The 115343-nt window shown below is 43.1% G+C and carries 81 protein-coding genes, 2 tRNA genes and 1 pseudogene (2 of these 84 cut by a window edge); 45 read left to right on the top strand and 39 right to left on the bottom strand.

Annotated elements, in window-relative coordinates:
- Window positions 1-2961: the 5' portion of a cell envelope integrity protein TolA gene (locus ZOBGAL_RS08130; protein ID WP_013993076.1), read on the bottom strand. The gene continues 501 nt to the left of window position 1, outside the view; only the first 2961 of its 3462 coding nucleotides appear in the window; its start codon is at window positions 2959-2961; its stop codon lies beyond the left edge, outside the window.
- Window positions 2962-3093: 132 nt separating this feature from the next.
- Here ZOBGAL_RS08130 and gltX point away from each other — a divergent pair, with 132 nt between their 5' ends.
- Window positions 3094-4602 carry a glutamate--tRNA ligase gene (gltX, locus tag ZOBGAL_RS08125; protein WP_013993075.1) on the top strand — a complete coding sequence of 503 codons (1509 nt, stop codon included), beginning with the start codon at window positions 3094-3096 and terminating at the stop codon, window positions 4600-4602.
- A 185-nt stretch (window positions 4603-4787) separates the two neighbouring features.
- Complete coding sequence (locus ZOBGAL_RS08120; protein ID WP_013993074.1) at window positions 4788-5720, top strand: SPFH domain-containing protein; 933 nt, start codon at window positions 4788-4790, stop codon at window positions 5718-5720.
- Between the two features lie 90 nt (window positions 5721-5810).
- Here the strand turns inward: ZOBGAL_RS08120 and ZOBGAL_RS08115 are convergent, their stop codons facing one another.
- The 4 genes from ZOBGAL_RS08115 to ZOBGAL_RS08100 all read right to left on the bottom strand — a co-directional run bounded on the left by ZOBGAL_RS08115 (window position 5811) and on the right by ZOBGAL_RS08100 (window position 8794).
- Window positions 5811-6026 carry a DUF6327 family protein gene (locus tag ZOBGAL_RS08115; RefSeq protein ID WP_013993073.1) on the bottom strand — a complete coding sequence of 72 codons (216 nt, stop codon included), beginning with the start codon at window positions 6024-6026 and terminating at the stop codon, window positions 5811-5813.
- Window positions 6023-6373, bottom strand: coding sequence for a hypothetical protein (locus ZOBGAL_RS08110; protein WP_013993072.1), 351 nt, complete (start codon window positions 6371-6373; stop codon window positions 6023-6025). The genes ZOBGAL_RS08115 and ZOBGAL_RS08110 overlap by 4 nt, the downstream gene beginning before the upstream one ends.
- Window positions 6374-6376: 3 nt before the next feature.
- Window positions 6377-6706, bottom strand: coding sequence for a YtxH domain-containing protein (locus tag ZOBGAL_RS08105; protein ID WP_013993071.1), 330 nt, complete (start codon window positions 6704-6706; stop codon window positions 6377-6379).
- A gap of 405 nt (window positions 6707-7111) precedes the next feature.
- On the bottom strand, window positions 7112-8794 hold the full coding sequence (locus tag ZOBGAL_RS08100; RefSeq protein WP_013993070.1) for a glutamine--tRNA ligase/YqeY domain fusion protein: 1683 nt from the start codon (window positions 8792-8794) through the stop codon (window positions 7112-7114).
- Window positions 8795-9014: 220 nt separating this feature from the next.
- On the opposite strand from ZOBGAL_RS08100, the gene ZOBGAL_RS08095 reads away from it, so the two are divergent.
- From ZOBGAL_RS08095 to ZOBGAL_RS08070, 6 genes are all read left to right on the top strand, one after another.
- Window positions 9015-11288, top strand: coding sequence for a T9SS type B sorting domain-containing protein (locus tag ZOBGAL_RS08095; RefSeq protein ID WP_013993069.1), 2274 nt, complete (start codon window positions 9015-9017; stop codon window positions 11286-11288).
- A gap of 10 nt (window positions 11289-11298) precedes the next feature.
- Entirely contained in the window at window positions 11299-13410 is a 2112-nt protein-coding gene (locus tag ZOBGAL_RS08090) for a PorP/SprF family type IX secretion system membrane protein (protein WP_013993068.1), read from the top strand.
- Window positions 13411-28035 (top strand): T9SS type B sorting domain-containing protein, encoded by a 14625-nt coding sequence (locus ZOBGAL_RS08085; RefSeq protein WP_013993066.1) that lies wholly within the window; start codon window positions 13411-13413, stop codon window positions 28033-28035.
- Between the two features lie 31 nt (window positions 28036-28066).
- Window positions 28067-29020, top strand: coding sequence for a PorP/SprF family type IX secretion system membrane protein (locus tag ZOBGAL_RS08080; protein ID WP_013993065.1), 954 nt, complete (start codon window positions 28067-28069; stop codon window positions 29018-29020).
- A gap of 110 nt (window positions 29021-29130) precedes the next feature.
- Window positions 29131-29493: a dihydroneopterin aldolase gene (folB, locus tag ZOBGAL_RS08075; protein ID WP_013993064.1), complete on the top strand. Its 363-nt coding sequence runs from the start codon at window positions 29131-29133 to the stop codon at window positions 29491-29493.
- Between the two features lie 147 nt (window positions 29494-29640).
- Window positions 29641-29711: transfer RNA gene (locus ZOBGAL_RS08070), tRNA-Cys, on the top strand.
- A gap of 87 nt (window positions 29712-29798) precedes the next feature.
- Here ZOBGAL_RS08070 and ZOBGAL_RS08065 read toward each other — a convergent pair.
- The 3 genes from ZOBGAL_RS08065 to rnr all read right to left on the bottom strand — a co-directional run bounded on the left by ZOBGAL_RS08065 (window position 29799) and on the right by rnr (window position 33515).
- On the bottom strand, window positions 29799-30467 hold the full coding sequence (locus tag ZOBGAL_RS08065; protein WP_013993063.1) for a LysE family translocator: 669 nt from the start codon (window positions 30465-30467) through the stop codon (window positions 29799-29801).
- Between the two features lie 115 nt (window positions 30468-30582).
- Window positions 30583-31263, bottom strand: a complete 681-nt coding sequence (locus tag ZOBGAL_RS08060; RefSeq protein ID WP_013993062.1) for a head GIN domain-containing protein — start codon at window positions 31261-31263, stop codon at window positions 30583-30585.
- Window positions 31264-31319: 56 nt separating this feature from the next.
- Window positions 31320-33515, bottom strand: a complete 2196-nt coding sequence (gene rnr / locus ZOBGAL_RS08055; protein ID WP_013993061.1) for a ribonuclease R — start codon at window positions 33513-33515, stop codon at window positions 31320-31322.
- Window positions 33516-34179: 664 nt separating this feature from the next.
- Here rnr and ZOBGAL_RS08050 point away from each other — a divergent pair.
- The 3 genes from ZOBGAL_RS08050 to ZOBGAL_RS08040 all read left to right on the top strand — a co-directional run bounded on the left by ZOBGAL_RS08050 (window position 34180) and on the right by ZOBGAL_RS08040 (window position 36129).
- Complete coding sequence (locus tag ZOBGAL_RS08050; protein ID WP_013993060.1) at window positions 34180-34611, top strand: RpiB/LacA/LacB family sugar-phosphate isomerase; 432 nt, start codon at window positions 34180-34182, stop codon at window positions 34609-34611.
- Between the two features lie 152 nt (window positions 34612-34763).
- Complete coding sequence (locus tag ZOBGAL_RS08045) at window positions 34764-35681, top strand: cation diffusion facilitator family transporter (protein ID WP_013993059.1); 918 nt, start codon at window positions 34764-34766, stop codon at window positions 35679-35681.
- Window positions 35682-35685: 4 nt separating this feature from the next.
- Window positions 35686-36129, top strand: a complete 444-nt coding sequence (locus ZOBGAL_RS08040; RefSeq protein ID WP_013993058.1) for a GNAT family N-acetyltransferase — start codon at window positions 35686-35688, stop codon at window positions 36127-36129.
- Window positions 36130-36176: 47 nt separating this feature from the next.
- Here ZOBGAL_RS08040 and ZOBGAL_RS08035 read toward each other — a convergent pair whose 3' ends face one another.
- The 3 genes from ZOBGAL_RS08035 to dcm form a co-directional block, all read right to left on the bottom strand.
- Entirely contained in the window at window positions 36177-36551 is a 375-nt protein-coding gene (locus ZOBGAL_RS08035) for a hypothetical protein (protein WP_013993057.1), read from the bottom strand.
- A 257-nt stretch (window positions 36552-36808) separates the two neighbouring features.
- Window positions 36809-37423, bottom strand: coding sequence for a hypothetical protein (locus ZOBGAL_RS08030; protein WP_013993056.1), 615 nt, complete (start codon window positions 37421-37423; stop codon window positions 36809-36811).
- Between the two features lie 30 nt (window positions 37424-37453).
- Window positions 37454-38680: a DNA (cytosine-5-)-methyltransferase gene (gene dcm, locus ZOBGAL_RS08025; RefSeq protein ID WP_013993055.1), complete on the bottom strand. Its 1227-nt coding sequence runs from the start codon at window positions 38678-38680 to the stop codon at window positions 37454-37456.
- Window positions 38681-38763: 83 nt separating this feature from the next.
- Here dcm and ZOBGAL_RS08020 point away from each other — a divergent pair, with 83 nt between their 5' ends.
- On the top strand, window positions 38764-39957 hold the full coding sequence (locus ZOBGAL_RS08020; RefSeq protein ID WP_013993054.1) for a C40 family peptidase: 1194 nt from the start codon (window positions 38764-38766) through the stop codon (window positions 39955-39957).
- Window positions 39958-40087: 130 nt separating this feature from the next.
- Here the strand turns inward: ZOBGAL_RS08020 and ZOBGAL_RS08015 are convergent, their stop codons facing one another.
- The 7 genes from ZOBGAL_RS08015 to ZOBGAL_RS07980 form a co-directional block, all read right to left on the bottom strand.
- Window positions 40088-40492, bottom strand: a complete 405-nt coding sequence (locus tag ZOBGAL_RS08015; protein ID WP_123772326.1) for a hypothetical protein — start codon at window positions 40490-40492, stop codon at window positions 40088-40090.
- 368 nt (window positions 40493-40860) lie between these two features.
- A complete protein-coding gene (locus ZOBGAL_RS22650) occupies window positions 40861-41397 on the bottom strand; it encodes a toxin-antitoxin system YwqK family antitoxin (RefSeq protein ID WP_148560696.1) in 537 nt (178 codons plus the stop codon).
- A gap of 62 nt (window positions 41398-41459) precedes the next feature.
- Window positions 41460-42803, bottom strand: a complete 1344-nt coding sequence (locus ZOBGAL_RS08005) for a zinc metalloprotease (RefSeq protein WP_013993051.1) — start codon at window positions 42801-42803, stop codon at window positions 41460-41462.
- The gene (gene tssD, locus ZOBGAL_RS22645; RefSeq protein WP_013993050.1) at window positions 42803-43501 is read right to left on the bottom strand and encodes a type VI secretion system tube protein TssD; all 699 of its coding nucleotides are present in this window, start codon (window positions 43499-43501) and stop codon (window positions 42803-42805) included. Before tssD ends, ZOBGAL_RS08005 begins: the two co-directional genes overlap by 1 nt.
- A 351-nt stretch (window positions 43502-43852) precedes the next feature.
- Entirely contained in the window at window positions 43853-44719 is an 867-nt protein-coding gene (locus ZOBGAL_RS07990; RefSeq protein ID WP_013993049.1) for a fructosamine kinase family protein, read from the bottom strand.
- Between the two features lie 109 nt (window positions 44720-44828).
- Window positions 44829-46958, bottom strand: a complete 2130-nt coding sequence (locus tag ZOBGAL_RS07985) for an outer membrane protein assembly factor BamB family protein (RefSeq protein WP_013993048.1) — start codon at window positions 46956-46958, stop codon at window positions 44829-44831.
- Window positions 46959-47011: 53 nt separating this feature from the next.
- Window positions 47012-49435, bottom strand: a complete 2424-nt coding sequence (locus ZOBGAL_RS07980) for a glycoside hydrolase family 95 protein (protein WP_013993047.1) — start codon at window positions 49433-49435, stop codon at window positions 47012-47014.
- 170 nt (window positions 49436-49605) lie between these two features.
- Between ZOBGAL_RS07980 and ZOBGAL_RS07975 the strand changes: the two genes are divergently transcribed.
- Together ZOBGAL_RS07975 and ZOBGAL_RS07970 are read left to right on the top strand one after the other, a co-directional pair.
- Window positions 49606-50712, top strand: coding sequence for an acyltransferase family protein (locus ZOBGAL_RS07975; protein WP_046287407.1), 1107 nt, complete (start codon window positions 49606-49608; stop codon window positions 50710-50712).
- A 40-nt stretch (window positions 50713-50752) separates the two neighbouring features.
- On the top strand, window positions 50753-51547 hold the full coding sequence (locus tag ZOBGAL_RS07970; RefSeq protein WP_013993045.1) for a 3-keto-disaccharide hydrolase: 795 nt from the start codon (window positions 50753-50755) through the stop codon (window positions 51545-51547).
- An 11-nt stretch (window positions 51548-51558) separates the two neighbouring features.
- Here the strand turns inward: ZOBGAL_RS07970 and gloA2 are convergent, their stop codons facing one another.
- From gloA2 to ZOBGAL_RS07930, 7 genes are all read right to left on the bottom strand, one after another.
- A complete protein-coding gene (gloA2, locus tag ZOBGAL_RS07965; RefSeq protein WP_013993044.1) occupies window positions 51559-51945 on the bottom strand; it encodes an SMU1112c/YaeR family gloxylase I-like metalloprotein in 387 nt (128 codons plus the stop codon).
- A gap of 22 nt (window positions 51946-51967) precedes the next feature.
- Window positions 51968-53599, bottom strand: a complete 1632-nt coding sequence (locus tag ZOBGAL_RS07960; protein ID WP_013993043.1) for a S41 family peptidase — start codon at window positions 53597-53599, stop codon at window positions 51968-51970.
- 65 nt (window positions 53600-53664) lie between these two features.
- On the bottom strand, window positions 53665-54042 hold the full coding sequence (rnpA, locus tag ZOBGAL_RS07955) for a ribonuclease P protein component (RefSeq protein ID WP_013993042.1): 378 nt from the start codon (window positions 54040-54042) through the stop codon (window positions 53665-53667).
- A 79-nt stretch (window positions 54043-54121) separates the two neighbouring features.
- Window positions 54122-55981 carry a M1 family metallopeptidase gene (locus ZOBGAL_RS07950; RefSeq protein WP_013993041.1) on the bottom strand — a complete coding sequence of 620 codons (1860 nt, stop codon included), beginning with the start codon at window positions 55979-55981 and terminating at the stop codon, window positions 54122-54124.
- Between the two features lie 5 nt (window positions 55982-55986).
- Entirely contained in the window at window positions 55987-57618 is a 1632-nt protein-coding gene (locus ZOBGAL_RS07945) for a S8 family peptidase (RefSeq protein ID WP_013993040.1), read from the bottom strand.
- Between the two features lie 379 nt (window positions 57619-57997).
- Window positions 57998-58858, bottom strand: a complete 861-nt coding sequence (locus ZOBGAL_RS07935; protein WP_013993039.1) for an MBL fold metallo-hydrolase — start codon at window positions 58856-58858, stop codon at window positions 57998-58000.
- A 199-nt stretch (window positions 58859-59057) separates the two neighbouring features.
- Window positions 59058-60839 carry a cation:proton antiporter gene (locus tag ZOBGAL_RS07930; protein WP_013993037.1) on the bottom strand — a complete coding sequence of 594 codons (1782 nt, stop codon included), beginning with the start codon at window positions 60837-60839 and terminating at the stop codon, window positions 59058-59060.
- 235 nt (window positions 60840-61074) lie between these two features.
- Between ZOBGAL_RS07930 and ZOBGAL_RS07925 the strand changes: the two genes are divergently transcribed.
- Entirely contained in the window at window positions 61075-62943 is a 1869-nt protein-coding gene (locus tag ZOBGAL_RS07925; protein WP_013993036.1) for a cation:proton antiporter, read from the top strand.
- A gap of 27 nt (window positions 62944-62970) precedes the next feature.
- Here ZOBGAL_RS07925 and ZOBGAL_RS07920 read toward each other — a convergent pair whose 3' ends face one another.
- The gene (locus tag ZOBGAL_RS07920) at window positions 62971-63207 is read right to left on the bottom strand and encodes a hypothetical protein (RefSeq protein ID WP_013993035.1); all 237 of its coding nucleotides are present in this window, start codon (window positions 63205-63207) and stop codon (window positions 62971-62973) included.
- A 256-nt stretch (window positions 63208-63463) separates the two neighbouring features.
- Between ZOBGAL_RS07920 and ZOBGAL_RS07915 the strand changes: the two genes are divergently transcribed.
- Window positions 63464-63832 (top strand): hypothetical protein, encoded by a 369-nt coding sequence (locus ZOBGAL_RS07915; RefSeq protein WP_123772324.1) that lies wholly within the window; start codon window positions 63464-63466, stop codon window positions 63830-63832.
- A gap of 58 nt (window positions 63833-63890) precedes the next feature.
- Here the strand turns inward: ZOBGAL_RS07915 and lepA are convergent, their stop codons facing one another.
- Window positions 63891-65687: a translation elongation factor 4 gene (lepA, locus tag ZOBGAL_RS07910; RefSeq protein WP_046287816.1), complete on the bottom strand. Its 1797-nt coding sequence runs from the start codon at window positions 65685-65687 to the stop codon at window positions 63891-63893.
- Window positions 65688-66047: 360 nt separating this feature from the next.
- Here lepA and ZOBGAL_RS07905 point away from each other — a divergent pair, with 360 nt between their 5' ends.
- Window positions 66048-68450: an outer membrane beta-barrel family protein gene (locus tag ZOBGAL_RS07905; RefSeq protein ID WP_013993031.1), complete on the top strand. Its 2403-nt coding sequence runs from the start codon at window positions 66048-66050 to the stop codon at window positions 68448-68450.
- 10 nt (window positions 68451-68460) lie between these two features.
- Here ZOBGAL_RS07905 and ZOBGAL_RS07900 read toward each other — a convergent pair whose 3' ends face one another.
- The 3 genes from ZOBGAL_RS07900 to ZOBGAL_RS07890 are packed head-to-tail and all read right to left on the bottom strand — an operon-like array spanning window position 68461 to window position 70776.
- Window positions 68461-68646, bottom strand: coding sequence for a hypothetical protein (locus ZOBGAL_RS07900; RefSeq protein ID WP_046287403.1), 186 nt, complete (start codon window positions 68644-68646; stop codon window positions 68461-68463).
- Window positions 68643-70037, bottom strand: a complete 1395-nt coding sequence (locus tag ZOBGAL_RS07895) for a radical SAM protein (RefSeq protein WP_013993029.1) — start codon at window positions 70035-70037, stop codon at window positions 68643-68645. The genes ZOBGAL_RS07900 and ZOBGAL_RS07895 overlap by 4 nt, the downstream gene beginning before the upstream one ends.
- The gene (locus tag ZOBGAL_RS07890) at window positions 70009-70776 is read right to left on the bottom strand and encodes a prolipoprotein diacylglyceryl transferase (RefSeq protein ID WP_013993028.1); all 768 of its coding nucleotides are present in this window, start codon (window positions 70774-70776) and stop codon (window positions 70009-70011) included. The genes ZOBGAL_RS07895 and ZOBGAL_RS07890 overlap by 29 nt, the downstream gene beginning before the upstream one ends.
- A 67-nt stretch (window positions 70777-70843) precedes the next feature.
- On the opposite strand from ZOBGAL_RS07890, the gene dusB reads away from it, so the two are divergent.
- Window positions 70844-71839: a tRNA dihydrouridine synthase DusB gene (gene dusB, locus ZOBGAL_RS07885; RefSeq protein WP_013993027.1), complete on the top strand. Its 996-nt coding sequence runs from the start codon at window positions 70844-70846 to the stop codon at window positions 71837-71839.
- Between the two features lie 11 nt (window positions 71840-71850).
- On the opposite strand, the gene ZOBGAL_RS07880 is transcribed toward dusB, so the two are convergent.
- Window positions 71851-73044, bottom strand: coding sequence for an ABC transporter permease (locus ZOBGAL_RS07880; RefSeq protein WP_013993026.1), 1194 nt, complete (start codon window positions 73042-73044; stop codon window positions 71851-71853).
- 2 nt (window positions 73045-73046) lie between these two features.
- On the bottom strand, window positions 73047-73439 hold the full coding sequence (rbfA, locus tag ZOBGAL_RS07875) for a 30S ribosome-binding factor RbfA (protein WP_013993025.1): 393 nt from the start codon (window positions 73437-73439) through the stop codon (window positions 73047-73049).
- 71 nt (window positions 73440-73510) lie between these two features.
- Between rbfA and mce the strand changes: the two genes are divergently transcribed.
- The 7 genes from mce to ZOBGAL_RS07835 all read left to right on the top strand — a co-directional run bounded on the left by mce (window position 73511) and on the right by ZOBGAL_RS07835 (window position 83343).
- Window positions 73511-73915 carry a methylmalonyl-CoA epimerase gene (gene mce, locus ZOBGAL_RS07870; RefSeq protein WP_013993024.1) on the top strand — a complete coding sequence of 135 codons (405 nt, stop codon included), beginning with the start codon at window positions 73511-73513 and terminating at the stop codon, window positions 73913-73915.
- Between the two features lie 57 nt (window positions 73916-73972).
- Window positions 73973-74046, top strand: a tRNA-Ile gene (locus ZOBGAL_RS07865).
- Between the two features lie 1005 nt (window positions 74047-75051).
- Window positions 75052-76653, top strand: a complete 1602-nt coding sequence (locus ZOBGAL_RS07855) for a type I restriction-modification system subunit M (RefSeq protein WP_013993020.1) — start codon at window positions 75052-75054, stop codon at window positions 76651-76653.
- Between the two features lie 80 nt (window positions 76654-76733).
- Entirely contained in the window at window positions 76734-78389 is a 1656-nt protein-coding gene (locus ZOBGAL_RS07850; RefSeq protein ID WP_013993019.1) for an ATP-binding protein, read from the top strand.
- A 135-nt stretch (window positions 78390-78524) separates the two neighbouring features.
- Window positions 78525-79796, top strand: coding sequence for a restriction endonuclease subunit S (locus tag ZOBGAL_RS07845; protein WP_013993018.1), 1272 nt, complete (start codon window positions 78525-78527; stop codon window positions 79794-79796).
- Complete coding sequence (locus tag ZOBGAL_RS07840; RefSeq protein ID WP_013993017.1) at window positions 79793-82792, top strand: type I restriction endonuclease subunit R; 3000 nt, start codon at window positions 79793-79795, stop codon at window positions 82790-82792. The genes ZOBGAL_RS07845 and ZOBGAL_RS07840 overlap by 4 nt, the downstream gene beginning before the upstream one ends.
- Before the next feature lie 62 nt (window positions 82793-82854).
- Window positions 82855-83343 carry a hypothetical protein gene (locus ZOBGAL_RS07835; protein ID WP_013993016.1) on the top strand — a complete coding sequence of 163 codons (489 nt, stop codon included), beginning with the start codon at window positions 82855-82857 and terminating at the stop codon, window positions 83341-83343.
- A gap of 582 nt (window positions 83344-83925) precedes the next feature.
- Here the strand turns inward: ZOBGAL_RS07835 and ZOBGAL_RS07825 are convergent.
- Together ZOBGAL_RS07825 and ZOBGAL_RS07820 are read right to left on the bottom strand one after the other, a co-directional pair.
- Window positions 83926-84933 carry a permease gene (locus tag ZOBGAL_RS07825; protein ID WP_013993014.1) on the bottom strand — a complete coding sequence of 336 codons (1008 nt, stop codon included), beginning with the start codon at window positions 84931-84933 and terminating at the stop codon, window positions 83926-83928.
- A gap of 83 nt (window positions 84934-85016) precedes the next feature.
- Window positions 85017-85352 carry an ArsR/SmtB family transcription factor gene (locus ZOBGAL_RS07820; protein WP_013993013.1) on the bottom strand — a complete coding sequence of 112 codons (336 nt, stop codon included), beginning with the start codon at window positions 85350-85352 and terminating at the stop codon, window positions 85017-85019.
- Between the two features lie 199 nt (window positions 85353-85551).
- On the opposite strand from ZOBGAL_RS07820, the pseudogene ZOBGAL_RS24030 reads away from it, so the two are divergent.
- The 6 genes and pseudogenes from ZOBGAL_RS24030 to ZOBGAL_RS07795 all read left to right on the top strand — a co-directional run.
- Window positions 85552-85749: pseudogene (locus ZOBGAL_RS24030) on the top strand (hypothetical protein); the annotation flags it as partial.
- A 136-nt stretch (window positions 85750-85885) separates the two neighbouring features.
- A complete protein-coding gene (locus tag ZOBGAL_RS07815) occupies window positions 85886-86608 on the top strand; it encodes a hypothetical protein (protein WP_013993010.1) in 723 nt (240 codons plus the stop codon).
- A 193-nt stretch (window positions 86609-86801) separates the two neighbouring features.
- A complete protein-coding gene (locus ZOBGAL_RS07810; protein ID WP_046287400.1) occupies window positions 86802-87383 on the top strand; it encodes a suppressor of fused domain protein in 582 nt (193 codons plus the stop codon).
- Window positions 87384-87774: 391 nt separating this feature from the next.
- On the top strand, window positions 87775-88797 hold the full coding sequence (locus ZOBGAL_RS07805) for a LacI family DNA-binding transcriptional regulator (protein WP_013993006.1): 1023 nt from the start codon (window positions 87775-87777) through the stop codon (window positions 88795-88797).
- Window positions 88798-88979: 182 nt separating this feature from the next.
- Window positions 88980-89975: an LLM class flavin-dependent oxidoreductase gene (locus ZOBGAL_RS07800; protein WP_231854805.1), complete on the top strand. Its 996-nt coding sequence runs from the start codon at window positions 88980-88982 to the stop codon at window positions 89973-89975.
- Window positions 89976-90092: 117 nt separating this feature from the next.
- Window positions 90093-90548 carry a hypothetical protein gene (locus ZOBGAL_RS07795; protein WP_013993004.1) on the top strand — a complete coding sequence of 152 codons (456 nt, stop codon included), beginning with the start codon at window positions 90093-90095 and terminating at the stop codon, window positions 90546-90548.
- A gap of 21 nt (window positions 90549-90569) precedes the next feature.
- Here the strand turns inward: ZOBGAL_RS07795 and ZOBGAL_RS07790 are convergent, their stop codons facing one another.
- The 5 genes from ZOBGAL_RS07790 to nirB all read right to left on the bottom strand — a co-directional run bounded on the left by ZOBGAL_RS07790 (window position 90570) and on the right by nirB (window position 96701).
- Window positions 90570-91154 (bottom strand): precorrin-2 dehydrogenase/sirohydrochlorin ferrochelatase family protein, encoded by a 585-nt coding sequence (locus tag ZOBGAL_RS07790; RefSeq protein WP_013993003.1) that lies wholly within the window; start codon window positions 91152-91154, stop codon window positions 90570-90572.
- The gene (locus ZOBGAL_RS07785; RefSeq protein ID WP_013993002.1) at window positions 91141-92994 is read right to left on the bottom strand and encodes a PAS domain-containing sensor histidine kinase; all 1854 of its coding nucleotides are present in this window, start codon (window positions 92992-92994) and stop codon (window positions 91141-91143) included. Before ZOBGAL_RS07785 ends, ZOBGAL_RS07790 begins: the two co-directional genes overlap by 14 nt.
- A 30-nt stretch (window positions 92995-93024) precedes the next feature.
- Window positions 93025-93618: a DUF4202 domain-containing protein gene (locus ZOBGAL_RS07780; RefSeq protein ID WP_013993001.1), complete on the bottom strand. Its 594-nt coding sequence runs from the start codon at window positions 93616-93618 to the stop codon at window positions 93025-93027.
- Window positions 93619-93729: 111 nt separating this feature from the next.
- A complete protein-coding gene (gene nirD, locus ZOBGAL_RS07775; RefSeq protein ID WP_013993000.1) occupies window positions 93730-94107 on the bottom strand; it encodes a nitrite reductase small subunit NirD in 378 nt (125 codons plus the stop codon).
- A 77-nt stretch (window positions 94108-94184) separates the two neighbouring features.
- On the bottom strand, window positions 94185-96701 hold the full coding sequence (nirB, locus tag ZOBGAL_RS07770; protein WP_013992999.1) for a nitrite reductase large subunit NirB: 2517 nt from the start codon (window positions 96699-96701) through the stop codon (window positions 94185-94187).
- A 124-nt stretch (window positions 96702-96825) separates the two neighbouring features.
- Between nirB and cobA the strand changes: the two genes are divergently transcribed.
- The 14 genes from cobA to ZOBGAL_RS07700 form a co-directional block, all read left to right on the top strand.
- Window positions 96826-97599: a uroporphyrinogen-III C-methyltransferase gene (gene cobA / locus ZOBGAL_RS07765; protein WP_046287815.1), complete on the top strand. Its 774-nt coding sequence runs from the start codon at window positions 96826-96828 to the stop codon at window positions 97597-97599.
- 275 nt (window positions 97600-97874) lie between these two features.
- Complete coding sequence (locus ZOBGAL_RS07760) at window positions 97875-99287, top strand: MFS transporter (RefSeq protein ID WP_013992997.1); 1413 nt, start codon at window positions 97875-97877, stop codon at window positions 99285-99287.
- Window positions 99288-99301: 14 nt separating this feature from the next.
- Window positions 99302-100057: a Crp/Fnr family transcriptional regulator gene (locus ZOBGAL_RS07755; protein ID WP_013992996.1), complete on the top strand. Its 756-nt coding sequence runs from the start codon at window positions 99302-99304 to the stop codon at window positions 100055-100057.
- A 249-nt stretch (window positions 100058-100306) separates the two neighbouring features.
- On the top strand, window positions 100307-101692 hold the full coding sequence (locus ZOBGAL_RS07750; protein WP_013992995.1) for a CmpA/NrtA family ABC transporter substrate-binding protein: 1386 nt from the start codon (window positions 100307-100309) through the stop codon (window positions 101690-101692).
- 39 nt (window positions 101693-101731) lie between these two features.
- Window positions 101732-102832 carry an ABC transporter permease gene (locus tag ZOBGAL_RS07745; RefSeq protein WP_013992994.1) on the top strand — a complete coding sequence of 367 codons (1101 nt, stop codon included), beginning with the start codon at window positions 101732-101734 and terminating at the stop codon, window positions 102830-102832.
- A 21-nt stretch (window positions 102833-102853) separates the two neighbouring features.
- Complete coding sequence (locus ZOBGAL_RS07740) at window positions 102854-103693, top strand: ABC transporter ATP-binding protein (protein ID WP_013992993.1); 840 nt, start codon at window positions 102854-102856, stop codon at window positions 103691-103693.
- Window positions 103694-103707: 14 nt separating this feature from the next.
- Window positions 103708-104532 carry an ABC transporter ATP-binding protein gene (locus ZOBGAL_RS07735; RefSeq protein WP_013992992.1) on the top strand — a complete coding sequence of 275 codons (825 nt, stop codon included), beginning with the start codon at window positions 103708-103710 and terminating at the stop codon, window positions 104530-104532.
- Between the two features lie 35 nt (window positions 104533-104567).
- On the top strand, window positions 104568-105872 hold the full coding sequence (locus ZOBGAL_RS07730) for an alginate export family protein (RefSeq protein ID WP_013992991.1): 1305 nt from the start codon (window positions 104568-104570) through the stop codon (window positions 105870-105872).
- Between the two features lie 152 nt (window positions 105873-106024).
- A complete protein-coding gene (locus ZOBGAL_RS07725) occupies window positions 106025-106696 on the top strand; it encodes a response regulator transcription factor (protein ID WP_046287398.1) in 672 nt (223 codons plus the stop codon).
- A 38-nt stretch (window positions 106697-106734) separates the two neighbouring features.
- Window positions 106735-108078 (top strand): alpha-amylase family glycosyl hydrolase, encoded by a 1344-nt coding sequence (locus ZOBGAL_RS07720; protein ID WP_013992989.1) that lies wholly within the window; start codon window positions 106735-106737, stop codon window positions 108076-108078.
- A 143-nt stretch (window positions 108079-108221) separates the two neighbouring features.
- Window positions 108222-111752, top strand: coding sequence for a nitrate reductase (locus ZOBGAL_RS07715; protein ID WP_013992988.1), 3531 nt, complete (start codon window positions 108222-108224; stop codon window positions 111750-111752).
- Window positions 111753-111764: 12 nt separating this feature from the next.
- Window positions 111765-113204, top strand: coding sequence for a rubredoxin (locus ZOBGAL_RS07710; protein ID WP_013992987.1), 1440 nt, complete (start codon window positions 111765-111767; stop codon window positions 113202-113204).
- Between the two features lie 38 nt (window positions 113205-113242).
- A complete protein-coding gene (locus ZOBGAL_RS07705; RefSeq protein WP_013992986.1) occupies window positions 113243-114283 on the top strand; it encodes a Kelch repeat-containing protein in 1041 nt (346 codons plus the stop codon).
- Window positions 114284-114375: 92 nt separating this feature from the next.
- Window positions 114376-115343, top strand: partial view of a pyridoxal-phosphate dependent enzyme gene (locus ZOBGAL_RS07700; protein ID WP_013992985.1) — the 5' portion only. 94 nt of this gene lie beyond the right edge of the window; only the first 968 of its 1062 coding nucleotides appear in the window; it begins with the start codon at window positions 114376-114378; its stop codon lies off the right edge, out of view.

The raw sequence follows: 115343 nt of genomic DNA, 5'->3' as shown, positions 1-115343 counted from the left end.
TCCTTGTCCCTTTCCCTTAGGGTCTCCTTGGTCACCACCTTGACCTTTACCCTTCTTCTGGCCTTCTCCTTCTTTACCCTCGCCCTGTTGGCCTTGGCCCTTCCCCTTTTGTCCTTGACCTTGGCCTTCGCTCGGTTTTCCTTGGCCTTCCTTTCCCATGCCTTCCATTTTCTCCTTAAGCTCCTGCTGGCCCTTGATAATATCTGGAAGTTGAAATTCCTCTCCTTCACCCTGCCCTTTACCGGACATCATACTTTCTTGCATATTGTCCAATATCCGAGCTAGAAAATCAGCTAAGCTATTCGATGCCGTAAGTACATATTTTTGATAAGATACACCTTGGTATATTTGATTCTCGGCCACGCTTTCCAAAGTCTTGTCGATATTGTAATACACCTCGGTGATTTGCTCATTTACAAATTCAGAAAGTTCGGCACGACGTAACGACAAGGCAAATAAGCTATCGTCAACATGTTCGAAAAGATCTCGTAATTCTTGTTGCTTACGTATGCTATTCGAAAACTGTGAGGTGTTGGCATCGACTTCCTCCAAATTTTCATACAAGCGCTCTTGCTTAAAACTAAAGGTAACTAGGTTATCTAAAATTTGTCGGAGCATTTCAGCATCTTCGGTAATGGAAGACCCCCCACCTCCAGCGGCCGCCTTAGATAAGGCTTCACTCATTTCCTTCATCTTTTGGGCTGCCGATTTTTGCTTCTTTGTGGCCTTTTCCCCAGACTCTTTCGGTTCTCCGGATTGCCTCTCTTTCTCTAACTTTTCAAGGGCATCCTTAGCTTCTTCCTGATCCTTTTCAACAGCTTCCTTCTTCTGTTGATCCATTTCTATACTCATTGGTTTTTTAAGATCTTGATTGTCCTTTTCCAACTCTTCAAGTTCTTTACCCAACTCGCTAAACTTCTGGTTCAACTTTTCCTGCTCTTCAAGCGATTTGGCTTCTGCCTTTTTTTGTGCTTCTTTTTCTTGTTCTTCGGCCAATTTTTCCAACTCCCTCCCTAACTGGTCCGCCTTTTCCGTAACATAATACCGTTTGGTCAATTCCAATAATTGCTCAAGGTTTCGCTCGCTGTTCTGTTGTTTTTTACCTAGTTCTTCGAGCTTCTTCGCCAGTGATTGCTTATCAATTTTGTCAGCCACCTTATTCAATTCCTCCAGTAATTTTTCATTCTTTTTGGCCTCCATCTCCTGTCGTTCCAATCGCTCTTGCAACAACTGGTTCAACTTATCGTCCTTGTCCCCCTTGTTCAGATTTTCCTTTAACTGCTTCGAAAACTTTTGCATCTGGTTCTCTTGCAGCTGTTGTTTCCTAAGGAAGTCCTTGATTTGATTCTTATCATTAAAATTCAGTTGATTTTTTTCCTTCTGGTTCTCGTTCAATTCCTTTAACTCGGTCTTTTGCTCCTTGAACTTGTTCAGCGATTTATCCAAATTATTAATAATGGCCTGCTGCGATTCCAACTCCTTATTTTTAAGCTGGGCTTCATCCAACAAAGCCAAAGAAAAGACTTGACTCTTACTACTCTTTCCTTTATGGATCGCGTCATTATCGGTGGCCTCAAAATAAAAGCTATAGTCTACCCCAGATTTCAAATCCAATCCCGAGGGGAAGGTATAGTAAAACTGATCAAAATTGGTCTCAGGCATAGATATGGCGATACTTTGTCGGTCTTCAGGCTGGGAAGTCGAATAGCACACGAGTCTCACCTTACTCAACCTATAGTCATCGGAAGCCTCACCCACATAATAGGCCACATTGGGATTCAAGCTATCACGTATCTGCTGTACTTTAATTGTCGGATAGGCATCTCGAATTACCTTGAACTTATATCCCAATCTCTCATAATCACTCACATTACTGTTCGATGTGGTAATCTCATAGGCCAGATCGCGATATATACTTTTAGATAGTTTGAAGAATTGCTTCGACATCGTAAAATCCTGAACGGTGTCTTTGGTCAACAACCGTATCGATTCGGTGTTTTTTCCGATGACCTTCCACGTTACCCTTGTACCTTCCGGAAAGGTAGCGTTGCCCGTACTTTTTAGGGTTTCGGGAGGCATGTTCAAATAACTCGGGTACTGCAAATTTACCTCAAAGTCCTGTACGGTCGGTGTTCTCAATACCTTTAGGGTATATTCCCTAGAACGCACACCATTTGCCGTAAAAGCGAAACTCATATCACCTACCGGCGCATCAAAGGTATACTGGTAACGGCCTCCAAATTCTTGTAAAACCGATTGCTTTCCATCGATTTCAATATAAACCATCTCAGGACGCACTTCCCCCTTGGTCATCACTTCAATGGTCAAGGACTCGGTGTCGAGTACACTCAGGTCATTGGATAAAAGGTGAAAGCTAAAAGGTGCTGGGGGTTCATAGGCCATGTTATAATTTACGACCCGATCCGCAGATCCGAAAAAAGGCCTAAGGTTGCCGGTAAGCCACATTATCAAAATCACAAGTAACGGTATACCCAAGTATTTGAGGTACTTCAGGTTTTCGCGAAAATCCACCGCCTTGGTAAAGGGCACGACCCCCATCTGCTGGCTTCGCTGTTCTATACTGGCCAAAAGCAACTCGGAACGATCCTTGTCCTCGCCCAACTCTATTAGGTTATACAACTTATCTCCTACCTCGGGAAAATGCTTTCCGATCAATACGGAGGCTTCCTTCTTGTCCATTCCCCGCTTTAACCTAAAAAGATAGAACAAAGGCGTTAAAATGTATTTAAACAACAATAACAGTTCCACGGATATACACCCCAACAAAAGCAGCAAACGTCCCGTAGAATTGAGCCAAAGCATGTACTCGATGCCCAAAACCACAAAAAAGAAAAGCAAGCCCAAGGCAATAAACAGCAAAATGCCTTTAACCAGCATCTTGGTATAGTACTTTCTAACGAAAGCGTTGAGCTTGTGAAGTATGTTCTGATAAGCGTTCATAGATTGTAAAGATAAGGAAAAAAGGGCCTGAGCTCTTAGAAGCGGAATAAGGCGAATATAAGCGCGGTTTAAAGCTTATACCTTTGGGAGCTAGGGCGCTTTTTATACCTTTACGGCATAAATATTTTAGCCATGAGCCAAAGAGTACGCGTACGTTTTGCACCCAGCCCTACAGGGCCCTTGCACATCGGTGGTGTCCGCACTGCCCTATTCAATTATTTATTCGCCAAAAAACACGGTGGCGATTTTATATTAAGAATCGAAGACACCGATCAGAACCGCTATGTAGAAGGTGCCGAACAGTATATTATCGATGCCTTGAACTGGTGCGGACTCGCTTTTGACGAAGGTCCGGGATTACAGGGTGACCATGGTCCCTATAGGCAAAGTGAACGCAAACATTTATACAAGGAATACGCGGAAACCCTCATTGCCAAAGGAAAGGCATATTACGCCTTCGATACCTCGGAAAGCCTTGATGCCCACCGCAAAGGTCACGAAGCGGAAGGCAAGACCTTCATATATAATTGGCACAACCGACTGAAACTGGACAATTCTTTATCATTATCGCCAGAGGAAGTCAAAAACCGCTTGGAATCCGGTGAAGACTACGTGGTACGTTTTCTTACCCCTCCAGATGAGAAGTTGCATCTAAAGGACCTTATTCGCGGAACGATTGAAATCGACACCAATATCTTAGACGACAAGGTTCTTTTCAAAAGCGACGGTATGCCCACCTATCATCTCGCCAATATTGTAGATGACCATTTAATGGAAATTACCCATGTCATTCGGGGTGAAGAATGGTTGCCCTCTTTGGCCCTACACCAACAACTCTATGATGCCTTTGGCTGGAAGACCCCTGAATTTGCCCATTTACCGCTCATTATGAAGCCGGTAGGAAAAGGTAAACTCAGCAAACGCGATGGTGAAAAGTTAGGCTTTCCCGTCTTCCCCCTAAGTTGGAAGGAATCGGAAGGCTATAAGGAAGCCGGATATTTTCCGGAAGCAGTTGTAAACTTCTTGGCCCTTTTAGGCTGGAACCCCGGTACCGAACAGGAGATTTTTAGCCTTCAGGAATTAATCGACACCTTTAGCATAGAACGCGTGAACAAATCAGGGGCACGATTTGACCCTGATAAAACCAAGTGGTACAACCAACAATATCTTCAAAATAAAGATGACAAGGAATTGGCCGCTCTTTATGCCGAAATCTTGAAATCAAAGTCGGTGGCAGTCGATGACAAACCCATGGACTATATTGAAAAGGTCGTTGGCCTGATCAAGGAACGCGCCGTATTCGTGTCGGACTTTTGGGATTTATCGGATTATTTCTTCGAAGCCCCAACATCTTACAACGAAAAGGCCGCCAAAAAACAATGGAAGGCCGATACCCCTGACATTTTAAACCGTTTGGTATCAGTACTAGAAAGTATAGAGGACTTTAGCTCGGCACATGTTGAAACTACCGTAAAAGCATGGATTGGAGAAGAAGAACTATCCTTCGGTAAAGTCATGCCGCCCTTGCGCTTGGTCATTGTCGGCGATATGAAAGGTCCTCATTTGTTCGATATCATGGCCATGATCGGAAAAACGGACAGCATCGCCCGTATTCAAAAGGCGATAACGGCTTTAGCATAAATTATATCCACTATATTCCGATAAGGGGCAACGATTGCAAAAACCAATCGTTGCTCCTTTTTTTGTTGGTCCCAACCAAGAATACTAGCGGTGTGTAACAAACTCACGAAAAATACTACATATATATAAAGCATTTCGTAAATTCAGTAATTCAGTAATTCATTAAATCATCTAAATCTAAAATTATGGGCAGTTTTCTCTGGATACCAATTGCATTTTTCGTTATTGTGACCATCCTCTCAGGAGTCTTTATCGTCAAACAACAAACCGCGGTTTTAATTGAAACCTTCGGAAAATTCACTAGTGTCAGACATTCGGGCATTCAATTTAAGATACCCTTCGTTCAACGTATTTCCGCAAGGGTCGGACTTAAAATACAGCAATTGGATGTTATTATTGAGACCAAGACCTTAGATGATGTATTCGTAAAACTCAAGGTTTCGGTGCAATATGTAGTGATAAAGGAAAAGGTATACGACGCCTTCTATAAATTGGAGTACCCGCACGAGCAGATTACCTCCTACGTATTTGATGTAGTCCGTGCAGAAGTGCCAAAAATGAAATTGGACGATGTTTTCGTAAAGAAAGATGATATCGCCATTGCCGTAAAATCGGAGCTACAGGATGCTATGTTGGATTATGGTTACGACATTATTAAAACCTTGGTAACGGATATAGACCCCGATGCCCAGGTAAAGGAAGCCATGAACCGTATCAATGCTTCGGAACGTGAAAAAATAGCCGCCCAATTCGAAGGTGACGCCGCCCGTATCCTTATCGTAGAAAAGGCTAAGGCCGAAGCGGAAAGTAAAAGACTCCAAGGTATGGGTATTGCCGACCAGCGTCGTGAGATAGCACGAGGACTCGAAGAGTCAGTAGAGGTACTGAATAAAGTTGGCATCAACTCGCAAGAAGCCTCGGCCCTTATCGTTGTTACACAGCATTATGACACCCTACAATCCATAGGTGAAGAAACCAACACCAACCTGATCCTGTTGCCTAATTCACCACAAGCGGGTAGTGACATGCTAAACAATATGGTCGCCTCCTTTACGGCAAGTAATATGATCGGCGAGTCGATGAAAAAAACACATAAGAAAAAAGACAGCGAGTCATAAGGTACGGGAGCTTCACCTCCCCTATCCCAATAATTAAAAAATGGCCTTAGGAAATTTATACCTAAGGCCATTCTTTAGTCTAAAGTAATACTAGTTGAACTTCTTCAACAGCTTTTTCGCCACCATGGACAGGGTCAGTTTTTGAATAATTCCGCTAAACCCACCCAACAAATGGCTCGGATATAGACTATTCTTTGTAATCTGTACATGCATCTTAAAATTTTCACGGCCTATCTCCTGCTCCAATTTCAAGATTTTCAAGTCTTGATCGATCTGTTCGAACGTAGTATATTTTTTTGGTATCATATTTCTTCAAAATAAAGTTCGGAAAAACGGGCCATGAGCGGTTTGACCAAGGTACGTCGGAATACAAAAACCAAAATACCCAACAGTATATAAAATCCCCCGACAATAAGAAAACCTAAAGCCGTATCCTCCAATTGGCCACCTAACCAAAAAGCTGCCCCTAGTGACAGGAACAGAAGGGCCAATATTAGCGCCACGGATAGAAAAGCAGCTTGGGCAAAGCCTGTAATTCCTTTCATAAGCAGCTTAAAAGCCTTTAACTTATAAAACTCCCTACTACTATCAAGGTATGACTTGGCGCTTGCCTCGGCTTCTGATATACTTTCCTTTAGTTCCTCAAATGCCATATGCTATTTCTGTAGTTGTGCATTCTTCTTCTTCAGCTCGGCCAATTTAGCTTCCAAAGTCATGATAATATCATCAGCCTTATAGCTCATATTTGAAATGCTATCCTCAAGCTTCTGTTCAAAATCCACTTTCTTGGCCTCGGCAGTTTTCGTCAACTCATCGGTAGCCTGTGATATTCTGTTTGAAATATCCTCTTTGGTCTTTAAGGCATTCTTTTTAATTCTCTTTCTTGTTTTCTCTCCTTTATCAGGTGCATACAAAATTCCCGCTCCTACTCCAACAATTGCCCCAGTCAATACGGCTAATAATATATTTCCACTATCATTTGACATAATCTCAATTTTTTAAATTCATAATACGTTAAATCTGTTCAGAAATATTTTAGGGAAGACCTAAAAAAATTTAACCTCCAACAGATACCATGCAAGTTAGCATGAAGAAATTCTAAAAATTACCTCAATCGAATCTAAAATTGACGTTTAAGTACATTTTAGGTGGACTGACGCCATTTAAGCCGATTTAAAAGCGCCGAATCACCCAACTAAAGCAATCTATAGGGAGAATTTTAAAACAGCCTGAAATCCCACGGAAATAAGTCGTTTTTAATATATATCATCAATACTCATTATACTTTCCATAGAAATTAATTATACCGAGGAAAATGGGTGTTGCGCATAAAAAAACTCCTTAAAAACAAAATTGCCTTTAAAGAGTTTCAACAAGTAATAATATTAAATCTATTTGCTTTGAATTTTTGCCCAAGTATCCCTTAAGCCGACCGTTCTGTTAAAAACCAATTTTTCATCTGAACTATCGGGATCCACACAAAAATAACCCAAACGTTGAAACTGATAACGATCACCTGCTTTGGCCTCGGACAAACTCGGTTCCAAATAACCGGTAATCACTTTCAAAGAATCAGGATTTACAAATTCCATAAAATCTTTGTCCTTATGTGTATCGGGACTCTCATCGGTGAACAAGCGATCGTAAAGACGAACTTCTGCTTTCAAGGCATGGGCCACCGACACCCAATGTAAGGTTCCTTTTACCTTACGAAGGCTTTCCTCGGTTCCACTTCCACTTTTACTCTTAGGGTCATAGGTACATTGCACCTCTATAATATTCCCATCGGTATCTTTTGTACAGCTTTCAGCCTTGATGATATATCCAGATTTCAATCGTACCTCTCCCCCTAATTTTAAACGGAAGAACTTTCGGTTGGCTTCCTCCCTGAAATCTTCCTGCTCAATATAAAGTTCCCTTGAAAAAGGAATCTGCCGTGTACCGGCCGATGCGTCTTCGGGGTTATTTTCGGTATCCAACCACTCTACTTCTCCCTCTGGGTAGTTCGTGATTACCACCTTTAAGGGGTTAAGTACACCCATTACCCTAGGCGCAATTTTATTCAAATGCTCACGAACGTGGAATTCCAAAAGGGAAACATCAATAAGGTTATCACGCTTGGCTATACCAATGGTATCTACAAAATTACGGATAGATTCAGGCGTGTAACCCCGCCTTCTAAGTCCTGATATCGTGCTCATTCTCGGATCGTCCCAACCTTTGACCACCTTCTGCTCAACCAACTGTAGCAGCTTCCGTTTACTCACCACGGTATGGCTTAGGTTACGTCGCGCGAACTCACGTTGCTTAGGTCTAAGCTTTTTGGAGTCCACTACTTGATCCAAAAACCAATCGTAAAGTTCACGGTGCATAGCGAACTCTAGGGTACAAAATGAATGTGAGACCTGTTCGATATAGTCGCTCTCACCGTGGGTCCAATCGTACATCGGATAAATACACCAATCGGTATTTGTTCTGTGATGGGCTTTATGTAACACTCGGTACATTATTGGGTCGCGCATTAACATATTGGAAGATGCCATATCGATTTTCGCCCTTAATACATGTGTGCCTTCGGCAAATTCGCCGGCTTTCATCCTTTCAAAAAGCTCTAAATTCTCCTCAACGGAACGATTTCTATACGGACTCTCGGTTCCGGCTTGTGTGGGTGTACCTTTTTGGGCCGCCATTTCCTCTGATGATTGCTCATCTACATAAGCCTTTCCTTTTTTGATCAACTCAATCGCCCAATCATATAATTGTTGGAAATAATCAGACGCATACCGTTCGGTATCCCATTTAAAACCGAGCCATTCCACATCTCTTTTAATGGCATCTACATACTCTTGTTCTTCCTTTGCCGGGTTGGTATCGTCAAACCTCAAATTTACCGGTGCGTTATACCGCAATCCCAATCCAAAATTCAAACAAATCGAACTTGCATGGCCAATGTGTAGATAGCCATTCGGTTCGGGCGGAAAACGAAAACGTAAATCTTGCTTTGAATAACCATTTTTCAGGTCTTCCTCAACTATGTGTTCGATGAAATTCAACGACTCGACTGCCTCGCTCATAGGGTTATTTTTTAGAGCCACAAAGGTAGTCAAAATGCACTAATCGCACTGCTTTGAATTTGCTTTCATACAAATACTGAGGTTTCACAACACTTTTTTCCCTTGATACAACATTAAATTCAGTGCGCGTGATATATAAGCCATATTTGTTTATAGAATTCCTTGTATCAAACCCAAATTGATCGATGAATTTGTAGTAAACCCAAAACTACGCCTACTTATGAGACAGAAAAGAAATCACATTCCGCGCACAATTTTGATGGCCGTTTTATTGATGGCCACCGTACAACTCTCTGCACAAACGGTTGTTTTACAAGCACCGAAACCTGCAGGAAACCCGAATTTTGGCGACCAGCCCAACGAAAACCAGTGGACGCAAATCTGTGCTGGTAACGCAGGCTTCAACCAATACTTCGCTACGATCGACTGGGCAGGCAACCCGAACAGTGACAACGAATGGATCCTTGAACTCTCAGATTCCAGTGGTAGTTTTTCCAACCCGGTTGAACTAGGGCGCGAATCAAGCAACACCACGGTTAAAAACCCCGGTTTTGAGTTTCAGTTGCCTACAACCGCTAGAGGATCAGGTTACAAAATGAGGGTAAGAAGTACAAGTCCTGCCACAACAGGCCCAGAAACAACCGCTTATTCTATGTACTATTTAGGCTATACATCGAACTTACATATGAGTCCAAATGGAGACGGAACCACCCCTGGTACCGTCGAATCTTGCGGTGGTACCCAAATAACCCTAACGGTCGATAACATTCCGGCCAGCGAATTAAATACCTATCAGTATTCTTGGTACAGAAGCGGAACCAAGTTAGCTGAAACCGGCCCTTCCATAACCACCGATGGCGCAGGTGAATATTTTGTCTTTTTAGATTACGGTGCATGTACGGGTTCTGCCAATACGGAATCGAATCATATTATACTGAACTCAGGAATATCTACGGGAATCGCCATAACGGCCCCGGCAGCAACTTCCTTATGTGCAGGAGATACCGTGGCCCCATTGGAAGCTACCGTACAAAATGCTAGTTATACATATACATGGTATAGAAACGGAACCGAAGTACAGGCTGCCCAAACTGGCGGCTTTACCTATTCTATCGATACCAACGACCCCGCATTTATAGGGGACTATACCGTTGAAGTAAAAGGAGCCGGCATCTGTACCGAAACCTCGGCACCCGTAACCATAACAAACGCCGGTGCCTTTACGGTAACAAGAAACAACAATGCCAATTTAGTGGTGTTGCCTTCGCAGAGCCAAACCTTAAGTGTAACTACCGATGCCAATGCACCGACTTATGAATGGTTCAGAAACAATACACCCATACCAAGTTCCAACAACGCCACGTTAACGGTAACTCAAGCCGGAACGTATCACGTTGCGGTTACACAAACCGGGGGTACGTGTTCATCGACTACCATCAATTCGGAAAAAACCGTAGTGGTAGCACCGACTTCCTTCAAAACGGAAATCAACTATGCGACTTCTTACGAAGCGTGTAGCAGTACGAGCATAGCCTTGACCGCCGATAAGATATATGCCGTTTTAGGCGATGGAAGCGAGGTAGACGTTACTGCCGATGTAGCTTCGTCATTCACCTATCAATGGCAAAAAGACGGTGTAGATGTCACCGGTGAAACCTCACAATCGATCAGCTTGACCGATAGTGACCACAACGGTTCGTACCATGTAAACACCGAACAAGGCGGTATGACCACGGTCTCGAATACCCTACCGGTACAACTAGCTTCAAACCAATCGGTATCAATAACGGCTTCCAGTACGGTATACTGTAGTTCCTCCGATGTAATTACCATTACCACAGATGCCGATCTAACCGATAAGACCTTCGACTGGGAACGTGATGGAACAGTAGTAAACTCTACCGATACTTCCTTAAGCATAACCGAACCTGGGACTTATAGATTGGTCATCAAAAACGGTACTTGTAATCAAGTTTCGAATGAACTTTCCATTACGCCCCTAGATCCAGACCTGATCACTTTAGATGTTGACGGTGATGTTATTTTTCCTGAAGGAAGTTCAAAAACGGTGAACGCTAGTGGAGGTACCGCCTACAGATGGCTCGATGCCAATAATGTAGAGATTAGCAGCTCGTCTTCTGCCACATTCACTACTGAAGGAGACTATCTCCTAATTGCGAATATTGACAATTGTGAAGTAAGCAAACCGATTACCGTATCATACCTAGACCTATTTAATATACCAAACGTTATTACACCTAATGGTGACGGCGCCAACGACCAATGGGTTATTCCTAATTCATATTCGAACAAGTCAGACGTGAACGTCATCATCTACAATGCCAAAGGTGTAGAAGTCTTAAATGCAACCAACTACCAAAATAACTGGCCGGAGTCTTCGGTAAGCTTCGCTAAGCAAAACATGGTATTCTACTATGTCATCAAAAACGCTAGCGAAACTTTGAAACAAGGCACCATAACAGTTATTAGATAATCTAACCACCATGAAATTTGTAAAATACCTTGCACTAACCCTACTAGCTGCCCTGACGTTTGCAAACGTTCAGGCGCAGGAAGACGATCCAGTACTGCTGTATAGTCCAGCATCACAGAATTTGTTGAAATTCAATCGATTCTTGATCAACCCAACGTTTTCGACGGTACAGGAAGATAAATCGTACATCAACCTGCTTCACAGAAACCAATCGGTACAATTTAAGGATAACGACCAAACGTATTTCTTAAGTTATAGCGGTAGGATCGGTGATAGGAGTGGACTAGGGCTTAGCCTTTATACACAGAGTATAGGTCCCGTTTCAAACATTGGGGTTTTGGCCAACTATGCCTACGGTATCAAGTTGAGTGACAAGAGTAATTTTACCTTTGGTGGTAACTTGGCCTACTATAGTACCGGCCTTGATCAAAACAGCATCGATGTTGTAGATGTGAACGATTACCGACTAAACGGTACGGAAGACAGCAATGTGCTTTCGTTTCAACCCGGTTTCAACATTTCCTATGGTAATTTTGACTTCGGTGTTTTTGCAGAGAATCTATTCGATTACAATTTAAAGACCAGCGAATCACTTACCGATTTCGCAGATAAGACCTATTCTAGTCACCTTCAATATACCCATAGTTTCAAAAACGGAGAGGGTATTATGGAAGGCAGTCGTCTAATGCCCATTGCACGAGTGCGGATGAATGGTCAAAACCGGTTTGCTTCCTCGGATGGCGAATCGCAAGACCTCACTTTTGGGGGTGGCGTAATTCTCGATCTACCTAAACTAGGTTGGCTGCAAGGAGGCTATGATAGCTTCTACGGAGCCTCTGCCGGAGCCGGATTTAACATCAACAAAAGACTTTCCTTAGGCTATACTATGGAAAAGGGATTTGGTACGGACTTCGACAACTTGGGGGTTACCCATGAAATCTCCTTCGCGTATTCCTTCACTCCGAACTTGACCGAAGACCGTGTAATGTTAGAGGATGATTATGAGGATAGCTTGGTAGAAGAAGACGAAATCGAAAAGAACAACTTGGTCGACAATGATGAAATAGAAGAGCTCAAACGCAAATTGGCCGAAAACGATGCCATAATCCAAGAGTTGATGTTCCGACAAGATTCATTGGAAGCCGACCGTCAAAAAGACCTTGAACGTCGTTTCAACATGGTCATGAGCATGGTCAGAAACGAAACCAATGGCAAGCGTCCCGACCTGGAAGATCGTGCCGAAAAACTCTTTTTAGGTCAGACCGATAAACCTACGGTAGCTTCAAATACTACGACACAAAACAATAATATACCGAACGGCACAACCGATGCCCTTGCCCAAAATACAGTTCGTCCCACTAGACCAACAGTAGCAAGAGATAAAACCCAAAACCAGCTTACGCGGCCGACCTCCACAGAGAGCAGTAGCAAAACCACTGCCCGTAGTGGTGTAAAAAGCCGAAAATTCAAAGACCTTGATGGCGTAACCGATGGCTACTATGTTGTGGCCAACGTTTACAAAGGAGGTCAATACATGCACAAGTTTATGGACAAACTTCAGCAAGATGGCTTTGAAAGCGACTATATAGACAACCCAAAAAACGGTCTGAAATACGTCTACCTAAAGCGTTATGATACTTGGGATGAAGCCGTAGCGGCACACAATAGCAACATGAACGGAGCCTATGATGGCGATACGTGGATCATGAACGTAGACAATCGCTATTCAAACGAAGCTTATGCCAATAACGTAAACAAGCTAAAAGAAAAATCGGCCAAATACGATACCGATGTCCTACAGACGAAAACCGTAGTAAAAGACCAAGTGGTATCGAACGAGATAACACCAAAAACACATAAAATAGATGGTATCGGCTCAGGCTATTATATCATCGCAAATGTATTTGCCAACCCAAAAAATGCAAATCGTTTTGTAAAACTTCTTAATTCTTACGGGCTTAGTGCCAGTTACTTCATCAATCCTGAAAACAACTGGAGGTATGTATACCTGAAAAGACACCAATCTTGGAACAACGCCCTTTTATCTTATTACACCAACCTAAACGATGCGTACAACGACAAAATGTGGATTATGCGTGTCCGACCAAACCTAATGGCCTAGATGAAATCTAATTTTTTCAAAAAATTATTAGTTGCCAGTATTTTACTATTGGCTTATTCCGGTTTTTCACAAGAGTACAATTCCTTTGAGGTTCGCTACCAAACCAACATTAAGGGAGATCTCACCTTTATTTCAAATAATATTTTGAATAGGGATGGAGGTACCTCAAGCACCGAACCGGAAGACCCGTATAATAATATTTCCACTAGCTGGAGTTCCAACCCGGAAACCGGTGGCTACTTCAATTACAACGATGACAAAAATATGCAGTACATCGATGTAGATGGCGACCCTTCTACATTTAACTCGAGTTCTGCGACATTTTCGTTTCCCAATGCCGATTGTAACCTCATTCGGTACGCAGGTCTATATTGGTCCGCTACCTATCCTAGTGCTACGGCCAATGGTCAGACTTATTGGTGGGGTGCCGTAAACAACAGTATACCCATAGGTCAAGGCCGACAAAACGATTTTAACCAAGTAAAACTTAAGGTTCCTGGCGGTACTTATGTAGATGTAACCGCTGATGAAGTGCTCTTTGATGGTTTCACGAGTGCGGATAACTCGGTTAGAGGCAATAGTCCGTACGCCTGCTATGCAGATGTTACCCATCTCATAACGCCATTGGGCGATCCAACAGGAGAATATACCGTGGCCAATATTAGGGCTACATTAGGTTCATTAAAAGGACAGGGGGGTTCATCCGGTGGTTGGACCCTTGTGATCGTATATGAAAACCCCAATCTAACCGGAAAACTCATCACTACTTTCGATGGGTTTGCGCGCGTTAGGGATACCGATAGGGTAGATATCAACTATTCAGGCTTCAATACCATTCCCGTGGGTCCCGTTAGGGCCAATGTTGGTGCTGCCGCCCTCGAAGGAGATTATAGAATTACCGGAGACCGTCTAAGAATACGTGCCGCTAGCAGTGGTGGGTACACGACCCTGAGTAACGGAACCAACCCATCCAACAACTTCTTTAACAGTAACATTACCCTAAACGCGACCCTGACCACCAACAGAACACCCAACAGTAGAAACACATTGGGTTATGATACGGACATGTTTTATGTCTATAACCCGGCCAACGCCGTAATACCCAATAACGAAACCTCGGCAACGCTCAGGTTCGAGACCAACGGTGACCAGTATTACCCCTTCTTCAACTCCTTTAACATTGAAATCATCGAACCCGATATCGTTCTTGAAAAGCGGGTTGAAGATATTAGCGGTGTCGATATCACAGGGCAAGGTGTAAACTTAGGGCAAACCTTAGATTACGTACTTACCTTCCAAAACACGGGTAACGACAATGCGGTAAACTATACGATCCGTGATGTTTTACCGGTGAACGTAACCCTAGACGAGGCCAACATCACCATGCCTAGCGGTACCACCTATACCTATGACCCCGCAACGCGCGCCGTTGAATTCCGCATTCCCAACAGGTATGTAGAGGTCGGCGACACCCCCGCAAACATTCGTATGCGGGTAAAAGTAGCGGAAAACTGCTTTGATTTTATAGATGCCTGTACCGATCTAATCGAAAACTTGGCCTATTCGACCTACCGTGGAGAAATTAACGATAACCAAATTACCGATGACCCCAGTGTATCTGACTTCGATGATTGTGGTTTTGTTACCCCAGGGGCGACGAACTTTTTGTTAGACGATCTTTCGGACTGTAATTTTAACCGCACCGTACAACTTTGTGGGCTCAATGTTACCCTAGATGCAGGTGACAATTTTGACGACTATATTTGGGTTCGCGATGATAACGAAAACGGCGAGATAGACGCATCCGATACCGTTTTGAACGATGGCGACCCCGACGGAGACCCTAGCACCTTGGTCGTTTCCGACATAGGTACCTACATTGTTGATAAAATCGTAGCCGACCCATGTAAAGGCTTTAAGGAAATCATCGTAGTGGAACGTTTTGGTACTACCCAAACCAACCCTATTGTAGATTATTTCAATGCCTTGAACAGCGATGCAGATCCAACTAACGATATTCAGGGAGAAATTGCCCAATGTAGTATTGATGGTGATCTTTTGCCCAAAATTTTTCTCTGTGGGTCGGGCGATACCCAACCTTTTCAGATAAACATAACCGATGCGCAAAGCCTAACATGGGAGCGTCTTGACGAAGGTAGCTGCTCTAGTGTCACCGATGATTGTGCCAACAAAAACTTGGGTTGTACTTGGAATACCGTTGGAACAGGAAATAACTTTAATGCCACATCTGCAGGTAAATACCGACTTGTCATCAACTACCAACTAGGATGCTTTAGCCGCTTCTATTTTGATGTTTACCAAAACAACCTAGACCTTCTCTTCAATAAGAGGGATATTATTTGTTCTACCGATGGAAACATTACCATCACCAATTTGGGCAGTAATTACGGTTACCAGTTGGTAGACATAACCAACAATTCCATTGTAGTGCCATTTAGCGCCAATAACGGCCCTAGTTTTGACATCTCTACCAATGGGGCCTATAGAGTAGACGTAACGCAATTAGACAGCTCTGGAAACCCTATTCCTGACGCGTGTATTTTCAGTACGCCCGACATAGGTATACTCGACCGAGATTTTCAGGTCGACGTAAGCACGACCCCATCTAATTGTAATGCCCAAGGTATTATAAAAATCGACGTTCTTAATGTAGAGCCTAATTACACCTATGTACTTAGAAGAAGTGATGGAACCCTAATTGACGATGAAACCGCACAATCGGATAACACCCACTCCTTTAATGTAAATGCCGGTGATTATACCATTGAAGTTTCAACTGATGATGGGTGTTCGTTTAGCCAAGACGTAACCGTGGCCAGAACACCTGACCCAACCCTTATCGCACAAACGACAAAAGATATCGGCTGTACGGCTGGAACCATACAACTTACCGGTAGCGGAGGCTTGCCTAGTCCTGGCTATTCTTATGCTATTTGGAGTAAAGACGGCACCAATTTATATGCCGATGTAGCTTCAATACCGGGTGATGCCTATGAAACCGATCCTATTTTTACCTTCGGATGGCGTGACACGAATAGTGACGGTACAGACGAATATTTTGCAGGAGAAGAAGGGGATTATGTTTTTGTAATCGTTGATTCCAACAACTGTTTTGCCTTTTCCAACGAGGTGACCATAAACGATAACGGGGCCATGACCCTTGACTCGATTACCGAGACATCGCCTTCTTGTAGTGGTGATTCAGACGGGGCCCTTACCATAAACACTACGGGCGGTGTCGCTCCATTTGCGTACAGCATCGATGGTGGAACCACTACCCAGGGATCGCCAAACTTCGTAAACCTTATTGCCGGCACCTATGAAGTACTGGTAACCGATTCTTCCGGTTGTAGTTTATCACAAACCGTAGAATTGACCGAGCCCTTCCCATTAAGCGCTTCGGCAGGTGTTTCTCGTGACGCTACCTGTGACCCGAACGGCGCGGAAGTCCGTGTAACCAATGTGGTGGGAGGAACGGGCTCATATCAATATAGCTTTGACGGCGGTGCAACCTATGGCGCCTCAAGTATAGCTGTACTTCCCCCTGGAGACTACACCGTAATCGTAACCGACGGTTCTTGTGAATATCCCATGAACGTAACCGTTGAAGATGAGCCGGCAGAACCGACCGTAACCCTTACTCCCGAGGTTAGCTATGATTGTAACGGAACGGGAACTATTACGGCTACCCCAGATATTGCTACGTACAACTATACTTATGCCTTAGATGGCGTACCCAATTCACCAGACCCCACAAGCAATGTTTTCCTTAATGTTGCTCCTGGCACCTATACGGTGAGCACCAGTTATGTATCTCAGACCCCTCCAACCCCCAGTTTATTGCTTACTGAGGATTTCGGAAGTGGGCCAACCATACCTAGCCCAAACACCAACGGCTATACCTACGAGGATCAAACTACAAACCCTCCTGGCGATGCCAACGAAAACATCAATGACTTTGAATATTCCGTAACGAGTGAAATAGTCGCTCCATTCGGCACATGGATCAATCCTATTGACCATACAACGGGAACAAGAACAGGTCAAGGCCGTTATTTGGTCATGAACGTAGGTACACCTACACCTACCCAAATCATATATTCCAAGGAAATAAACGATATTATTCCAAATCAAGATATAAGCGTAACCTTGTATATCATGAACCTGCTACGTCAGGGCACAAGTGGCCTTGACCCCAATTTGACCATAGAGATCCGAGAGCCCGGAACGGGCACCGTAGTACGCTCGATCACCACGGGAACGATCGCCAAAAACACAGGGGCCGACGATTGGATCGAATTTACGGCAGAACTCAACCCGGGAAGTAATACCACTCTAGATTTTGTAATACGTTCCGAAATACCTGGAAATGGCGGTAACGATTTTGCCCTAGACGACATTGTTATACACCAAGTACCCGAAGTCTGTGAACAGACGGTTGAAACCCCGGTTACCGTGGTTGCCGGTAAGCTTTTCTCAGCAACTATTACAGGTGCTACCGATACGAGTTGTAACGGACTTGACAACGGTTCCATCACCTTTGAAGTAGAGAACTTTAACGCCGCCGGATTTGAGTATTCAATAGACGGTAGTGCTTTTGTAAGCTCCACCACCTCACCGATTACTACTCCTGCCACCCTAAGTTCCGGTTCCCACACCGTGGTGGTCAGAAAGGTAGACGAGCCTAGTTGTTCTAGAACACTGACACATACCATCAATGCTCCGGAAGCCCTAGTGGTTTCGGCATCGATTACCACAGAATTAAGCTGTACCAATGGCGGTGCTACCATTACGGCCAGTGCCACTGGAGGTACCACGGCCTACGAATATCAGTTGGAAGACCAGCTGGGCAACGTTATCGGGAGCTATGATTTTGCGACCAACGGAAACAATACCGTTTTCCCGAACCTTGTTGCAGGCGATTATATCGTACGCGTCAGGGATGACAATACATGTGAAGACGTCATTGATACAGCCCTTACCGTTGCTCCGACAAACCCGATTACTTTCGATGTAACCCCTACGGCTTGTTATACGGGCGGAAATACGGCCTCCATCCAAGTTGATGTTACCGATGGTAACGGAGATTATACCTTCAGTATCAACGGAAACCCATGGATAAGCCCAAGCCCTGCGAACAGTACAACACATACGTTTTCGGGACTATCGAACGGAACATATACCATCAATGTACAAGATGGTTTGGGCTGTACGGGAACACTACAGACCATTACCATCGACCCACAATTGACCGTTAGCGCCACGGCCCCAAGAATTACGGCTTGTGCTACGGATACCGATATCAGCATTTCGGCCTCCGGCGGGGACAATAATTACGTTTATGCGGTAGTGGACAATGGTACCGCCGTAACCGACGGGGACTTTAATACGACCAATCCCGTGACGGTTGCCATCGCCGGCGATTACGATGTGTACGTACGCGACAACAGTGGCGCTGCAGACTACTGCCAGGCCATGTATACCGTAACCGTAACCAAAGACGACCCTATTGCCATAACCGCAACACCAACGGCGGTAAGCTGTTTTGGAAGTTCGGACGGAGCCATTTCAATTACCGTCGATTCAGGAGGAAATGCACCCTTTATGTACAGTATCGATAACGGCGCCACCTATGTACCCGGAAACAACTTCCCGAACCTATCGGCAGGAACCTATCCTGTACGTGTCAGGGACGCCAGCAATTGCGAAACCGTAGCGCAGGATGTAATCGTTACAGAACCGGCCCAATTGGTCGCAGAAGCGGTTATTACACAAAACTATACCTGTCTTGTCGATGGAGAGATCACCGTTGGAAGCATCACCCCAACATCAGGTGGCTCAGGAAACTATCAATACAGCATCAATGGAGGCGCTTGGACGGCCTCTACCACAGGCGGACATACCTTTACCGGTCTAAACGACGGAACGCACAGTATTCGCGTTAGGGATGCCAATGCCACTTCGTGCGGGATTACTTTGGCAGACATTATAATTTTGCCATTGCCCACCGAACCTGCGCTTTCTACTTCCGTAACATACAATTGTGATGGAACAGGAAACATTACGGTATTGCCCAACGACCCTTCATATACCTACAGTATTGACGGAGGAACGGCCCAAACGGCAAACCTATTTAGCAATATCACTTTAGGAAACCATACCATTACCGTTAACTACGGCAGTGATTGTACCGTTGATACTACCGTTATTGTAGAAGACGGTCATGCCTTTGAAGCTAATATTACGGCTTTCGAAAACCTTGACTGTAACGGTGACAACTCAGGTAGCATTACCATAGATGCCAGCAATTACGGGGCAGGCGGATTCGAATATAGCTTGAATGGAGCGGCCTTTGTCGGTCCCTTTAGCGCACCGGAACAAATTACCGGTCTTGCCGCCCAAGCGCACAGTATTGTCGTAAGGGATGTAAACGACCCTGTTGCGGGTTGTACGGTTACCTTAACCCAAACCTTGACGGAGCCCGATGCCCTAGATGCCTCGGCCAGTATCACGGAACAGTTTACCTGTAACAATACCGGCGCTACCATTACGGCCAGTGCCATAGGGGGTACGCCCACCTATGAATACCAGTTGGAAGACGACCTGGGCAACATCATCGGAAGCTATGATTTCGCGACGAACGGCAACAACTCGGTTTTCACGAATATTCCTGCGGGAGACTATATCGTAAGCGTCAGGGACAGTAACAATTGTAGCGATAACATCGATACCCCGATTACCGTAACCGCTCCCTTAGTACCGACCTTTGACGCTACTCCTACAGCTTGTTATTCTGGTACCAACGATGCTTCCATTCAGGTGGATGTTACCGATGGAAACGGCGGATACACTTTCAGTATCAACGGCGGACCCTTTGTGGCTCCAACACCAAGTACCGATGTTACGTACACCTTTAACAACTTATCGAATGGCACCTACACCATAGATGTTAGGGATGCCTTTGGATGTACAGCCGTGCAACAAAGCATTATCATAGACCCACAGCTTGTAGTATCTGTTGACGTTGTTGACATCAATTCGTGCAACGACGGATCGATAACGGTCAACGCCACAGGCGGAAACGGAACATTGGTGTATGCCATTGTACCGGCCGGAGACGACCCATCAGGACTTTATACCACAACCAATACCTTGACCGTAACCAGTGCCATGGCAACCGCTAATCCGGCCGGTTATGATGTCTATGTACTGGATAACAATGGAGCATCACCCTCTTGTTCCTTTGTTCAGGAAGATATTATATTCACTCCTGCCACGCCTTTATCGGTAAGCGGAACGGCCACCGATCCCGAGTGTTTTGACGGACTGGGATCCGTAGATGCCACCGTTACAGGCGGTACGGCCCCATTCACCTATCAACTGGTAGATTTAACCCCAGCGGATGGTATCGATTATGGCAATACGAGCACCAACGTATTTACCCCTTCGCTAACCTTTAACGGTATCGGGGCAGGTGATTACGAAATAAATATTACGGATGACAACGGTTGTACCGTTACCTCAACAACAGTAACGATCAACAATGCCGTGGAAATTACGGCCGATATCATTCCTATACTACCTGCTACATGTGATGATCCTGATCTTAATCTATACGGATTTGAATTTGAGAATATAGTAACTCCAGCTGGAGGTACTGTTGAATATAGTGCGGATGCAGGAGCTACTTGGGAGCTTACCAATGAATTGAGAGGACATGATTCAGGTACGGTAGTATACCCTTCCATTCGAGTTACCCTACCTAGTGGTACCATTTGTCAAAAAGATTTTGATCGATATATCATTCCTTATCCTTTAGATGACTTGGATATTACTTTGGCGGCCGTGGTTGTCAATTGTAACGACCTTCAGGTTCGCGTATTGGGTAGCGAAGGAAACCCGGTTCCTGGCTACGAGTACACCTATAGCGACGATCCGGCGAATTTTGACCCTGCCACCGCTATTTGGACCGCTCCAATCCCTGACGGAACACCTCATATTTTCCAAAATATCGATGCTACCACACCCCAAACCCCAGGCTTGCCCCTTTTGGTTCCTGGAAGAACCTATGTCTTTTATGTTAGGGATGGTTCGGGCTGTGTACGCCAGAGCAACGAAAATGTAAACGAATTGCCCGGTGTCAATCTACCGATTGAGATTACTACGGATATAGTTCCTAGCTGTTTTGGGTCGTCAACAGGTAAAATAACGTTCAACATTAATCCAAATACAGCGCACCCTTTCATGCGCTATGAAATCTATGAGCTTGGCAACCCAACCCCTATAGAGGTCAGTGGACCTGGGCCGGCGGCCAGTAATGTTACCTACGATGACGAAATTGAAATCACCGGTCTTGGCGAAGGGGAATACTATATTCGACTCGTTCAGGTAGATGGAACAAACACCGATGCCTGTATTGGTGGTGGTGAAAATGCCCTTCTTGAAGAATTGGATGCCATCAATGCTACGCCAACGGTTACGCGTGATATTTCCTGTAATCTTCCCGGATTGATTACCATTACCGATGTTACCGGTGGTGGTGGGGCTCCGTACACTTATGATGTTACCGGTCCTGGTGGATTTACCCCCTTGACGGGAACGACTTCGAATCCTATTGAAATTCCAGTAAATTCCCCAGCAGGAAGCTATACCGTTACGCTTTATGATCAATATAATTGTTCCGTAACCTTGGCTCCGGTGAATTTAGACCTTTCACCGAACCCGACCATAGACTCGGTTACCCAAGACAACTGTAGCGCTCCTATCGACCTTAGCGTTGTAGGTAGCTCTGCTGCAGGAAACATACGATATGCCATTGTACCGGCAGGAGATCCCGCACCGACAACCTATTTAAACAATGCCGGCTTATTTGAAAATGTAGCCCCAGGTTCATACGATATTTACATTATGGACGGCAATGGTTGTACCAACTCACAATCGGCCTTCGTGGTCAACCCCGTACTTTCGGCCAAAGCAGAGCTTACCAAGGTATTGGATTGTACCGGATCACCCGATGCCCTTATTAGCATTGAAGTATTGGATGGATCGGGAAGCTATGAGTACTCTATAAGCAATACCGCGGGTGTACCGGCAGTTGCACAAACGGCCATCCCGGGTAATCCGTTCGATTATCAAGCACCGGCGGCAGGAGATTATACGATTACCATCTATGATACCAATACACCGAACAGTGCGGCGTGTAACAGGCAATTTGTTGTAAACGTTCCAACCAGGGTCGAGCCTGTAATCGATACCTTTACAGCAACCGATGTTACTTGTTTGGGCAGTTCGGATGGTAGCATTACCATTTCGGCCATAGATAATGCCACGGGGCCATATACCTTTGAAATTACGTCATTTGATGGAACACCGGTGAGCATCCTTCCGGCAACTACCACAAATACCTCGGCTACGTTCACCGGTCTTGCTCCGAATTCAACTACGCTGCCAAGTGGCTATGTAGTTACCGTTAGGGGCAATTCGGCCACGAACAACTGTACTACGGATAGCGCTCCTATTACCATTGCGGAGCCGGCCGACATTGCCGTGACCCTAGATCCCGTTGTAGAGTTTGGCTGTACCACGGCCAACAACCAGAACGATGCAAGCATTTCCGTAGCCAGTGCAACGGGAGGTTCGAACAACTTTGTACGATACGAATTCATTAAAAACGACAACCCCGCCACTGCTGCGGTAGAACCCAATGTTGTGGTTCAGGACGGCTCTAACGACACCTATATCGAAACCGACCTCTTAGGTGGTGCCTATACCATCAACGTATATGACGATAAGGGTTGTGTTGGTACTACCACGGCCATAATAGCTCCTTTTGTAGCCATAAGCAATCCTACGGTAAGCATCGATACCGATGTAAGCTGTAACCCTGGTGATGATGCTGTCGTTTCCATAGGGGTAGATTTAACACCTCCTTCAGGAAGCCCAACACTCGAATATTCCGTAGTAGGTACCGATAATGCCTATAGCCAGCTTGGTCAAACTTCCAATTCATTTAGCGGAATAGGAGTAGGAAACTATGAAGTGACCGTTACCAATACCGATACCGGCTGTTTCGTACAGACTACCTTTGAAATTGAAGATCCAAATACCTTTGAAATCGATGCCACCACGGTCGATGTGGTTTGTCATGGGACAGATGGTTCCGTTAGCTTTACCATAAGCGATAGCACCAAGCCCTATACCGGCGGTTTCACATGGCAAATTTATAATTCACAAGGTACGGTCGACCCAGTCGATGATACCCTCATTGCCTCGGCAACCGGAACCTCGGCCAATGCAGGTCCCACAACACCTTTTGCCATTGGCGCGGGAGAATACCGCGTTGAGGTTACCCAAGATAGCAATCCTTCTTGTGTCGCTTCCGAAATGTTCACCATTGCAGGTCCGAGCGATCCGATCAGCGCAAACCGGGTATTTACCGATATCACTTGCGTACCTGGTAATAATGGAACCATAGAGGTTACCGAGGTTACCGGAGGATGGGGCGGTTATTCGTATCTCATTTTCGATACGGCCGGCCCAGTTATCGACACCAACGATGCTGCAAACTATGTTTCGAATCCAAAAGCAGAAAACCTAAGCGCGGCTACCTACGAGGTTTGGGTTATGGATTCAGAGGGATGCGCACATCAATTGCCCGATGTTACGCTTAACGACCCAACGCCGATTACGGCGGACCTAAGGATAAACCAACCGAATTGTACCGATTTGGAGGGAGAAATAGAGGTTATCAACGTACTTAACGGTCAGGGTAGCAACTATAGTTACCAGTTGCAGATGTACAATACAGGTACTTCTGCTTTTGAAGACCTAAGACCGATACAGACTTCTCCTATATTTGGTGGTTTAGGTGCAGGCGAATACCAAGTGATCGTTAGCGATCAATGGGGTTGTAGCAGTGCCACAAGCGCGAGCATCGACCTACACGAGCCTATTTCACCATTGGCATCCGTGGTTAAGACCATAGATTGCTCCGTTACCGATCCGGGAGGACAGATTACTATTAGCCAAACGGGAGGTTCGGGCAACTTTAGATACGATGTCCAATACCCATCATCGGCCCCTGCTACCGTAGATGATAGCAACACGACCGGTGTGTTTACAGGCCTGACCGAAGTTGGTGACTACGTGTTTACGATTACCGATTTAGATGCCGATCATAGCTGTAGTACTACTATAACCCAAAGATTGGAGCCAGCGGTAATACCTGTAATAGGCGTAGATTCATCTACCAATGTAAGCTGTAACGGCGCTGATGACGGTACAATTTCAGTTAGTGTTACCGACAATGGCGTAGGCCCCTATACCTTTACCATTACGGCGGGACCAGGAAGTACGGCAACATTCCCAATAACTGCTACTTCCTCTACCTCGACCTCCGCTTTCTTTGATGGACTCGAAGGTTCAACGACAGGAATAACCTATACCATTGAAGCCCGTGGTGCCAACAACTGCGCCATAACCACCGATGTTACCATTACCGAACGGGAAGCTATTACCGTAGATCCTATGAGCATTGTTCAGTATGGATGTACGGATGGCAATAACGGAAACAATGCCAGCGTATCGTTTACCAATGCATCGGGAGGTACGGGTACTTATGTAAGATATGTATTCGTACGTGACGGAAGCGTTGTTCAAGACGGTTCCAACACTACCTATTTTGAAACCGACGGTTTAGGCGGTTCATATGAAATAAGGGTATATGACGATGCAGGATGTTCCGCCATCTCGGCCGCGAATACAGTATTGCCTTTTGTAGAAATCAGCGATGCGATCGTAACCACTACCCAAGAAGCGGCTTGTTCGCCATTGAACAACGGTGAAATCGAAGTTGGACTGACCGTTAGCCCTGCTGCGGCAACACCTAACCTAGAGTATACCGTTAACGGAATCAACGTGACCTACACGAACACGATCGCCTCTACCAACAATCCCGAAACCTTTACAGGATTGGAAGTAGGTAACTACAGGGTAACGATCACCAATTTAGATACAGGTTGTGTTATCGAAACGGTACACACCATAGACGACCCAGATGTAATTGAAGTAATAGCCACAAAATTGACGGACGAACAGTGTTTGAACAATGGTGTGGACGACGGTAGCTTTAGTGTCGCTATCAATAATTATACGGGGCCGTATAGCTATCAAGTATATGACGTTAACGATAACCCGGTACCTGGGGCCGCATTCAGTGGAACCGGAGATACCAGTACGCCATTGATCATAACAAACCTTCCTGGAGGAAGCTATTATGTACGTATTGCGGAAACCAACGCGCCATTGTGCGACGACGATTCCAACATCATAACCATATTGGCGCCAAGTGACCCGATTACGGCCACAATAACTGAAGAAGCCAATGTTTCATGTAGCAATGACAAAGGCGAGATACTTGTTGATCCCGTCGGAGGCGAAGGTCCGTATACCATAGTATTGGATAATACCACTACTTCTCAAGTATATACGGAGACCAATGTTGAGGCTTTCATTTTCAGAAACCTATCTGCCGGTGATTTCCATGTAACCGTTACAGACGCCTTTGGTTGTGTGCTTTCTGATAACATCACCCTAATTAGACCTGATGATATCGTGGCCAATATTTCAGCAACGCCCCTATCGTGTTTCAATGGAAATACGGCAAGCGTCCTGGCTACCGTTGACCCTAGAAACATTACGCCTACATACCAGTTCCAGTTGAATACCTATGACGATCTTGCAGGAAGCAACTTGTTGACCACTTCAGTAGGTCGCAGTACCGGTAACTTCAACAATTTGGCTGCTGGTTTCTATAGTGTTATCGTAAGTGACGACGTAGGATGTTCAGTGGAAACCGCTATTGTCGAAATCGTTAATCCAACGGAAGTTGAAGCCCAACTGATAAGAACAAGTCCGTTGACCTGTGCTACCGGTGTTGAATTTGAATTGAGTGCAACAGGAGGAAGCGGAACCTACGAATTCAGTGAAGATAACGTGACATGGACAGCAATGCCCGGAAACAATGTCAATTTACCTCTAAGTGGTATGTTGGGTGCCGGTATTTATCGCTACTATGTTAGGGATGCCGTAAACCTATGTACCGCGGTACAATCAAATTCGATAGAAGAAGATATTATCGAGCCCTTAACACTTACTGTAGATACGACAGCTGCCTTTATTAATTGTAATGGTGATAATACCGCTACGATCTATGCAGAAGCTGATGGAGGTCTTGGTAACTATCAATATGCCCTGTACACCGATGCTACCTTAAGTGTGGCCTCACGTGTGGCCGGACCACAAAGCAATGGTATCTTCAGTAATCTGACAGCAGGCACCTACTATGTAGATGTAACCAGTCAAGACTGTACGACCACTGCGGAAAGTGTGGTTATTACCGAGCCTACGGCCCTTAGCTATACCGATGCGGTTACCAACGTTACCTGTAATGGTGAAGAAAACGGTTCCATTACGGTTACCTTATCGGGTGGTTCAGGAGGATATCAATATGCCATATCTCCAAACCTTAACCAGTTTGATGATAAAAATACCTTTGATAACCTTGCCCCTGGTGATTATACCGTAATAGCACAAGATCAAAACGGTTGTTTTATCCAATTGGAATACACCATTGATCAACCTGCTATAATCGAAGTAACGGCCACCTCAACACCTGAAATTTGTGTTGGCGAAGCCAATGGTACCATCGACCTTACCATCAGTGGTGGTACACCAGGTTATAGCACCCGTATGCATACGGAATCGGATTTTGTACAAGACAGGACGACCTTTACCGGTCTGGCTGAAGGAACATACATCATTTTTGTACGTGACGCCCAAGGCTGTGAAGAGGATATAACCGTAACGGTTGAGCCCGGTGTGAACCTTAACGCATCCGTAGAACCCGTGTATGGTTGTAACGGCAACATTCCGAATAACTATATCAATATTTCCCTTGAAGATACAAGTATTGCCGATCAGGTTCTTTATGGGGTGGATACTATGGATCCCGCAGAAATGCAACTGAATCCATATTTCAGGGACTTGTCTCCTGGTACGCACTATGTAGCCATATCACATGCCAATGGTTGTATTGTTACCTATGATGTAGAAATTGAAGATTACCAACCATTGAACATTACCCTAGAGCAATCCAATATCAATGAGATAACGGCCAACGTTTCTGGAGGTAGGGGTACATACACCATCACTTTTGATGGCAAAAACAATGGTTCAGATAATACTTACTATATCACTCGTACCGATACATACGTAGTTACCGCTACGGACGAAAACGGTTGTGAGGTGATGGCCACCATTGATATGGAGTTCATTGATCTTGATATTCCCAACTTCTTTACCCCAAATGGAGATGGGCTAAATCAGACCTGGAAACCTAAAAATGATGAAGGCTTCCCACAGATACTAACCGTCATATTTGATCGTTATGGTAGGGAGGTGTACCGAATGGGTCTTGGTGATCCAGGATGGGACGGTCTTTACAAACAAAAAGAACTCCCTTCCGGTGATTACTGGTATGTTATCAAACTCAACGGAGAGAACGATGACAGGGAATTCGTTGGACACTTTACCCTATATCGCTAAATAAAAAACTTAACCTACAACCTACAGTACCATGCGCAAATTTATATGGACCTTGCTGCTCTTATCGGGCATTACAACCGCGAGAGGCCAGGAGCTCAATTCGCCCCAACTCTCTCAATATTTGGCAGATAACCCATTTGTTCTCTCTCCGGTCTATGCCGGTATCGGAGATCATGTAAAAATCAGGCTTAACGGTCTTACCCAGTGGGTAGGTATTAAAGATGCCCCACAGACCCAATCTTTGGCAGCAGATATGCGTTTAGGCGAACAATCTGGTTTAGGACTGTTCTTGTACAACGATAAAAACGGCTATACGAAACAACAGGGGGCAAGGGTTTCTTTTGCACACCACTTGACCCTTGATAGATACGATGACGAATTTCTATCATTCGGTATTTCGTATAACTTTAACCAGTTTAGAATAGATGTCGATAAGTTTGTAGATGCCAACCTGGATCCCGGGGTTATCAACAACCGCCAGACCAGTAACCATAACTTTGATGTAGGTGCTTTGTACCGATACGGTAAATTCTATATCAGTGCCAACGCTTCTAACCTTTTAGGTAAAGATCCCAGTAATTTTACCTTTAATGTGGACGAACCTAACGAACTAAGAAACTACTATGTATATACCGGTTACCGTTATAGGAAAAACAAGAACAGTGACCTGGAAATAGAACCCTCTTTATTGTTCAAAATGTTCGAAAGTGATGGTCGATCGGAAACCGATTTAAACCTAAAATTCAGATGGTACAATTTTGAGGACTATTTTTATGCAGGTGTGAACTATCGTTTCCTAAATGACCAGATCGGTAGTCCGCTCTATATTGCACCCTTTGCCGGTCTAAAAAAGAACAATTTCTATTTTGGTTACTCGTATCAAATCATTCTTAATGAGATTATTACCTACAGTACAGGTACCCATGTAGTTACCATTGGTGTAGACTTGTTTCAAGGGCTTAGTAACTGTCGTTGTACGTATTAATAAAAAACATAGCAACAGTTTTCAACTTGAACATATTTCTAAAAATTACATCTTAGCTTTTTATCCTTATTTGGCCTGTTTCAATTAAGTTTGCAGAAATAAATTTTATTTTGGATAAGGTTAAGGTTAATAACATAAGGGTATATGCCCACCATGGTTGTTTGGCGGAAGAAACCGCTATAGGTAGTGAATATTTGGTCAATGTTGCCGTAGATGCCGACCTAAGCAAGGCATCGGTTTCCGACAAGTTATCCGATACGGTAGATTACGTTCACATCAACCGAATTGTAAAGGAGGAAATGAAAATTCCCTCCAAACTTTTAGAGCATATCGGTAAACGGATCTTAGATCGAATATTTAAGGAAATAGCCATCGTTCAAAAAGCGGAGGTGGAGGTTTCAAAAATCAACCCTCCCATAGGTGGTGACGTTGAAAAGGTGACCATCGTTTTGAAGCAAAAACGAAAAAAATAGTTTTTTTAAGCGCTTTTAACATCATCCTAAACAACTGTAAATCTTTACCCTTACCCGTTTCCTTGCACTTTGTAAGTAGAACCGGTGAAAAAAAAGTAAAGTAAAAATAACATTTCCATCAAAAAAACTATCTTTGCACCTGCAAATGGCATCGTGGCCGAGTGGCTAGGCAGAGCTCTGCAAAAGCTTGTACAGCAGTTCGAATCTGCTCGATGCCTCAACAAAAAACCTTCGTATTTTACGAAGGTTTTTTTGTTTCCATTAGTGTGCCATATCTTCTATAATCGAAATGACACCGGTTTCTGCTATAATTTTTCAATACGCTCGATGCCGTTTTCAATATTGAACCGGTCTTTTGGTAAGAAGCCTTTGACTATAAGTACAATTCCGCATATGATAAGGATAATACCTATGCCCTTTTTTATAAGATAAATTCTATTGATCGTTAGCTTTTTCTTCAATTGTTTCGCCAGGAGAATTTTAAAGATATCGGTTACAAAATAAGCCCCGACCATGGTAGAAAAGAATACGATGATACGATTGGGATCATTATTCAGGCTCGGTCCGACCACAATGATAATCCCCAGCCAAAAAACAAGTACACCAATGTTGATAAAATTGAGCAGAAAACCTTTGACGAAGAGCCCCAAGTAATCACTTTTTTTGACTTTGATGCTCGTATCGACCTGTTTAGGAGGTTTTTTAAAAATGGTGGTAATCCCATAAACCAGAAGAATCACGCCCCCAAAGACATAGAGTCCGGGTTGGTTACTCAAATTTTCTAGAAGTTGAAAACTACTGAAATAGGCGATAACAAGAAAAAGGCCATCGGCAAGAATAACGCCGAAATCAAAAACGATTGCGGCCCTAAACCCCTTAATGGCACTAGTTTCAAGAAGCACAAAAAACACAGGCCCGATCATAAAGCTCAATAAAAAGCCTAATGGAACTGCTGCCTGAATGTCTTCCCACATGCGTTTTCTGCGTATTATAATTAATCGTTCGGGTACGGTGCAATCATTGACGCTATTGGTCTAAACGACAATGTTCATCATACAAAACTACGGGATTACAACAGGAATGAAAAAATTACATTCGAATTACCTTACCTCCAAAAACCGTTTTCTCATCCATTTTTGTTGGATTTCCATAAACCAGTACTTCTCCACCTGCCTTTACCGTAGCCTTTACATAGTCTGAGGCAAAGATTTCGGCCCTCGATCCCGCATTTACGTTAATGGTTGAAAACTTTGTCTTGAACTCCTTCCCTTCATAGATACCACCGGTATTAATGGCTACGTCCTGCAAATTTGAAGAGCCCTTGGTGACTATAACCCCACCTGTAACCGTCTTTATCAACATTTGTTCAACTTCTGCCTTGATGTCGAGCTCACCACCCTCTTGGGCCTTTAATTCAAGAACCTCTTGTTTTATAGACTGTTCACTTATGATGCGGGCATCTTCGTTAACGTCTATAACTACCAAGTTTTCGGTATAGTACAACTCTACAAAAGTGCGGTAACCACTAAAGATCTTTCCTATTTGCATTCGGATCTTAAGCACCCCATCGTTATTAACAATGGCCACCTTGTTGATATTCTCACCGGTTATGATCGCTTTGTTCACATCTGATTTTATCAGTTTAACCGATAGACCATCAAACGCCTTGACCTCAGTAAACTTCGTAAGGTCTTGTGTCATTTTTTCCCCTTGGGCCTCAAGTAAATTTTGCCCGAGTACAAAAACGACAAGCCACACAAATTTTTTCATGATGTACCTTTTAGGTTTATTATCGTTCAAAAACAAAATCCATTCAAAGAAATGGACTATCCCTCATGTTTTCCCAGCAGTGAAAAATCGAGATGGCGTTTGACCAAATCGGTATTTTTAACCATAACTACGACTTCATCGCCTAACTGATAGGTTTTCTTTGTTTTTTCACCTACAATAGCGTACTCCTTTTCATCAAAGGTATAATAATCATCTTTTATATCGCTTATCCTGACCATGCCCTCACATTTATTGGCAATGATCTCGACGTAAACGCCCCATTCGGTGACCCCGCTGATTACCCCCACAAACTCTTGGTCTTGGTGGTCTTGCATAAACTTGATCTGCATGTATTTGATCGAATCGCGTTCAGCGCTAGAGGCCAAGTACTCCATATCCGACGAATGCTTACATTTCTGTTCGTAAACCTCTTCTTTGGCCGAATCGCCCCCATCTAGGTAATGTTGCAACAAACGGTGCACCATGACATCGGGATATCTTCTGATCGGCGAAGTAAAATGGGTATAGTAATCAAATGCCAAACCATAGTGCCCAATATTTTGGGTCGTATAGATGGCCTTGCTCATACTACGTATGGTCAGCGTATCGACCAAATTCTGTTCCTTCTTGCCCTTAACGTCGCTCAAGAGCTGGTTTAGAGAGGCACTAATGGACTTTTTATCTTGAAAGTCGATCTTATGCCCGAACCTTGATATCAAGCCGTTAAGCGCGATTAATTTATCTTCGTCCGGATCATCGTGGATACGATATACGAAGGTTTTTTTCGGTTTTTGTTTTCCGATAAACTCGGCCACCTTTCTATTGGCCAGTAGCATAAATTCTTCGATCAATTTATTGGCATCCTTAGATTCCTTAAAGAAGACTCCTATAGGCTCGCTATTTTCGTTCAGATTAAAACGTACTTCTACCTTATCGAAAGAAATAGCCCCTTGTTGCATACGTTTATCACGCATAATTTTTGCGAGACGGTCCATCTCCAGGGTCGCCTTAACTACATCATCGGAAACCGAATAGGCCTCTTCGCGTATAGAAATATCCTCAGGGATATGGCCTTCGCCGGTTTCTATAATATGTTGGGCTTCCTCATAGGCAAAACGTTCGTTCGAATTGATGACCGTTCGACCGAACCATTGGTTCTTTATCTGTGCCTTTTTATCGATTTCGAAAATTGCCGAAAAAGTATATTTTTCTTCATTCGGCCTTAGGGAACAGGCATTGTTCGACAAGACTTCCGGAAGCATGGGTACCACTCGATCCACCAAATAGACCGACGTAGCCCTTTCATAAGCTTCATCATCTAAAATGGTATCGGGTTCAAGGTAATGCGAGACATCGGCAATGTGGATACCGATTTCATAATTGCCATTCTCTAGCACTTCAAAGGAAAGGGCATCATCAAAATCCTTGGCATCCTTGGGATCGATAGTAAAGGTCAATGTATCTCTCATATCCCTTCTTTTGGCAATCTCCTCTTCCTTTATGGAAGTATCTATCTTATCGGCAAAATGTTCTACTTCCTCAGGAAAATCGTAGGGAAGTCCGTATTCGGCCAAAATAGCGTGAATTTCGGTATTGTGTTCCCCGGGTTTTCCGAGAACCTCGGTAATTTTTCCGGTAGGGGAATCGTCTCCATCAGGCCAACTTTCGAATTTTACGACTACTTTGTCACCATCGTTGGCATCCTTTATCTGGCCTTTCGGGACAAAGAAATCGGTATACATCCTAAAATCGGTAGGACGGACAAAGGCAAAGGTCTTCTGCAGATCGACTATACCGACAAACTCGGTTTTCTTACGTTCCAATACTTTGGTAACCTCACCTTCCAGCTTCTTTCCTTTTCTTCTAGGAAAGATATATACCTCAACGGTATCGCCGTGAAAGGCCTTGTTTACTTTATTGTACGGAACGAATACGTCATCGTCTAGACCTTCTATAACGATATAGGCATTCCCACGTCCGGTAAGGTCAACCGTACCGACACTGTATTTTTTAGTACTAGAGGCGATAGCCTTGTAACTTCCTTTGGCTTCTTCCTGTATTCTATTCTTTTCTTTGAGCTGCCCTAACCTTTTTATCAATTGGTTCCGGTCTTGAGTGTTATCTAGACCAAGTAAGGCGGCCATTTGTTTATAATTAAAGCTCTTCTGAGGTTCTTTTTCAAGAATAGTGAAGATACCTTTGGTTATCTCGTTGTTTTTATGGTTACGAGATTGTTTTTTCTTTTTTGACATTAACTGTTTTTATTTGAACGTAAATTACGAATTATAATCGACTACCCTTTATTGTTCCCCTCATCTTGATCTAAAACAAGGTTATCAACAAGTATATTATAATTTCTTTTTCTTTTAAATTTTTAAAAAATAAAATGGTGGTTATGATAGCTTGTTAATAGTGCTCATAAAATTATGGGAAAAAATTTGCTGTGAACGTGTTTAAGAAGTTGTTGACAATCTATACAATTATCATTTATCGGAAAACCAATGCAATAGAATAATTATCCATAATCGTTCATAAGGTTTATCAACATAAATTTTTTAATAAGTAAACGTAAATTTAATGTTAATTAGAGTAGATAAGATTTTAATAGCGGATTATAAAAAGAGGAAAAATATATTTCTCATTTCACGAATAGTTTTGTAGAGTACTATTCCAACGAGAAATCAAAATTTAAGATCTAATTTCTATTGTAAGGTTATTAACAATAAATACACCTTTTAACAATGACAAATTAACAACGTACATCCCTTGTAATAAAACTTATGTTGTGAGTGTATCATAAATTGTGGTGAATCAGTTCTATTTGTACCTTTACGCCTAAAATCAAAGGTTTTTTAATAGGGACATACCTCTATATATAATGTCAAACCATTCGTCCCATATAAGAAGTAAGATACAATGAAAATAGCTATTGGTAACGATCACGCAGGTACAGATTATAAATTGGCCATTGTTGGGCTGTTAAAATCTATGAGTATAGAGATAACGAATTATGGTACCGATACTATCGATAGCGTAGACTATGCCGATTTTGTACATCCTGTGGCGACCGATGTTCATAACGACGATGTTGATTTTGGTATCATTATATGTGGAAGCGGTAACGGCGCTTCAATGACGGCCAATAAGCATCAAAAAGTACGTTGCGCCTTGTGTTGGACAAAAGAGATCGTTCAACTAAGTAGGGAACATAACGATGCCAATATATTGAGTATTCCTGCACGTTTTGTTTCATTGCCCCAGGCATTGGAAATGGTAAAGACATTTTTAGATACGCCTTTTGAAGGCGGTAGGCACGAAAGAAGAATAGAAAAAATTCCTTGTAGTTAAAAAGGTAAAGCCCTACTTTTATAAGAGGGTTTACCAATTACCTTTCAATCGACCACCACACCAGTTTAGATACCATGGGCCTATAACGTGCAATGCACTTTATGACCTTGCCATTACCGTTAAGACAAGTGTTAATTTATTTTTGAGACGAAATGGGAAACTTACATGATCGTTCCCACGGCCATTCGCATTCCGATTTAAAGGGAAGAAACCTAATCATATCTATTTTCCTGAACCTGTTGATAACGGTTTGTCAAGTTATTGGGGGCCTCGTTTCAGGTAGTTTGTCCTTGCTTTCGGATGCCTTGCACAATTTTAGTGATGTACTTTCTCTTATCGTTAGTTATATCGCTACGTTGCTAGCCAAAAAAGAGGCCTCTACCAATAGAACTTTCGGCTATAAACGCGCCGAGATCATTGCTGCCTTTATCAATGCGGCTACATTGATCGTAGTGGCCATTATTTTAATCAAAGAAGCTTCGGAACGTTTTTTGCAACCCCAAAAGGTAGAATCGGACCTGGTTATTTGGCTTTCGTTATTGGGTATTGCCGCCAATGGTTTTAGTGTACTGTTGTTGAAAAAAGATTCACAGAGCAGTATGAACATGAAATCTGCCTATTTGCATCTGTTAACGGATATGTTGGCTTCCGTAGCGGTACTTATCGGTGGCTTGGTAATGAAATTTTATGAAGTATATTGGGTAGATGCGGCCTTAACCCTGGTGATTGCCCTTTACCTGATTTTTGTAGGGTATGATTTATTAAAGGAATCGACCCGGGTCTTAATGCTCTTTACACCTAATACCATTCAGGTTCGGCAAATTGTCGAAGAGGTAGGCATGATCGATTCGGTGAAGAATATACATCATATTCATATCTGGCAATTAAATGAAAATGAGGTACACCTAGAGGCGCATGTAGATTTCAAGGAAGACATCAAGCTTTCAGAGTTTGACAAGGTTTTAGGGCAAATAGAGGAAATTGTATATCACAAATTCGGTATCAACCACGTTACTATACAGCCTGAATACGGTAAGAGTGATAGCAAACAGATAATAGTTCAAGATTGATAGAATGAAAATACATATAAAATCGTTTGAAGAACTAACGACAACGGAGCTTTATGAGCTACTTAAGATAAGAAGCGAAATATTCGTTGTTGAACAAGATTGCGTGTATTTGGATATCGACGGCAAAGACCAGAAGGCCCTGCACGTCATAGGAAAGAGAAACAATGAAATTGTAGCGTATACACGTATTTTTAAAGGGGGGGATTATTTTGAAGAGGCCAGTATCGGTAGGGTAGTGGTCAAGGCTTCAGAAAGAAAATACGGCTACGGAAAAGAAATCGTTAAGGCTTCAATACATGCCATAGAAGATCATTTTAAGGAAAGGCGTATAAAGGTATCGGCACAATTGTACCTTGAACGTTTTTATCACACCTTAGGCTTCAATCAAATAGGCGATGGTTATCTCGAAGATGGTATACCCCATATTGCAATGATCAGAAATAAGTAAGGTCCGTTTATACGGACCTTTTATTTTTATAATTACAAAATGTACGATTAAATACGAATAGGTTCTTTGTTGGTAAGGTTGATATCTTCCAACATATTATCGGTGAACTTGTAGTGTCCCTTGGTGGTAATGATGCGGAACCGGTTCGAGTTCATTCGACTTAAAGTATCCAAGAAAAGCCATTTGGTTTTTAAGAGTCTTGGTTTAGATGATTTAAGGCTAATTTCAAAGTAATATTTTCTACCGTTCTTAAGGGCTACGATATCTGGTGTAATCTTTGAATCGCTTCCTTTTCTAACATAGGATTTAGGAGTTTCGTACCCCTCTATATCCGCTTTAATATCTTCAAAGCCCGTAGCTTCGAGATGATTGATCGACTTCTCTAAAAATTCCTTGTTTTCTGACTTTTCTGTTGTTACCATAAAGGATAAGATAGTAAAATTTTGCACAAAAACAAGTTTTTAGTATTGATTAACAGCATTTTAAGAGCTTAAGACCACTTATCAATTTTTATAGTACTATTTGTCAAAACCGACCAAATAGTCTGTTAGCGATTGGTCCGCTTGGGAAATAGAAGATTCTCAACCGATAAAAAGAAGCTTTCAATCGGCGTAAACCTATACTGCTGTATATATTCATGTGTTTGCCCAATTTACCGACCAAGCGGTCTGTAAAAGTTTTAGGCCAGTCTTTTGGCCACACCGGATTCCTCTAAAAAATCGAGTTTCAAAATAAGGTTTAAAGGCCTTTCCGCCTTGTTTTTGGTTGACGAAAATAGATATCCTTCGCTTCTATGGTGTAGCATATCCAGTTTTATTTTGCCGTGCAGCTTTTGGCGCAATAAGGCATACTTTTTTATGGAGGCCGCGGTAATGGAACGGCGCTTCAAAAGGGCAATGAGTTTTTGCCGGTTTACCAAGGTGATTTTACATGAGGTAAAAGTGTTCGGGGCATCGGCATAAATAGAAGTGATCAAAGCATAGAAATCCGTTTTCTTTGAGGCATCGAATAACCAACCTTTCTTTAATGAACCTTTCTTTTCATAGCTCAGTTCAAAGGCAAAGGTGGGCAGGTTTTCATTGACATAATCGAGCTGTGCCTTTTCGTCTATAAAAAATTGCTTTCCATTGGTTTTATGCGTAAAGATGAGGTCTATACCTTTCAATTGGCGTCTTAGATCGCTTACCCGCTCAAAAGTGTAATGTTTAAGGTAGTGTTTGTAATAGCGGTCCAGTAAAATATAAAGCCTTTGTTCCCGCTCTAGATCCGATTTGAAATTACTCTGAGTGGACATATTACATTGATGGATGTAATTTTTAAGGGATTAAACTTCAATTTTATCCGCTAGGGCTTCGGCTATTTTTTCAACAACGCCGACAACCAGGGCATTGCCCATAAAAAAAGCCCGTTTGGTATCGCTTATGCCCTCTAAAAGGGTGTGATTGTCAGGAAACATATTCAGGCGTTCGAGTTCTATGGGCGTTAAGCGTCTCAATCCCTTTTTGGTCTGTACCACATGCTTGAAACGAGAAGGCGATTTTCCGCCCTCTCCGGTAATGATCGTCCTTGAAGCATTGTCCAATGCATCGGGAAATATCATTCCCCCTTCGCTGTAGTTATAAGTAAAACCTGATTTGGCCGTTCGTACTTCCTTTTTGGCCCCTTTTAAGTATTCCCATTTAGGATAGTCCTCTTCGGGAATGAAAAAGGCTTCGGTGACTTCCCCGTTTTGAAGCACATCGCCCAAAACGGTACGTTTGCCATCGTAGCTAGGTGCCGTTTTTACGGTAAAGACCTTTCCGTCGATAAATACCCCAGAGTTTTGAAAAGGGGAAAGTCCTTCTCCCAAATTAAAATTCTCCGAAATATGTACCAAATCTCCCTCGATTTCGAAGGAAGTGGGCTTTTGTACCGTTTGTTGAACGGGAAAAGCAGCAGGCATCGTTCCCGATGTATGTACCCAATCGGCGGCATCCGATTTTTTGAGGGCATTATAAAGGGGGGTTGATTTGTGGTAGCCCAAGAAAAAAATACGTCTACGGCGTTGGGGCATACCATAATCCGCAGCGTTTATCACGCGCCATTCGACGGCATAGCCCAGGTCGTCCAAACTTTTCAACATAATGGCAAAATCACGGCCACGTTGGGCGGAAGGTGATTTTAACAGGCGGTCTACATTTTCAAGAAATAAGTACTTGGGTGGGTTTTTCTTTTCAGACAATATGCGGTGTATGCTCCACCAGAGGACCCCTTTTTTACCGATCAGCCCTTTAGAATTTTGTAAAGTGGTCGCTACCGAGTAATCTTGGCAGGGAAAACCACCTACCAAAAGGTCGGCATCGGGAATGGCGTCGGTAGGTACTTCGGCTATATCTTTGTTGCAATGGTTCGCCTTACCGAAGCGGGCCTCATAAACGATAGAGGCATGTTGCGTTTTTGTAGAAGGTTCCCATTGGTTGCTCCAGACCACCTCGTATTGTCCGGTTTTTTCGAGTCCGAGGCGGAATCCCCCGACCCCTGCAAAAAGTTCTATTGCCTTGAGTTTGCTCATTTGCGATAAAATTACATAATTTCACGAAGAGACTGTTTCAAAATAGCCTCTAATGCAACGAAAAAATGATAATAAATTTAAGAATGAAGGGATATAAGATAGGTGGTTTGATCATTGGTTTTTTAGTATTGTTTTTGGTTTCCTGTACCGAAAAAAGCAAGAAGGAAGCCAAACTTTTAAAGACCATTTCCGAAATACGGGAGGAATATGCACCGGATAAAAGAACCGCACTTTTTGATGTACACGTTTTTACCGATACCGAAAAATATATATTAAAAGGGGAAAGCAACCTGCCGGAAGCTATAGGGAAATTAAGGGCCACCTTAAAGGCAGAAAACATTACCTATACCGATGCCATAGAAATATTGCCTTCAAAGGAACTCGGGAAAAAGACATGGGCCGTTGTCAATATCTCGGTGGCCAATCTTAGGAGCAAGCCCAAACATTCTGCAGAATTGGCCACACAGGCTACCTTGGGTACCCCGGTAAAGGTTTTTAAGAAAGACGATGACTGGTATTATATTCAAACTCCCGATAAATATCTGTCTTGGGTCGATGCAGGGGGAATTGTTTTGATGGATAAAAGCCAGGCTGAAAACTGGAAAAGCAAGGACAAACTTATTTATACCGCAACGGCAGGATATTCGTATCAGGATGCCGAGGAGGGACAACGGGTTTCCGACTTGGTTGCCGGTGATATTTTGGAAATGATAGGGGAGACCGAAGAATTTTTTGAAGTGCAATATCCCGATGGAAGAAAAGCTTTTGTAAGCAAAGAAGAATCGGAACCGTACCAAAGCTGGTTGGAAAAGTTGGAACCTACCCAAGAAAGCCTTGTCGCCACCTCAAAAACCCTAATGGGGGTGCCGTATTTATGGGGAGGGACCTCGACTAAGGGAATGGACTGTAGCGGTTTTACCAAAACTATCTTTTTCCTTAACGGAATGGTCATTCCCAGAGATGCTTCACAGCAGGTACATACAGGTAAAGCCGTTGATTCTGTAAAGAATTTTGATAAGCTACAAAAAGGCGATTTGTTGTTCTTTGGAAAAAAAGCAACGGATTCGTCCCCTGAAAAAGTAGTACATGTAGGTATGTGGATCGGCAATAATGAATTTATTCACGCCTCGGAGATGGTACGCATTAGCAGTATGGATAAAAATGCCGATAACTATGACGAGTTCAACCACGACCGTTATCTACGCTCAAAACGCATCTTAAAGGAAAATGATGATGCCTTAATTAGTTTGGTTAAAAACCCTGTTTTTAAGGATTAATGTTCGTTATGGGCACGAGCATGATGCTGGCGCAAGCGTCATGCTTGTGCCAATGGCTATGGATGGTTTTACTTAGCACCAGTATGAGGCATACCTTAGCGGGCGGTATGAGCAGGTATGAAATAGAAGCTTAATGGCCCGTCCCAATTTTAACGGTAGAAACAATGGTTTCCATATCTTCAAGGCTCTGATGAATACTTACATAAGCGTCCAATTGGAGCAGTCCATCATAATCAATAGGTTCTCCGTTATCTAATTTTGAAACAACGGTTTCTCCAACGGAACACGTACATTTTTTGAGCGTGATAGCAATATTATCTTTTTCATCACCACTACTGTACCTAATGTAAGCAGGATGTTCATCCGTATTGGAATCGACTAATTTTACCAATACGTTTGTCGTGCCATCATCTCCTTCCGTAAAGGTTACTGTACCGGTAACATTGAAACCTTCCGTGGCTTCAAGTTGATATACTGTGCTTCGTAAGGCCTCTTCATGATCATCATCTTTGTTACAAGCCACTGATAAAACCACAATTACAAATAAAGACAGAAGTGATATATACTTTTTCATTCTACAGTTTATAGATTTTAATTACTTTTTTTCGACCCTTTTAAATACATAATAGGCCACCCAAAAAAAGATGCTAATGTAGATATTAAAATATTACGGAAATTAAGAAATTAAGAAAAAATAGGGATTGAAAAAATAATTTACGTTCGTAGCGAAACCCTTGCCTAAAATAGCGGGTTCTTTCTTAATATTCTCTTGGTGATGTGTTTAACACTCCCCATGGTTTTGTCTATTCGTCTTCAAAAGAACATACCCGCCCTTCGGGAACTGCCTTCAAAGGGGTGTTTTTTACTTAACACGGGCATGATGTTCGTGCTAGCGGGGACAATTTACTTTTCTTGTAGAACACCTTCTTTATAGTGCTTAACGGTTTTTGATTGCCCTGTTTCATCATAGTAACACCATTCCCCTTCCTTTTTACCGTTTTTATAACTCCCTTCTTCCCTTAGAATGCCTGATTTATAATAGAAATCTTTAAATCTGCCATCCCCGTTTAGTCCAAAATTGGTATTATAGAGCATGTTTCCATTGGTATCATAAACCTTATATACTCCGAACAAAAGGCCATTCTTGAAGTTTTCGGTCTTTATCAATTTATTCTTGAAGGTGGTTTTCCAAAGACCATTTTTATAACCTTTTACAAAAGACCCGAGTTGATTAAAATCGGTTTTCAGCCCTTTGAAAGGAGTGTTGGGAATATCATTTCCTTCCCCGTCATAATCTTGCTTTCTCTCTTTTTCTTTTCGAATCGATATAGAATATTTCCCCCCTAGAGCCTTTCCTTTTGGGGAACAATATTTCAATTTACCATCAACATTTTTTGCAATTATATCGAGGGAACCGATAGGAGTAGTTATTGGTTCCATTTTTTTTTGGGCAGACAACAACGTCATTGTACTGAAATAAACAAGTAATAAATATCTCATATTTATGGATTAGCGTAAAACTTTAAGACTTCTTCCTGCAATACCTTCCATTGAAACTTCCAAAAGCTTATACGGTCATCTGAATAGTCCATCAGATTTTCAGTACTTTTCTTATCAAATTTATAAGGGTTTCGATAGTGCGAATTTAAATAGCCTCGATACTTAGCATAATCTTCCTGATAATATCGCCATAGCTCCGATATTTCATTTTTAGGATCGTTGTTTGCTAACATAGAATTCATTTGATTATCAACAGCTATAATGTATTCATTCATTGCATGAATATCAGTTTCAGGAACATCATCACTCCCTTTAAAAGAATGCTCTAAGCCAGCAACGTGGGCAATTTCATGCGCAAAAGTAGTAAGAGAATTTAAATTTGAGAGATAAATAGCCAGCTGTCTGGCATCCACATCCCTTAAATTGCCTTCTCCGCCTGCATCTTCTTTTTTTAATGGATTTAAGAAAACGACCATATCCTTTTTGTTCGCTTTATTAGGGTGTTGTTTTTGAAATTCTTCAAACAATTTATCAAGAACAGCATCTCCTTTAAATATGCACCCTTCATCTAAAATAAGGTCATCGGCTATCCATTTATTTTCATCGATGACTATATCATAAACTTTGCCAATGGTACATTGTAATAGGGCTTGGTTCAACGATCGCTTGTTTAGATATGTTTCCAAATTTTGTAAATCGCCTTCTATGTTACTATTCTTATTCCCAAAGCCATTTACACCATCTATTGTGTCCTCTATAGTTTTGGCGTCGTTAGCAGCTATTCCTTTTCTTAATACACGCACTGGAGTAATATTAAAATGCAATTTTTTATGGTGCGCATTTTTATAAACATTCAATTTACCAACAATTTCATCATCCCTGTTTAAAATGTCTATACTTACGTCATTAGTTAAGGGCTGATCACAAAAGACAGTGATAACATCGTTATCTTTGGTATCCTGTAAGGTCATTTGTTCAGGCTCAAATCGGATACCACTTTTTGCCTTGAACTTTATAATATCGTCTTCTGTAGGCGTACCTATGTTAGTATGGTTTTCCGGTTCGATCAGAACAAGTTTAAGCTTAACACCTTCTTGATTGGGAAACATACTCAACCAAGGCACGAAATATTCCTCGCCCTCAATTTCAGTAGGCGTATATTCATTCTTCAACTTATCATAATCGGCGCAACTATTTTTATAATCTGAACGCATCCAATCAAAACCAAATTCTCCAGAATAGTCATCCGGTCTTTCTAAGATCGCAAAGAATCTTATATCATTCACTATAACGTCCAAAGTTTTGGTTTGGCCCATTACTTCTAGCTTAAACGAATTCTTTCCCATTACTTTAGCTTTTGTCTTACTACTTCCAATTCGATTTTTTCTTTATTTTTTGAAATGGTCAAATCTTTTAATGTATCGTTCTCTAAAACCACTCCTTTATACATAAAATCTACAGTAGGGTCGTTCAAACCAATCGTCATGGTTTCCCCAATCATATCTTGGGTAATTATATTCAAGGTAATCGTTTCCCCTATCCTTGACTTCTCTATGCGATTACCATCTTTATCCGTTATATAGTAATCTTTAATGGTGGGTACCGTCTTTGGTTCGGCAATTTGAACCTGCTCGTCTTTTATTGCCAAATCAGATAATTTCCACCATTTTTCGAAGACCATATCTCCAATACGCAGGATTCCAGGAGAAAAAACATATTGATCAGTGGTAACCTTACCGCAAGTTCCATCATAATTTCGTCGATAGTTTACTATATACGTGTCAAAAAATTCATAATCCACCAACTTGGCCATACCACCCCTTTTGTAAAAACGTATATACCCCTCACACATGGTGTCGGGTGAAAGGGCAAGACCTAAGAGATCTGTGGCGCCGTCAGCTTCTATCGTAAGGCTGAATACCCCTCCCATTGGCAAGGATGCAGGTTTAAAATTATCGGAATCAACTTGTTGGTAAAACTGTATATTCGTATCCAATACATTAATTATCCGACTGTTGATAAATAGTTTAGCAAGAAAACTCATTAATTTATCTCTTTATTTTCTGAATTTAAAGTACAGTTTTCCTATTTAAACTAAGATGAATTATAACTGTATTCGTCAAAATACAAATTCAGAAGCCTTTTTCTTTAGGAAAAACGTCTTATCGATTATTGGTTGACCGAATCTTTTCTGTGTTTTTGGCGGGGTAGTAGTGGTGTTACTCTCTTAAACAACAGAATCTTTGCGGGATGTTATACTACCTCCGAATGTATTGCCCAAAGCTCCTTTTACGTTCGCCATGTATTTACTCAATATTCACTCCCCATATTTTTATCTTTTCGGCTGTAAAGAAACATCCTCCGCCCTTCGGGCACTCCTTTTCAAAGGGGGGATTTATTTAAAATACCGCTGCAATATTTGCGTAACGGAGGCTTTGTACGAGCTTCCAAAAAGGTTGAGGTGTACTAAGAGATAGTAGAGTTGGTAGAGGTCGTTCCTTTCGTTTTCATGGCCTACAGGCCTAAAATGTTCTTGATAGGCACTATAGAAAGAAGGGCCAAAACCTCCAAAGAGCCGGGTCATGGCCAAATCTACTTCGTGATGGCCGTAATACACCGCCGGATCTATTAAATAGGGAGTTCCGTTTTGTGAGATCAAGTAATTTCCGCTCCATAAATCACCATGTAGCAAAGAAGGTTTTGCGTTTGGAAATAGATTTTGACAAGATTGTAGCAGCTTGTCTTCCGTAGGGATTTCGCCATCATTTAGCTTACCCATTTCTTTTGCCAGTTGCAATTGGGGCATAAGTCGTTCCTGCACATAAAATTCGCCCCATTGCATGTGGTTTGAATTAGATTGGATGAGGTTGCCGATAAAGTTGTCGGTAGAAAATCCAAATTCGTTTTGGGTCGTATGGTGATGTAGGGCCGCCAGTTGATGGCCCAAAAGTTCAAAGTCGGTTTCTGTGGGGCGTTTGGGTTCGATATAGTCCATTACCAAAAACCCGCCTTTTTCAAGGGACTCACAGAGTAGAATCTTCGGTACGCCTATGGTTTTGGATTGGGCAATAGCCTCCAAGCCCAATTTTTCGGCCTTGAACAGCTCATAACCGTTTTTCCCATGATTGATTTTACAAAAGAAACGCTCCGTTTCGGTTTCTAGGAGATAGGCCTCTGAAATATCACCTCCGGAAACGGATTGAATCCGGTCAATATTCACACAGAGCAAATACGCGATATGTTCCTTTAGGTGCTTATCCACGCCGCTAAGTTAATACTATCGATTGATTTGCGCCGTTGGAGCAAGCTTCAGGCTTGTGGCACATCCGTATAATTTCTCGTCTTTCAAAGGGGACGTCATACCCCGGATATTACTCCAAGGCAAAAGCGATGATCGTATTTCCCTTTTTCGTTCCCAATTTTTCGCCCCCACAGGCCAGGGCAATAAATTGTTTTCCGTTTACTTCGTACATCGCCGGGGTGGCAAAGGCCGGGGCGGGCAGTTGGTATTCCCATAACTTGACGCCCGTATGTTTGTCGAAAACCCTAAAATAACCATCGCGCGTAGCGGCTATAAATAGGAGTCCGTTTTCCGTAACCACGGGCCCGCCGTAGTTCTCGGTCCCTGTCCCGGTGATGCCTTTTTTTAGGAGTTCGGGAGATTCGCCTAAGGCAATGGACCATATATACTCTCCGGTATTTAAATCGATGGCGTGCATGCTTCCCCATGGGGGATTTAGGGCCGGCAGGCCGTTTTTATCCAAAAATTTGTTGTAGCCCATATGTTTGTAGGGCGTGCGGTATCCTTTTTCGGCATTCGTGTTTTCCGCAAGGTTATGTTTGATTTCCTGGTTGAACAAAAAACGGATAAGGGCGTCTTTTTCCTTTGGCATCAATTGGGGAAAACCCGTCATCATACCTTTACCATGGGTAATAATCGAAGCAACCTCATCTGCCGATTTACGGAGTTCAATATCTACCAATGAAGGAAATCCGCTCGCGGCCAGTCCCTTTCTATCTTCTTGATGGCAGCTTACGCAATATTGGGTATAGGTAGCCTCGCCCAAGGGCAGGGTTTCTAGCTTGGTGTCGTTTAGGCCCATTTGCATGATCCAGGGCATCTCGTTTGAATTCACGTAAATAATCCCTTCTTCGGGGTCTGCCGCCGTTCCGCCCCATTCCGCCGCTCCGTCGTAACCGGGCAAGAGCAAGGTGGGCTCCAAACTTGGCGGGGCATAGATGCGCTTGTCCAGTTTCCGTAAAATGGCCCTGAGCGAATCGGGGTTTTCGGCATAGGGACTCACATTGTTTTCGGTGATGTCGGTAGATTGTCGTGCAAAGGGTTTTGGTTTTACGGGTATGGGTTGGCTAGGCCATGCTTCTTCTCCTTTCAAAGTGGAGGCCGGTACAGGCACTTCTTCGATATCAAAAAGGGGTTCGCCCGTTTTTCGGTCAAATACGTACACATAGCCTTGTTTGGTCACTTGGGCGACGGCGGCAATTTTTTTCCCTTCCCGCTCTACCGTTAAAAGATTGGGCGGGGCAGGGGGGTCGCGGTCCCAGAGGTCGTGATGGGTAAATTGAAAGTGCCATAGCCTTTGGCCCGTATTTGCATCCAAGGCGAGCAGGCAGTCGGAATAGAGGTTACTTCCTTTGCGGGCTCCCCCGTAAAAATCGGGGGCGGCGGAACCTATAGGGGCATAGATAATTTCGAGTTCCTTGTCTACGGCCATACCGGCCCAATTATTTGCCGCACCGACCTCGTCGCTTCGATAGGCGTTTTCTTCCCAAGTATCATAGCCTTCCTCCCCAGGATGCGGAATGGTATGGAAAACCCATTCCACGGCCCCTGTAATTACGTTGAAGGCCATAAGGTTTCCCGGAGCGGCCCCAGCGCCTTCGGAGAGCCGAAGCGGCATTACAATAAGGTTTTTGAAGATGCTTCCGGGGGTGTTGGATATTACAAACTTTTCCCGTGCGCTTTCGGGCATTCCCGAACGCAGGTCGATTTTGCCCTTATCGCCAAAAGTGGGTACGGGCTTTCCCGTAAGGGCATCCAAGGCATAGAGATGGGGTCCGCGGGTACAAAGGATCCGTTTGTCATCGCCCTCTTCCCAATACGACACCCCCCTGCTGGTAGAGTGCCACACTTGTATGGAATCGCCAAACTGCCAAATTTCCTTGCCTGTTTCGGCATTTAGGGCCACTACCCGTAGCGCTGCGGTAACCCCGTACAAGATACTGTCTACGACCAAGGGGTTCATCTGCATCTGGCCCCAATCCTTGGCTTCATAGGTCCAGGCCACTTTTAGGTCTTTGACATTTTCCTTGTTTATTTGGGATAGCGTAGTGTAGTGGCTACGACCCGGGTCGCCCAGATACGACGACCAAGTCGTATAGGCCTTATGGGCCTGCCCTTTTTCGGTGTCTGATCGACAACTGAAAAGCACGCTTCCCAAAACAGTGCACAACACGGGTAAAACTAATTTTTTTAAAGACATCTAGAAGAAAGTATAGCTCCCCTAAATGTAGTCAAAAACTGAAAACTAGATTGTTACCAATTGAATTCTACGGTTTCATTGGGTTTTAAAGTAAGTTTCTTCTGCTTTGTGCCGTGCTTTAAAACAGTAGACCCTCCGGTAACGGAATGTATTTTTACCTGGGTAGGCACTTTGTTGTTCCAAGTAATGGCCACTTCAAAATTTCCACGCGCTTTCAAGCCCTCGACGGAACCATTGGCCCAAACATCGGGCAAAGCGGGTAAAAGGCGAATCTCTTGCAAAGTGGACTGTACCAACATTTCCACTACAGCAGCGGCACCACCAAAATTCCCGTCGATTTGGAAAGGGGGGTGTGCATCAAACAGGTTCGGATAAGTTCCGCCTCCTTTTTCATAGGAAGCCCTTACACCATCTGGGGCCACATAACGTAGCAGCTCACGATATTGTTTGTATGCACGGTTTCCGTCGAGCAAGCGGGCCCAAAGATTAATACGCCATCCTTTTGACCACCCCGTAGTTTCGTCGCCCTTAATGTTCAAAGTGGTCCTTGTAGCATCCGCTAATTCGGGAGTTTTTTCCGGACTGATATGATGCCCTGGGTAAAGGCCGTACAAGTGTGATTGATGGCGATGCTTGGGGTCTACGTCTTCCCAATCGTGGTACCATTCCTGTAAATTACCTTTTTTTCCCACTTGATAGGGATAGAGCTTGGCCAGGGCCTTTTCCAGCTGGGTCCTGAACGCTGCGTCGGTTTTTAAGGTTTCAGAGGCGGCTATGGTCTGTTGAAAGCATTCCCTGATCATGGCAAGGTCCGATGTGGAACCGTACAAGGTAGCGCCTTGATATCCGTCTGGGGTGATGAACTTATTTTCTGGTGATGTTCCGGGCGAAGTCACCAAGTTTCCATCTTTATCTTCTACGAGCCACTCCAAACAAAATTCAGCAGCTCCCTTCAGGAGGGGATAAGCTCTGTTTTTTAGAAAATCCAAGTCTTGGGAAAAAGTGTAGTGTTCCCATAAATGCGAGCTTAACCATGTTCCGCCCATATTCCAATTGGCCCAGTTGATTCCGCCTTGACCAAAATCGCCCACAGGGTTGCTCATCGCCCAAATATCCGAATTATGGCATGCGGCCCATCCACCGGCACCGTAAAAGGTCTTCGCGGTAATTTTCCCTGTTTGGGCTATATTTTCTATAAAGCCCAGCATAGGCTGGTGCATTTCGGAAAGATTGGCATTTTCGGCCAACCAATAGTTTTCCTCGGCATTGATATTGAGGGTGTAGTTACTGCTCCATGGCGGTCTGATGTAGGGGTTCCAAATCCCTTGTAAATTGGCAGGTACATTCGGTGTTCTAGAGCTGGAAATCAACAAATACCGTCCATATTGAAAATAGAGCACTTCAAGATTTTTGTCTTCCTCCCCTTTTGCGTAGCGTTTTAGGCGCTCGTCGGTAGGCAAGTCTTCCGCAGTGCTTTTTCCAAGGTCTAAATGCACCCGGTTAAAGTATTTTTGATGGTCTTTCAGGTGGGCTTCAAACAAGGCGTCAAAGGGCTTTGAACTAGCTTTGGAGAGTTGTGAACTTGCCATTGCTTTATGGTCGAGACCTTCGGTGGCCGGGTTTTTGTCAAATCCGTTAAAACTCGTGGCTATGGAAACATAAACAACAGCTTCGGTGGCGTCTTTTAGGGCTACCGTATTGTCCGTGCCGATGAGTTTTCCATCAGTGTGCTTTATTCTGAAGAGTGAGGTAAAACGCGTGCCCCTATTCGGGTCAAATTGCACCGGATTGGGCATTTTTCCGCGATAACTGGGCTCTACGTGATAGGGGGCATAGCCGTTCACTTCTAAGGTAGGGCCATTGGTGGCAAGCTCATATTTGAGCAAACTGTTGAATCCGATATTAAAATTAAGGGCCCCTTTTTTACTGCTCTTTAGCCGAATGACCATGGCTTGGTCGGCATGTGAAATAAAGTATTCGCGCGTAAAAGTGACGCCATCGACCTTGTAGGTCACCGTAGACAGTGCTTTTTCGAGTTCAAGCTGGCGGTGATAGGATTGGGGCTGGTTTTTGTGTTCAAAATTGAGGTATACCGTACCCAAGGGCATGTATGATTGTGAGAAACTCCCCTGTAATTTGCTTTGCAAGGAATCTGCCAGTTTGTAATTCTCGTTTTTTAGGGCCTCGCGAATGGCGGGAAGGTTTTTGTACGCTTCCGGATTCATATACGGGTCTACGGGTTCGCCGCTCCACAGGGTGGCATCGTTCAAATAAATGGAATCTGTGGCAACACCTCCAAAGATAGAAGCACCGGCCTTTCCGTTGCCCAGAACCAAGGTTTCCTCAAAATGTTCGGCCGGTCGGTCGAACCAAAGCGTATGGGCCGATTGAGATGAGAGTAGGTTTACCGACACCAAGGAAAACAAAACGGGAAGTACTGAGGCTATTTTCAGCGAATAAGCGAACGGTTTTATCATGAAAATGAAGGTATATAAAATTAGACCTTAGCAAGATAGCAGCAATTAGTAAATGACAATGGTATTATTTTTTCTAAATTAGGGCAAATTTCAACCCAAGAGTCCCGATTTATCACGTTAGGGCAAAATATTCCCCTGAGGGTGAAATTCTAACTTGATCCGACCAGCCTATGTCTCAATTAGCCGAAAATGTATCGAAGCGTCTTTTTTCCTTGGATGTTTTTAGAGGTCTTACCATGTTTCTATTGATTGCGGAAGCAGCAGGTTTTCACCATAACTTTTCTGAATTGACCGAAGGCACGGCCTTTTCCGGCTTAGCGGATCAATTGCACCACCATCCGTGGAACGGACTCCGGTTTTGGGATTTGATCCAGCCCTTTTTTATGTTTATCGTAGGGGTGGCCATGCCCTTCTCTTTGCGAAAACGACTGGCCTCGGGAGATAAAAAAGGGGTGACCAAACACATTTTACGGCGTTGTTTTTTACTGTTCGCCTTCGGGGCGCTCCTGCATTGCGTATACAGTCATGCCTTGGTTTGGGAACTGTGGAACGTGTTGGTACAGTTGGCCTTCACCATCTTGATCGCCTATGCGGTAATGAACCTTTCGAATAAGACACAGATAGGCATATCTGTGGGGTTGCTTGTGCTTACCGAAGTGTTGTATCGCGCTTATAACCCTGAAGCGCCCTATGTGCAGAACCATGAGAGTTTTGGTGCGTATGTCGATATGCTGGTCATGGGGCAGGTAAATGATGGCTATTGGGTGTTCGTAAACTTTATACCGACGGCGGCACATACCATTTGGGGGGTTATTTGCGGAAAGGTCTTATTGTCGCACATCCCTTCAACCCAAAAGATCAAACCTTTTTTGATTTGGGGAGCGGTTTTGGTGGTTCTTGGGTTTGCTATGGATTTTGTCGGCATCACACCGATAGTTAAACGTATTGCTACTAGCTCTTTTACCTTGGCATCGGGAGGCATCGCCATTTTGACCCTAAGCCTTTTCTACTGGCTTATCGACATAAAAGGATATCAAAATAATTGGCTGAAAATTTTCTCGGTAGTAGGCACTAATTCCATTTTTATCTACCTATTCGCCGAAACGGTAGGGGCACAATGGTTTCGGGGCTTTGGAACAATTTGGACGGAAGGCCTGTTGGCGCCCATTGGGGTTTCAGAAAAAGTCATTATGGTCATCAACGCCTTGTTTGTACTGTACATCTTTTGGTACATTACCTACTTTTTAGACAAGCACAAGGTCTACTTTAAAGTTTAAAACTCATATCTCAAATATAATTTTACTCAATACGCATACTATGAATCGCACTAAAATTGCCCTTTTTATTTCTTGTATGGCCCTAATGGCCTGTAACTCTACTAAAACAACGGTTACCGACGGGGGCTGGGAAGATATGTTCAACGGAAAAAATTTGGATGGATGGACCACCAAAATACACCATTACGAAACCGGCGATAATTTTGGTGATACCTTTCGGGCCGAAGACGGTATGATCAAGGTACGTTATGATAAATACGACGGTGATTTTAACGATAGGTTCGGGCATTTGTATTATGACAAGCCCTACTCGTATTTTCACCTTTCCCTTGAATATCGTTTTGTAGGTGAGCTGCATCCGGGTGCACCGGTTTTTACCGTGATGAACAGTGGTGTCATGTACCATTCACAGGATCCGCGTACCATGTTAAAGGAGCAGAACTGGCCCATATCCGTTGAGATGCAATTTTTGGGTGGTGTGAATGAGGGCGAAGAAAGGCCAACGGGCAATATGTGCTCGCCGGGCACTGAAATCGTTTATCAGGGCGAACTCTACCCGAGCCACTGTTTGAGCTCTTCTTCCAAAACCTATTACGGAGACCAATGGGTAAAGGCCGAATTGATCGTAAGGGGCGATTCTTTGGTAACGCACATTATAAACGGGGAAGTTGTTTTAGAATATACAAAACCTCAGATCGGCGGGGGTACGGTAGAGGGTTATGACCCCAAGGTAAAAATTGATGGTAAGCTGTTAAAAGAGGGAATGATTGCCTTACAGAGTGAAGGGCAGCCTATAGATTTCAGGAATATCAAGATCAAGAACCTGAAACCCTGATATTTCAGAAATTATTTTTCGTACAGTTCAAGGGGAAGTCCATCGGGATCGGCAAAGAAGGTGAATTTACGACCAGTAAATTCGTCGGTTCTGATGGGCTCGACGCTTATGCCTTGGTCTGACAGCCTTTTACTTTCCTGGGCAACATCGTCTACCTCAAAGGCCAAGTGGCGCAAACCTTGGGCCTCGGGCCTAGAAGGACGTTTTGGCGGGTCGGGAAAGGAAAAGAGTTCAATGATGTACTCCCCATTGAGGGCGAGGTCTAATTTGTACGACTGCCTTGCTTCCCTAAATACTTCGCTAAGAATCTCCAGGCCTAGAATATCTACATAAAAATGCTTTGATTTTTGATAGTCGGAGCAGATGATCGCAATATGGTGGATCTTGTTCAAGGCCATGGTCGAATGATTTGGAGTACAATTATTTTAAGATGCTCCAATATTTACTTTCGTTACTCAAAAGTTCGGTAGCGGCCAAGATGGCCTCATCGTTCTTAAGGTAATAGTCGTAAAGACCTTCGCGGTAGAAATAGCGTTTGACGATTTCATCTTCCAGCTTGTTCTTTATTTCGTTTTGGTAGTCTTCCAAGGCCGTGATCTTGCTTTTTTCAATATCGAGCAAAAGCTTTTTAAAATCGTTTTCTATGGCGTCGTTAAAAATAACCTCTTCGCGGTTGGTCATGGCCGTCTTCAGGGTTTTTTCGGTCTTGGTCTCAAAGGAAAAATCGCTTTTCGAGACGAAGTTTTTAAAGTCCTGATAGTCGCTATCGGAAAATTTGAACGTGTTTACATCGTTCACTTGGTGCTCGTAGAAATATTTAGTGGCATAGTCGAAGATGACGTTGTTTTGCAAGAGGGCCATGGTCAATTCGTTGGCCTTTGTAGCGGCTATTTCAATATCGGGCAGTACACCGCCACCATCTTGAACCTTGCGTCCGTTTCGGGTGGTAAAATCATGAATATCGGTTTTTTTAACGGCGTTGCCGTCCTTGTCCCTGTTCCAATAATCAAGCGATTGGATGCATCTTCCCGAAGGGGTGTAATAGCGGCTAATGGTGACCTTTAGTTGGGTGCCATAGGTCAGTTTCAAGGGGCGCTGTACCAAGCCTTTTCCAAAGCTACGGGCTCCCATGATCACGGCACGGTCAAGATCTTGGAGTCCGCCCGAAACGATTTCACTCGCCGAGGCACTACTTCCGTTTACGAGTACTACCAAGGGGATTTCCATATCCACAGGCTTGTTCTTCGTCTTGTATTCCCTATTGAATTTTTTGACCTTTGATTTGGTGGTCACGATCAATTCCCCTTTGTCAACGAAGAGATTGGTGACATTGATGGCTTCGGAAAGCAATCCTCCGGGGTTGTCCCTAAGGTCCAATATAATTTTTTCGGCACCTTTACCCTTGAGGTCTAAAAGGGCGGCCTTGGTTTCGCTTGAAGCCTTGGCGTTGAATTTAGAAAGAACGATATAGCCGGTTTTGTCATCTACCATCTTATAGAAGGGTACCGCATCTACTTCAACGGCGGCACGTGTTATGGTGGCCACCTTGGTCTCGCCCTGTCTTTTAAAGGTAACTTCGACCGAAGTATTGTTGGCCCCTTTTAGAAGCTCGCTGGCGTTATCGTCAAAATCGGAAACCTTAATGGCGCCGATCTTGATAATTTCATCACCGGCCTTGAGTCCGGCTTTGTCGGCAGGGTAGCCCTTATACGGCTCTATGATCAATAGTCGGTCTTTGAACGAGCGTACTAGGGCGCCTATTCCCGAGTATTCCCCCGCATTGTTGATACGGTATGTCTCTACGTCTTGTTCGTTTAGAAATTTGGTGTAGGGATCGAGGTCGTCTAACATGTTCTTTATAGCCGTATCCATCAACTCTGCAGGGTTAGTCTCGTCTACATAGTTCATGTTAAGCTCTTTAAAGAGGGTAGTGAAAATTTCGATTTGTTTGGCAATCTCGAAGAAATCACTTTTTACAAACCCACTACCTATTACCAGAATAAGCACGGCAAAGGTGGAAACCAGCAGTTTTTTGCCGAAAAATTTTTTCATGTTACTTGTCGTTTGTGAGGGTTTTGGTTCTTAAAACCCATAAATTCTTGTTGTTTGGACGCCTTTTACGATTCATTTTTAGCTACAAACCGTTGAAGCAAGGCTTTCATGCTTCGCTCGGTAGAGGCATATGAAGGCATATCTTTACCAAGGTATAAAAATAAAAACGCAAAAGAGCCTTCCGTATTGTTAAGAATGTCGGGTTTGTTCAAACGGTAACTTTCACGTAATAAGCGCTTGATGCGATTGCGTTTCACGGCACTTTTAAAGTTCTTTTTAGGTACGGCCATACCGGCCTTAAAACGGACTTCATCGTTAAAAGGGGTGGGTAGGTATATGAGTTTTATCGGATAGACGGAAACGGACTTCCCCTCGGCGAACAAGCGTTCGATAAGCTTTTTGCTTTTCAGCTTTTCTTTTTTTGGGAAAGTGAAGTTCGACATCTACCTATGTTTAAAAAGTCGCCCCCTGGGAAGAGGGGGCGATTACAAATTTAATTCTTGAAATGGAAAGTAGTGTATATTATGGCGTTTTTTGCCAAACATTGTCTTCCAAGTCGATATCGGCCATTAATTGTGAAGGGTCGATCACTACTGCTTTTACGTTTTCAAGCGGTTTGTCGAAAGTGAAGCTGTAGTTGGACTGCGCCCATGGCCAATCTTCTAATACCGTTCGGTTTATTTGTGGATAAGGATTTTCCTTTTCCCCACGCATCATCCGCAATGGCGCGTAAAAGGTCTCTTTTGTTCCATCTTCATATATCACTAGGATATCTATAGGCATAGGCATGGCCCCTTTACGGACCAGGGAAACTTCGGTTTTGCCCTCCTTGTCCTTAACATCGGTAATACCGTAATCTATGGTGTTGGTCGTCTGTGTCCAGTCGGTTAGATACCAATCGAGTTCCATGCCCGAGACTTTTTCGGCGGTACGTTTGATATCGTTGGGTGTGGGATGCTTGAACTTGAAATCTTCATAATATTTGCGAAGGGTTTCCATCAATTTATCCTGACCGATAACATAGCCCAATTGCGATAAGAAAATAGACCCTTTGCTGTAAGCGGCTATTCCGTAGGCAAAGTTGAGGTCGTAACGATCGGCATGGGTGGTCTGGGGTTGTTCTTTACCGGAATTTACCAAGCTGTAATAGCCTTTGTAGGTACCTTCAAAAGGATTTTCCTTGTTCTCTTGCATGACTTCGTTCATGGCCAAGGAAGAGATAAAGGTTGTAAAGCCTTCGTCCATCCATTCGTGTTTCGATTCGTTGGAGGCCAAGATGTGTTGAAACCAGGAGTGTGCCATTTCATGGGCCGTAACCCCGACCAAGCTTCCAAATTTTCTTTCACCGGTAATCAATGTGGCCATGGCGTACTCCATACCACCGTCACCGCCTTGTATCACGGAATACTGCTCGTATGGGTATTCGCCTATGTTCTTGTTGAAAAACTTCATGAGCTCCGCTGTTTTGGGCTGAAGTTTTTTCCAGTTGTCTATAATCTCTTTATTGTCTTTGTACAAAAAGTGAAGCGTAGGTCCGTTTTCTACTTGAAGGGTATCGTGTATATAATCGGGGTCTGCCGCCCACATAAAATCGTGTACCATCGGTGCCTTAAAGTGCCATGTAAGGGTCTTGCCTTTCTGTTTTTTCACTTTGGTACCGGGAGCTTCATAGCCGTGACCGATTTCTTGAGGGTTTTGCAGGTAGCCAGTTCCTCCCACTACGTACTTTTTGTCTAGGGTCAGCTTTACGTCAAAATCGCCCCAAACGCCGTGAAATTCACGTGCAATGTAGGGGTCGGCATGCCATCCTTCAAAATCGTATTCGGCTAATTTCGGATACCATTGGCTCATAGATAGGGCTACACCTTCGGCACTGTTTCTTCCGGCCCTTCGGACCTGTAACGGAACCTGTCCCTTGAATTCCATTTCAAAGGTGGTCTTTCCGCCAGGAGGTATCGGTTGGGCCAATTCGACCACTAAAATCGTTTCCTCCTCCACAAAATCGACTTTAACACCGTCTTGGGTGAGCGAGTTTACGTGCAAATAACCGATTTCACTTTCCTTTAGGCTGGCAATACGGCTCTTTTTTTGATCATCGGTCATTCTACCGTCGGGATCCGGAATGCTCTGTAGTCGCATGTCCATTTCACTTCCCGGCTGAAATGCGTTGAAAAACAGGTGGTAGTATACGCGACTAAGCTCGTCTGGGGAGTTGTTGGTATAGACCAGTTTTTGTGTACCGGTATATTGAAAGTTGTCAACGTTCATATCAACTTCCATGGTATAATCCACGTGCTGTTGCCAATATGAACCGTTTTGCGCAACCGCCGCTTGCCCCAATAAGAGCATTACGGCGGCTATTCCTTTAAAGAAGTGTTTCATACTAATTATAATTTAATTTTGCCTTTTGCCACGTTATCGGCCATAATCAAGGCGTTGTAGGCATTTACGATTTTACCGGAGGTCGAAACCTTGTCCAAGCTTGCGGTTTTGGCCGCATCACCTCCCAAAATCACCTTTACCCTTGGAGCCAAACCAGATTCCATGATAATGTGTTTTACTTGGGAAGCGGTCAATTTAGGATAGTAAGAACGAATTAAGGCCGCAACACCGGCAACGGCGGGAGCCGCCATTGAGGTTCCTCCTTGAAAATCATATGAATTGTCGGGCATAGTTGAATAGATTTCGTCACCAGGGGCAAAAACGTCAACATTAACAGCTCCGTAATTTGAGAATGAAGCAAGCATTTCCGATCCGTATTTTGAAGACAATGCGCCTACGGTCAATACGTTATCGGCAATTTCAGGACCGTTGTCCACTTGGTCGTTCGGAAAGTTGGGATTTGCGGGATCGTCTAGGTCGGCACCTTCGTTACCGGCGGCATGAACAAAAAGCACATCGTTGTCGGCTGCGTATTTAATGGCGTCGTAAACCCATTCGGCCTTTGGGCTAAATCCTTTTCCGAAACTACCGTTAATAACCTTGGCGCCGTTGTCTACCGCATAACGGATGCCCAAGGCGATATCTTTGTCGTATTCATCACCGTTAGGTACCGCGCGAATACTCATAATGGCCACATTGTTGGCCACTCCGTTGGCCCCTTTGCCATTGTTGCGCTTGGCGGCGATAATACCTGCTACGTGCGTTCCATGGCTTTCGTCTTCTACCCTGTTTTTAGGATTTCCGTTTCCATAGCCCAAATCGGTAATGTCGTAGGGATCGTCTCCCACTACCTCACGGCCATTGAAATCAACGTTGTAGTTGTAGTTCAATTGATCGGAAAAATACTTGATGCCCCCTTCGATTTGCTCTAAAACTTCAGGAATGCTGTCTTCGTAAGTGAGCATTTGTGTCAAGATCCCAATATTCTGCTGCATGGTCTCATCTTTGGGCTCGATAGCGGCAAGGTCTTTTTTGGTATAAGTCTCCTTACCCAATTCTTTTTTAACGGCATCATCGGCGTTTTTGACCGCTTGGTAGATTTGCTCGTACTGCTGTTTTTGTTGACCGGCCTTGGCGTATTCGCTGTCTACTTTAGCTTTGGCCTTGGCCTGCAATGAGGCATCGCCCAATTTCAATTTTACGATACGGGTTGCTTCCAGTTGTTCGTTGTACGACTCGCCTAAAAAGTTATATCCGTGGATATCATCGATGTATCCATTTTTATCGTTGTCTATACCATCACCGGCTTTTTCGCCTCTGTTGGTCCATAGAACGTCCTTTAAATCCTCATGGTCTAAGTCCATGCCAGAATCAAGTACGGCAACGATGACCGTTTCGCCTTTTTTATTTTTTATGATTTCGGCGTAGGCCTTGTCAACACTCATACCGGGAATGGTATCCGCTACAAGGTCTAGATGGCCCCAGTTTTTTTTCTGGGCATCGGTTAAATCGGATATTTTTAAGGGAGTGGTATCAATGTTCGCAATTGGGGTAGATACCAAGGCTGTTGAACCACAGCCCATAAGCAAAAGACCGGCGGATAAGCCTAATAAGGGTCTTGAAAAGAAAGGTGTCATATAGTTATATAAAGTTTAGTGTTTAATTGTTTTATCCATTTTTCGGGGTCAAATACATCAAAATAAGTGGATTACCATTGGAAAGCAAATTATTATTTTAACAGAATTGCTAGCAAAGGTAATATTTGGCACAATTTTTTAACCCAATCGTAATCTTTTTATGATTTTTTTATAGAGAATTTTACTGGGTTATTGTTTTTTTATGGGGTCAATATTGCCGGTCTCCCCATAAAATTTATCGCGGGCAATATGAGCCCCCAAGACATGTTTACAAATTTATTGAGCTCGTCTATGCTAGTGGAATCAGGGACGGATGCGTTTTCGTATACGATTATAATCCGTAGCAAATGCTTGAAGCCTTGGGTAAACGAGGGGTGAATTAGCCAAAAATTGACTCAAAACGGAACGTTTCGTTTAACCGTGCCCCTTTTTCGGTAGCCTTTAGGGTACAGATCTCGTTATGGGCATCATGTTCAAAGAATAGATAGTAGTCGTTGGCAATGGCATCGTTCAAAAAAGCTTCCTTTTCGGTCAAGGTCAAAAGGGGCCGTGTGTCGTAGCCCATGACATAAGGCAAGGGAATATGCCCGACCGTAGGAAGCAAATCGGCCACAAAGACCAATTCCTTTCCTTTATAAGATATATGGGGCAACATCTGCTTATCGGTATGGCCGTCTACAAAATGTACCTTAAAACCAAGTTCAGGAAGCATTTGATAGGTGTCGGAGGTTCTTTCAATAAACTTTAACTGACCGCTCTCTTGCATGGGCAGTAGGTTTTCCTTTAAAAAAGAGGCCTTTTCACGGGCATTGGGTTTTGTTGCCCATAGCCAATGGTCTTCGTTTGTCCAAAATGTGGCATTTTTAAAAGCGGGCTCGTAACCCGTTCTATCCTTATTCCATTGGATGCAGCCCCCACAATGGTCGAAATGTAAATGTGTTAAAAAGACATCGGTGATGTCATCGCGGTGAAAACCTAATTTCTGTAGTGAAGCGTCAACGGAATGATTGCCCCATCGGTTGTAATAGCTAAAGAATTTCTCCGATTGCTTTTGGCCCATACCGGTATCCACCAGGATCAACCTATTACCTTCTTCTATGAGCAGGCTGCGCGCGGCAATGTCAATTTGATTGTTGGCATCGGCAGGATTGGTACGTTGCCAAATAGTTTTGGGCACTACGCCGAACATGGCTCCGCCGTCGAGCTTAAAGTTTCCGGTTTCTATGGGATATAGTGTCATCGATCGTGGTTCAGAAGGGGTGCAAATTAAGAAAAGCGTTTATGAAGTACAACAAATGTGTAAATATCGAAAGAAACACCGAAGTAACGGAATCCCATAAAAAATACCGAATATTATATTTTATGGGATACCCATGGCGGACGGCCTTTCGATTTCCCACATTGAGGCTTGGCGAGCCCGTTATACCCGCTTAGGCGGATTATTGGATATAGATTACACGCTCTCCGGGTTTTATGGTGTCGTTGTAGTGAAATGGTCGCTTAACCCCGTGCCCATCAAGAATCAATATGGGTAGCACCTCCTTGTCTTTTGAGTTTTTCTTTACCCAGTCCCTAGGGGTCATCTCTTTGTCGACCTTTTCTTCCTTTTCCTCAAAATCACCGGCCGAAATCTTGTACGACCAAGCGGCCATATCGGTTTTGTTGGCAAATAGGGAAGAGGCCTCGATGTGGTTCAATAGATTGGGGCCGGCCCCGTTTTCAACCGGGGACATCAGCACGATGCGATTGGGGATATAAAACGAATTATAGGCCAATTGTGCCGAGAGGAGGTTGATTTCACTGTTGCCCGTCAGGGCAATAAAGGTGTGTTTCGAAAGGGCGTCGGCGGTTTCGAAGGCCTCTTCCTTCAGTGCGTTTCCATATATGGCCTTTAGTCCTTGTGCTTGGGCTTCGTTTACATGGTCTTTATTGGAGTCTATAAGGGTAACCTCGCTCTGTTGGGCGAGTTGTTTTGAAATGTACAGGCCTAAGGGGTTGGCACCTAGTACCAAGTAGCCTCTTCGGGCATCTTGTTTTACCAGTTCGCCCCGTTTCCTGAGCCAATTGGTGGTCCAGGTGAGTAGTACGGGAACGGTAAGCGTTGTGGAAATAGCCATAAACACCAATATGGAAAAAATCTCTTGGGAAATGATGTTCATCTGCAGTCCGATACCGGCAATAATGATCTCTACGGCGCCCCTTCCGTTCATTCCTGTACCGATAGTAAGTCCTTCGCGCCATCCATAGCCGCTTGGCAGGTAAAATAGGGCCGTTCCTAAAATTTTACCCACAACGGCACCTATGATGATCAATACCAATAGGGCGAGGTCGGTTTGAAAGACCTCCAAGGTAACATGAAAACCGGCCGTAACGAAAAATATGGGGGCCAGGAAACCGATGGAGATATCGTGAAAGACCCCGGTAACCTCTTTGAGCACCGGTCTTGAAAAGACGCCGTCGCGTATAAAGAGTCCGCCCATAAAGGCTCCTAAAATCCCGTGAAGCCCTGCGAGTTCGGCCAATTCGGCAAAACCCAATACGATGATGACCATGATGCTGAAATGGGCCGTACGCCCCGTGAGTTTGATTTTGGTAAGTAATTTTCCTATCAGGGGGAATAGGTAGACACCCGTTAGGCCCGAGAAGGCGAAAAACAGAATGGCCTTGGCCGCCACCCAGCCCAGACCAAGGGCATCGATACTGCCGGCATCGACAAAACCGATAATTCCGGCAAAAATAATCAGTGCCAAGGTATCGGAAATCAGGGCGCCGGCCATTAACACATAGGCTATACGGGTATCTAAAAGCTTAAGGTCTACCAAGATCCTGCTTTTTGTGGCCAAGGAAGTAACGCCTACGGCGATACCGACGAAGAGGCCGGCTATTTCCGTGCCACCAAAGGCCAAAATGGTATAATAGCCCAAGGCAAAAGGCACTACAAACCCACCAATGGCCGCCAGTAGACCGGCCCATGAGGCCTTGCCCAGATCCTTGAAATTAATTTCCATTCCGATATAGGCCATAAGAAAAAGTATTCCTATTTCGGCCAGAATGTTCAGGGCTTCGGAGGTATTGAGAATCCCGAGTATGGCAGGACCAAGTACGATTCCGATAAGGAGTTCGCCCAAAATGGAGGGGAAGCCCATACGTTTAGCCGTTATTCCGCCAATCCAGGCGGCGAACAATACCAATAGCAGGTTTACGATACTAAGTTCTTCCATAGGTTAAATTTATGGGGTTCAGGAAATTAAGATGAAAAAATAACCAATTAAAAATTATCCTGCAAGAGCGCCGAAAAGATAATTCCCAGCCTACTATCGCAAGTTATATGTAGGGCTTTGCTTACAGGGGCTTTTGTGGGTTTTACACGGAGCCTTTTTTAAGATGGGTTCAAGGTTTTTTTTGCTGTAGATGGATTTTTTCTATATTAAAACTTATCTTGCTTCAAATTTTTTTATGGTAGAATTAGCGGGAATAATTATCCTTGGAATTATTGCACAGTGGGTAGCATGGCGATTTAAACTACCGGCCATTTTGCCCCTTATTCTTATAGGGCTATTGGTAGGGCCTATATCTACGTTGTTTACGGAAGACGGGACAAAGTTGATCCGACCTATCTGGAACGAGAAGGAAGGACTCTTCCTCGGTGAAAGCCTTTACCACTTTGTATCATTGGCCATTGGGGTTATCTTGTTCGAGGGAGGACTCACCCTGAAACGTTCTGAGGTGACCAGGGTAGGCCCCGTAATTACCAAGCTGATTACCGTAGGTAGTGCAGTGACCTTCTTTTTGGCAGGTACTGCCGCCCATTTTATTTTTGAGCTAAGTTGGCAAATATCATTTTTGTTTTCGGCCCTTATCATTGTTACCGGGCCAACGGTAATTACCCCTATTCTTAGAAATATTCCTTTAAAGAAAGATCTTTCGGCCATATTGAAGTGGGAGGGTATTCTTATAGATCCCATTGGAGCCCTTGTGGCGGTATTGGTATTTGAGTTCATTAGCATCGGTGAGGGACAAGGGTATACCCAAACCGGCTTATTGGAATTTGTAAAGGTACTGTTGTTGGGCTTTACCTTTGGCTTCACCTTTGCGCACGCCTTGACCTTGGCCATAAAAAGGAACTATGTTCCCCATTATTTGTTGAATGTGGTGTCTTTGTCCGTAGTGCTTTCTGTTTTCGTTATTTCGGAGTTGTTTGCACACGAATCCGGTTTGTTGGCCGTGGTGGTCATGGGGATGGTCATGGGAAATACCCAGCTGCCCAATATTAAGGAATTGCTCTATTTTAAGGAATCTATCAGTATATTGTTGATTTCCATGCTTTTCATACTGCTCTCGGCAAGTATGAATTTGCCCGAACTTGAACTACTGTACAACTATAAAACCCTTATTCTTTTTGCCATAGTGGTGTTTGTCGTAAGGCCCTTGGGCGTATTTTTGAGTACTGCGGGATCCAAGCTCAACTTTAGGGAAAAGCTATTTATCAGTTGGGTAGGTCCTAGGGGTATCGTAGCTGCGGGTATTGCTTCCCTTTTTGGCTCTAAATTGATTTTGAGAGGAGAGCCCGGGGCAGATTACATTACCCCATTGGTCTTTATGATCGTTTTGGGTACCGTTCTGCTCAACGCATCCACGGCGCGCTTCATGGCGAAGTTACTGGGCGTGTTCTTGGAAAAATCGGAAGGCATTGTAATTATCGGTGCGTCAAAAGTATCAAGACTGATCGCCGATTATCTGCATAAGAACAATCGACATGTCGTATTGGTAGATAACAACCAAACCAATATCGAGAAAGCCCAAAAGCTGGGCATAGAAGCCATTACGGCCAATATCTATTCCGATAACCTGACCGATAATATCGAGCTGAACGATGTGGGCTATCTTATGGCCCTTACCGGAAACTCCGATATCAACAAATATGCGGTTGAAAAATTCGGCAGTCAGTTCGGAGAGAACGGTTCGTTCAGGCTGATCGACTCCGATGAAATGAACGATCCGGAGAACAATCCGAAAGAAGGGCTATTTTCACATACGGACGATTTTATCAAACTGACCGAAACGGCCCGCATGTTCCCTATTATCCATGAGATTGAGATAAAGGACAAGGAACACTATGAGGGCCTTATAGAAATTACCAAGGCAGACGATCATGTGGTGCCCATTTTTCTTAAAACCCCTGATGGCGACCTTAAAATCATACCTTCGTTCAGTACGGATTTTGAGGATATCAGCGGAGGATACCGATTGGTGTATTTAGGAAAGATCTTAGAGGTTGACGAAACCGAAGATGAGGTCGAAACCAAGCATCAAGACGAAGAATAACCCCTTATTCTTTCATATGATTCCGTATTAACCTGAAAACGGCAAGGTCTCGTGTACGGTAATGTCGATATCGTCGAGTTGCACTTCACCTTCATAATTGTCGGCGACCAAGCTATAGAAGTGTAGTGCCGACTCCCTTTTTATTTTGTTGACGAGTAGGGTTATGTCTACTTCCCCACTTTCTTGTTGCCAAATAAAGATAGAGTTCTGTTCGGTCGGAATAATGCGGTGTCCCGCCGTAAAATGTGCAATGTAAGTTGTCATTTTCTATGTGCAATAATTTAACAGTACTAAAACTGAATGCAGGTTTAAAAATTGTGCTGTGCAAGAAGTATTTGTAAGAAAAAAATTAATTTCCGCTGTCGGAATGAAGAAAAGACTTGACAACGAAGAAATTATCTTTTTTAGCCATTTATGTCGAATCTATGGAAACAAAAACTTGTATTATTTTCTTACAATAATTAAAAATTGTTTGCGTTTTTGTGGTAATTCAATTTTATTAATATTAACGCATATTACTATGAAAAAAATCGTTTTATTCTTTGCTTTAGCCAGTACCGTTGCCTTTACCAGTTGTTCAAAAGATGAGGATGACACTGATGCAATCGTAGGGACTTGGGTATATGAAGTGAGCGCCACTCCCCAGGGCGGCGAAACGACTACCCGTGAAGATATATGGCTTTTTAAAGCGGACCACAGCGGGGAGTTTAAAAAGACAACGAATGGCGAAATTGATGCGGAGACAAGCTTTAGTTGGACCAAATCCGATGAGGGTTACCAAGTTGACTATAAGGAAGCGGTACGATCCAATGAAGTATTTACCATAGGGGAACTCTTAGGAAAACGTATATTGGAAAAAGGAGGAACTATGGTTGCCACTAAAAAATAAGGCAGAGGCTTTATAAGAAGAAAAAGTCCCTTACGAGTTGAACGTAAGGGACTTTTTTTTAGTCGTTCAGTTTTAAAACGGCCATAAAAGCTTGTTGTGGTATTTCAACGTTACCCACTTGGCGCATACGTTTTTTGCCTTTCTTCTGTTTTTCAAGCAGTTTTCTCTTACGTGAAATATCCCCACCATAACATTTGGCGGTAACATCTTTACGTAAGGCCTTTATGGTTTCCCTAGAAATAATTTTAGCACCGATCGCAGCTTGGATAGGAATATCGAACTGCTGTCTCGGAATCAACTCCTTTAATTTCTCGCACATTTTTTTACCAATGTTCTGGGCATTGTCAAAATGGATAAGTGCCGATAGGGCATCGACAGGCTGTGCGTTCAATAGAATATCTACACGGACCAATTTTGAGGTCCTCATACCGATCGGGGCATAGTCAAAAGAAGCATAGCCTTTTGAAACGGTCTTTAATCGATCATAAAAATCAAAGACGATTTCGGCCAAAGGCATATCGAAGGTAAGTTCAACACGTTCTGTGGTCAGATAGGTCTGATTGGTGATGATTCCCCTTTTCTCGATACAAAGCGACATTACGTTACCGACAAAATCGGCTTTGGTAATGATCGTAGCCTTGATATAAGGTTCTTCTACGCGATCTATGGTCGAAGGGTCGGGAAGGTCCGAAGGGTTGTTTACGATCAATGGCTTTTCGGGATCCTTTCGGGTATAGGCGTGGTAACTAACGTTAGGTACGGTAGTTATTACCGTCATATCGAATTCGCGCTCTAAACGCTCTTGAATGATCTCCATGTGGAGCATGCCCAAGAACCCGCAACGAAAACCAAAACCTAGTGCCGCACTACTTTCGGGTGCGAATACCAACGAGGCATCGTTCAGCTGTAATTTTTCCATGGAAGAACGAAGCTCTTCGAAATCTTCGGTGTCAACAGGATAGATTCCCGCAAAAACCATGGGCTTTACATCTTCAAAACCTGCAATGGGGTTTTTGGTCGGATTGGCCGAATCGGTAATGGTATCGCCCACTTTTACTTCACGGGCATCTTTGATACCTGTAATCAAATAGCCCACATCCCCGGTTTTTATCGACTGTTTTGGATGTTGTGTTAATTTCAAGGTACCTACCTCGTCGGCAAAATAGCTTTTGTCGGTAGCTACGAATTTTATCTTTTGTCCCTTTTTGATCTCTCCGTTGATAACCCTAAAATAAGTCTCTACCCCACGGAAAGGATTATATACCGAGTCAAAGACCAATGCTTGTAGGGCTTCATCGGCATTTCCTTTCGGAGCGGGTACACGTTCAATAATGGCGGAAAGAATTTCCTCAATACCGATACCGGTCTTCGCACTGGCGGGAATTACTTCCTCTGCCGTACAGCCCAAAAGGTCTACGATGTCGTCGGTGACTTCTTCAGGGTTGGCACTGGGCAAGTCTACCTTGTTCAGAACGGGAATGATCTCTAAATCGTTCTCTAAGGCCAAGTATAGGTTCGATATGGTTTGGGCCTGGATACTTTGCGCTGCATCGACGACCAAAAGGGCTCCTTCGCAAGCGGCAATGGAACGCGATACCTCATAAGAGAAATCTACGTGGCCCGGGGTGTCGATCAAGTTGAGCACATATTGCTCACCTTTATAAATATATTCCATTTGTATGGCGTGGCTCTTAATGGTGATACCACGTTCTCGCTCTAGATCCATATTGTCTAGTAACTGTTCCTTTTTTTCTCGGGCAGTTACAGATCCTGTGAAATCTAAAAGACGGTCGGCCAAGGTACTTTTACCGTGGTCGATATGGGCGATAATACAAAAATTTCGAATATTCTTCATTGATGCTGAGCTCATTTCGGTAAGCAACTCCTTATTCATTAAGTAGGCAAAGATACGTTATTTTCGTACTGTTTTGTACAATAACGAAAAAGCAAGCCTAATTGTAGATGTGATCAGGGCAGAACCCGCGGATTTTCAAGGGTATCCTTTACGCTCTTGGGGGCAATGCCCCAGCTTGAGCTGTATTTCATGTTCGTCCATTTACAAGCCAAGGCTTACGTCAGAAGGATTTAGGGGCTGAAATAAGGACTACGGCTGACATTTAATGTAGGCTACGTAGAGCTTTGTAATTTTTAAGGCTACAATTATTGTAGGATTTTACCGAAAATTGTTAGATTTGAGCAAGAATCCTACAGTTTTATGAAGCGTTTTTTATGTCCCTTATTTTTTATGTTCTTTTTTAATGGTGTGCTTTATTCCCAGGAACTAAGCATAACGGGTGTTGTAAACGACGAAGAAGATCACGCGGTTTCTTTTGCCAACATACTTTTGTTGAGTGCTACCGATTCTAGCTTGGTGACAGGAACTTCTACCGATGAAGCGGGCGCCTATGAACTACAAAATATTACGGCTGGCCGTTACCTGATCAAGGCCAGTTATATCGGAAACGAGAGCGATGTAATGGCATTTGATCTCGATACGGACAAAGAGTTGGCTCCATTGGTGTTGGAAGATACCGATCAAAAATTGGACGAGGTGGTGGTCACCTCACAAAAACCGAGGTTGGAAAGAAAAATAGACCGATTGGTTTTTAATGTGGAAAACACGGCCTATGCGGATGGAGACGTCTGGGATGTACTCAAAATAACCCCTAGCGTGATGATCGTAAACGATAAGTTGAGCGTTAAGGGCAGTAACTCGGTAGGACTCTTGATCAACGGGCGAAAAATAAACATTCCCCATGACGATATCGTAAACCTCTTGTCAGGTACTTCCGCTTCCAATGTCGAGAATATTGAAGTCATAACCAATCCACCGGCCAAATACAGTGCGGAAGAAAGTGTGCTTATCAATATTGTGATGAAAAAGAACATAATAGCAGGCTATAACGGTGCGGTTTATAATAAATACGTACAAGGCGTATTGCCGAAGCATACCATAGGCACCGACCATTTTTTTAAGGGGAAGAAAACCCAATTATCCTTCAATTATAATTTTGGACATGACAGAAAGGTGGTCTACTATACCGATATCACCAATTTTCCACAAAATGATGGCTCCCTATCTACCTGGACGGCAGAGCAAGAACATTTGAATCGAAACAAAGAGCACAATTTCTCCCTCTTTTTTGACTACGATATTAGCGAAAAGAGCCGGTTGAGTTTTACGAGCATTACCCTGTGGGAACCCGAGATTGCGCGAGTATACGATACCGATACCGAATTGACCGGCGATAGCCGTTGGTCGAGTTTCGAGACCTTGAACAATGCGGAAAGGGAAAAACTGAACACCTCGTATTACATCGATTACATTCAAGATTTGGGCGAAAATGGCGAGCAATTATCCTTCAATGCCCACTATACCTTTTATGACGAGACCGACGCACAACTACTCAATACGGCTTTTTACAATACGACAGGCGGATTGGCCGGGGAAAACGATTTTACTACCGATGCCTCACAAAAAATCAACCTGTACAGTTTTCAGGGAGACTATGAGGCTCCTTTAGGGGATAACGGAAAAATAGAAACGGGCCTTCGCTATGCGGGAATAGCCTCTAACAGCAGTATTCTGCAAGAAGGCTTCGATCGTGACCAACCGGGTATTGACCCTTCGGCCTCGAGTAATTTCGACTATGACGAGTCTATTTATGCGGCCTATGTTTCCTATTCGGGCAAATGGGACCGTTGGAAGTTAAAGACGGGCCTACGTGCCGAATACGCCCAGACGGAAGGGGAATGGGATATGGAGCCTCAATTCAACGAACGTAAAAATTTTCAGTTGTTCCCTTCCGGATCGATCCAATTTAGTCCCAATGAGAAACACGACCTCAATCTGTATTACTTTAGAAAGATTTCTAGGCCCAGATACAATAGCATCAATCCCTTTCAAACCTTTCAAAGCACCTTTTCTACTATTGAGGGCGACCCAGAACTATTGCCTTCCACCAGATATTATATAGCCACAGGATATACTTATGACAAGTCCTATACGGTAGAATTGTTCTATAAAAGGAAGAAAAACGGACTCGCACAATTGATTTTTCAGAACAATGATAACAACTTGTTGCGCTTTATTTCTTCAAACCTAGACCAAGAATGGGCCTACGGGATAGATTTATCGCTCAATAAAAATTTTACCGATTTTTATAATTGCTATGTCTTGGCCAGTTTTTATAATGAAACCTTCCGTTTTTCCAATTTAAGTACCAATGAGCCGGTAGAACTGGACCAGTTTAGCTGGTTTGTAAGAACGAGCAATAGTTTTTCCCTCTTGAGCGATCGTTCCCTTACGGCCGACCTTAATTTGGTCTATACGGCACCTATGCTTTCGGGCAACTCTAAATTCGATGCCTTCGGGGCATTGAACCTCATGTTCCGTAAGACCTTTTACAATAAGAAGCTGAGCATATCCCTAGGGGTGGAGGATATCTTTAACCAAGGCAACCAGTTCAATACACGAAATTACCAAGACCAGAACGGAACCTCATTGCAAAGAGGGGAAAATAGATTATTGGTTACCGGTCTACGCTACAGGTTCGGAAACTCTAAAATACGCGATAACAAGAAGTCTAAGAGGGTTGATGAACGCAACCGGATCTAAATCTGCGACCTTACTTCGTATCCAAGCTAAAATTACTCAGCATAATTCCGCAAGTACCAAAGCTTATGAGCAGGTAAACACCGGTTAGAATAAAGAAAGTCTTGGCCATTTTTTTCTTTTTGCTTGCCAAACCTACAATGGCCAGAATCAAGAAAATTATAGGAGGCCCTATCATTAGAAATACAAGCGTAATCATACCGTTTCGTTTTGTAGTTGTTCTAAGTACTTTACTTTGTCATCCCTATAAAACAAGTTCATCGTTTCAAAAGGAATGATTTTATAGTCTTTGTTCACGATGTGTACACATGATTTTTTAATGGCACGTACATCAAAGTTATGGGCGTCTATAAACTGCATGATGATAATACGGAAGAGGTTGTCGTAACCGAGTTCCGGGGCATCGATCTCTGGCAAACAGCACATGATGCTCTTTAAGTTATCCGAAGCTTTTTCAACGGAATTACCGGTACTGAAGAGCTCTATCATTTTTCCGTGAAGCGCCTCGTCTTGCTCGTAGATAATGGTGTTCTTGCCCTCGTTCAATAGATCGTCAGGGTTGATGTAGCCGGTAAGCGGACTCACCTCATCGCCCAATTTTAAGGCGTAGGCCATGACCAGGGCGTCGGGGTTGCAGGGTACGGGGATCAGGTCATCGCTTTCAAAAATGGGCGATTGTTCCAAAATCTTTCTCCGTACCTCGGTAAGGGTTATTCGGTTGTCATCTACTTCAAAATTCTCTAGACGGCCCGCAATTTGCGTGGGCTGAAAAGTAACCCCGCGTACGCATTTTTGTTTGAGGGCAAAATCTATGGTATCGCCCATTTCATGGTCGTTCAATCCCTTTTGTAAGGTAACGACGAGCGTAGTCGACAAGTTGAGGCGGTTCAGGTGTTCCAAGGCCTTTAAACGTATATCGGCCAGATCGGCGCCCCGTAGCGTTTGTAGTACCGCATTGTCCAACGAATCGAACTGTAGGTAAATTTCAAAATCGGGGGCATAGCTCGCCAGTCGCTCCGCAAAGGCAAAATCCTTGGCAATTTTAATCCCATTCGTATTTACCATCAAGTGTCTAATGGGCAAGGTCTTGGCGTAATCCAGAATTTCGAAAAATTGGGGATGGATGCTAGGTTCACCTCCGCTAAGCTGTACCACATCGGGCTCGCCCTCGTTCTTGACGATAACGTCGAGCATTTTTTTGATTTCCTCCAAGGAGCGATGCCTTCCATAGGAAGGGGAAGACGAAGCGTAACAGGTAGGGCAGGTAAGGTTACAGCGATCGGTGAGCTCAATTACCGTAAGGCAAGAGTGTTGCTCGTGGTCGGGGCATAGGCCACAGTCATAAGGGCAGCCATAATGCGTTTTGGTATTAAAGGTCTTAGGGTATTCAGAAGCCTTGTTGTAGTTTCTGATGTTTTTATAGTATTCGATATCATCGGCAATAAGCACTTTGCTCCTTCCGTGTTCCCTGCAGTTTTTGAGCATATAGACCTTGTCGTTCTCAAAAATGATCTTGGCATCTACACGCCGTAAACATTGGGGGCAAAGGCTTAGGGTAAAATCATAGTAGGTGTAATCTTTGGTAGGCATAGGCAATTCCTTGACGGATCGTTTTGTAGTAGTACAAAAGACAAATTAAGCATAATATTTGGATGCTGCTGAGCCCAAGAACAAAAAATGTATTGGGTTTCAAGAACTCGATAAAGAAGCGGAAAGAGAAGTAAAGGATCATAAAAATTTTAAAGAGCATGCCGCTTTCCAAGGCTTGGGCCTTGGTTTTTACCCGTTTTAAAAAAACGAAGAGCACGATTAGAAAAAGGACTTCGTAAAGGGCAATGGGATGCCTGCTGAGTCCGTCCCCCAAATCCATCCCCATAAAAAAGGAAGTTTCCTTTCCATAGGTAAATTCCTTGGTCCCCGCTAAAAAGCATCCTATCCTACCGATGATAATACCAAGAACAATAGGCAGGGTAAAGAGGTCTCCCGACGATTGCTTTTCCCCTATGATCCTCTTGACCAATTCCACGCCCAATAGGCCTCCGAACAGCCCGCCCATAATGGTCTTGTTGTTCATGAGTACCATCCACCCCTGTTGGTAATGAACTAGGGGCTCTTCCAAAAAAGCCACGAGCCTGGAAAGTAGCAAGGCCCCAAAAATGGCCCCGATGATTATGGTCAGCCTATTGTTGGAAGAAATGGCGTCGGTGCTGCGTTTACGGGAAAATACATAGTACCTAAAGGCAATGAAAAACGCCAGATATTCGAGAATCAGGTGCATATTCCATTTTATACCGAAGAGTATGGGTTCAAAAGGTAGTGTTAAATCCATAGAACGGGGTAAAGATAGTTATGTTCTGCATTTTAATGCCTTGTAGATTAGTTGTAAATTTGCGGCCATGCCAAAAATAGGAGACATTCAATTGCCTGATTTTCCGTTGCTTCTTGCCCCTATGGAAGATGTAAGCGACCCACCCTTTCGTGCCCTCTGTAAAGAGCAGGGTGCCGACGTGGTGTATACCGAGTTTATTTCTTCGGAAGGATTGATTCGCGATGCCGCGAAAAGTGTAATGAAGTTGGATATCTATGAAAAGGAAAGGCCCGTTGGCATTCAGATTTTCGGGGCCAATCTAGACTCTATGCTGCAATCGGTAGATATTGTAGAGCAATCGAAGCCGGATATCATCGATATCAATTTTGGCTGTCCGGTGAAAAAGGTGGTCAGCAAGGGTGCCGGTGCCGGTATTTTAAAAGATATAGACCTTATGGTATCGCTCACCAAGGCCATGGTGGAGCGCACCAATTTGCCCATTACGGTGAAGACCCGCTTGGGATGGGACCATGATTCCATTAAAATAGTGGAGGTGGCCGAGCGTTTGCAAGACGTTGGCTGCAAGGCCATAGCCATTCATGGTAGGACCCGGGTGCAGATGTATAAGGGCGAGGCCGACTGGAAGCCTATTGCCGAGGTAAAGAACAACCAGCGTATGCATATTCCCGTGTTTGGAAACGGCGATGTAGATTCGCCCGAGGCCGCAATGCGAATGCGTGACGAATATGGACTTGATGGTGCCATGATCGGCCGTGCCAGCATTGGTTACCCCTGGTTTTTCGATGAGGTAAAGCACTATTTCAAAACCGGAAGCCACAAGGCGCCCCCCAGCATGCAAGAACGTGTAGACGCCGCCCGCCGCCATTTGCAAATGGCCATCGACTGGAAGGGCGAAAAATTAGGGGTCTTTGAAACCCGAAGGCATTATACCAATTACTTTAAAGGCATTCCCAACTTTAAGGAATACCGTATGAAGATGGTCACCAGCGACGATTCCGTCGATGTATTTTCGGCCTTTGACGAGGTGCTTGAGAAATTTGGCGACTACCAGTTTACTTCCTAAACCAAGGAAGATTAAATCGCGATCATTTTTTTGGTAATCCGGCTACTCGCAATTTTAGAGGCGATGATCCCCAAAATGAATATGGTACCGAACACGATCAGAACATTGATCCATTGGTATTCTACGGGATAGGCAAGGGAAGGCGTTATTTTCAGCCATCCAAAAGCCAGTTGCGACCAGATCAGCAGTGAAGCGAAGACCACACCTATAAATCCGCCCAAGCCCGTAACCAACACGCCCTGCATAAAATAGATGCGACGCAACTCCTTGAGGGTCGTGCCCAGGCTGTATAGGGTTTTTAGGTTTTGCAGCTTATCTAAGATCATCATAATAATGGCGCCGACGACATTGAACAGGGCAATGCCCAAGACCAGGGTAAAGATGAGATAGGTGGCCAAGTTTTCGGTATTGAGCATGCGGTGCAAGGTGCTATTGAGCTCTTGTCGGTCTTTTAAGACCACTTTGTTTCCGAAAACCGCGGCAATTTTGCTTTTTACCGCGCCCAATTGCGTTACATTTTGCACTTTAAAGTTGACGCCCGATACCTGGTTGGCTTTCTTTTCCAACAGTTGCTGTACCGAAGGCAGATCGGCAAAAACGTATTTTTTATCTAAGTTTTCCTCAACGGAGTATACCCCACTGAGCACCAAGGCCTTTGTTTTTAGCGATTTTTGGGTGAGGGAGCCCTTGCCCGGCTTAAGGGCAAGTACCACCAAGGGGTTTTGGTACTGGTTGATGGTAAGCCCGAGAATGTTGGTGATGCCGATACCGGCCACGGCTTCTTGGCTATTGATCCGCCAAGTACCGTACAAAAGCGTGCTGTCAATACCCGTAACATGGGTGTAATTGGTGTCAATGCCCTTGATAAAGGCAATATGGCCCTTTTCGCGATGTTTGAGGTATACCTTTTCGTCCAGTTCCTTAGAATAGAAGGCAAGGCCTTCGATCTGGGCAAGTTCTGCTTCCTGTTCGGGGGAAACGCTAAAGAATTTGCCCGTTGCGGGCAAGGCTTTTAGGTCGGGGTCAAAGGTATTGCTGAACGAAAGGCTGAACGATTTGAGTCCCGCAAATCCCGAAAGCACGATAAATAGGGCTGCCGAGCCTATAACCGTTACCAAAAAGGTAATGAAGTTTATGACGTTCACCGCATTTTGACTGCTTTTGGAACGCACATAGCGCTTGGCGATGTAAAACGGAAAATTCAACCTTATAGTTTTTTTCTCTTGTCCAAAAGGTCTCTGTTCTCAATAGGGTTCTCTTCGCCCTTAAGCGATTTTTCAATGTTCTCGATATAATCGAGTGAATCGTCTAAAAAGAACAATAACTCGGGCACCCTGCGCAATTGGTGCTTGGTGCGCTGTGCCAATTCGTGCTTGATGAGGGGCTGATTTGATTTTATGCCCTCCATAAGTGCCTTGGCCTCTTTGTTCGGAAAAATACTGATATATACTTTTGCAATGGAGAGGTCGGTGGTCACCGAAACTTTCGTAACCGAAATCAACGTACCTTTTAACCCTCCTTCAATGGCGGCCCTTTGTAGAATATCTACGATATCTTCTTGTATGACCCCCGCAATCTTTTTCTGTCGTTGTGTTTCCATACCGCAAAAATACGGAGAAATAGCGTAAATTAGGGGGATAAACACCGATAGGGACAAAAATCATCGATCATTTGGAAAAAATTGAGCACATCGGCATAGCCGTAAACGATTTGGAGGCGGCCAATGAACGCTTTGGGAAGCTTTTGGGCCAAGACCATTATAAGGTCGAAGAAGTGCCCAGCGAAGGTGTCCGCACCTCGTTTTTTAAGACGGGCGACAGTAAGATAGAACTGTTGGAAGCCACCGACCCAGAGGGTCCGATCGCCCGGTTTTTGAGCAGGAAGGGCGAGGGCGTTCACCATATAGCCTTTGCGGTAGACGATATTGAAAAAGAGATGGAAAGGTTAAGGGGAGAGGGCTTTGTCTTGATTAACGAAAAACCCAAGAAAGGGGCTGACAATAAGCTGGTTGCTTTTCTGCATCCGAAGAGCAGCAATGGGGTGTTGATCGAATTATGTCAAGAAATACGAAAGTAGCCGTTAAAATAGCTTGCACCACCAAAAAATAAGTAGTAATATTGCAGTCCAATTTTTGGTCCTATAGCTCAGTTGGTTAGAGCACCTGACTCATAATCAGGTGGTCCCTGGTTCGAGCCCAGGTGGGACCACGGAAAACCCTTAGAAACACTATGTTTTTAGGGGTTTTTTCATTTGAGGGTGGCAGAAAGGGGGGCATTTTTTTTATATGTCCAAACAATGTTAGTTCTTGGGCTTTAAAAAATGAGCTTATTTCTAGCCTTATTTTGGTAAGTTTGAAAATAAGAAGGTGAAGTATGGAAATTAAACTAACCAACAAGGAAAAACAATATATCTCCGAACAAATGGAATCCGGAAGATACACCAGCCCCAATAAGTTTTTTTCCGAAGTACTTTTGATTCATTCTTTATATTCGAACGAAGAACATACTCTATTAAAAAAACAAATTTTGAAAGGTTGGGATGGACGGAATAGTAAACTTACTATTCAAGATTTGATTAATTTTTACAAAACACATTAAGGTATTTTCTATAAGCTTAAACCCCCACTTTACTTTAGTCTTTATGCTTCTCGTAGAAAGGCTTATAAAAACTCTTTTACAACACAAGCTTTAATCTTTTCAAAAATTTTCTATCAACAATAGCATCAAATAACCATTATATATGAATTTTTGAATTTCAGTGTAATCCCACTATCTTAGAAAGTATAAAATTAAATATCCGAAAGTAACATGGAAAAAGTACTTGATAAGTTAGACCGCCTGGAAAAATCGCTTAATACAAAGTATAATGTGATGTTGGGCATGACGGCTTTTCTTGGAATTGTGATAGTTCTCGGTTCTATTCTAATTGGTCCTATGTGATAGATTTTAGCTATGTTGATGTAATACTTTTTTGCGCATTGTCTTCTGTTATACTTTAAAAACAGAAAAAATGTTTAGTAATAGTCAATCAGGGAGATATAACTATAATTTATTTTTTTTGTAAAAGGTTTTGGGCGAGAAAAAAAGGGCCTTTTGCATAAAGGTTTTACAAAGAATAGATGTTAGGTTTTTCTTTTCTCTGTTTTTAGATATGGTTTCTTATTTTTGATTATAATTATTTACTCCCCCTTAAAAATCCAGTATACACTATATATGGCCAAAGCAGATATTGATTTTGAAAAAGAACTATGGGATGCCGCCAACGAACTTCGTGGTGCGGTTTCCGAGAATAACTATAAGAATTATATTTTACCATTGGTCTTTTTAAAACACCTCAGTGAGCGATTTGATATTGTAAAAGAGGAACTTGAAAACACCTTGAACGAACCAAGTTCCGAGTATTACACTACCAATCATGAGGAAAAAGACTATGTATTGAGCGACCCGGACGAATATCGTTCGCGTAATACGTTTATGATACCGAAAACCGCTTCTTGGCAGTATTTAAAGGATAACGCGGAGCAAGACGATATCAAGGTAAAGGTAGATGACGCTTTTGATACCATCCAAGATTTACTTACCGCCTACAATCCGCAGCTGAACAACCTTCTACCAAGAATATTTGTAAAGAGCGAACTTTCGGCAAAACAAACCGGTGGTATCATCAACCTGCTCTCCCATCCTAAATTCTCGGAAAAGGAAAACCCCGAGAGCGACATTCTAGGCCGTATCTACGAGTATTATATTGGCCGTTTTGCCATGGCAGAAGGTTCTGGTGCGGGGCAATTCTTTACGCCAGGAAGCATTGTACGTCTTTTAGTGGAACTATTGGAACCTTATAAAGGAAGAATCTTTGACCCTGCCTGTGGTAGCGGCGGTATGTTCGTACAGTCATTGAAATTCATTAAGGAACACGGCGGCAATAAGAGCGACATCTCTATTTACGGTCAAGAAATGACGGCCCAAACCCTGCGTTTATGTTTAATGAACCTGTTGCTGCGCAATCTTTCTTTTGATATCAAATTGGGGAATTCTCTGTTAGATGATAAGTTCCCTGATTTAAAGGCCGATTTCGTAATCGCCAACCCTCCTTTTAATGTCAGCAATTGGCACCCTGAGGATCTGCCGGAAAACGACACCAGGCTTTTTGGCCCACGGGAAGAATTCACTACAGATGGCAGTGCCAATTATATGTGGATGCAAACTTTTTGGCACCATCTGAACGACAGGGGTACGGCTGGCGTTGTAATGGCCAATGGCGCCATGACCTCCAACACCAAAGGAGAAAAAAATGTACGGCAATATATGGTAGATAAGGGCATGATTGATTGTATCGTTCGTATGCCCGATAAGCTTTTTTTGACCACTGGCATACCTGCCTGCTTGTTTATTCTTAGCAGAAATCGTGACGGTAAAGATGGCGAGCACCGTGAGCGCATGAACGAAATATTGTTTATAGATGCAGCAAAGATGGGTAAAATGGCCAGCCGTAAACTACGGGTTTTTGAAGATGCCGATATTAAAAAAATTGCAGACGCCTATCATGCGTACCGAACGGTTCCCGAGGCTCTTGAAGGGCGCTCATTGGATCCCTACCAAGATGAGCTTGGCTTCTGTAAGGCAGCCACTGTAGAAGAAGTACAAAAGCAGGATTATAAACTTACTCCTGGCATTTATGTGGGTACGGAGGCCGAAGAAGATGATGGCATCCCTTTTGAAGAAAAGATGGAAACCTTAAAGGCTACTTTGTTGGCGCAGTTTGAAAAAGGAGAGAAATTGAAAAAACAAATAGTAGAGAATTTCGATAAATTTTAAGCAAAGTGTTCATTAAAATCTTTTGTTCATGTTACATGAACATTGTAAAAGAATGAACAAAAATTATAAAATCACATGTCATGGCAGTATTTGAAGATAGCCAAATAGACTATAAAAGTTTAAAGAAGGTCACAGGGAACACTGCTGACTTTTCGAGCCTTGCCGAGACCTGCGTGGCTTTTGCCAATGCCCAAGGAGGAGAGCTTGTTATAGGAATTGAGGACAAGGAAGCTGCCCCGGACAAAAATCAAAAAATATCAACAGACGTAATGAATAAAACGGTAGCTAGGTTAAGAGATCTGACCGATGCCGTTGGTTTTGTTAACCCAGAAATAGTTACCCATAAAAATGGTGGACAGTATTTTAAATTTTCAATTTTTCCAACAACTAGGACAATAGCTACTACATCGAATGGAAAGGTCTTTGTCAGGGTAACAGATAATAGTGTGCCAATTGCTGGTGAGGAACTGACCAATTTAGCGGCTGAAAAGAACGCCTTTCAATGGGAATTGGTTTCCGTTGGGAAAATCACACTAGATCAAGCCGATATTAACGAAGTAACATATTTTGTTGAACAGATTCAAGAATCAAAATTGGTATCTGATTTTATCAAACAGAAGACCACTGAAGAAATATTGGAGCATTATCAATTGATAAATCAAGATGGGTATCTTACCAATCTAGGGACAATTTGGTTGGGTAAAGCATCCCAAAGGGCCCGTTTAAGCTATCCGATAACCGTTCAATACATAGTTTATAATGATTTAGAGGAGAAAATAAGAAAAAAGGATTGGCATTTTCATTTACATAATCCGAAGAAATTATTGTTGGAAATTGAAAAGGAAGCTGTGGAACTAAATTATTCTACAGAAATATCAAGCGGCCTTTTTAGAAAGCAGTTACGAAATTACCCCACAGAGGTTATTAGGGAATTGCTTATCAACGCTATTGCACATAAAAGATATACGCTTTCAGGTGATATTTTTATTGAAGTTTACCCGGATAGAATGGTAATATCTAACCCAGGAGGACTCCCATTGGGTATAACGGCAAATAATATTCTACATGAGCGACAAAGGCGAAACCCACATTTAATTCTCACCCTTCAAGATTTAGGGCTAATGGAAGGCGAAGGATCTGGTTACGATTTAATTTATGAAAAACTAGCTAGGGAGATAAAGCCCTTGCCAATTATTGAGAGTAATTTTAATAAAACTACGGTTACAATCTACTCTGGGGTGGTGAATAAAGAGGCCTTGGAAATTTTAGATTATGTAGCACAGCATTTTAAATTGTCTCAAAAAGAATTTACAGTTTTAGGTATTATAGCGTCTGAAAAGAAAATATTATCGACTCAATTATCCCAGAAATTACAATTGAATACCGAAGATAGGCTGAGTAGTTGGATAGGAAGTCTTCTCGAAAAAAACATATTGATGTCTAGAGGCATTAAAAAAGGAACCGAGTACTTATTGAATCCTGCTTTGTTCGCGCAATCTAAGCTAAATATCACACCTTCTCTAAAAACGATTGATAAAGAGCAATTGAAACATCTGATTATGGAATATTTAAAATATAATGGCGAACGTTCCAAACAAGAAATACATCAACATATTCAAGATGTGGAAATTGATGATGTCCAGAAATGTCTTTATAGCTTAGTAGAATTGAAAAAATTGACTACCACGGGGGCTCGAAGAAATAGAAAATATCTCTTGCATAAAAAAAATAAATAAAAAATAAAATCGAAAATAAAAAACATATAATATTGATTATCAATTAGTTAGTTATTTATTTGTATTGTGTAACATGAAAAAATCTTTACAAACCACAATTGTTAATTGTCAATTGCCCATTGTTAATTGAAAAACATGCCCAAAAACTGGAAAACATATAAGTTTGAAGAACTTTACAATATAGCGTCTGGCTTATCAAAAAGTAGAGATCAGTTCGGATTTGGCCATCCCTTCGTAACATTCAAAGATGTATTTTATAATTGGTTTCTCCCTGAAGAACTTGGAGATTTGGCTAATACAAATGAAAAAGAACAAAAAAAAGGTGGAATAAAAAAAGGAGATATTATTCTAACACGAACAAGTGAAACGCTACATGAACTCGGTATGAGTTCAGTGGCTTTAAAAGACTATCCTAATTCAACGTTCAATGGTTTTTGTAAGCGCCTTAGACAAAAAGATGAATCGAGTATAAAAATAGAACCTGTTTTTATGGCTTATTTTCTTAGGAGCCATTATTTCCGAAATGAAGTTTCTAAATATGCTACAATGACCACTCGGGCAAGTTTAAACATTGCCGCTATCAACTCGCTTTCAATTACCCTGCCACCATTTAATGAACAACAGAAAATAGCTTCTATTTTAAAACCCCTAGACGACAAAATAGAGAACAACCTGGCCATGAACAAAACCCTCGAAGAAATGGCCATGGCATTGTACAAACATTGGTTTGTAGATTTTGGACCCTTCAAAGACGGCAAGTTTATCGACTCTGAATTGGGCAAAATTCCTGAGGGGTGGGAGGTGAAAGGTTTGCTAGAAATTGTAGGTTTACTTACAGGTGGAACACCAAAAACTAAAATTGAGGAATATTGGAATGGTAATATAAAATGGGTTTCAGCAAAGGATTTAGGAAATAATGGTAGTATTTATACAACTGAAACTGAGAGAACAATAACTCCAAAGGGTATTGAAAAAAGTGCAGCTAAAATCCTTCCTGAAGATTCAACTATAATTGTCGCAAGAGGTTCTGTCGGTAAAATGGGAATGCTTGCTCATCCTATGGCAATAAACCAGTCCTGTTTTGGTTTATATCCAAAAGACAATTACTCTCCAGGCATAATATATTTGTTAATTTGCAAGCTCGTAGATAGATTCCAACGTATTTCATATGGTTCTGTTTTCGATACAATTACTACTTCTGCATTTAGCACAACACAAGTGATTTCTCCTCCAAAACAATTGATTGAAGAACTTGGGTTATCAATAGACCCGATGTTTAAAACAATTAAGGAGAACACATTAGAAAATAAAACCTTAGCAAAACTCCGCGACACCCTCCTCCCCAAACTGATTTCAGGCGAAGTACGCCTAAAGGAATTTGAAGAAAAACTAACCGCACCCCTATGAGCCTAAACGAACATACCGCCCAAAATGCGGCCATTGCTTGGCTAAAAGAATTAGGTTATACCCATATACCGGGCAATGCCTTGGACCGCGACCTTAAAAAGGTAGTATTGGAAACGGAGCTCAAGAACTTTCTTAAAACTACCTACCCAGAGGTACCCGAAACGGCACGCAGTGAGGCCTTTGCCCAATTCACCCAACACGAGGGTATGGAGGTCGCATACCGTAACCGCGATTTTCACCGTAAACTCACCCAAGGTTTGGACATCTCCTGGAAAGATGCCCAAGGCAACGAAAAGGCAAAGCACCTGTACCCCATAGATTACGACCACCCCGAAAACAACAATTTTATCGTAGCCGACGAAGTCAGTATCGTTGGCAAAAACAGCCGCCGTACCGACCTTCTTATTTTTATCAATGGGTTGCCGCTCATTGTCTTTGAGTTTAAGAACCCTTTTGATTCTACTGTTGGGGTTGAGAATGCGCATAGGCAACTACATAACTATGTGTTAGATATTCCACAGCTGTTCGATTACAATGCCATTTGTGTGGCATCAGATGGTTTGGAGGCATTACACGGCATGTATTCCTCCGCCTTGGAATGGTTCGCCCCATGGAAAAGTCTGGATGGGGACGATACCGAGCAGAAAGCAGAGCTACAATTAGAGGTGCTTTTGCATGGCCTATTCCCTAAAGAAACGCTATTGGATTACCTACAGCATTTCATTTTTCACGAAGACCATAATGGCAAAATCATAAAAAAGGGAGCCAAGTACCACCAATATTGGGGCATAAGCCGTGCCTTAGAAAGTAGTTTAAAAAACATAAAACCCCATGGCGACGGTCGTTTGGGGGTCATTTGGCATACCCAAGGCTCCGGTAAGAGTATTGGTATGGCCATCTTAACGGGCATCTTACGCCAACGCCCGGAACTGAAGAACCCGACCATTGTAATACAGGTAGACCGTAGCGATCTGGACGAACAATTATATGACAATTTTGTACTCGCCAAAGATTTGGTAGGCGATGTACAGCATGCCAAAAGTACCGACCACCTCAGACGTTTATTGAGTTCCGATGGCGGTGGTGTTATTTTTACCACTATAGAGAAGTTCAGGTTAAAAGAACTAGCGGACGGAAAAGAAGTACAGCACCCTATTTTGAGTGAACGCTTTAATCTTATAGTCATGGCCGACGAGGCGCACCGCACCCAGTACGGATTTGAAAGTGGCGGTTTTGCGCAGAACATTCGCCGGGCCTTGCCCAATGCCTCATTTATTGGTTTTACCGGTACGCCGGTAGATAGTAAGGATGCGGATACCGAACAGGTTTTTGGCCCCACCATTCACACCTACGATATTAAACAAGCCGTAGAAGACGGTGCCACGGTGCCCATTTACTACGAGCCCAAAATGGTACCGCTCAACATAAAGGCGCAATACACCCAAGAATTGGAAGAGGTAGAGGAACAGGCCGAAGATACCACAGTAGGGGTTTGGGCTGCGGTGGAAGATGCGGCAGGTGCCGAGGATCGCGTAAAGACCGTTGCAAAGGATATTTTAGAGCACTTTAACGCACGCACTGCAACATTGGACGGCAAGGCCATGATCGTATGTATGAGCCGCAGAAACTGCGTAAAAATGTACGATGCCTTGACCGCCTTGGAAGGTTGTCCCGAAATTGCCGTGATCATGACCAGCAACCCGGGCAAAGACCCCGTGAGCTGGAATCCCCACATGCGGACCAAAGATGCCATGGAAGCGGTAAAGGCAAGATTCAAGAACCCGGAAGACCCACTTAAAATGGTCATTGTACGCGATATGTGGCTCACTGGTTTTGATGCTCCCTGTGCCCATACCATGTATGTGGACAAGATTATGAAAGGCCATAATTTAATGCAGGCCATTGCCCGTGTCAATCGGGTTTTTGAAGGTAAACCCAATGGATTGGTGGTCGATTTTATCGGTATCTCAGGTTTTCTGGCAGAAGCCACCAAAAAATACACCGGTAGCGGCGGGGCGGGTAAACCCACTTTAGATCTGGATGCAGCGGTGGAATTGTGTTTAGAGCAATTAAGCATAGTCAAATCCTTAGTGGGAGGGTTTGAATTGGATACGATCAATGGGATGCCTGCCACGGAGAAAATGAAGTGGACAACAGATGTCGTAAACAGGTTGTTAAAAGACGATGCCACGACAGAAGGCTATCTCAAGGAAGAACGAAAGTTGAGCGAGTTGATGGCCATGACCAGTTCAGATGAACGGATTTGGGCAATACAGGAAGAGGTGGCCATCCTTCAAAAATTCAGGGAGCAGATACGAAAAATAAAATATCCGCCAGGAGCACAACGCACCAAAAACGACCGTATAAAGGACCTCATCAGCAGGTCTTTGGAATCACAGGCCATTGTAGACTTAGCGGCCATGTACAATCTTGATAAAATCGATATTTCAATTATAGACGACTCTTTCCAAGCTATTGTAAAGGACAAAGGCGCCGAAAACATAAAAATAGAGCTCCTGCGCCGCATTATCAACGATGAGTTGAAAGTGCGTATGAGCAAGAACATCAAAAAAGGACGTAAGCTCAAGGAAGAACTAGAGAAAGTACTGGGCAAATACCATAAGAATAGTTTGGATTCCATCGCCGCAATAAAGCATTTGCTGGATATTGCGAACGACATGAAGGAAGATGATAAGCGAACCAAGGAACTAGGGCTTACCGAAGACGAACTCGCTTTTTACGATCTACTTTCCGCCAATAGTGCCATCTTGAACGAGGCCGGCCCAGTTCAGGATTTGGTACATAACGTGGTAGCGTCCGTAAAGAAAAACCTGCAATTGGACTGGACCAAGAAAGAAGATGCCAAAGCAGCTATTCGCCTGGCAGTCAAAAAAGAACTCCGGGGCAAAGTCCCTTTCTCCGAATTGGACAAGCTACTAAAAGAAGTTATTGAACAGGCCGAAGGGCAGTATGCGGAGTGGCCGTTGCTTGGTTGATATTTTGGAAAAATTTATTCGTAAAATAATTAGGAAAAATAAGTTTAAAAAGAGATTGTAAGATGAGATTATTTTTGTTTTTATTTATGGTCAATACCTTGGCATTTTCGCAAATAGAAGTAGATAATGGCCAAGTCATTTGGCGAAGTATAAGGCAGTACAAGGGTACCTCTGAACAGCTACTGAAACAGCTAAAATCATCTGGCAAATTCTCTTCTCTAGAATTGAATACCAATTCTATTATTGGAAAATTTGCCGATGCCCCCATAAACTATAAAGGTACCACTAGTATGTATCTAATGGCTTCTAATATGATGGGCAGCTTTGTAATTCAATTCAAAGAAGATAGATACCGGATAGCTGCCAAAAACCTGAAGTTTAAAAGCCAGACAAGTGTAGGTATATTTGACGAAGGAAGTATATACGCTATAGAAAAATACGCCCTTAATGGAAATGGTGAATTTAGAAAACGTTTTAAATCAAAAGACGTCCCAATAATTGAAGATAATTTAGCCAAGCTTTTTGAGTTCTCACAAGAAGATGATTGGTAAAAATGGTATGTTTTAATATTTAAGTTGTCACTGAATGTTGGATAGTAACTGTAGATACCCCAAATTTTAGGACAGTAAGTTTAATCATTAAATTTACTGATTTGACACGAGTATAATTCCCGTCAAAACTCAAGACCAAGATGTTCTAGAAGCGCTGAAAAAAGAGAAACCTTCAATGTCGTATTACTTCAACGATGAATCAAGGCCTCCTCTTAGCAAACCTTATCCAACTAACCCCTTTTAGGTGATTTTGTATAGGCGTATAAGGCGAGGTAATTAAAACCTAATACTAGAAGCCCTAAACCTACAATGATGCCCGAATGTATCAAATTCAGTAGGATAAAATTTCTACTGGCCCCTGATAATATAGCATACCAAAGAAAAGGGCAAAACACCCCGACCAGTGCAATGTTTCGCCCCGTTTTTATACCGGCTTTAAACAAGTGTGTTTTATTTTTTGAAGGCTTAGGGCTACTCGGCTGGCCCTTAAGCACATCCTTACATTGCTTTCCTAACAGCGCATACGGACAAGCTTTGACAAGCTTTTTAAAAAAATTGGAGAGTGATTGCATACAAATGGTTTTAGAAGAAAAAGTAAAAGATAAAACCACCGACTATGGCCATGGTCATTACAGAACCCACAAATGCGATTATAGCCTTGGGCTTTAGCATGGAAGAGATAATGGCAATCTCTGGCAAGCTTGCTCCCGTTCCCCCAATGATCAAGGCCATGGCCGCACCCATACTCATCCCCTTGACGATAAGTGCCTTTAGTATGGGAATCGCCATTTCTATTCGTAAATACAGGGGAACACCTATGCCCGCCGCTATGGGTATGGCAAGTGGACTATTGTTTCCGAGATATTTTTCTACCCATGCATCAGGTACGAATACGGCTGAAACCGCACTGATTACCGCACCAAGTAAAACGTAGGGGAAAATTCGCTTGAACAATGCCCAGCCAAAAGTAAAGGCTTCTTTAAGTTTTGGATTCGATTCAGGGCTTGCCCCACAGGCCCCGGTAGAAGGTGGCGGGGTATCTGAACACGGACTTTGAACGGCTCCGCAAGAGGCTGTTGGACCACTTGAGACGGTGGCACAATCCGTAGCGGGTTGGGCCGTACAAGTATTTGTGGCAGCTTTTGAATTTAGATCGATGCGTTTTACGCAGTTTTTAAGAGAGGTCTTTCCGGCAATGCTACCAAAAAATATGGAACCCAAAAAAACGATCAAGAAGTAGACCAAGGCCACTTTCCATCCGAAAACACCAAAAATAAAGCCAACCACAACAAAATTGGCCAATGGGGCAGAAAGCAAAAAGGAAAACACCATGGCGAAAGGGGCTCCCATTTCTATCATTCCCATAGAAACGGGCACCATAGACGCACTGCAGAAAGGAGTAGGGATGCCGAGTAGGGCTCCCATTAATCCACTGTACTTTCCTGTTTTTGATAAGCGTTTTTGAAGTTTTTGCTGGGGTATAAAAGCCCTGATTAAACCGGTAACTATCGATACTAGGGCAATGATAAGTACCAATACTACCCCTACATGTATAAACTCGTCTAATGCTAATTTTAATTTTTCGTTCATGATATTTGTTTTAATAGCGTTATAATATATGCGCCAAATCACATATGTTATGGCAAAAAAAAGCGAATGCTTTAGTTTTCTCTTTATTTAGGGCGTTCTGCCAGTAATATTTTGCATTTGTGTATTTCGTTATTCATCTGCGATTCGGGAATCGTTTTTATGGCTTCTTGAATCAATTGCCTGAATTCGCTCTTGATCGGTGTCAAATAGTAAAACACCCACTTTCCTTCTTTAACCTCTTCTACCAAATTGGCTTTTTTTAATATTTTCAGATGGCGCGATACATTATATTGATATTCGTCCAATACCTCTACAATTTCCGAAACGCAAATCTTTTCATCGATGTTCGTCAGCAGCCAAACAATCTTTAATCGCGTCGCATCCGATAAGGCTTTGAATATATTAATATGCTCGTCCATCTATCTTATTTTTTAACATATGCGTTTTTGCACATGTAAAAATTGGATTCAAATATATAAAAATAAAATAAACGGTCCTCTAAATTTTTTTTATATGGCCTTCGCCCTTTTTTAAAGGTCATAATTTGAATTACTACCGTAAAGAACTCAAAGCTTTCATAGATGAAGGAGAATACAGAAGAATTACCATAATTAACTTTTTCACCGATTTGATACGGACAAAGACGGGAAACTGAATGAAGCAGAGTTCGCCAAAGTTAAACCCGAATATGGTTTTAACGGCCCAGATGCCAATGCAGATAACAAAGTCACGCCAACAGAAGTGGAAGCAGCACACGAAAGGGGACTTCTAGCACGTTCTAATACAAATGACATTTGGCGGATAAGGGTATCTTAAGCGAATAACGTATCTAATTTATAATCAATTCCAGCTTAGTCGTGAACCGCTACGCGTCGACATTCAATTCGGTACTTGATCGAAGTGACAAATCTTATATAAGACCGATTGCGCATATGCATAATAAGAGTAAGAAATGATAAAAAAACTAGGTGTTCTTCTTCTAATAATCTTGGCCACGTTTATAACATATCAGTACTCAAAACCTCCTTTTGAAATTAATAATACGGAAGCAAGGGATATTGATTATAAGGTAAGACCTTTTAGAGATAGTATGTTTATATACACACCCTATAAAATAACCATATTCAATAATCGATTAAGCTCTTTAAAAATAAGTAGTGTTTACGATGGATTACGAGAATATAGACCGAACTTATTATATAATGATGATGGAATGGAATTGGGAACGCTCTTCGGAGAATCCCGCGAACGATTTGAAAATGAACTTTTCCTTTTTAAAATAAAATACAGTAAAACTATTTTTCCTTTTACGAAAAGAGACTTCTACTACTACAAAAAATATACGATTAGTAATAAAAATGATTTGTTTGGGGTAAAAAACATCCCTAAAGATTCCATTTACAAACAACTTGCCGAACAAGACTATAATGTGTCTACAAATAGGCACGGGAACATTATTGATAGCCTATACAAAACCAATGATCAGAAAGTATTTGTTGTTTACTTCTACAATGACTCGGGAGATTTTGAGCCAAAATATGTAAAGACAAAAATAAATAGCAATCAACAGCTTGCGGTTAACATTTCCGATTCCATACAGAACATGAACTTGATGCAAAAAAAAGAGTATTTGTTAAAAGTATTGAAAACAAACCCGTTAACGGGCGACTTTTAAAAAAGACCCGATAGCCGCCTGGCAGGGCTTTTTTTCTACTTGATCAGAAAGGAAAATCGTTAAAACGCTTTTTGGGCCAGCGTTGTTTTCGAACATACCAAAACCGAGGATGCAACGTTCTTTGGAAGGGTCAATTACATTTTTTATTGTAAAAATGGCCCATACATTACTACGACAATAAACCCCAAATCTTATGTTGAAAAGATTATTTAAGAAGAAAACACCTGTTGAACAATACTTGGCCCATTTAGACAGAATTTTTCAAACCGAACCTGAGTTTTTTAAAGGGGATGCCCATACGGATGGGACTCCGGGAGTTACGAATATTGTGTATAGGGATGTTCCTGAAAAAGGAATGATCACGGCAATTACATACGGACTTTCACTAGGGAACCACCCCGACTGGAAACTTGGGCGACCCGAATTGATCATTACGGTCGATTCAAATGATACTTCTTGGACCCAAGTGGCGGGATATGTCGCCGATACCTTGAGAGGAAATTGCCCCTTCTTTTATGGTAACACCATAAACTTTAGGGAAAAAATATCGGACGAATCTGAAATGGATGCCTTTTTGGTTTTTGCACCTTCCATCTTAGAGAGAAAAGACTTTGCCAATATCGAGATCGGCCTAGACTACAAGATCAATATTGCCGGACTTTACCCGATTTATGCCTCTGAAATGGATGTCATTGCTAAAAACGGCGTTCAAAAATTCTGGAAGCATCCGAACTTTGACCTATATAACGTGAATCGAAAAAGAATAACCGAATAGAATTCTACCCGAAAGAGGACAAGGATATTGGCGTGAAAAGGAAATTTGCAAAAAAAAGTAGCGTGGAGCGTTGTCGGACTTTGTTCGAAAAGCTGTTGAACATGCTATTGCTTGGGTGCTCGAAATAGGGAAACTTCCCTATGTCAATACCTTTTTAAGAATGTATATCACTGATGTCTCGGTCACTCGAAGCAATAAAATTTCAACCCACAAAGCCAGTCGAACTTCCAAAACAATATGTGCTTTGTTGATTTGGGGGGCTAGCCTGACAAAAAAGTGCTTTTAGCCTGATACTTAGGGGGTAATAAAGTTGAATCTCTCTAGGGGGTAAGTCATGTTGGTATCCGCTCTAGAAATTTAGATTATATTTGCCGTACTGATTATTAGTAATTTGGATAAAAAACAAACGACTTTAAAAGATATTGCAGCCGAGCTGAAAGTTTCGGTTTCTACCGTTTCAAGGGCGCTGCAAGGTAACCCCCGTATTAGCATAAAAACAAGGGAAAGGGTATTGGAGCTGGCCCAACAATACGGCTACTTTCAAACCAAGTACATCACCCCTTTTTCCGCAAAGAAAATCAATGCCGTAGGCGTAATCGTACCGAGTGTCAAGTACCACCTTTACGCCATGGCCATTTCGGGCATTGAAGAGGTTCTGGAGCGGCACCATATGCAGATTATCATTTGTCAATCGAACGAATCGTACGAGAGGGAAAAGATCTTGGTCAAAGAACTGACCGATATCGGAGTTGCCGGCCTTATTGTAAGCTTGGCCAGTGAGACCAAGCAATACGAGCATTTTGCTACCACCAAAAAGAAAAAGATTCCCTTGGTATTCTTCAACCGCCTTTGCGAAGAGGTGGTGTCGGATAAGGTGATCATCGACAATTTTAAGGCGGCCTATGATGCTACACAACACCTCATTGCCGTAGGCTGTACACGCATAGCATATATTGGCGGACCTGAAAAACTACAGATTAGCGAAACCCGGCTTTCGGGCTATAGGGCGGCCTTGCAAGATGCCCAAATGGCAATAGACGAAAAGCTTATTGAAAACACCGATTTTACACGTGATGGCAACCTGAGTACGGCGCGAAAGCTCTTGTATTCCCCTGACCACCCTGACGGTATCCTTACCTTTAGCGATCAAGTGGCCATTGGTGCCATGATGGCCGCCAAGGAAAGGGGCTTGCGCATGCCCGAGGAACTGGCCATAATCGGGTTTAACAATGAACCGGTAGACCAATTGCTCGAGCCTACCCTTACCAGTATCGACCAACCGAGTTACGAAATGGGCAAAGAATCGGCCCAACTCATTGTAGATCGTATTGCCGATTTTGACAGGGCCGTAACGCGCAAGGTCTTGAAATCGCAATTGGTGATACGGAACTCCACCAATAGAAACCGGTCGTAAAACCCTTACCAAAACACATTTTTTTAAAGCTGTTAGTATTCGCCATCGGTAACGACCAATGGGGCATTCAAATTGTATTGACAATCCATCACCATTCGGTCTAGAGGTGTGCTTATCCGGTTAATGCCGGGCGAAGCCTAGTCTCCATGGTCGGCTGTTGATTTATGAAAGAAATTGAAAAAATGAAACATATACCTTATTCGATATTGGAACTGGCCACCGTGGGCGCAGGAAAGACCCCGAAACAGGTCTTTGATAATAGTCTTGAACTGGCCCAAAAGGCCGAGAGCTTCGGTTACAAGCGTTTTTGGCTGGCCGAACACCACAATATGCTCAGTATTGCCAGTTCGGCTACTGCGGTACTTATGGGGCATATTGCCGGGGGAACGAAAAGTATACGTGTGGGCTCGGGCGGTATTATGCTGCCCAATCACTCCTCACTGCTTATAGCGGAACAGTTCGGCACCTTGGCGTCCTTATACCCAGGGCGCATAGACCTAGGCTTGGGAAGGGCCCCGGGCACCGACCAGCTGACGGCCAACGCCATCCGCCCCGACCGGATGCAGGCCGTCTACCGTTTTCCCGAGGAAATGCATAACATTCAACGGTATTTTTCAAAGGAGAACCAACAGGCAAAAGTTAGGGTGCCCATTGCCGAAGGGCTAGATGTACCTATTTATATATTGGGCTCGAGTACCGATAGTGCCCACCTAGCGGCCAAAGAAGGACTTCCCTATGTGTTTGCGAGCCATTTTGCCCCAGGACAGCTTTTAGAGGCCTTGGACATTTACTACAACAATTTTCAGCCTTCGCAATACCTAAAGGAGCCATATACCATGGCCGGTATCAATGTGGTCGCCGCCGAAACCGACGAAGAGGCTGATACCATATCGACTTCCATGTTGCGATTGATACTAGGGGTGATGACAGGGAAAATCGATTATATGCAGCCCCCGATCAAAATGACGCCCGAATTGAAACAGGTCTCCATAGATCCGGCATTTCAGCGTATGTTAAAGTATGCCTTTGTAGGAAGCAAGGATAGCGTTAGACAAAAAACCAAGGCCTTTATCAAACAGACCGGGGTCAATGAGATCATTGCGGTTTCGCATATTTACCATCAGGAAGATAGAATAAACTCGTTCCGATTGTTTTCCGAGGCAATGAATGAGATCTAAAGGGCTACGGACGAAAAGGAGGTCGGGTTTTGTTCAATAGCGAGAGAATTTGATCGGTTTGGGTCAAGGTAGTTTGAATTGATTACCTTTCTTTGGAAACGGTAAACCGATCAAAAAATGGAGTTGTCGAAAATTCTTTTAGCCGGACTTGTGGGAACCAGCCTTATGACCGCCTTTAGTTATATGGTCGGCAGGTTGTGCGATTCCGATCTCGGAGAACCGAAGCTGCTCAACAAACTTTTGGACCGTTCAAAACGATTGGATGTAGAGGTGGGGCCAGATAGCATTTGGGGCTGGGTGTTTCACTACTTAACGGGCTTTCTCTTTGCGGGGGCCATGGCCTTGTATTTCTGTTTGACGGAAAACGATCCGACCTGGTGGTTGGCCATTGTTCTAGGTTGTGTTTTAGGGCTTTTCGGAGTGCTTTGCTGGATAATCATGCTACGTTTACACAGTTCCCCTCCGGAAATGGATTTAGAGCTTTTCCTATTACAGTTGGTAGGTGCCCATATTATTTTTGGTTTGGGGGCGACCTTGGTATTTCGGTTTTGGGCCTCGTGCTATGGCCTTTAGAAATCGGGGCGACCGGCAGTTTTAGGATTCCTTTTTGTTGACCAGGCCCTTGGTAAACTCGTTAAGGGTCTCTACCTTTTCCTCAAAATCGCCTTTGATCGTCTTTCTGAATTCATTGAGGTTCTTGACCAAGTCATCTATGTTTTCGGGGATGACATCTTCAAAAAATTGCCGTAAGCGCTTGGCCGTAGTCGGTGATTTTCCGTTGGTGGAAATGGCCACTTTTACGTTTCCTTTGGTTACGATCCCTCCCATATAGAAATCACAAAAAGGGGGGTTGTCCGCCACGTTTACCAATATACTCTGTGCCCGACAGTCGTGGTATACCTGTTCGTTTACTTCTACCTTATCGGTAGTGGCTACCACCATGTGCTTATTTTTCAGGAAGCTTTTGTTATAGGCGCTCGTATGCATGGTGATGCCGAATTTCCTCGCCAAAGCAATGGTTTCTTCCCTGAATAGGGGCGAGACCATTTCAACCTGTGCGTTCGGACTCGATTTTAGCAGGAAGCTCAGTTTTTCCAAAGCTACATTTCCGCCACCCACGATCAAAATGTTCAAGTTGGATACTTTTAGAAATACGGGGTACAGTTCATTCCGCTCCATGGTCTTCTTCTTTTTTGGTTTTATAATTGATGGTAACTCTTGTTCCCTCACCGGGTATGGAGTTGATAAACAATCGGCCGTTGATATAGTCTATGCGTTCTTTCATAAAGAAAAGGCCCATTCCGCCCTCGCTGTTGTTCTGGGGCGGGGTGTTGAGAATGGAATCGTCAAAACCCTTTCCGTCGTCATCGATGACCACGCTTAAAATATGGTCTTTGTAATTGATGGTAATCAAAATATAATTGGCCTCGGCGTATTTGATGGCATTGTTGACGGCTTCTTGAACGACACGGTATACGTTGGTTTCCGCCAAAGAATCGAATCGGATGTTGTCATCGGTCTTATTGTCGAAAAGAATGGTCTTTCCTGTCAGTTTTGAAAGTTCTACCGTCATTTTATGAAGGGCAGGAAAAATACCATGGTCGTCCAGTTCCGGAGGGGTAAGGTTGAAGGTGGCCGTACGTACGCCCTTGATCAGGTCTGAGGTCAATGACTTCAGGTAGGCTATTTTTTCCACCGTTTTTTCCTTGTTCTCAGGGTCGATGGATTCAATATTGAATTTAAGGGCGGTCAACATTTGTCCGATACCATCGTGAATGTCTTTGGCGATCCGTTTGCGCTCTTCCTCCTGTCCCTCGACAATTTGGCTGGCCTGTACTTTTTTCTGTAACATTCGGGCCTCAAAGTTCTGTTGGGTCAGCTGCTCGACCTTTATGCTGTTTTCCTTGCGTTCGGTAATATCGGAACACAGAATAAGAATACTCTGCTGTCGGCTAGATTGGTGCATGGGTACAATGGACATGTCGAGCCAAAAGTGTGCTCCCTTGACCGTTGTGATCTTTATTTCCTCACTACGGATGACATTTTTTCGGTTGCTCTTGAGTACTTCGCGAAGGTAGGCTTGTTGGCCTATGTCCGCCGTCAATATTTCGGAAAGGGGCTTGTTCAGTTCGTTTTGGTCAATCCCTAAGAGGTTCAGGAACTTTTTACTGATGAAGACAACGCTACCATCGCTTCTTGCACTGGCAAAGAGGGCCGCATTGTCTATTACAAAATTCAATTCTTGAAGCTCTTGTAGCGATTTTTCCTTTTCGGCATAGAGTTGCTCGATTTCCTTGGCACGGGCCTCTGAGTTGGCCTGATTTTGCACCAGCTGGGCAATGGTCTTACGTATTTGGATCGATAGGGGCCTAAAAACGAAGCCTATTTCGAGTACGAGGATCAAGAGCGAGAAGGCCAGGAGTAAAAGCTCTTTACGTTTTAGGTTTTGTAATTTTTCCTTACTGTTCTGGTCATAGGCATTTACAATGGTGTCCATCAACCTTAGAAAGGAGCGCTCATTTTTCAACAGTACGGAAATTTCCTTTCCTAGCGCCTCCTTGGCTAGGCTATCCTTGGCTGCCAGGCGTAATATGTTCTCTGCGGCCTTGGCCATGGCCGAATAATGGGGTTCTATTTCATGGAAGTGGGCAATGATGTTTTTATCCCTTTCCGGGGGGAGTCCCAGTTCGGCATCTCCAGCTTGTAGGCCTTCTTGGGAAGCCTTCCAAACGGTAAGCGTTTTCTTGATTTCGGAGGTGATTAAGCTGCGTTTTTCATTGGAAGTGGGCATCTCTTTCAAGAGCAGGGCCTCTTTGACCAATTTTTGGCTATTGGCACGTTGTCGGCCCGCCAGGTTGATAACACGGGAATCGCTCAATTGCGTGTTCAGATGGAATTGTATCAGGATTTGGGCGACAATAATGGTCACGGCAATGCCTGCCAAAGCCAAAAGATACCATTTTCTGATACTCAGAAACGTCTCTGAATCAAGAGGCAATTTTTTTTTATCTTTTGGCATAGGTCTATTTCTTGTTCCTGTAGGCCCAGCTTAGCCCTTGATCGCTTTTGAAACCAGTTGCAATGCCGGTTTTGAAAGCGGAAGCTTTAATGCGGCCTGGTGGCCTGCTTCAGACATTTTGCGCCAGGTCTTCTGAAGAATGTCTATCACCTTTTCCTCTTGGTGCTCGGCCGAAAAGGGTTCAAAGTAATACTGTAGAAAAACCAGACAGACCACGTCTTCCAAAGTCTGGGTCTCTTGGTTCTTTTTGAGTTGTTTTTTTTCCAGCAAGAAGGTCACCTTATCTATGGTTTCCTGGTCGTACCCCACTTCCTTCAATATTGCCGAGGCTTTTTCGGCGTGAAATGTTTTAAGGTCTTGACGCCATTTCAAATAGCCCGCACGGTTCATTTCGTATGCGTCACGGGGAATTTCCCAGCGGCAAATATGCTGGCACCTTGCGGTCAGCTGTAGGGCCTCGGAGGCGTTGGGCGCAAAATCGTTCAACTTCTCCGTCATACGAAGGGCATAAAGCAATTCCTTAGGGTATGTTTTTCCCGAAGGCACGGTTTCTGTATGGGGATCTTGTTCATTCGCCTTGTCGAACAAAGAAAAGGCTTGCTGTAATTTATCGGGCGATGCCATAGACTTATTTTTTGCCCTAATATACGAATACCGTGCAACCTATGGTACTTCAATTTGTAGGGAAACAAGTCTGGACCCTAAAGTTATAAATCACACCTAGCGTCCGTCGGTCTATTCCATAAAGCCAACGTAGACGGTTTCATCCTCTACCTTAACGGGATAGGTCGCGATGGCATCGAGGCTTCCGTTGAGGTTTTCCCCTGTTTTTAATGAAAAGGTGTTTTTGTGAAGGGGGCACGCAATCTTGGGGTGCCTATCTTCTTCCCCGATCATACCACGGGAAAGCACCATTTCCATTTTATGCGGACATAAGTTTTGACAGGCATACCACTGGCCTTGACGCGTAAAATTGAAAACGGCGATCTGTTTGTCTTTGTATTTGATGCAGGCTCCTCCGTTTTTTGGGAATTTATGTACAGGTCCGGCCTTGAACCAGACCTTTACTTCTTCGGTTGTTACGCTTTCGTATGTGCTTAGATTTGCGATCATAATGTTGTGTTTTTGTTTGGGATACTATTGAACCGATGCCGCTCAAAGCCGATGGGGCGGAAGCATCATTTCATTTTTTAGGCCCATTCCTTAGGCATTTTTTGCTCTCGTAAGGATACGAACTCAATATTGTCATCGGTTTCGTCAGAGTTGATAAAGTGGGTGTAGCGTTCCCTTATTTCGGGAGTCTCTACGGCCTCTTTCCATTCGCATTTATAGGTGTCGACAAACTTCTGCATATCGGCGTCCAATTCTTCTGCAATGCCTAGGGAATCGTTGATGACTACATTCTTAAGATAGGTAATGCCCCCTTCTAGTTTTTCAAGCCATGCGGCGGTTCTTGTAAGTGGCGGTGCCGTTTTGATATAGAACATCATAAAGCGGTCTACATATTTTATGGCAGTCTCCTTGTCCACTTTTTCGGCCAGTAATTCGGCATGTCTTGGGTTGGCGCCACCGTTCCCGCCGACGTATACGTTCCATCCGCCTTCAACGGCGATAAAACCAAAATCTTTACCACGGGCTTCGGCACATTCGCGAATACAGCCCGAGACACCACCTTTAAATTTGTGGGGGGAGCGTATACCCTTGTACCTGTTCTCTATTTCGATGGCAAAACTCACACTTTCATCCATACCGTAGCGGCACCAGGTAGAACCGACGCAACTTTTCACGGTCCGCAGCGATTTTCCATAGGCTTGGCCGGTCTCAAAACCTTCGGCGATAAGCTCTTCCCAAATCAAGGGTAGTTCGTGCAGTTTGGCGCCGAACATATCGATGCGTTGTCCTCCCGTAATCTTGGTATATAAGTCGTATTTTTTGGCGATTCGTCCCATGGCCATGAGTTGTTTTGGGGATATTTCCCCTCCGGCCACCCTAGGTACAACGGAATAGGTCCCGTTTCGCTGTATGTTGGCCAAATAACGGTCGTTACTATCTTGAATGGTTTCTTGGCGGTTGGCCGTTTCATTGTAGATGCTGGCAAAAATAGAGGCGGCTAACGGTTTACAGACTTCACAGCCATGGCCTTTCCCCACCTCGTCCAACAATTGGTCGTAATCTGTGATCTCCCTGAGTTTTACGATATCAAAAAGCTCTTGTCTGGAGTAATCGAAATGCTCACAGATGTTTTCCTTTACCGTTTTCCCCAAGGTCTTTAGGCTTTCCTTTACCAAATCGGCCACCATGGGTTTACACCCTCCGCAGCCCGTAGTGGCCTTCGTGGCCTTGGCGACGGCCTTTACGGTTTCGTTGCCATCGTCGATTACCGAACAACAGACGGCTCCCTTGGTTACGGCCTCGCAAGAACAGATAACGGCCGTGTCGGGCAGGTCCATGGCACTTCCGAAGGCAGAACCGCCTTCGCCCCTTGCGCCAACAATAAGCTCTTCGGCATTGTCGGGCAAAGGGATGTTGTTGAGGTACATCTGGTGAAGAATGCTGTAATCGGCGGCATCACCTACCATGATCCCTCCCAACAGGGTTTTTCCATCATGGCTTACGTTAATTCTTTTATATAGGCCTTTGGTCTTATTTTCATAGATAATGGAGAGCCCTTTGTCCGCAGGCATATACGGTACCCCAAAACTGGCAACATCTACCCCAATAAGTTTTAGTTTGGTAGACATGTCTATTTCCGCCCTCATTATAACCTCATGGCTTTCTACGATTTGGTTGACCGCCACTTCTGCCATTTCATAACCGGGCGCTACCAGGCCATATATCATTTGGTTGTATAGGGCCACTTCGCCAATGGCAAAGATAGAGGGGTCAGAGGTCTGCATTCTGTCGTTTACCACGATACCGCCACGAACGCCCATTTCAAGGTTACAGGTTCTTCCGAGTTCGTCCCTTGGCCGTATTCCGGCCGAAATGACCAGCATATCCACTTCAAGGGTGTCGTCTTCGCCAAAATCCATTCCCGTTATGGCGCCGTTGCCCAGAATCCGGTTGGTAGCCTTTCCCGAGTGGACGTTGATACCCATATTTTCTAAGGTAAGTTGTAGCACATTGCTACTTCGGGAGTCGAGCTGTCTCGGCATCAATTTTGGGGCATATTCCACGACGTGGGGTTCTAATCCCATATCCATTACGGCTTTGCCCGCTTCAAGACCTAGGAGTCCCCCACCTAAAATGGCCGCTCGTCCGTTGGTCTTCTTTGACTTTATCTTTTCGGCATAATCGAGCATGGCTTCCAGGTCCTCTATGGTTCGGTATACGAAGACCCCTTCTTTTTCAACGCCGTTTATAGGGGGCACAAAAGGGCTGGAACCCGTAGCGAGTACCAAGTAGTCGTACGTATAGGTTTTATCGCTTCCGGTAGTTACCGTCTTTGTCTTGCGATGGATGTCGGTAATACGTTCGTTTACGATGAGTTCTATTTTGTTTTCGGTATACCAGTCCATGGGGGCAAGTTCCAATGCCTTTGCATCTCGGTTTCCAAAGAATTCACTGAGATGCACGCGGTCATAGGCGGCTCTTGGTTCCTCACCGAAAACGATGACCTTAAAATTTTCAGATTCTTTGCGGGCGGCGAATTTTTCACAGAACTTATATCCGACCATGCCGTTTCCGACAACAATAATAGTTTTCATAGGCTTCGATTTTAAACTACTTAGCAATATTACGTATAAATACGTACACTACATCAAATTTTATCGAAATAATTACGTAGTTTTGTTGAGGAATTACCAAAAGAAGCTTATAAAATCATTAGGGATGAAAATTGAAAAAGAAGCAAAAGTTACATTGATAGGAGCTGGCCCAGGTAGCTCAGACCTAATAACAGTTAGGGGTTTGAAGGCTTTGAAGGCTGCCGATGTCGTATTGTACGATGCCTTGATAGGGGAAGAGCTGTTACGTCAGATGGATACCCGTATTCCGAAAATATACGTAGGAAAACGATGTGGACAACATGCGTTTACCCAAGATGATATTAACGTTCTCATTGTGGAAAAAGCCTTTGAACATGGTCATGTGGTCCGCTTAAAAGGCGGTGACCCCTTTGTTTTTGGACGTGCCCACGAAGAAATAGACTATGTGGAATCTTTTGGTATACCTGTAACGGTGGTCCCAGGCGTATCAAGTGCCATTGCCGTTCCGTCCGGTCAGGGCATACCCATGACGCGTAGAGGGGTGAGTAGTAGTTTTTGGGTGATGACGGCTACCAAAAGGGACGGCTCCTTCTCCGAAGATTTAAAGTTTGCCTCACAGTCTTCTGCCACTATGGTTATACTAATGGGGGTTAGGAAACTCGCCGAGATTTCGGCCGAGGTAAGTAAATATAGGGGTTCCTTAACGCCGATGGCGGTCATTCAAAATGGTACCATGCAGAATGAATCCTGTATAGTGGGGACATTGGGGGATGTGGCATCGGCTATTTCCGATATCGATACTTCCAAACCGGGTATCATTGTAATTGGCGATGTGGTTGCCGAGCATCCTTCCTTTTTTGAGGAAGAGGTTCAGCGTGTGCTTCATTCGAGTCTCTAGGAACGGCAATTGCGCCGGGTGCGTATTCCTTGATATAATAGGTATCATCGCCCTATAAAATACTTGTACTAAGTGTTTTGTAGGGCGGTTTTTTTGTTTCGAATCCGATTTCTTCAATTTTCATAGATCTTTTTTTACGATATCTGATTTTTAGCCTCATTTAGTTTACATCCTCATAAAAATACGTAGTATTCATATCCTTTTTTAAAATATACGTACTACTACGTATATTAATACGTAGTTTTGGTTATCCTTAAACCTAAAACATTAGTATTATGGAAACACAAACTAAAAAAGCGACTACCTTAAAACTGACCGATCTAAAAAGTATGCCTATCCGTACATTTTGGATTACTTCAATAGCCTTCTTTATTTGTTTTTTCGCATGGTTCGGTATTGTACCCTTTATGCCTGACGTGGTAAAGGACTTGGGACTTACTCCCGATCAAAAATGGAACTCGATCATATTGGCGGTAACAGGAACCGTATTCGCACGTTTACTAATCGGTAAGCTTTGCGATAAGTACGGACCACGCCTATGTTATACCTATCTATTGGTTTTGGGCGCCATACCCGTTATACTTCTCGGTTTTGTACAGACGCCGACCCAATTTTTGATTTGCCGTCTATTTATCGGCTTTATTGGAGCATCTTTTGTTATTACGCAGTTTCATACTTCTATAATGTTTGCCCCTAATATTGTCGGTACGGCTAACGCCACATCTGCGGGTTGGGGAAATTTAGGTGGTGGAGCCAACCGTTTAGGGATGCCTTTAATTGCGGCGGCAGTTGTTAGTTTTGGTGTTGCCGATGAAATAGCTTGGCGCTATTCAATGGTAATAGCTGGTGTGATTGCTATGCTAATGGGCGTGGTGTATTACTTTTTTACACAAGACACTCCCGAAGGTAATTTTGCACAATTAAAGAAAGAAGGCAGAATGCCAACCATTAAAAAAGATGAAGAAGGCTTTTTAAGTGTCCTAAAAGATTATAGGGTTTGGATTCTTTTTGTTGTTTATGGAGCATCTTTTGGTATAGAGCTTACGGTTTATGGAACAATGGATGATTACCTTCAGAATACCTTTGGAATTTCTAGGTCAATGGCGGGTAATTTAGTGCTTTCATTTGCCTTAATGAATATTTTCGCCCGTACATTGGGCGGCTTTTTTGGAGATAGATTCGGAAGGTTAAAAGGCCTTCGTGGTAGGGTTCTTTTTTTAACCATGATTCTTGCTGTAGAAGGGGTAATGTTGACAATTTTTTCAACTACCACAAGCATTGCTTTCGGTATGATTTTCTTGATATTATTTAGTCTTTCGGTACAAATGGCGGAAGGCGCAACTTTCTCCGTGGTTCCTTTTATAAATAAAAAAGCGATTGGCTCTATTTCCGGTATCGTAGGTGCAGGAGGAAACGTGGGGGCATTTATGGCTGCCATGTTTTTAAAATCAAAATCTTCAGTTGCTGAGACGGCAGCATTGGCTACGAATTCCAATTTGGGAGAAGAGGCTATGAAAGCTGCGCAAGCGGCAGCAGCTTCTGGTGCTGTTTCAAGTGGTTATTTCGTAATTGGCGGTTTCGTTGCTGTCACTGCACTAGTGACCTTAGCCATTAAATTCTCTACTGCCGATGAAAAAGCGGTAAAAGAAGAGTTAAAAGTTGAATTAGCGTACGCAGCAGATAAATAAAATTGTGGTAGACTATGATTTCAATCTCAAATAAAACAAGTGGATTAACCGATGATGTAAATTTGGTGAATACCGCTTGCGTGGCTTGTTCTAATGAATACTGCTTGATAAAGAGAAACATGAAATCTTCGGTTGGTTCTACTTTTGTCAAACAACGCAAGGAGATACGTTGTAAAAAGGGACAACAATTCATTATGGAAGGTGCCGCAGTAACTGGCCTTTTCTTTGTGTTAAAAGGGAAGGTTAAAGTACTGCGCACAGGACTTCATGGTAAAGAACAAATTGTGCGTTTTGCTAAAGAAGGCGAAATTATTGGTCATAGGGGGTTTGGAACAGAAGAATCTTATACTATAAGTGCTGTTGCCCTAGAAGATTGCACGTTATGTTATTTTTCCAAAGAAAATCTGCAAGAGGTATTGCGAACGGAACCCACATTTACTTATGATCTCATGTTATTCTATGCAAACGAACTGAATAAAAGTGAAGCCAAGGTAAAGACGCTTTCACAAATGAGTGTTCGGGAAAGGGTTATAGATACCCTGTTGTATGTTCACAGAAAATTCGGACAGCAACATAATTTTATATCCGTATTATTAAGACGGAGGGAGTATGCCGATTATGCCGGCACTACTGAAGAGCAGGTAATCCGTGTTTTTTCGGCCCTGAAAAAAGAAGAACTTATCGTAACCAAAGGTAAGCATATAGGTATTAACGATACCTCACTTTTGCAGCAGGAAATATCCGAACACAACTTCTATCTAGATAGTTAAGTCTCATTCCACCTTACGCTTTATCACATTTTTTAATAAGTAGCAATACGTATCTATAAGTATATAGGTGCGTGTATTTGAATGCCCTGCTATTGTTTGTGTTACCTGAACAACCTGTTTTTTCGCAGGTATTGGTATGGTGTAAAAAGAGGAAACAACCTATTGTATCCCATATGTGAAAAAGTTAATTACGTATACATTTGTCAAAAGTAAGTATTAATACGTAGTTAAATTAAAAACCATACTATTATGAAAACCATTTTTACAAAAGCATCATTACTAGCAACTATAGCTGCAGTAGTTATGGCTTGTGGAGGAAAAGAAACAAAAAAGACAAATGCAGCCGCTACGGAAGATGCGGTCGCTTCAAAAACAAAACAACTAGATATTGAAAAACCACAACTTACGTTCGGTTTTATCAAACTAACGGATATGGCACCTCTAGCCATTGCAAAGGAAAAAGGATTCTTTGAAGATGAAGGCCTCTTTGTTTCCGTTGAAGCACAATCCAACTGGAAAAATGTTTTAGACCGTGTTATTGATGGTCAATTAGATGGCTCGCACATGTTGGCAGGCCAGCCTATTGCCGCTGGAGCCGGTTTTGGAAGACAGGCTGAATTGGTGACTCCTTTTTCAATGGATTTAAACGGAAATGGAATTACAGTTTCTAACGATGTTTGGTCTAAAATGAAGCCCAATGTACCCGTTGGTGCAGATGGTAAACCAGTGCATCCTATTAAAGCAGATGCTTTAAAACCCGTAATTACGGAATACAAAAACAGCGGTAAGCCTTTTAAAATGGGAATGGTATTTCCTGTTTCAACACACAATTATGAAATACGTTATTGGTTAGCTGCTGCCGGAATTCACCCAGGTATGTATACGGCCGATAATGTTCAAGGTCAAATAGATGCTGAGGTTTTACTATCTGTTACACCTCCGCCACAAATGCCGGCCACTTTAGAATCTGGTACTATTTATGGCTACTGTGTAGGTGAGCCTTGGAATCAACAAGCTGTTTTTAAAGGTATTGGTGTACCTGTAGTAACCAACTATGATATCTGGAAAAACAACCCTGAAAAGGTATTTGTAATGACGAAGAAATTCGTAACGGATAACCCAAATACTGCAATTGCAGTTACCAAAGCAATGATTCGTGCAGGAAAATGGTTAGATGAACCATCAAATAGAGCAGAAGCAGTAAAAATTCTTTCCATGTCTCAGTACGTTGGTGCACCAGAAGAGGTATTAGCCAATTCTATGACGGGTACTTTTGAATTTGAAAAAGGGGATAAAAGGGATATGCCAGATTTCAATGTGTTCTACAAGTACAATGCTACCTATCCTTTCTACTCAGATGGTATTTGGTTCTTGACACAAATGCGCAGATGGGGACAAATTCCTGAAACAAAAACTACGGAATGGTATAGCGAAACGATCAAAGAGATTTATCGTCCTGACATCTGGAAAAAAGCAGCAGACTTGCTAGTTGCCGAAGGACAAATTCCTGCAACGGATGTTCCTGAAACGGATGGCTTTAAACCAGCAACAACAGATTTCATTGACGGTACCTCTTATGATGCAAAAGACCCTATTGGTTACATCAATAGTTTCTCAATCGGAAACAAAGATTAAGGTTTACAGTACAATTTATCGAAGCAAAAGCATACTATCATGGAACAAGACATCACATTAAAAAAAGAAGGACAAGGCCTAGCGTTTTTAAAACCTTTGGTAGCCAAAGTTACTCCTAAGTTTCAAAAGGGAGGTTTATTATCATGGCTTAAAAAATCGGGCATTACCTTACTATCTATCCTATTATTTTTAGGGCTCTGGCACATGGGTTCTAAAGCATTATATAATAAAGAGGCGAATTACAAGATCGAAAAAGCATTGACAGAACAAGGTCAGGCAGCTGCCGACGCAGAACGTGATTGTATCGCTTCCGGCGATAGTAGTTGCCAGCCTAATACTTTGCCGTCTCCTACCCAGGTTTGGGCGTCGTTGCAAACTTTAATTGCAGATCATAAGGTGATTAATGCAGATAAAGCCGCTTTTAATGAAAAGATGGCCGCAACAAACGCCAAATTAGTAACACAAGGTAAAAATGCTATTGTTTATACCGGTCGTGCCTCGTTTGTTGATATTGTGCTTACAAGTATAAAAACGGTTTTTGCAGGTTTCTTATTGGCCCTTTTAATTGCGGTACCTATTGGTGTTGTAATAGGTTTGAGTCCATCATTACGGAGTGCTTTTAATTGGTTCATACAAATCTTTAAACCGGTTTCTCCTGTAGTTTGGTACTTGCTTGTATTCATGATCGTAAAAACTTTGTATATCGGTGATAGCTCTGATAATGCTTTTGTGATTTCATTTATAAGTGTAGGCCTGTGTGCCATGTGGGCCACTTTGGTTAACACGGCAATGGGTGTCTCCTCCGTAGATAAAGATTACATCAATGTAGCAAAGGTTCTAAAACTAGGAACTTTTCAAAAAATATTTAAAGTGATTTTACCATCATCATTACCGTTAATATTTACTGGGTTACGAATTACGCTTTCGGTCGCTTGGATGGTATTGATTGCTATTGAACTGTTAGCACAAAGTCAAGGTTTAGGCTTATTCGTTTGGGAGGAATTCCAAAACGGAGCTAACGATTCCAACGCGAAGATTATCGTTGCCATGTTTGTCATTGGTATTATCGGTTTTCTATTGGACAGAATTATGTTAAGTGTTCAGAATATGGTGTCTTTCAACAAAAACGAAGGAGTATAACCTGACCTAAAAAAATAGAAGATGGCATACTTAGAATTAAATAACGTCTACAAATCCTACGGAGAAGGAGATAACCGAACGGATGTACTATCCAACATTAACCTTTCTATAGAAGAAGGGGAGTTTGTAGCCATTGTAGGTTTTACAGGCAGTGGAAAAACAACCTTGGTAAACTTAATTAACGGCCTATTAAAACCCACAAGTGGCGAGGTTTTATTTAAAGGAGAACCGGTAGTTGATACCAGTCATGAACGAGGGGTGATTTTTCAAAACTATTCTTTGTTACCGTGGTTAACCGTTGGGCAGAACGTATATATGGCGGTTAAGGAGGCTTTTCCAAAAGAAAAGAAAGCTTTTCTAATGAAAAGAGTAAAGGATTATGTGGGGATGGTAAGTTTAACACCGGCCATTAATAAAAGACCCAAAGAATTATCCGGAGGAATGCGCCAACGTGTTGCGGTTGCAAGGGCCTTAGCGATGAATCCGGAAATGATAATCATGGATGAGCCTTTAGGCGCTTTAGATGCTTTGACTCGAGGAAATTTACAAGATGAAATATTGAATATCTGGAGCCAAGACAAGCGTACCGCTTTATTGATTACCAATGACGTGGATGAGGGTATTTATATGGCAGATAGAATTATCCCTTTAAAACCGGGTCCCAATGCAACTTTAGGTCCGGAATTTAAAATTGATATTGAACGACCTCGTGATAAAACCGCAATGAATGACAATCCTAATTTCAAAAAGACTAGAAATGCCATCATAGAATATTTAATGGATATTGGTGAGGCGCGTAAATCGGTTTCTAACGAAATCTATGAACTTCCTGATATAGCACCTAAAAGTTTTGTGGCCTAATAAAAAAATAACCTATGAGCACAGAAACCATACTTAACAAAGGCACAACGCAGAACGGAATTGTATTCCCTTCAAAAGTGATGCTTGATTTATCTAAGCTAAAGAAAGTGTACCCTACACCTAAAGGTGACTATGTGGTACTGGAAAATCTAAACCTTCAGATTATGAAGGAAGAATTTGTGACCATCATCGGGCATTCGGGCTGTGGAAAAACTACGATGCTTTCTATGATTGCAGGCTTGAATCCTATTTCTGGTGGAAACATTGCCGTTCTAGGAAACCCTGTTAAAGGGCCGGGACCAGATCGTGGCGTTATTTTTCAATCTCCCAGTTTAATGCCTTGGATGACCGCTTTGGAAAATGTGCTTTTAGGCGTGAACCAGGTATTTCCTCATGCTACCAAAGCACAACGCAAAGATATTGCCAAATACTACTTACATAAGGTAGGCCTTGATGGTGCTTTTGATAAAAAAGCTATTGAATTGTCACAAGGTATGCAGCAACGTGTTGGTATTGCAAGAGCTTTTGCAATCAAGCCTAAAGTGCTGTTGTTGGATGAGCCTTTTGGAATGCTTGATTCTTTAACCCGAGGAGAATTGCAAGATATTTTAATTGAAATCTGGAACAAAGAGAAAATTACTGCGGTGATGATTACCCATGATGTGGACGAGGCTATTTTCTTGGCCGATCGCGTCGTAATGATGACCAGTGGGCCAAGGGCAAAAATCGGGGATATTCTTGACATCGAATTTGAAAGACCGCGTACTCGAAAGTCGGTATTAGAACATGACGACTACTACACCTATAGAAAACATTTGATTGACTTTTTAGAACATTAAACCATAACAACAAACTTTTTTAATATACCTAGATTATGAAAAGACAGTACACATTAATAACCCTACTAGCCCTATCGATTCAGTTTGCTACGGCACAATTTGAACTCGATGGGGAGTTTAAGCCCCGTACCGAATACCGTAATGGTTTCGGTAGTATTATTCCAGATGCTGCAGATGCGGGCTTTGGAATCGCTACGCGATTACGTTTGAACGCGGGCTATCAAACGGAAGCGTTTAAATTTTATATGAGTCTTCAAGACGTTATGGTTTGGGGAGAAAACAGACAATTAAAACCTGAGGACAGTAATAATTCGTTTTCTGTTTTTCAAGCATGGGCAGATATCAAATTAAGTGAAGGGTTCTCTACAAAAATAGGTCGCCAAATGCTTGTGTATGATGACCAAAGAATTCTTGGTGGAGTTGACTGGGCTATGCAAGCACGTAATCATGATGCAGCTTTGTTAAGGTACAGTAAAGGAAAGTTAATGATAGATCTTGGTCTGGCTTTTAATCAAGATTTTACGGCTACCACTGCAAATCCGGGAGGATTTCAGTCTGCAGGTACGGCTTATAATACCACGGGATTCTTCTCGTATAAAAGTATGCAGTACTTATACTTAAAACATAAAGGAGAAGCCTTTTCTATTAGCGGTCTCATATTGAACAACGGTTTCCAGAATTTTACAGGCGAAGCAGATGCACTTGTAGCGGATGGTGTTAGCAATTTAATTACTTTAGGTACGCATTTAGACTATAAAAAAGGAAGTTTTGGAGCTGCATTTAATGGGTATTTGCAAACCGGGGAGCGCCAAAATAGTGTAGATGTTAGCGGGGCATATCTTTTAGGGTTAGACCTAAGCTATAAAGTATCAAAAGGTGTTTCTTTAGGGCTTGGAGCTGAGATTATTAGCGGAAACGATGCAAGCACCACAGATAAGACAGAAGCTTTCTTTCCATTATACGGAACCAATCATAAATTCAATGGGTTTATGGATTATTTCTACGTAGGTAATCATGCCAACTCAATAGGACTTACAGATATTCATGCTAGTGCCAAATTTGCATTAGGTGAAACTTCTAGCTTATTGGTGAAAGTCTTGAATTTTAGTGGGGAACAAGAATTGGGAAGTGGTGAAAAATCACTTGGCACCGAAGTTGACTTGGTTTTTGCCAAAAACTTCAAAGGATACGGATTGGCCATAGGGTATTCGCAAATGTTTGCTAGTGATGGCATGTACGAATTAAAGGGAATTACCGAAGATGCTGCCGCTAGTGTTCAAAACTGGGCATGGGTGCAATTGACCATGAAACCTAAGTTCTTAAACACGGCAAAAGAATAGTTCATATTTATAAAGATGCTTCGATAGGGCCGTTACGACCTTTTTGTTGTAGCGGTTCTTTTGTTTTTAAATGGATCGAGGCCAGGTATAATGGCTTGTGCATCGCTCTTTATAAAAAACCGATTATATTTGTACGTATAATTACGCATATTTTGGACCAAACAACAAGTATCATTTTAGCGGACGACCATTCTTTGGTTCGAGACGGCATTAGGGCTTTACTGGAAAGTGAATCTGATTTAAAGGTTATCAGTGAAGCTTCCGACGGTATCGAAGCGATTGAAATGGTGAATAAAAAAAAGCCGGACCTGTTGATCATCGATATCCGAATGCCACGGATGACCGGTATAGAGGCCGTTGAAAAGCTAAGTGCCCAAAATTCGCCCGTAAAGTGTATTATTCTTTCCATGCACGACTCTGAAGAGTATATTTTACAATCAGTGAAAGCTGGCGCACGCGGATACCTCTTGAAGGATACGGGTAAAACGGAATTCATCAAGGCCATTCATACGGTACGTGAAGGAGGTAAATACTATAGTGGCGATATTTCAAATGTTTTGGTCAATAGTTTGTTGAGTTCTACGGCCCCGGCAGTTGAACGTCCTAAAAAGGCGACGCCGACCAGCAATCCGTTTGACCTGACCAACAAAGAGCTTCAGGTGTTGGAGTTGGTGTTATCCGGTTTAACGAACAAACAGATTTCCGAAAAACTAAAGAACAGTAAGCGTACTGTAGAAACCCACCGCTTTAACCTGATGCGTAAAATGGAAGTCAAGAATCTCATCGACCTTTCAAAAAAAGCGCAGCAGTATAATTTGGTATAGTACCGCTGTTTTAAACTTGCCCAGTAGTCTTGCCGAATATGGATTGCGCCATTTTTTATCATATTTATCCCTTAGGGCTTCTCGGTGCTGATAGAAGCAATAATTTCACGGCCGCTCCGGTTAATCGGTTTTCGGAGCTTCATATATGGCTGGAGCATATGGTAGATCTAGGGTGCAACGCACTTTATATCGGTCCGGTGTTTGAATCATCAACCCATGGCTACGATACTAGGGACTATTATAAGGTTGACCGTAGATTGGGCGACGATACTGCGTTAATCGCTTTCGTAGAGAAGGCCCATGAGTTGGGTATACAAGTGGTTTTGGACGGCGTGTTCAACCATGTGGGAAGGGATTTCTTCGCTTTTAAAGACCTTCAGGAATGGGGGAAGCACTCAAAATATACCGAATGGTTTTCAAATGTGAATTTTAGGAAACGTAGTCCCCTAAAAGATCCCTTTACCTATGATACTTGGGCAGGTCACTATGAATTGGTAAAATTGAACCTTGCCAACAAGGAAGTGCGTGACTACCTCTTTGGGGCCGTTAAAAAGTGGATAGACACTTATAAGATCGATGGCCTGCGTTTGGACACTGCAGATGTATTGGATTTCGACTTTATGAAAGAACTGGCCCTTTTTTGTAAAAGGGAAAACCCCAACTTCTGGTTAATGGGAGAGGTGGTACATGGCGATTACAATCGGTGGGTAAATCCCTTTATGTTAGATTCCGTTACCAATTATGATTATCATACCCCTATTTATGAAAGCTTCAATCTAAAGGATTTCGGTAAAATATCCGAAACGGTGGAAGAAGATTTCGGTCCTAAGGGAGTTTATAAAAATCGGGCCCTCTATTCCTTTGTAGACAATCACGATGTTGACCGGGCCGCCAGTAGCTTGAAGAAACCTGAGCATTTATTTCCATTGTACCTTCTACTGTTTACGTTGCCAGGAATACCAGCTATTTACTACGGAAGCGAGTGGGGCTTTGAAGGGAGGAAATCTCTCCATAGTGATGAATTATTGCGTCCATCGGTAAAACGGAATGACCTCGGGAAGCTGGCCAAGCATCCAAAATTATTAGGGGCCATAAAGCAATTTATAGTGGCACGTAAAAGTAGCGAAGCCTTGGTTAAAGGCTCCTACCAGACTTTGTTGGTCACCGGGCAATACTATGCTTTCTCTAGAAAAAGTGATAACAAGACGGTCGTAGTCGTCGTTAATGCTTCAAACAGGTCGGCACGTATACACATCCCCTTTAAGGAACCGTCAGCAATGGTCCTTACGGATTTGCTCAGTCCGGAATATAGCCTTACGTCTGACAAAACAGGACTTTATGTTGAAGTTCCTCCATGTTGGGGCCGCATCTTGTGCCATTGATCGAAAACTAGTGAAAAGCGGCTTTTTTTGTTGATGTACGATTAAAACCTCAAACTATTACGAAAAAAACACTACGTATAAATACGTAATTTTCTAACTTGCTGTATCGAATTTTGGTGCTTGGTACCAGAAAGGAAAAAGCAATGTTAAAAAAGAAAACACATAAGACCGTTTGTTCCTATTGTGGCGTAGGTTGCGGTATACTGGTAGATGTAGACCATAAAGGAAAGATAGAGGTAGACGGTGATCCGGAATATCCTTCCAATAAGGGCATGCTCTGCTCTAAGGGGAGAAACCTGAATTATGTTGCCCAAGATACCAGTGACCGGATTATGCATCCGGAAATGCGATGGAGTAGGAACCATCCCCTGCAAAAAGTAAGCTGGGATACGGCTTTTGAGCGTGCCGCCGCCGTTTTTAAAAGTATCATTGCCAAACACGGACCCGATAGTGTCGGTTTCTACGTGTCAGGGCAATGCCTTACCGAAGAATACTATTTGGTGAATAAGATTACCAAGGGCTTTATAGGAACGAACAATGTAGATACCAACAGTCGCCTATGTATGAGTTCTGCGGTTGTGGGCTATAAAAAAGCCTTGGGCGAAGACTCCGTACCCATTTCCTATGAAGATATAGAACTGGCCGATTGTTTTTTGATCGCCGGAGCCAACCCCGCCTGGTGCCACCCTATTCTTTATAGACGCCTGGAGAAACATAAAGAAGAGAACCCCAACGTAAAGATTATAGTTGTAGACCCCCGAAAAACACAGACTTGTGCCTCGGCCGATTTGCATTTACAAATCCTTCCGGGTACCGATGTCATTCTTTTCAATGCCATAGCGAGATGGCTCATCGAAAAGAAAAAAATAGATAAGAATTTCATTAAAAAACATACTTCCAATTTCGATGCGTGTAAAGAGAGTGCCTTTACGCTTTCACTTCGCCAAGCGGCCGAAAAATGTGGAGTGCCCATTGCCGATATCCGAAAGGCGGCCCAGTATATTGGCGATGCCAATAAGTTTATCAGCATGTGGACGATGGGACTCAATCAAAGCGTGATCGGGGTGTCAAAAAACGTGTCTTTGTTGAACCTGTCCTTGTTAACGGGACAAATAGGAAAACCTGGTTGTGGGCCATTTTCGCTAACAGGCCAGCCCAACGCTATGGGCGGTCGTGAAGTAGGGGGCATGGCAAGCCTTTTGGCAGCGCATAAAGATTTGGGCAATCCGCAGCACCGGAAGGAAGTCTCCGATTTTTGGGGAGGGAAGGAAATCAAATCCGAACCGGGCTATACCGCAACGGAAATGTTCGATGCCCTGGAGAGCGGGAAATTAAAGGCAATTTGGATTATTTGTACGAATCCCGCAGTGAGTATGCCCAACGTAAAGAAGGTTGAAAAAGCGCTTAAAAACGCGGCATTTGTAGTCGTTCAAGATATTAGTCATAATTCCGAAACCACAAAATTTGCCGATCTTCTATTGCCTGCGGCAGGCTGGTTGGAAAAGGAAGGTACCATGACGAATTCTGAAAGACGCATCAGTTATTTGCCCAAAGTTATCGATGCTCCGGGAGAGGCCTTGCCCGACGCCGAAATTCTTTGGCGCTTTGCCCAGGCCATGGGTTACGAAGGTTTTGATTATAACAATGCTAGCGAAGTGTATGACGAGCACTGTCTTTTGACCAAAGGTACCAACATAGATATTACGGGTCTATCTCACGAACGCCTGAAAAATGAAGGAAGTTTCCAATGGCCGGTTCCCCACAAAACCCATCCGGGTACGCCGCGCTTGTTTACGGATTTCAACTTTCATACCAACGATAAAAGGGCCCACTTTAATGCGCCACAGAGTCTCTACAATAAATCTGAGGAAACCGATATTGATTTTCCTTTGGTATTGAATACAGGAAGGGTAAGAGATCAATGGCATACCCGAACCAAAACCGGAAAAGTAAAACGTTTGCTGACCCATATTCCGCAACCCTACCTAGAGATGAACAAGGTAGACGCCTATCTGCGAAAGTTAAAAGAAGGGGATGTCGCGGTCATTAAGAGTAGAAGGGGCGAAGTACAGGTGAAGGTAAAGATCAATTTTGATATTCGCGAACGCGTTGTTTTTCTGCCGATGCACTGGGGGAAAGTATTGAACAATGATTTTGGTAGGGCCAATAACCTTACCAACGACCTCGTTGACCCAGTCTCCAAAGAACCCGATTTTAAATACTGTGCCGTTCAGGTTGAGAAGTTTGTAAAACCTGTTCAGAAAATCATTGTTGTCGGGGCCGGTGCGGCCGCGTATCGTTTTATTCAGTCGTATCGGGAAAAAAATAAAAAGGACGAATTGCATGTGTTTTCCAAGGAGAAAGACCCTTTTTACAATCGGGTTCTGTTGCCTGAATATGTAAGTGATGAGCTTTCTTGGGAAGCTTTGGAGAAGCTAAAGTCAGGAGAATTACAAAAGCTGAACGTGAACTTGCACTCAGGGATTGGGATCAGTGATGTAAATACATCGATGAAGCAGGTTACCGATAGTGACGGATTGATTCATTCGTATGATTTGCTCATAATGGCCACAGGAAGCCGTGCCTTTGTGCCCAGTGAGGTACAAATAGACCTTCCCGGTCGTTTTACCATGCGTGAACGCGGCGATGCCGATAAATTGAAGCAATACCTACAAAAAACAGGACTTCCGGCAAACGAACAACATGTAGTGATTGTCGGTGGCGGTTTGCTAGGTTTGGAGTTGGCCGCCGCACTTAAAAAGATAGACATCAATATAAGCATCGTACAAAGGGCACCACGCCTTATGGAACGTCAGTTGGATAGTGTGGCTAGTCGTCTTTTGGCCGAAGATGTTTTCGAAAGAAACATCAACCTGTATTTTGATAGTGAGGTAAGTACTGTTTTTGAGGAAAAAGAGAATCCGTTTCGCTTACTGGTGAACCTAAAAACAGGAAGAACCATTCAATGTAATGCCATTGTTTACGCTATAGGAACAAGGCCCAATATTGAATTGGCAAAAAAAGCCGATTTGAATACCAGACGTGGGGTAATTGTCAATTCATACTTACAGACCAGCGACCCATCTATTTTTGCCTTGGGTGAAATAGCGGAGTTCAATAACTCGCTTTTCGGAATAACATCGGCTGCGGAACAACAGGCAGATATTGCCGCCAACTATATTTTAGGCGATTATGGCAGCATTTATAACGGCTCCGTCCTTATGAATATCCTGAAGTTCGAAAATCTTGACCTCTGTAGTATCGGTATGGTAAATGCGCCTTCGGGAGATAGTAGTTACGAAGAGATTATTTTGATGGATGTCAGCAAGCGCTTCTACAAAAAATGCATCGTTAAAGACGATACGTTAAAAGGAGCCATATTAATGGGCGATAAGAATGAGTTCGCCGAGTTTAAACGTCTGATAGAGGAAGAAATTGAACTATCGGAGAAGCGAAACGAGTTGCTTAGGGGAGCAACGACCGCTATTCCTTTAAAAGGAAAAATGGTCTGTTCTTGCAGCCAAGTGGGTGAAGGCAATATTATTGATGCTATAGCCGGTGGTTGCTCCGAATTTAACGCATTGTGTTCGGAAACCGGGGCAGGATTAGGCTGTGGTAGCTGTAAACCGGAAGTAAAGGCCATAATGAACAAACAACTACAATTAGCAAATTAAAAAATCGGGATTATGAACGATGATCTGCACCGTATATTGATAAAAGGAGGGGTTACCTCACCAGGGGAGCTTAAGGATATTATTGGTCTGTTGGAAACTGCCGGACTGAGCGAAGTCTACTTCGGGTCCAGACAAGATTTGCTCTTTCCGCTAAAGGGCGTAGAAGAAGGCCAGTTGGAGCATATATCAAAGTTCAACACCAATATCATTACCGAAAGGCTATACCAGAATATCGTAAGCTCGTATGTTTCTGCCGATATTTTTGATATGACCCATTGGTTAAAAGGTTCTACCTATCTCTATATTTTAGAGGGGTTTGATTTTCTGCCCAAACTAAAAATAAATATCACCGACCCCAAACAAAGATTGGTTCCGCTCTTTAGTGGTAACCTGAATTTTATAGCTTCGGAGAACGAAGACTATTGGTATTTGAACGTTAAACTGCCCCATTGGGAAAAAGCGGCCTATTATCCTGTTTTGATATATAGTTGGGATATTACTGCCGTTTCCAAGGCCATTGAACGTATTTACGAAGATATTCAAGATGTAGAAGAACTGTTTTTTGTCCTGAACAGAAACCTGGATACCAACAACAAGACCATAGAAAAAGAGCTAAAAGTTCCCTACCTGACCTTCCCTTATTATGAAGGTATGAACCGTATGGGACTTGATCAATATTGGTTGGGCCTGTATTGGCGAAACAACAGATATGATCTTTCCTTCCTTAAGGAATTTTGTGGATTTTGCCTTGACAATAGCATAGGGAAGATTTGTATTACCCCATGGAAATCGTTCATCGTAAAAGGGATACAAAAACAGAGCAGGCAGGCATTAGAACGGTTTTTGGGGCAATGGGGGATAAATGTGAGGCATTCGCAGTTGGAAATGAATTGGCACCTTCCTGTAGACGATAATGAGGCTTTGGAACTCAAAAAGTTCTTGGTACGTAGTTTTGACCAGAACGATATTAGTACATACGGATTAACGTTTGGCATTAGCAACGATGTGGGCAAGCGGTCTCATTTTGCATCGGTCATAATCGAAAAAAACAGTTCGCCTACGATTGTAAAAGACTTTGACGTGCGCCCCACGTACAACGTACTCCACTTTGAAAATTTTGACCCCAATACCCAAAAATATTTGGCCTACGCCCAAGATGTAGATAAAATCGAGTTGCCAGGTCTGTTGATGGAACTCAGTAAAAAGTATTTTGACCAACTAGGTAGAGAGGTAGAAAAAACTGAAGCGCCAAAAAAGGCTATAGAGCAAGAGACAAAGACTATTCATCAATGTCAATCGTGCTTTACGGTCTACGACCCCCTCTATGGCGATTCAATAGCCGAAATTTCTGTAGGTACGGCGTTTGAAGATTTGCCTGAAACCTATGTTTGCTCGGTCTGTGAAGCTCCTAAATCTCAATTCGAAAAAGCCGAACTAAAATTCTCAAGCTGATTTTTGCTACATTTGGATAAACCTAAACATCATTCCAAATGAACAAAAAATATATGGTCTTATGGGGTTGTGTTCTACTATTCACGGCTTGTAAGAACCATTCCGATAAAAAAACGGAAGTAGCAGATCCGGTAGACCAGATAACCATTCAGAAGCCCACTATGAAATGGGAGCAAGTTGCGTCCGTAGATGGTAGTAAGCCCGTGGCACGCCATGAGGCGGCATTTGTGAGGGTAGGTGATAAATTCTATTTATTGGGAGGAAGGGATATTCGTCCTGTGAGCATATATGATACAAAGACCCAGACATGGTCGGAAGGAGCAAAACCACCTATTGAAATTCATCATTTTCAACCCGTAACCTATCAAAATAAAATATACCTAATTGCGGCTTTAACAGGCAAATATCCTGCAGAAACCCCCACGGAGCATATCTATATCTATGACCCGGCCACGGACAAATGGTCGAAAGGGGATGAAATTCCTGAGGAAAGAAGACGGGGTTCTACGGGAAATGTACTGTACGAAGGCAAAATTTATATTTCCTGCGGAATAAAGAACGGCCATATAGGAGACCATAAAAAATGGTTGGACCGTTACGACCCCAGTACGGGTGAATGGGAAGTACTGGCAGATGCCCCTCGTGCAAGGGATCATTTTCAGGCGGTTTTAGCGGATGGAAAAATTTATGTCCCTGCTGGGAGGAATTCGGGTATTGATCCGAATTCTGTTTTTGGGGGCACCATAGGCGAGGTTGATGTCTATGATATAAAAAGTGACACTTGGGAGACTTTACCGGAACATATTCCTACTCCGAGAGCAGGCAATGCCGCTGCACTTTATAATAATGAATTGATAGTTGTTGGAGGTGAATCTACAACGCAGGAAAAAGCACATGCTGAAGTTGAGGTTTTGGATTTGAACACACATAAATGGCATACGCTTCCCACTATGGTAGAGGGCAGACACGGTAGTGGCTTAGTGCTTTTTAAAGATGATTTATATATAGCTTCAGGATGTGGAAGTAGAGGAGGTTCTCCTGAACTCACTACAATGGAGAAGTTTGGTGTAGAAGATTGATTTTCAGACGTGTAATTTTAAAATTATTTTTTACATCGTGACCAAAAACATATTACATTTGATAGGGTATTTGCCCACATCAAACTGTAAAAATGGATTTAAGGGACGGGGTGAAAACCGCAGAAAACAAGGTGTCTTCCGAGACCAAAAAACTAAGTGAATTTGTTAGGGACAAAAGGAATTCGCTAGTTGATCGTTTGGAGTCGTATGAAGATATTATAAATCTCGAGGTGGGCGATACGGGCCTACATCGTGCCAAAGCCTTCGAACGTGAGTTTGATATTCGCCAGCTTTATATCAAGTACGAAGGTGATAATCCTACCGGCACCCAAAAAGACCGAATTGCTTTTGCACAAATCTACGATGCCCTCCGAAGGGAGTTTGAAATGGTGTCTTTGGCTACTTGCGGCAACTACGGGGTTGCGGTGGCCTTGGCGGCTAACTTGGCGGGTATTGCTTGTAGAATTTATATTCCCGAGAGTTTTCATACCGATCGTGTGGTGGAGATGGAATTACTGGGGGCAGAGATCGTTCGTAGGCCGGGCAGTTATGAAGACGTTGTAAAGGAAAGCAGTGAATTGGCAAAAACCCATGATTGGTACGATGCCAACCCGGGCGGGGCGAATACGCCTTTACAGATTAGTGCATACTCCCAGATTGCAACGGAAATTTTCGAAGATTTGGGAGATGCGCCCAAGTATTGTGCCGTTCCCGTTTCCAACGGAACCTTGTTCGCAGGAATCTATCGTGGTTTCGTTAGTTTGTACAAGAGAGGGAAAACTTCTAGAATACCCAAAATGGTAGCGGCCTCATCCTCTAGAAAAAACCCGATCATTCAATCGTTTTTGCAGGGATTGGACCATTGCAAGGATTTGAATCCCGATACGATTAAAGAGACCAAATACAATGAGCCGCTCATCAACTGGCACAGTTTTGATGGGGAGGAAGCGCTGTATGCCTTAAGGGAATCCGATGGCGAAGCCTACAATATCAGTGATAAAAAATTAAAGGACATGACGGCTTTATTGGCCAAGAAAGAGGGTTTTCGCATTTTACCGGC

This window comes from Zobellia galactanivorans (genome assembly GCF_000973105.1).
GTDB lineage: Bacteria > Bacteroidota > Bacteroidia > Flavobacteriales > Flavobacteriaceae > Zobellia > Zobellia galactanivorans.
This window is presented reverse-complemented; position numbering and strand designations above follow the sequence as displayed.

Coding starts and splice junctions, on each gene's coding strand:
- gltX (WP_013993075.1), top strand. CDS start 3,094: ATGAGCCAAAGAGTACGCGTACGTTTTGCACCCAGCCCTACAGGGCCC.
- ZOBGAL_RS08120 (WP_013993074.1), top strand. CDS start 4,788: ATGGGCAGTTTTCTCTGGATACCAATTGCATTTTTCGTTATTGTGACC.
- ZOBGAL_RS08115 (WP_013993073.1), bottom strand. CDS start 6,026: ATGATACCAAAAAAATATACTACGTTCGAACAGATCGATCAAGACTTG.
- ZOBGAL_RS08110 (WP_013993072.1), bottom strand. CDS start 6,373: ATGGCATTTGAGGAACTAAAGGAAAGTATATCAGAAGCCGAGGCAAGC.
- ZOBGAL_RS08105 (WP_013993071.1), bottom strand. CDS start 6,706: ATGTCAAATGATAGTGGAAATATATTATTAGCCGTATTGACTGGGGCA.
- ZOBGAL_RS08100 (WP_013993070.1), bottom strand. CDS start 8,794: ATGAGCGAGGCAGTCGAGTCGTTGAATTTCATCGAACACATAGTTGAG.
- ZOBGAL_RS08095 (WP_013993069.1), top strand. CDS start 9,015: ATGAGACAGAAAAGAAATCACATTCCGCGCACAATTTTGATGGCCGTT.
- ZOBGAL_RS08090 (WP_013993068.1), top strand. CDS start 11,299: ATGAAATTTGTAAAATACCTTGCACTAACCCTACTAGCTGCCCTGACG.
- ZOBGAL_RS08085 (WP_013993066.1), top strand. CDS start 13,411: ATGAAATCTAATTTTTTCAAAAAATTATTAGTTGCCAGTATTTTACTA.
- ZOBGAL_RS08080 (WP_013993065.1), top strand. CDS start 28,067: ATGCGCAAATTTATATGGACCTTGCTGCTCTTATCGGGCATTACAACC.
- ZOBGAL_RS08065 (WP_013993063.1), bottom strand. CDS start 30,467: ATGTGGGAAGACATTCAGGCAGCAGTTCCATTAGGCTTTTTATTGAGC.
- ZOBGAL_RS08060 (WP_013993062.1), bottom strand. CDS start 31,263: ATGAAAAAATTTGTGTGGCTTGTCGTTTTTGTACTCGGGCAAAATTTA.
- rnr (WP_013993061.1), bottom strand. CDS start 33,515: ATGTCAAAAAAGAAAAAACAATCTCGTAACCATAAAAACAACGAGATA.
- ZOBGAL_RS08050 (WP_013993060.1), top strand. CDS start 34,180: ATGAAAATAGCTATTGGTAACGATCACGCAGGTACAGATTATAAATTG.
- ZOBGAL_RS08045 (WP_013993059.1), top strand. CDS start 34,764: ATGGGAAACTTACATGATCGTTCCCACGGCCATTCGCATTCCGATTTA.
- ZOBGAL_RS08040 (WP_013993058.1), top strand. CDS start 35,686: ATGAAAATACATATAAAATCGTTTGAAGAACTAACGACAACGGAGCTT.
- ZOBGAL_RS08035 (WP_013993057.1), bottom strand. CDS start 36,551: ATGGTAACAACAGAAAAGTCAGAAAACAAGGAATTTTTAGAGAAGTCG.
- ZOBGAL_RS08030 (WP_013993056.1), bottom strand. CDS start 37,423: ATGTCCACTCAGAGTAATTTCAAATCGGATCTAGAGCGGGAACAAAGG.
- dcm (WP_013993055.1), bottom strand. CDS start 38,680: ATGAGCAAACTCAAGGCAATAGAACTTTTTGCAGGGGTCGGGGGATTC.
- ZOBGAL_RS08020 (WP_013993054.1), top strand. CDS start 38,764: ATGAAGGGATATAAGATAGGTGGTTTGATCATTGGTTTTTTAGTATTG.
- ZOBGAL_RS22650 (WP_148560696.1), bottom strand. CDS start 41,397: ATGGAACCAATAACTACTCCTATCGGTTCCCTCGATATAATTGCAAAA.
- ZOBGAL_RS08005 (WP_013993051.1), bottom strand. CDS start 42,803: ATGGGAAAGAATTCGTTTAAGCTAGAAGTAATGGGCCAAACCAAAACT.
- tssD (WP_013993050.1), bottom strand. CDS start 43,501: ATGAGTTTTCTTGCTAAACTATTTATCAACAGTCGGATAATTAATGTA.
- ZOBGAL_RS07985 (WP_013993048.1), bottom strand. CDS start 46,958: ATGTCTTTAAAAAAATTAGTTTTACCCGTGTTGTGCACTGTTTTGGGA.
- ZOBGAL_RS07980 (WP_013993047.1), bottom strand. CDS start 49,435: ATGATAAAACCGTTCGCTTATTCGCTGAAAATAGCCTCAGTACTTCCC.
- ZOBGAL_RS07975 (WP_046287407.1), top strand. CDS start 49,606: ATGTCTCAATTAGCCGAAAATGTATCGAAGCGTCTTTTTTCCTTGGAT.
- ZOBGAL_RS07970 (WP_013993045.1), top strand. CDS start 50,753: ATGAATCGCACTAAAATTGCCCTTTTTATTTCTTGTATGGCCCTAATG.
- gloA2 (WP_013993044.1), bottom strand. CDS start 51,945: ATGGCCTTGAACAAGATCCACCATATTGCGATCATCTGCTCCGACTAT.
- ZOBGAL_RS07960 (WP_013993043.1), bottom strand. CDS start 53,599: ATGAAAAAATTTTTCGGCAAAAAACTGCTGGTTTCCACCTTTGCCGTG.
- rnpA (WP_013993042.1), bottom strand. CDS start 54,042: ATGTCGAACTTCACTTTCCCAAAAAAAGAAAAGCTGAAAAGCAAAAAG.
- ZOBGAL_RS07950 (WP_013993041.1), bottom strand. CDS start 55,981: ATGAAACACTTCTTTAAAGGAATAGCCGCCGTAATGCTCTTATTGGGG.
- ZOBGAL_RS07945 (WP_013993040.1), bottom strand. CDS start 57,618: ATGACACCTTTCTTTTCAAGACCCTTATTAGGCTTATCCGCCGGTCTT.
- ZOBGAL_RS07935 (WP_013993039.1), bottom strand. CDS start 58,858: ATGACACTATATCCCATAGAAACCGGAAACTTTAAGCTCGACGGCGGA.
- ZOBGAL_RS07930 (WP_013993037.1), bottom strand. CDS start 60,839: ATGGAAGAACTTAGTATCGTAAACCTGCTATTGGTATTGTTCGCCGCC.
- ZOBGAL_RS07925 (WP_013993036.1), top strand. CDS start 61,075: ATGGTAGAATTAGCGGGAATAATTATCCTTGGAATTATTGCACAGTGG.
- ZOBGAL_RS07920 (WP_013993035.1), bottom strand. CDS start 63,207: ATGACAACTTACATTGCACATTTTACGGCGGGACACCGCATTATTCCG.
- ZOBGAL_RS07915 (WP_123772324.1), top strand. CDS start 63,464: ATGAAAAAAATCGTTTTATTCTTTGCTTTAGCCAGTACCGTTGCCTTT.
- lepA (WP_046287816.1), bottom strand. CDS start 65,687: ATGAAGAATATTCGAAATTTTTGTATTATCGCCCATATCGACCACGGT.
- ZOBGAL_RS07905 (WP_013993031.1), top strand. CDS start 66,048: ATGAAGCGTTTTTTATGTCCCTTATTTTTTATGTTCTTTTTTAATGGT.
- ZOBGAL_RS07900 (WP_046287403.1), bottom strand. CDS start 68,646: ATGATTACGCTTGTATTTCTAATGATAGGGCCTCCTATAATTTTCTTG.
- ZOBGAL_RS07895 (WP_013993029.1), bottom strand. CDS start 70,037: ATGCCTACCAAAGATTACACCTACTATGATTTTACCCTAAGCCTTTGC.
- ZOBGAL_RS07890 (WP_013993028.1), bottom strand. CDS start 70,776: ATGGATTTAACACTACCTTTTGAACCCATACTCTTCGGTATAAAATGG.
- dusB (WP_013993027.1), top strand. CDS start 70,844: ATGCCAAAAATAGGAGACATTCAATTGCCTGATTTTCCGTTGCTTCTT.
- rbfA (WP_013993025.1), bottom strand. CDS start 73,439: ATGGAAACACAACGACAGAAAAAGATTGCGGGGGTCATACAAGAAGAT.
- ZOBGAL_RS07855 (WP_013993020.1), top strand. CDS start 75,052: ATGGCCAAAGCAGATATTGATTTTGAAAAAGAACTATGGGATGCCGCC.
- ZOBGAL_RS07850 (WP_013993019.1), top strand. CDS start 76,734: ATGGCAGTATTTGAAGATAGCCAAATAGACTATAAAAGTTTAAAGAAG.
- ZOBGAL_RS07845 (WP_013993018.1), top strand. CDS start 78,525: ATGCCCAAAAACTGGAAAACATATAAGTTTGAAGAACTTTACAATATA.
- ZOBGAL_RS07840 (WP_013993017.1), top strand. CDS start 79,793: ATGAGCCTAAACGAACATACCGCCCAAAATGCGGCCATTGCTTGGCTA.
- ZOBGAL_RS07835 (WP_013993016.1), top strand. CDS start 82,855: ATGAGATTATTTTTGTTTTTATTTATGGTCAATACCTTGGCATTTTCG.
- ZOBGAL_RS07825 (WP_013993014.1), bottom strand. CDS start 84,933: ATGAACGAAAAATTAAAATTAGCATTAGACGAGTTTATACATGTAGGG.
- ZOBGAL_RS07820 (WP_013993013.1), bottom strand. CDS start 85,352: ATGGACGAGCATATTAATATATTCAAAGCCTTATCGGATGCGACGCGA.
- ZOBGAL_RS07815 (WP_013993010.1), top strand. CDS start 85,886: ATGATAAAAAAACTAGGTGTTCTTCTTCTAATAATCTTGGCCACGTTT.
- ZOBGAL_RS07810 (WP_046287400.1), top strand. CDS start 86,802: ATGTTGAAAAGATTATTTAAGAAGAAAACACCTGTTGAACAATACTTG.
- ZOBGAL_RS07800 (WP_231854805.1), top strand. CDS start 88,980: ATGAAACATATACCTTATTCGATATTGGAACTGGCCACCGTGGGCGCA.
- ZOBGAL_RS07795 (WP_013993004.1), top strand. CDS start 90,093: ATGGAGTTGTCGAAAATTCTTTTAGCCGGACTTGTGGGAACCAGCCTT.
- ZOBGAL_RS07790 (WP_013993003.1), bottom strand. CDS start 91,154: ATGGAGCGGAATGAACTGTACCCCGTATTTCTAAAAGTATCCAACTTG.
- ZOBGAL_RS07785 (WP_013993002.1), bottom strand. CDS start 92,994: ATGCCAAAAGATAAAAAAAAATTGCCTCTTGATTCAGAGACGTTTCTG.
- ZOBGAL_RS07780 (WP_013993001.1), bottom strand. CDS start 93,618: ATGGCATCGCCCGATAAATTACAGCAAGCCTTTTCTTTGTTCGACAAG.
- nirD (WP_013993000.1), bottom strand. CDS start 94,107: ATGATCGCAAATCTAAGCACATACGAAAGCGTAACAACCGAAGAAGTA.
- nirB (WP_013992999.1), bottom strand. CDS start 96,701: ATGAAAACTATTATTGTTGTCGGAAACGGCATGGTCGGATATAAGTTC.
- cobA (WP_046287815.1), top strand. CDS start 96,826: ATGAAAATTGAAAAAGAAGCAAAAGTTACATTGATAGGAGCTGGCCCA.
- ZOBGAL_RS07760 (WP_013992997.1), top strand. CDS start 97,875: ATGGAAACACAAACTAAAAAAGCGACTACCTTAAAACTGACCGATCTA.
- ZOBGAL_RS07755 (WP_013992996.1), top strand. CDS start 99,302: ATGATTTCAATCTCAAATAAAACAAGTGGATTAACCGATGATGTAAAT.
- ZOBGAL_RS07750 (WP_013992995.1), top strand. CDS start 100,307: ATGAAAACCATTTTTACAAAAGCATCATTACTAGCAACTATAGCTGCA.
- ZOBGAL_RS07745 (WP_013992994.1), top strand. CDS start 101,732: ATGGAACAAGACATCACATTAAAAAAAGAAGGACAAGGCCTAGCGTTT.
- ZOBGAL_RS07740 (WP_013992993.1), top strand. CDS start 102,854: ATGGCATACTTAGAATTAAATAACGTCTACAAATCCTACGGAGAAGGA.
- ZOBGAL_RS07735 (WP_013992992.1), top strand. CDS start 103,708: ATGAGCACAGAAACCATACTTAACAAAGGCACAACGCAGAACGGAATT.
- ZOBGAL_RS07730 (WP_013992991.1), top strand. CDS start 104,568: ATGAAAAGACAGTACACATTAATAACCCTACTAGCCCTATCGATTCAG.
- ZOBGAL_RS07720 (WP_013992989.1), top strand. CDS start 106,735: ATGGATTGCGCCATTTTTTATCATATTTATCCCTTAGGGCTTCTCGGT.
- ZOBGAL_RS07715 (WP_013992988.1), top strand. CDS start 108,222: ATGTTAAAAAAGAAAACACATAAGACCGTTTGTTCCTATTGTGGCGTA.
- ZOBGAL_RS07710 (WP_013992987.1), top strand. CDS start 111,765: ATGAACGATGATCTGCACCGTATATTGATAAAAGGAGGGGTTACCTCA.
- ZOBGAL_RS07705 (WP_013992986.1), top strand. CDS start 113,243: ATGAACAAAAAATATATGGTCTTATGGGGTTGTGTTCTACTATTCACG.